105 protein-coding genes and 2 tRNA genes (2 of these 107 running past the window's edge) are annotated in these 112,724 nt (G+C 66.8%); 61 read left to right on the top strand and 46 right to left on the bottom strand.

What is annotated here, in order from left to right:
• The 9 genes from M5C96_RS23240 to M5C96_RS26945 form a co-directional block, all read left to right on the top strand.
• A protein-coding gene (locus M5C96_RS23240; protein WP_272565561.1) for an RHS repeat-associated core domain-containing protein crosses the window boundary here: on the top strand, positions 1-4,133 show its 3' portion. Its footprint begins 511 nt before the window's first position; the window shows 4,133 of its 4,644 coding nt (coding positions 512-4,644); its start codon lies off the left edge, out of view; the stop codon is at positions 4,131-4,133.
• A gap of 34 nt (positions 4,134-4,167) precedes the next feature.
• The gene (locus M5C96_RS23235; RefSeq protein ID WP_272565560.1) at positions 4,168-4,428 is read left to right on the top strand and encodes a DUF6980 family protein; all 261 of its coding nucleotides are present in this window, start codon (positions 4,168-4,170) and stop codon (positions 4,426-4,428) included.
• A 56-nt stretch (positions 4,429-4,484) separates the two neighbouring features.
• Positions 4,485-4,631, top strand: coding sequence for an RHS repeat-associated core domain-containing protein (locus M5C96_RS23230; protein WP_284428166.1), 147 nt, complete (start codon positions 4,485-4,487; stop codon positions 4,629-4,631).
• A gap of 485 nt (positions 4,632-5,116) precedes the next feature.
• On the top strand, positions 5,117-5,404 hold the full coding sequence (locus M5C96_RS23225; protein WP_272565559.1) for a hypothetical protein: 288 nt from the start codon (positions 5,117-5,119) through the stop codon (positions 5,402-5,404).
• 185 nt (positions 5,405-5,589) lie between these two features.
• A complete protein-coding gene (locus M5C96_RS23220; protein WP_272565558.1) occupies positions 5,590-7,341 on the top strand; it encodes an RHS repeat-associated core domain-containing protein in 1,752 nt (583 codons plus the stop codon).
• Positions 7,341-7,718: a DUF7684 family protein gene (locus tag M5C96_RS23215; RefSeq protein WP_272565556.1), complete on the top strand. Its 378-nt coding sequence runs from the start codon at positions 7,341-7,343 to the stop codon at positions 7,716-7,718. The genes M5C96_RS23220 and M5C96_RS23215 overlap by 1 nt, the downstream gene beginning before the upstream one ends.
• 73 nt (positions 7,719-7,791) lie before the next feature.
• Positions 7,792-8,604 carry an RHS repeat-associated core domain-containing protein gene (locus M5C96_RS23210; RefSeq protein ID WP_272565554.1) on the top strand — a complete coding sequence of 271 codons (813 nt, stop codon included), beginning with the start codon at positions 7,792-7,794 and terminating at the stop codon, positions 8,602-8,604.
• An 8-nt stretch (positions 8,605-8,612) separates the two neighbouring features.
• Positions 8,613-8,924: a hypothetical protein gene (locus M5C96_RS23205; RefSeq protein WP_272565553.1), complete on the top strand. Its 312-nt coding sequence runs from the start codon at positions 8,613-8,615 to the stop codon at positions 8,922-8,924.
• Between the two features lie 432 nt (positions 8,925-9,356).
• Positions 9,357-9,560, top strand: a complete 204-nt coding sequence (locus M5C96_RS26945; RefSeq protein WP_442867337.1) for a hypothetical protein — start codon at positions 9,357-9,359, stop codon at positions 9,558-9,560.
• Positions 9,561-9,623: 63 nt separating this feature from the next.
• Here the strand turns inward: M5C96_RS26945 and M5C96_RS23195 are convergent, their stop codons facing one another.
• The gene (locus M5C96_RS23195) at positions 9,624-10,709 is read right to left on the bottom strand and encodes an IS5 family transposase (RefSeq protein WP_272569558.1); all 1,086 of its coding nucleotides are present in this window, start codon (positions 10,707-10,709) and stop codon (positions 9,624-9,626) included.
• 85 nt (positions 10,710-10,794) lie between these two features.
• On the opposite strand from M5C96_RS23195, the gene M5C96_RS23190 reads away from it, so the two are divergent.
• The gene (locus M5C96_RS23190; RefSeq protein WP_272565551.1) at positions 10,795-11,205 is read left to right on the top strand and encodes a hypothetical protein; all 411 of its coding nucleotides are present in this window, start codon (positions 10,795-10,797) and stop codon (positions 11,203-11,205) included.
• Positions 11,198-12,082, top strand: a complete 885-nt coding sequence (locus tag M5C96_RS23185; RefSeq protein WP_272565550.1) for an SDR family NAD(P)-dependent oxidoreductase — start codon at positions 11,198-11,200, stop codon at positions 12,080-12,082. Before M5C96_RS23190 ends, M5C96_RS23185 begins: the two co-directional genes overlap by 8 nt.
• Here the strand turns inward: M5C96_RS23185 and M5C96_RS23180 are convergent, their stop codons facing one another.
• The 3 genes from M5C96_RS23180 to M5C96_RS23170 form a co-directional block, all read right to left on the bottom strand.
• Entirely contained in the window at positions 12,083-12,652 is a 570-nt protein-coding gene (locus M5C96_RS23180; RefSeq protein WP_272565549.1) for an RNA 2'-phosphotransferase, read from the bottom strand.
• A gap of 39 nt (positions 12,653-12,691) precedes the next feature.
• Positions 12,692-13,996: a tryptophan--tRNA ligase gene (locus tag M5C96_RS23175; protein ID WP_272565548.1), complete on the bottom strand. Its 1,305-nt coding sequence runs from the start codon at positions 13,994-13,996 to the stop codon at positions 12,692-12,694.
• 87 nt (positions 13,997-14,083) lie between these two features.
• A complete protein-coding gene (locus tag M5C96_RS23170; RefSeq protein WP_272565547.1) occupies positions 14,084-14,752 on the bottom strand; it encodes a site-2 protease family protein in 669 nt (222 codons plus the stop codon).
• Between the two features lie 184 nt (positions 14,753-14,936).
• On the opposite strand from M5C96_RS23170, the gene M5C96_RS23165 reads away from it, so the two are divergent.
• Positions 14,937-16,202 (top strand): methyl-accepting chemotaxis protein, encoded by a 1,266-nt coding sequence (locus M5C96_RS23165; RefSeq protein WP_272565546.1) that lies wholly within the window; start codon positions 14,937-14,939, stop codon positions 16,200-16,202.
• Positions 16,203-16,251: 49 nt separating this feature from the next.
• Here M5C96_RS23165 and M5C96_RS23160 read toward each other — a convergent pair whose 3' ends face one another.
• Positions 16,252-16,887: an L-threonylcarbamoyladenylate synthase gene (locus M5C96_RS23160; RefSeq protein WP_272565544.1), complete on the bottom strand. Its 636-nt coding sequence runs from the start codon at positions 16,885-16,887 to the stop codon at positions 16,252-16,254.
• A gap of 10 nt (positions 16,888-16,897) precedes the next feature.
• Positions 16,898-17,761, bottom strand: a complete 864-nt coding sequence (locus M5C96_RS23155) for a 3',5'-nucleoside bisphosphate phosphatase (RefSeq protein ID WP_272565543.1) — start codon at positions 17,759-17,761, stop codon at positions 16,898-16,900.
• A 185-nt stretch (positions 17,762-17,946) separates the two neighbouring features.
• Between M5C96_RS23155 and M5C96_RS23150 the strand changes: the two genes are divergently transcribed.
• Positions 17,947-19,818, top strand: a complete 1,872-nt coding sequence (locus tag M5C96_RS23150) for a methyl-accepting chemotaxis protein (protein WP_272565542.1) — start codon at positions 17,947-17,949, stop codon at positions 19,816-19,818.
• A 193-nt stretch (positions 19,819-20,011) separates the two neighbouring features.
• Here M5C96_RS23150 and recJ read toward each other — a convergent pair whose 3' ends face one another.
• Both recJ and M5C96_RS23140 read right to left on the bottom strand, forming a co-directional pair.
• The gene (gene recJ / locus M5C96_RS23145; RefSeq protein WP_272565541.1) at positions 20,012-21,727 is read right to left on the bottom strand and encodes a single-stranded-DNA-specific exonuclease RecJ; all 1,716 of its coding nucleotides are present in this window, start codon (positions 21,725-21,727) and stop codon (positions 20,012-20,014) included.
• Positions 21,724-22,695 (bottom strand): phosphoglycerate mutase, encoded by a 972-nt coding sequence (locus tag M5C96_RS23140; protein WP_272565540.1) that lies wholly within the window; start codon positions 22,693-22,695, stop codon positions 21,724-21,726. The genes recJ and M5C96_RS23140 overlap by 4 nt, the downstream gene beginning before the upstream one ends.
• A gap of 82 nt (positions 22,696-22,777) precedes the next feature.
• Here M5C96_RS23140 and M5C96_RS23135 point away from each other — a divergent pair, with 82 nt between their 5' ends.
• From M5C96_RS23135 to pdxA, 3 genes are all read left to right on the top strand, one after another.
• On the top strand, positions 22,778-24,031 hold the full coding sequence (locus M5C96_RS23135) for a lipoprotein-releasing ABC transporter permease subunit (protein ID WP_272565539.1): 1,254 nt from the start codon (positions 22,778-22,780) through the stop codon (positions 24,029-24,031).
• Entirely contained in the window at positions 24,024-24,752 is a 729-nt protein-coding gene (gene lolD / locus M5C96_RS23130) for a lipoprotein-releasing ABC transporter ATP-binding protein LolD (protein ID WP_272565538.1), read from the top strand. Before M5C96_RS23135 ends, lolD begins: the two co-directional genes overlap by 8 nt.
• A gap of 81 nt (positions 24,753-24,833) precedes the next feature.
• Complete coding sequence (pdxA, locus tag M5C96_RS23125; protein WP_272565537.1) at positions 24,834-25,895, top strand: 4-hydroxythreonine-4-phosphate dehydrogenase PdxA; 1,062 nt, start codon at positions 24,834-24,836, stop codon at positions 25,893-25,895.
• A gap of 46 nt (positions 25,896-25,941) precedes the next feature.
• Here the strand turns inward: pdxA and mscL are convergent, their stop codons facing one another.
• Complete coding sequence (mscL, locus tag M5C96_RS23120; protein ID WP_272565536.1) at positions 25,942-26,370, bottom strand: large conductance mechanosensitive channel protein MscL; 429 nt, start codon at positions 26,368-26,370, stop codon at positions 25,942-25,944.
• A gap of 136 nt (positions 26,371-26,506) precedes the next feature.
• Here mscL and petA point away from each other — a divergent pair, with 136 nt between their 5' ends.
• From petA to M5C96_RS23090, 6 genes are all read left to right on the top strand, one after another.
• Positions 26,507-27,106, top strand: a complete 600-nt coding sequence (gene petA / locus M5C96_RS23115) for a ubiquinol-cytochrome c reductase iron-sulfur subunit (protein ID WP_272565535.1) — start codon at positions 26,507-26,509, stop codon at positions 27,104-27,106.
• Positions 27,107-27,117: 11 nt separating this feature from the next.
• Positions 27,118-28,533: a cytochrome b gene (locus tag M5C96_RS23110; protein WP_272565534.1), complete on the top strand. Its 1,416-nt coding sequence runs from the start codon at positions 27,118-27,120 to the stop codon at positions 28,531-28,533.
• A 20-nt stretch (positions 28,534-28,553) separates the two neighbouring features.
• Complete coding sequence (locus M5C96_RS23105) at positions 28,554-29,309, top strand: cytochrome c1 (RefSeq protein WP_272565533.1); 756 nt, start codon at positions 28,554-28,556, stop codon at positions 29,307-29,309.
• A gap of 99 nt (positions 29,310-29,408) precedes the next feature.
• Positions 29,409-30,020, top strand: coding sequence for a glutathione S-transferase N-terminal domain-containing protein (locus tag M5C96_RS23100; protein ID WP_272565532.1), 612 nt, complete (start codon positions 29,409-29,411; stop codon positions 30,018-30,020).
• A gap of 33 nt (positions 30,021-30,053) precedes the next feature.
• Positions 30,054-30,587 (top strand): ClpXP protease specificity-enhancing factor, encoded by a 534-nt coding sequence (locus tag M5C96_RS23095; protein WP_272569828.1) that lies wholly within the window; start codon positions 30,054-30,056, stop codon positions 30,585-30,587.
• Positions 30,588-30,636: 49 nt separating this feature from the next.
• Positions 30,637-30,712, top strand: a tRNA-Thr gene (locus M5C96_RS23090).
• A 48-nt stretch (positions 30,713-30,760) separates the two neighbouring features.
• On the opposite strand, the gene M5C96_RS23085 is transcribed toward M5C96_RS23090, so the two are convergent.
• Positions 30,761-31,060, bottom strand: a complete 300-nt coding sequence (locus M5C96_RS23085) for a hypothetical protein (protein ID WP_272565530.1) — start codon at positions 31,058-31,060, stop codon at positions 30,761-30,763.
• A 4-nt stretch (positions 31,061-31,064) separates the two neighbouring features.
• Here M5C96_RS23085 and M5C96_RS23080 point away from each other — a divergent pair, with 4 nt between their 5' ends.
• From M5C96_RS23080 to M5C96_RS23050, 7 genes are all read left to right on the top strand, one after another.
• The gene (locus M5C96_RS23080; RefSeq protein WP_272569826.1) at positions 31,065-32,072 is read left to right on the top strand and encodes a M23 family metallopeptidase; all 1,008 of its coding nucleotides are present in this window, start codon (positions 31,065-31,067) and stop codon (positions 32,070-32,072) included.
• 135 nt (positions 32,073-32,207) lie between these two features.
• Positions 32,208-34,964 (top strand): preprotein translocase subunit SecA, encoded by a 2,757-nt coding sequence (secA, locus tag M5C96_RS23075; RefSeq protein WP_272565529.1) that lies wholly within the window; start codon positions 32,208-32,210, stop codon positions 34,962-34,964.
• 152 nt (positions 34,965-35,116) lie between these two features.
• Positions 35,117-36,844 (top strand): ABC transporter permease, encoded by a 1,728-nt coding sequence (locus tag M5C96_RS23070; protein ID WP_272565528.1) that lies wholly within the window; start codon positions 35,117-35,119, stop codon positions 36,842-36,844.
• Positions 36,845-36,876: 32 nt separating this feature from the next.
• Positions 36,877-38,199: an ABC transporter ATP-binding protein gene (locus M5C96_RS23065; protein WP_272565527.1), complete on the top strand. Its 1,323-nt coding sequence runs from the start codon at positions 36,877-36,879 to the stop codon at positions 38,197-38,199.
• 62 nt (positions 38,200-38,261) lie between these two features.
• The gene (gene argJ / locus M5C96_RS23060; protein WP_272565525.1) at positions 38,262-39,491 is read left to right on the top strand and encodes a bifunctional glutamate N-acetyltransferase/amino-acid acetyltransferase ArgJ; all 1,230 of its coding nucleotides are present in this window, start codon (positions 38,262-38,264) and stop codon (positions 39,489-39,491) included.
• A 22-nt stretch (positions 39,492-39,513) separates the two neighbouring features.
• Positions 39,514-40,386, top strand: coding sequence for an ATP-binding protein (locus M5C96_RS23055; RefSeq protein WP_272565524.1), 873 nt, complete (start codon positions 39,514-39,516; stop codon positions 40,384-40,386).
• A complete protein-coding gene (locus M5C96_RS23050; RefSeq protein WP_272565522.1) occupies positions 40,379-40,834 on the top strand; it encodes an NUDIX domain-containing protein in 456 nt (151 codons plus the stop codon). The genes M5C96_RS23055 and M5C96_RS23050 overlap by 8 nt, the downstream gene beginning before the upstream one ends.
• 40 nt (positions 40,835-40,874) lie before the next feature.
• On the opposite strand, the gene M5C96_RS23045 is transcribed toward M5C96_RS23050, so the two are convergent.
• From M5C96_RS23045 to M5C96_RS23010, 8 genes are all read right to left on the bottom strand, one after another.
• Complete coding sequence (locus tag M5C96_RS23045; RefSeq protein ID WP_272565521.1) at positions 40,875-41,123, bottom strand: DNA gyrase inhibitor YacG; 249 nt, start codon at positions 41,121-41,123, stop codon at positions 40,875-40,877.
• Positions 41,124-41,136: 13 nt separating this feature from the next.
• A complete protein-coding gene (gene zapD / locus M5C96_RS23040; RefSeq protein WP_272565520.1) occupies positions 41,137-41,892 on the bottom strand; it encodes a cell division protein ZapD in 756 nt (251 codons plus the stop codon).
• 64 nt (positions 41,893-41,956) lie between these two features.
• A complete protein-coding gene (gene coaE / locus M5C96_RS23035; protein WP_272565518.1) occupies positions 41,957-42,577 on the bottom strand; it encodes a dephospho-CoA kinase in 621 nt (206 codons plus the stop codon).
• 4 nt (positions 42,578-42,581) lie between these two features.
• On the bottom strand, positions 42,582-43,466 hold the full coding sequence (locus tag M5C96_RS23030) for a prepilin peptidase (RefSeq protein WP_272565516.1): 885 nt from the start codon (positions 43,464-43,466) through the stop codon (positions 42,582-42,584).
• A complete protein-coding gene (locus tag M5C96_RS23025) occupies positions 43,466-44,683 on the bottom strand; it encodes a type II secretion system F family protein (protein ID WP_272565514.1) in 1,218 nt (405 codons plus the stop codon). The genes M5C96_RS23030 and M5C96_RS23025 overlap by 1 nt, the downstream gene beginning before the upstream one ends.
• A gap of 20 nt (positions 44,684-44,703) precedes the next feature.
• Positions 44,704-46,434 (bottom strand): type IV-A pilus assembly ATPase PilB, encoded by a 1,731-nt coding sequence (pilB, locus tag M5C96_RS23020; RefSeq protein ID WP_272565513.1) that lies wholly within the window; start codon positions 46,432-46,434, stop codon positions 44,704-44,706.
• A 113-nt stretch (positions 46,435-46,547) separates the two neighbouring features.
• Positions 46,548-46,624, bottom strand: a tRNA-Pro gene (locus tag M5C96_RS23015).
• A gap of 20 nt (positions 46,625-46,644) precedes the next feature.
• A complete protein-coding gene (locus tag M5C96_RS23010) occupies positions 46,645-47,574 on the bottom strand; it encodes a polyprenyl synthetase family protein (protein ID WP_272569825.1) in 930 nt (309 codons plus the stop codon).
• 256 nt (positions 47,575-47,830) lie between these two features.
• Between M5C96_RS23010 and rplU the strand changes: the two genes are divergently transcribed.
• From rplU to proB, 4 genes are all read left to right on the top strand, one after another.
• Complete coding sequence (rplU, locus tag M5C96_RS23005; protein WP_272565512.1) at positions 47,831-48,142, top strand: 50S ribosomal protein L21; 312 nt, start codon at positions 47,831-47,833, stop codon at positions 48,140-48,142.
• A 14-nt stretch (positions 48,143-48,156) separates the two neighbouring features.
• The gene (rpmA, locus tag M5C96_RS23000) at positions 48,157-48,414 is read left to right on the top strand and encodes a 50S ribosomal protein L27 (protein ID WP_272548923.1); all 258 of its coding nucleotides are present in this window, start codon (positions 48,157-48,159) and stop codon (positions 48,412-48,414) included.
• 123 nt (positions 48,415-48,537) lie between these two features.
• Positions 48,538-49,608: an Obg family GTPase CgtA gene (cgtA, locus tag M5C96_RS22995; RefSeq protein ID WP_272565511.1), complete on the top strand. Its 1,071-nt coding sequence runs from the start codon at positions 48,538-48,540 to the stop codon at positions 49,606-49,608.
• An 81-nt stretch (positions 49,609-49,689) separates the two neighbouring features.
• Positions 49,690-50,829: a glutamate 5-kinase gene (proB, locus tag M5C96_RS22990; RefSeq protein WP_272565509.1), complete on the top strand. Its 1,140-nt coding sequence runs from the start codon at positions 49,690-49,692 to the stop codon at positions 50,827-50,829.
• Between the two features lie 55 nt (positions 50,830-50,884).
• On the opposite strand, the gene M5C96_RS22985 is transcribed toward proB, so the two are convergent.
• Complete coding sequence (locus M5C96_RS22985) at positions 50,885-51,592, bottom strand: RNA pyrophosphohydrolase (RefSeq protein WP_272565507.1); 708 nt, start codon at positions 51,590-51,592, stop codon at positions 50,885-50,887.
• 91 nt (positions 51,593-51,683) lie between these two features.
• On the opposite strand from M5C96_RS22985, the gene M5C96_RS22980 reads away from it, so the two are divergent.
• Positions 51,684-53,417, top strand: coding sequence for a proline--tRNA ligase (locus tag M5C96_RS22980; protein WP_272565506.1), 1,734 nt, complete (start codon positions 51,684-51,686; stop codon positions 53,415-53,417).
• Entirely contained in the window at positions 53,414-54,103 is a 690-nt protein-coding gene (locus tag M5C96_RS22975) for a lytic transglycosylase domain-containing protein (protein ID WP_272565505.1), read from the top strand. The genes M5C96_RS22980 and M5C96_RS22975 overlap by 4 nt, the downstream gene beginning before the upstream one ends.
• A gap of 36 nt (positions 54,104-54,139) precedes the next feature.
• Here M5C96_RS22975 and M5C96_RS22970 read toward each other — a convergent pair whose 3' ends face one another.
• The 6 genes from M5C96_RS22970 to hemA form a co-directional block, all read right to left on the bottom strand.
• Positions 54,140-55,468 (bottom strand): hemolysin family protein, encoded by a 1,329-nt coding sequence (locus M5C96_RS22970; RefSeq protein ID WP_272565502.1) that lies wholly within the window; start codon positions 55,466-55,468, stop codon positions 54,140-54,142.
• A gap of 125 nt (positions 55,469-55,593) precedes the next feature.
• Positions 55,594-56,601 carry an AAA family ATPase gene (locus tag M5C96_RS22965; RefSeq protein ID WP_272565501.1) on the bottom strand — a complete coding sequence of 336 codons (1,008 nt, stop codon included), beginning with the start codon at positions 56,599-56,601 and terminating at the stop codon, positions 55,594-55,596.
• A gap of 157 nt (positions 56,602-56,758) precedes the next feature.
• A complete protein-coding gene (gene grxD / locus M5C96_RS22960) occupies positions 56,759-57,085 on the bottom strand; it encodes a Grx4 family monothiol glutaredoxin (protein ID WP_272565499.1) in 327 nt (108 codons plus the stop codon).
• Between the two features lie 159 nt (positions 57,086-57,244).
• Positions 57,245-58,093, bottom strand: coding sequence for a peptide chain release factor N(5)-glutamine methyltransferase (prmC, locus tag M5C96_RS22955; protein ID WP_272569824.1), 849 nt, complete (start codon positions 58,091-58,093; stop codon positions 57,245-57,247).
• A gap of 62 nt (positions 58,094-58,155) precedes the next feature.
• The gene (gene prfA, locus M5C96_RS22950; RefSeq protein WP_272565498.1) at positions 58,156-59,262 is read right to left on the bottom strand and encodes a peptide chain release factor 1; all 1,107 of its coding nucleotides are present in this window, start codon (positions 59,260-59,262) and stop codon (positions 58,156-58,158) included.
• 102 nt (positions 59,263-59,364) lie between these two features.
• A complete protein-coding gene (gene hemA / locus M5C96_RS22945; RefSeq protein WP_272565496.1) occupies positions 59,365-60,663 on the bottom strand; it encodes a glutamyl-tRNA reductase in 1,299 nt (432 codons plus the stop codon).
• A 73-nt stretch (positions 60,664-60,736) separates the two neighbouring features.
• On the opposite strand from hemA, the gene M5C96_RS22940 reads away from it, so the two are divergent.
• Positions 60,737-61,012 (top strand): hypothetical protein, encoded by a 276-nt coding sequence (locus M5C96_RS22940; RefSeq protein ID WP_272565495.1) that lies wholly within the window; start codon positions 60,737-60,739, stop codon positions 61,010-61,012.
• A gap of 28 nt (positions 61,013-61,040) precedes the next feature.
• Here M5C96_RS22940 and M5C96_RS22935 read toward each other — a convergent pair whose 3' ends face one another.
• Positions 61,041-61,679, bottom strand: a complete 639-nt coding sequence (locus M5C96_RS22935; protein WP_272565494.1) for a LysE family translocator — start codon at positions 61,677-61,679, stop codon at positions 61,041-61,043.
• Between the two features lie 158 nt (positions 61,680-61,837).
• On the opposite strand from M5C96_RS22935, the gene M5C96_RS22930 reads away from it, so the two are divergent.
• Complete coding sequence (locus M5C96_RS22930) at positions 61,838-62,803, top strand: Bug family tripartite tricarboxylate transporter substrate binding protein (protein WP_272565493.1); 966 nt, start codon at positions 61,838-61,840, stop codon at positions 62,801-62,803.
• Between the two features lie 98 nt (positions 62,804-62,901).
• On the opposite strand, the gene M5C96_RS22925 is transcribed toward M5C96_RS22930, so the two are convergent.
• The 7 genes from M5C96_RS22925 to ugpB form a co-directional block, all read right to left on the bottom strand.
• A complete protein-coding gene (locus tag M5C96_RS22925; protein ID WP_272569823.1) occupies positions 62,902-65,376 on the bottom strand; it encodes a DUF3772 domain-containing protein in 2,475 nt (824 codons plus the stop codon).
• 62 nt (positions 65,377-65,438) lie between these two features.
• Positions 65,439-66,221 carry a glycerophosphodiester phosphodiesterase gene (gene ugpQ, locus M5C96_RS22920; protein WP_272565492.1) on the bottom strand — a complete coding sequence of 261 codons (783 nt, stop codon included), beginning with the start codon at positions 66,219-66,221 and terminating at the stop codon, positions 65,439-65,441.
• Between the two features lie 117 nt (positions 66,222-66,338).
• Complete coding sequence (locus tag M5C96_RS22915) at positions 66,339-66,701, bottom strand: bleomycin resistance protein (protein ID WP_272565490.1); 363 nt, start codon at positions 66,699-66,701, stop codon at positions 66,339-66,341.
• Between the two features lie 8 nt (positions 66,702-66,709).
• A complete protein-coding gene (locus tag M5C96_RS22910; RefSeq protein WP_272565488.1) occupies positions 66,710-67,714 on the bottom strand; it encodes a sn-glycerol-3-phosphate import ATP-binding protein UgpC in 1,005 nt (334 codons plus the stop codon).
• A gap of 42 nt (positions 67,715-67,756) precedes the next feature.
• Positions 67,757-68,608, bottom strand: coding sequence for a sn-glycerol-3-phosphate ABC transporter permease UgpE (gene ugpE, locus M5C96_RS22905; protein WP_272565487.1), 852 nt, complete (start codon positions 68,606-68,608; stop codon positions 67,757-67,759).
• 54 nt (positions 68,609-68,662) lie between these two features.
• Entirely contained in the window at positions 68,663-69,544 is an 882-nt protein-coding gene (ugpA, locus tag M5C96_RS22900; RefSeq protein ID WP_272565485.1) for a sn-glycerol-3-phosphate ABC transporter permease UgpA, read from the bottom strand.
• Between the two features lie 100 nt (positions 69,545-69,644).
• Positions 69,645-70,955 carry a sn-glycerol-3-phosphate ABC transporter substrate-binding protein UgpB gene (ugpB, locus tag M5C96_RS22895; protein WP_272565484.1) on the bottom strand — a complete coding sequence of 437 codons (1,311 nt, stop codon included), beginning with the start codon at positions 70,953-70,955 and terminating at the stop codon, positions 69,645-69,647.
• A 359-nt stretch (positions 70,956-71,314) separates the two neighbouring features.
• On the opposite strand from ugpB, the gene serA reads away from it, so the two are divergent.
• The 15 genes from serA to nudB all read left to right on the top strand — a co-directional run bounded on the left by serA (position 71,315) and on the right by nudB (position 90,551).
• Entirely contained in the window at positions 71,315-72,544 is a 1,230-nt protein-coding gene (gene serA, locus M5C96_RS22890) for a phosphoglycerate dehydrogenase (RefSeq protein WP_272565483.1), read from the top strand.
• Between the two features lie 236 nt (positions 72,545-72,780).
• Positions 72,781-76,695, top strand: coding sequence for an FAD/FMN-binding oxidoreductase (locus tag M5C96_RS22885; RefSeq protein WP_272565482.1), 3,915 nt, complete (start codon positions 72,781-72,783; stop codon positions 76,693-76,695).
• The gene (locus M5C96_RS22880; protein ID WP_272565480.1) at positions 76,695-77,153 is read left to right on the top strand and encodes an HIT family protein; all 459 of its coding nucleotides are present in this window, start codon (positions 76,695-76,697) and stop codon (positions 77,151-77,153) included. The genes M5C96_RS22885 and M5C96_RS22880 overlap by 1 nt, the downstream gene beginning before the upstream one ends.
• Positions 77,154-77,277: 124 nt before the next feature.
• Entirely contained in the window at positions 77,278-77,712 is a 435-nt protein-coding gene (locus M5C96_RS22875) for a DUF971 domain-containing protein (RefSeq protein ID WP_272565478.1), read from the top strand.
• Between the two features lie 111 nt (positions 77,713-77,823).
• The gene (ubiE, locus tag M5C96_RS22870; protein WP_272565477.1) at positions 77,824-78,555 is read left to right on the top strand and encodes a bifunctional demethylmenaquinone methyltransferase/2-methoxy-6-polyprenyl-1,4-benzoquinol methylase UbiE; all 732 of its coding nucleotides are present in this window, start codon (positions 77,824-77,826) and stop codon (positions 78,553-78,555) included.
• Positions 78,556-78,608: 53 nt separating this feature from the next.
• Complete coding sequence (locus tag M5C96_RS22865) at positions 78,609-79,634, top strand: Tim44 domain-containing protein (protein ID WP_272565476.1); 1,026 nt, start codon at positions 78,609-78,611, stop codon at positions 79,632-79,634.
• A gap of 75 nt (positions 79,635-79,709) precedes the next feature.
• A complete protein-coding gene (locus M5C96_RS22860) occupies positions 79,710-80,276 on the top strand; it encodes a hypothetical protein (RefSeq protein WP_272565475.1) in 567 nt (188 codons plus the stop codon).
• Positions 80,273-81,838: a ubiquinone biosynthesis regulatory protein kinase UbiB gene (ubiB, locus tag M5C96_RS22855; RefSeq protein ID WP_272565474.1), complete on the top strand. Its 1,566-nt coding sequence runs from the start codon at positions 80,273-80,275 to the stop codon at positions 81,836-81,838. The genes M5C96_RS22860 and ubiB overlap by 4 nt, the downstream gene beginning before the upstream one ends.
• Before the next feature lie 61 nt (positions 81,839-81,899).
• Entirely contained in the window at positions 81,900-83,351 is a 1,452-nt protein-coding gene (locus M5C96_RS22850; protein ID WP_272565473.1) for a sodium:solute symporter family protein, read from the top strand.
• Between the two features lie 61 nt (positions 83,352-83,412).
• Positions 83,413-83,754, top strand: coding sequence for an FmdB family zinc ribbon protein (locus tag M5C96_RS22845; RefSeq protein ID WP_272565471.1), 342 nt, complete (start codon positions 83,413-83,415; stop codon positions 83,752-83,754).
• 10 nt (positions 83,755-83,764) lie between these two features.
• Positions 83,765-84,385 carry a DUF502 domain-containing protein gene (locus tag M5C96_RS22840; RefSeq protein ID WP_272565470.1) on the top strand — a complete coding sequence of 207 codons (621 nt, stop codon included), beginning with the start codon at positions 83,765-83,767 and terminating at the stop codon, positions 84,383-84,385.
• A gap of 78 nt (positions 84,386-84,463) precedes the next feature.
• Positions 84,464-86,278: an aspartate--tRNA ligase gene (gene aspS, locus M5C96_RS22835; protein ID WP_272565469.1), complete on the top strand. Its 1,815-nt coding sequence runs from the start codon at positions 84,464-84,466 to the stop codon at positions 86,276-86,278.
• Between the two features lie 105 nt (positions 86,279-86,383).
• Complete coding sequence (locus M5C96_RS22830) at positions 86,384-87,205, top strand: CsgG/HfaB family protein (protein ID WP_272565468.1); 822 nt, start codon at positions 86,384-86,386, stop codon at positions 87,203-87,205.
• Positions 87,206-87,429: 224 nt separating this feature from the next.
• Positions 87,430-90,084 (top strand): chemotaxis protein CheW, encoded by a 2,655-nt coding sequence (locus M5C96_RS22825; RefSeq protein WP_272565467.1) that lies wholly within the window; start codon positions 87,430-87,432, stop codon positions 90,082-90,084.
• Positions 90,085-90,089: 5 nt separating this feature from the next.
• Positions 90,090-90,551: a dihydroneopterin triphosphate diphosphatase gene (nudB, locus tag M5C96_RS22820; protein ID WP_272565466.1), complete on the top strand. Its 462-nt coding sequence runs from the start codon at positions 90,090-90,092 to the stop codon at positions 90,549-90,551.
• A gap of 20 nt (positions 90,552-90,571) precedes the next feature.
• Here the strand turns inward: nudB and M5C96_RS22815 are convergent, their stop codons facing one another.
• Entirely contained in the window at positions 90,572-92,311 is a 1,740-nt protein-coding gene (locus tag M5C96_RS22815; RefSeq protein ID WP_272565465.1) for a response regulator, read from the bottom strand.
• 130 nt (positions 92,312-92,441) lie between these two features.
• Between M5C96_RS22815 and M5C96_RS22810 the strand changes: the two genes are divergently transcribed.
• The 7 genes from M5C96_RS22810 (at position 92,442) to M5C96_RS22780 (ending at position 97,888) form a co-directional block, all read left to right on the top strand.
• Entirely contained in the window at positions 92,442-93,182 is a 741-nt protein-coding gene (locus M5C96_RS22810) for an endonuclease/exonuclease/phosphatase family protein (RefSeq protein ID WP_272565463.1), read from the top strand.
• A gap of 20 nt (positions 93,183-93,202) precedes the next feature.
• Complete coding sequence (gene clsB, locus M5C96_RS22805) at positions 93,203-94,423, top strand: cardiolipin synthase ClsB (RefSeq protein WP_272565461.1); 1,221 nt, start codon at positions 93,203-93,205, stop codon at positions 94,421-94,423.
• A gap of 120 nt (positions 94,424-94,543) precedes the next feature.
• Positions 94,544-95,269, top strand: coding sequence for a GTP cyclohydrolase I (gene folE, locus M5C96_RS22800; RefSeq protein ID WP_272565459.1), 726 nt, complete (start codon positions 94,544-94,546; stop codon positions 95,267-95,269).
• Position 95,270: 1 nt separating this feature from the next.
• Positions 95,271-95,693: a BLUF domain-containing protein gene (locus M5C96_RS22795; protein ID WP_272565458.1), complete on the top strand. Its 423-nt coding sequence runs from the start codon at positions 95,271-95,273 to the stop codon at positions 95,691-95,693.
• Between the two features lie 103 nt (positions 95,694-95,796).
• Positions 95,797-96,678, top strand: coding sequence for a DMT family transporter (locus M5C96_RS22790; protein WP_272565457.1), 882 nt, complete (start codon positions 95,797-95,799; stop codon positions 96,676-96,678).
• 3 nt (positions 96,679-96,681) lie between these two features.
• Positions 96,682-97,542 carry a DUF429 domain-containing protein gene (locus tag M5C96_RS22785; RefSeq protein WP_272565456.1) on the top strand — a complete coding sequence of 287 codons (861 nt, stop codon included), beginning with the start codon at positions 96,682-96,684 and terminating at the stop codon, positions 97,540-97,542.
• A gap of 82 nt (positions 97,543-97,624) precedes the next feature.
• Positions 97,625-97,888: a hypothetical protein gene (locus M5C96_RS22780; RefSeq protein WP_272565455.1), complete on the top strand. Its 264-nt coding sequence runs from the start codon at positions 97,625-97,627 to the stop codon at positions 97,886-97,888.
• 46 nt (positions 97,889-97,934) lie between these two features.
• Here M5C96_RS22780 and M5C96_RS22775 read toward each other — a convergent pair whose 3' ends face one another.
• Positions 97,935-98,333, bottom strand: a complete 399-nt coding sequence (locus M5C96_RS22775) for a tautomerase family protein (protein ID WP_272565453.1) — start codon at positions 98,331-98,333, stop codon at positions 97,935-97,937.
• 110 nt (positions 98,334-98,443) lie between these two features.
• On the opposite strand from M5C96_RS22775, the gene M5C96_RS22770 reads away from it, so the two are divergent.
• Both M5C96_RS22770 and M5C96_RS22765 read left to right on the top strand, forming a co-directional pair.
• Positions 98,444-99,343, top strand: a complete 900-nt coding sequence (locus M5C96_RS22770; protein ID WP_272565452.1) for a LysR substrate-binding domain-containing protein — start codon at positions 98,444-98,446, stop codon at positions 99,341-99,343.
• Positions 99,344-99,697: 354 nt separating this feature from the next.
• Positions 99,698-100,783 carry an IS5 family transposase gene (locus tag M5C96_RS22765; RefSeq protein WP_272569558.1) on the top strand — a complete coding sequence of 362 codons (1,086 nt, stop codon included), beginning with the start codon at positions 99,698-99,700 and terminating at the stop codon, positions 100,781-100,783.
• A 415-nt stretch (positions 100,784-101,198) separates the two neighbouring features.
• Here the strand turns inward: M5C96_RS22765 and M5C96_RS22760 are convergent, their stop codons facing one another.
• The 11 genes from M5C96_RS22760 to flgC all read right to left on the bottom strand — a co-directional run.
• Positions 101,199-102,455, bottom strand: coding sequence for an HDOD domain-containing protein (locus M5C96_RS22760; RefSeq protein WP_272565450.1), 1,257 nt, complete (start codon positions 102,453-102,455; stop codon positions 101,199-101,201).
• 31 nt (positions 102,456-102,486) lie between these two features.
• Entirely contained in the window at positions 102,487-103,773 is a 1,287-nt protein-coding gene (flgL, locus tag M5C96_RS22755; protein ID WP_272565449.1) for a flagellar hook-associated protein FlgL, read from the bottom strand.
• Between the two features lie 18 nt (positions 103,774-103,791).
• Entirely contained in the window at positions 103,792-105,723 is a 1,932-nt protein-coding gene (gene flgK, locus M5C96_RS22750; RefSeq protein ID WP_272565448.1) for a flagellar hook-associated protein FlgK, read from the bottom strand.
• Between the two features lie 13 nt (positions 105,724-105,736).
• Positions 105,737-106,657: a flagellar assembly peptidoglycan hydrolase FlgJ gene (gene flgJ / locus M5C96_RS22745; protein WP_272565447.1), complete on the bottom strand. Its 921-nt coding sequence runs from the start codon at positions 106,655-106,657 to the stop codon at positions 105,737-105,739.
• Between the two features lie 69 nt (positions 106,658-106,726).
• On the bottom strand, positions 106,727-107,872 hold the full coding sequence (locus M5C96_RS22740) for a flagellar basal body P-ring protein FlgI (protein ID WP_272565446.1): 1,146 nt from the start codon (positions 107,870-107,872) through the stop codon (positions 106,727-106,729).
• Positions 107,873-108,079: 207 nt separating this feature from the next.
• Complete coding sequence (locus M5C96_RS22735) at positions 108,080-108,799, bottom strand: flagellar basal body L-ring protein FlgH (protein WP_272565445.1); 720 nt, start codon at positions 108,797-108,799, stop codon at positions 108,080-108,082.
• Positions 108,800-108,864: 65 nt separating this feature from the next.
• Entirely contained in the window at positions 108,865-109,647 is a 783-nt protein-coding gene (flgG, locus tag M5C96_RS22730) for a flagellar basal-body rod protein FlgG (RefSeq protein WP_272565444.1), read from the bottom strand.
• 45 nt (positions 109,648-109,692) lie between these two features.
• Positions 109,693-110,433, bottom strand: coding sequence for a flagellar basal-body rod protein FlgF (gene flgF / locus M5C96_RS22725; protein ID WP_272565443.1), 741 nt, complete (start codon positions 110,431-110,433; stop codon positions 109,693-109,695).
• Positions 110,434-110,486: 53 nt separating this feature from the next.
• On the bottom strand, positions 110,487-111,764 hold the full coding sequence (gene flgE, locus M5C96_RS22720; RefSeq protein WP_272565442.1) for a flagellar hook protein FlgE: 1,278 nt from the start codon (positions 111,762-111,764) through the stop codon (positions 110,487-110,489).
• Positions 111,765-111,821: 57 nt separating this feature from the next.
• Positions 111,822-112,472, bottom strand: coding sequence for a flagellar hook assembly protein FlgD (locus M5C96_RS22715; RefSeq protein ID WP_272565440.1), 651 nt, complete (start codon positions 112,470-112,472; stop codon positions 111,822-111,824).
• 21 nt (positions 112,473-112,493) lie between these two features.
• Positions 112,494-112,724, bottom strand: the 3' portion of a protein-coding gene (flgC, locus tag M5C96_RS22710; RefSeq protein WP_272565439.1) for a flagellar basal body rod protein FlgC. Its footprint extends 174 nt past the window's final position; only the last 231 of its 405 coding nucleotides appear in the window; its start codon lies beyond the right edge, outside the window; its stop codon occupies positions 112,494-112,496.

Genomic DNA, 112,724 nt, shown 5'->3' with positions numbered 1-112,724 from the left:
CCCCACCGCCGCCGCCACCTCCCCCACCCCCGCCGCCCCTGCCGCCGCCACCACCCCCAGTGCCGCCGCCCGGCGACGGCTACCGGAGTGTCTCCGTGTTCCCTGGCGGGCAGGACGGCATGTGCGTGGGCGACCCCGTCATTCCCGCCACCGGAGAGAACTTCCAGGAGATCGTGGACCACCAGGACCCGTGGGGCGGCAGCCTGGACTTCGTGCGCATCTACCGCAGCCACTGGGCGCTGGACTCCGCCCGCGCCAGCCGGGGCTTCGGCCGCCAGTGGGGGCACAACCACGCCATCAGCCTGCGGGTGTCCGAAGGCGTTGCGACCGTCATCTTCGGCAACGGCGAGGAGCGGGGCTTTCAGCGCGCGGGCGACCAGCAGGACTGGGTGGGCGATCAGCGCAGCGACACGCTGGCCCAGGCCGATGGCCTGTGGCGCTTTCGGAACGCCAGCGACGACACCGTGCTCACCTTCGACAGCGCGGGCAAGCTCCTGAGCCGCAAGGCGCGCAACGGCTGGGTCACCACCTACGGGTACACCTACGGGCGCCTGACCACCATCACCAACGCCTTCGGCAAGACCCTCACCCTCGTCTGGGGCGATCGGCTGATCGAACAGATCATCACGCCGGACTACCAAACCACCACCTACCGTTACAGCTACCAGGACGGCGTGGGCGACCGGCTGGTGTCGTCCCGCCTGCAGGACCAGTACCAGAAGACCTACCTGTACGAAGACACCGGCAACCCGTTCCTGCTGACCGCCATCGTCGATGAGAACGGCAGCCGTTTCGCCCAGTTCAGCTACGACGCGCTGGGCCGCACGCTCAAGGCCGCGCATGCGGGCGACGCCCTGGCGCACCAGTTCGACTACACCGACATCGCCTCGGGCCAGGTCGGCGTGAAGGACCCGCTAGGCCAGACCCGCCGGTACGGCTACACCGTGCAGAACAAGGCGCTGGCCGTCACCAGTGCCTCGTCGGCGCCGGGGCTGGCCTACCGCCCGGTCAACCGCCGGGTGCAGAACGCCGCCGGCCTCGTCACGGCGGAGGTGGACTTCGCTGGCCGCCAGACTACCTACGAATGGGACAACGACCGCCAACTGCCCCTGCTGGCCACCCACGCCAAGGGCACCGCGCAGGAGCGCCGGGTCGCCACGCAGTGGCACCCCACCTACCGCCTGCCGGTCAAGGTCACCGATGGCCACCGCGTCACCGAATACACCTACGACGCGGACGGCAACGTCCTCACCGAGCGGGTGTACGACGCCAGCCTGCCCGACGGCGCAGCCCGTGCCGCCGTCCGCCGATGGGAATACCAGGGCGGCCTGGTCACCGCCGAAATCGATGCCCTGGGCGTGCGGCGCGAAAACACGTACCACAGCAACACGCCCTTGGTGTTCGAATCCACCGACCCGTTCGGGCGGCGCACCAACCACAGCTACAGCGATGGCCGACTGGTGGGCAAGCTCCTGCCCAACGGCCTGGAAATCCAGTACGCCTATGGCAACAACCCCTGGAACCTGCTCGGCAACGTCTCGGTCCTCGGAATGCAATGGACCCACCAGTACAACGCCATCGGCAAGCGGTCCCGAACGACGCAGCCGGACGGCTACCAGATCGACTACGCCTACGACAGCGCGCACCGGCTGGCCTCGTGGAAGGACAACCGGGGCGCCTCGGGCAGCTATGGGTACGACCTGTTCAACAACGTCATCCTGCAGGAAGTCAAAGACGCCGCGGGCCAGACCGTGTGGCGCCAGGAGCGGGGTATCAACGCCGCCAACCAGCTGGAAACCGTCAAGGCCGGCAGCCAGGTGGACCGCTACGCCTACGGCCCCAACGGCGAGCGCCTCGTCGCCGAGAACGCCCTGGGCCAGCGCTATCGGTACGCCACCGACCCCCTGGGCCGCGTCGCGGAAATCACCGACCCCCTGGGCAAGGTCGCCTCGCTGTCCTACGACGGGCTGGGCGCGGTGCAGGGCGCCAAGGACTTCGCGGGCGTGGCCACTACCTATGCCAACGACATCCGGGGCAACGCCACGCGGGAGACCTCGGCCGACAGCGGCGCGGCCAACGTGCAATACGACGCGCTGGGGCGCCCCACGCAGTTGAGCGATGCGCTGGGCCGCACCACCGGGCTCACGCGGGACGCGGCGGGGCGCTTGACGCGCATCCTTTTCAAGGACGGCAAGCAGAGCGTGTGGCGGTACGACCTCACCGGCGCCAGCTACAACGCCCCCGGCACGCCGCAGGCCAGCATCGGGTCCTTGAGCGAGATCCAGGACGCGGGCGTCACCACGCGCTGGCAGCGCGACCCGCTGGGCCGGGTCACCGCCCGCACCCAGGTGCTGGCCAACGGCGACAGCCGCACCCTGGCCCAGGCCTATGTGCCGGCGGGGCCGGAAGGCGCCCGCAATGGCGGAGCCGGGCAGATCGCCACCCTCACCTACGCGAGCGGCAAGAAGCTGCAGTACCAGTACGACGCCACGGGCCAGCTCACCGGGCTGCAATGGAACGGTCAGCCGCTGCTCACCGCCATCACCTGGAACCCGCTGGGCCAGCCCATCGGCTGGAAGTGGCCGGCCTTCGGACCCGCGCCCGGCCTGGCCGAGCAGCGCAGCTACACCCTGGCGGGCCAGTTGTCCGCCAGCCGGCTGCTGCCGCAACTGGCCTGGGACAGCGCCGGGCGCCTGGCGCAGGTGCAGCAGCGGCACGCCCTGCGCGGCGCCACGGGGGCGCAGCAGGCCGTGATCACCAGCGCCAACACCTACGACGCCACGGGCCGGCTCACCGCCAGTGCCCACAGCGCGCCGGCCGGCCTCACGCTACCCACGGGCAGCGCGTTGAGCGACACCCTGGGCGCCAACGCCAGCGGCTACGCATGGGACGCCAACGGCAACCGAAGCCAGAGCCACTACAGCAGCGCCACGGCGGCGGGCACGGCCACGCTCAAGCGCAATTACGTCGCCGTCAGCGGCAGCAACCGGCTGCAGAACTACACGCAGACGTTCCAGCCCGCCAGCGGCAGTGCGCAAACCAGCACCGTGGCCTACAGCCATGACGCCACCGGCTCGCTCACCAGGAAGGGCGACAACTACCTGCACTACGGCAGCGACGGCCGCATCGCCAAGGCCGGCCTGAACGCCGACCCGGCCAACACCCTGGCCGTGAGCTACACGTACAACGCCCTGGGACAGCGCGTGTTCAAGAGCGATGCGCGGCTGTCGGGGGCGAACAACCCGGCCATCACCCAGCAGACCGTCTATGCCGAAGACGGCATCGGCAGCACCGTGCTGGGCCAGTACGGCAACCGCAGGAGCAGCAACAGCGCCGCGCCGGCCGGGGAGATGGACAGCACGGAGGTCATCTACCTGCCCACTGCCAGCGGGCCGATGCCGGTGGCGGCGCAGATCAATGGGCGGCTGTATGCCATCGATGCGGACCATCTGAACACGCCCCGGCGCCTGACCAACACGCAGGGCCAGGTGGTGTGGCAATGGCTGATCACGGGGTTCGGAGAGGCCAACCCGACGACCGGGGCGACGGGCTACGCGCAGAGCGGGCAGGGCGCGACGAACTACAGCGAAGCGGTGAAGTTCGACCTGCGGTATCCGGGGCAGGTGTGGGATGAGGAGACGGGACTGGCGTACAACCTGAACCGGTACTACGACCGGGAGGGAGGGCGGTACATCCAGGCCGATCCGATTGGGCTGGATGGGGGGTGGAATCGGTTCCTGTATGTGGATGCTGACCCGCTGTCTTATGTTGATCCGGACGGACTGGTCAGAAGAATCCGTGATCCTTTGGATCTGATGCCCCTTGAGGGCAACGGTGGCGGAATAGGTGGTGGAGGCCGGATGACAACTCCGAAATTACCATCTACATCCCGTGGTAGTAAATTTTGTGAATCCCCCAGTGAAAGCCCCATTTGGAATGGCATGAATAATTATCGAAATAATATTCGTACCAATGGAGAGACTGGCAAAAATAAACAATATTACCAATGGGACCATACTCACGGTGATATTGAGGTTTACAACCGATCTGGAGGCCATTTGGGTTCAATGAATCCTATAAGTGGTGAAATGCACAAGCCTGCCGTTGCTGGGCGACTTCTTAAGGGGTTATAAAATGATAAAGAATTTTCAACACTGTTGTGAGAGCATGAAAAGTCATGTGCTTTCGGGTGATTTGAGTTTGGAGTTTGTTCCGAAATTTAGGGAGTATGGAATTTTATATGGGAATGGAGGAAGTTATCAGCTAATGACGTTTTGCCCGTGGTGCGGAAAAAAATTACCGACTTCTTTGCGAGATGTTTGGTTTGAAACTATTGAGCAGATGGGATTAGAGCCGGAAGATGATATTCCAAAGGAAATGCAGTCTGAAGTTTGGTGGCTAAATGGTAACTATGAGCCTCCAAGATAACTGGGGCGCCAGGCTACGCGCAGAGCGGGCAGGGCGCGGCGAACTACAGCGAAGCGGTGAAGTTCGACCTGCGGTATCCGGGGCAGGTGTGGGATGAGGAGACGGGACTGGCGTACAACCTGAATCGGTACTACGACCGGGAGGGAGGGCGGTACATCCAGGCCGATCCGATTGGGTTGGATGGGGGGTGGAATCGGTTTTGATATGTGAATAGCAATCCGCTGAGATGGAGTGACCCAAAGGGCTTAGCAATTCCGGCAGCGGTAATTGCATGTATGAGCAATCCACTATGTGCGGCTGCTGCAGGTGGGGCTGCTATTACTACTGCAAATGCTTGCAAGCAAACTTGGGATTATTTATCCAGAAATTGGATGAATTCAGAGAGTGCAGGTGATGGAGACAAAGATCCGAGTACACCTACTGGCCAGAGAGGTGGTCCGATAGATGTGAAGCCAGGTACCAATCGGCCGACAAATATCGGAGGTCGAGATTACACCGGGCATGCACTAGACCGAATGCAAGGTCGCGGTGTTCCCCCCTCAGCGGTAGAGGATGCCATTCAGAATGGGGGGAGCGTCGTCAGGAAATCAACCTGGAACGACAGTGCACACGGGCCCCAACGGTGTGGTTGTTGTTAACGGTGGAAATGGGCAGGTAATTACAGTTATCCCTAGGTAATGAGGTTGCAATGGACGATTTTTTCTCTCGTCAAGCCTTCGTGCTGCGGCAAACCATCAATGAATATCGTGATGGAATACTTGATTTAAACTCACTTATTCATCGGATTGAGGGGGTTGGGAGTGTTTTTGAAAATGAATTATGGCGAAATGCGGTTTTTCCCGTCATTTTATCCATGGAGCAGATAAACGCAGCGGCAATTAATGGTGGCAATGATTTGACCGAAGCAGACAAGGCTTCTATTGAAGAGTCGCTCATTGGTTTTGAGGGGCTGATTAAGGACTTTGAAAATAAGTAACTGCTGCTTATTTCTCAAGCCTTGCGTGGGAGATCTCATGCGAGCCGATGCAACACCCTGACATCCAACCCTGGCCGTTGTACGTCTTGATTGCTATATATTTAATAGCATCATGACCATGATTTACTAGGGCGTAAGGCCTGTTTGACCTGATGTCAGGCCTCACATCAAACGGGAGGAGGTTCATGAGGGTCGTCTGGGCCGTCTTCATCGCATTGCAGGCCCTGGGCAATGTGGCCTCGCTGTCCTACGAAGTCCTGGGCGCCGTGCAGGGTGCCCAGGACTTCGCCGGCGTGGCCACCACGTATGCCAACGACATCCGGGGCAACGTTACGCGGGAGAGCTCGGCCGGACCCGCGCCCGGCCTGACCGAGCAGCGCAGCTACACCCTGGCGGGCCAGTTGTCCGCCAGCCGGCTGCTGCCGCAACTGGCCTGGGACAGCGCCGGGCGCCTGGCGCAGGTGCAGCAGCGGCACGCCCTGCGCGGCGCCACGGGGGCGCAGCAGGCCGTGATCACCAGCGCCAACACCTACGACGCCACGGGCCGGCTCACCGCCAGTGCCCACAGCGCGCCGGCCGGCCTCACGCTACCCACGGGCAGCGCGTTGAGCGACACCCTGGGCGCCAACGCCAGCGGCTACGCATGGGACGCCAACGGCAACCGAAGCCAGAGCCACTACAGCAGCGCCACGGCGGCGGGCACGGCCACGCTCAAGCGCAATTACGTCGCCGTCAGCGGCAGCAACCGGCTGCAGAACTACACGCAGACGTTCCAGCCCGCCAGCGGCAGTGCGCAAACCAGCACCGTGGCCTACAGCCATGACGCCACCGGCTCGCTCACCAGGAAGGGCGACAACTACCTGCACTACGGCAGCGACGGCCGCATCGCCAAGGCCGGCCTGAACGCCGACCCGGCCAACACCCTGGCCGTGAGCTACACGTACAACGCCCTGGGACAGCGCGTGTTCAAGAGCGATGCGCGGCTGTCGGGGGCGAACAACCCGGCCATCACCCAGCAGACCGTCTATGCCGAAGACGGCATCGGCAGCACCGTGCTGGGCCAGTACGGCAACCGCAGGAGCAGCAACAGCGCCGCGCCGGCCGGGGAGATGGACAGCACGGAGGTCATCTACCTGCCCACTGCCAGCGGGCCGATGCCGGTGGCGGCGCAGATCAATGGGCGGCTGTATGCCATCGATGCGGACCATCTGAACACGCCCCGGCGCCTGACCAACACGCAGGGCCAGGTGGTGTGGCAATGGCTCATCACGGGGTTTGGAGAAGCCAACCCGACGACCGGCGCCACGGGCTATGCACAGAGTGGGCAAGGCAGCGCCAACTATTCAGAGGCGGTGAAGTTCGACCTGCGGTATCCGGGGCAGGTGTGGGACGAAGAGACAGGACTGGCGTACAACCTGAATCGGTACTACGACCGGGAGGGAGGGCGGTACATCCAGGCCGATCCGATTGGGCTGGAGGGGGGATGGAATCGATATCTCTACGTAGAGGGGTCGCCGACGAATCTCGTCGATCCCTCTGGCTTGGCGAGCGTCATGCCGGGCGGAGGGCTGGCAGATTCTCCGTTGCTGGACAACGGGTCAAGTTGCTCGCCGATGTTTCAGCAGCCGCGTGTGGATGATGGGGGGTGTATTGCTACGAGTGGCGGGCCGAGTATTTGCATTGGCCCAGGGTCTATAAAGTCAGTAGGGAATTTGAGTAAAGAGGTATTAAAGGGTATCGGTTCTTTAGAAAAGCAAATTGCGCAACATGAAAAGAAGTTGCTAGAGTTTATGAATAATCCAACCGTTCGTCCTGGGATGGAGAATCAGCCTCTTGAGGTAATTAGGAGGCAGCAAATGATACGCATGGAGCACTTGCGAACTGAGATTAATACCTTTCGGAACAATATCGAAAAGTTGCGAAATGGAGGTTTTTGATGGGCTCTTCTAATATTTATTTTAAAGATATTTGTCAACCCTTGTCCTTTAGTGATATGGCGGGGAAATTCGCCGCACTTCTAGATGCCGGAGATTTGGAGTGGCAAGATGTTTTTTGGTTGAAGCAAACAGTACGCGATTTGTTGAATGCTGGTTGCAATTACTTTGTTTGCTATGGTGAAAGTTCTGAAATCATTCATGATTTAATCGATGAGGTAGTGGAGGGTTGTGGTTTTTTAGATGTAAGTACCACTTACCATAATGATGAATCAAAATCGGATGTGGCAAGCTTTTTTAAATTGGTGGCGATGCAAGACATGAGTAAAGGCTTGATCTTTGTTCACAACCTTAAAGATTGGCGTTCAGTCGTCAATTAATGGCATCGGGAGCACCGTGCTGGGCCAGTACGGCAACCGCAGGAGTGGCAACAGCGCAGCGCCGGCTGGGGAGATGGACAGCACGGAGGTCATCTACCTGCCCACGGCCAGCGGGCCGATGCCGGTGGCGGCGCAGATCAATGGGCGGCTGTATGCCATCGATGCGGACCATCTGAACACGCCCCGGCGCCTGACCAACACGCAGGGCCAGGTGGTGTGGCAATGGCTGATCACGGGGTTCGGAGAGGCCAATCCGACGACCGGCGCCACGGGCTACGCGCAGAGCGGGCAAGGCAACGCCAACTATTCAGAGGCGGTGAAGTTCGACCTGCGGTATCTGGGGCAGGTGTGGGATGAAGAGACGGGACTGGCGTACAACCTGAACCGGTACTACGACCGGGAGGGAGGGCGGTATATCCAGGCTGATCCGATTGGGCTGGATGGGGGGTGGAACCGGTTCTTGTATGTGGGAGGAAATCCGGCCTCTTATACCGACCCGACAGGCGAGTTCGCAATCGCCATTCCGTTCATTCCAGCGATCATCACTGGGACAGATATTGCTATCGGAACGGGTTTAGGTGCGCTGAGCTATGGGTTGGATCGCATGTTTGCGAAACCGCCTAAGAATGCATATGACCCAAATGGACCTAAGGCGCCTGGTAAACCCAGTGATGCCGAAGGCTTCAAAGATCCTAAGGGGGGTGAAAGCTGGGTTCGTAATCCAAATGGACGCGGCTACGGTTGGCAAGGATCTGATGGCGGTGTGTGGTGCCCTACGGGACCAGACTCTGGTTCCACAGGCGATGCTCATGGTGGCCCCCATTGGGATGTGCAGTATCCAGGCGGCCGGTATGACAATGTTTATCCTGGCGGTCACCGTCGATAGGGGGCGACATGATTTTGCAAATAGCGTTGGGCAGTTTTTACTCGCGAGGCGATGAGCGGCGCCTGTTTCAGGGGTTGGAGGAAATAACCGCAATACGCAGCGTTAAGGGTGTGGGACGGGATTTGTTGATTGATGTCAGCATTGCTGCGCTTAATAAAGAGGCAATGCGTGAATTAGTCGCGCTACTTTGGCGTTATGAAATACCACTTGCTCCTTTGCGTGCGTTTGCGGAGAAAAAGAAATTCGAATGGCTTAATGACTCGCAAGGCTATTGGTACAGTGCAATGTTTAAAGAAGGAAGCAATCGGCGACAAGTTTAGTTACGGACTAATTGCGGTTTTAGGAGCTGCCGTCACTGGTGGCCTCACACCTTCGGCAATTAGTTTGGTTGGCTCTGCATCCGCGCCTTTATTTTGTGCAGCGCCTGAAACTATCGCCGTTTCTCGTTGGGGTCGCAAAGGCTTGAAGCGGGGGATTGGGTGATGAAGGGTGGCGTTAATCGTTGAAATTACGCGCGATCTTTTAAATGGGAAAAAACCCCATGGAATCAGTTCGCACCATATTCAACCGGAACCAGTTATCAAATTCCAGGCACTTCCCTGGCAACCCCAACTGGCTGGGAAGCATTTAAAGCGATATTTGGACAACGGATTTACAAGCCATGATTGTGGGAGCGCTGTTTATCCTTCTGGGAACCTCTCAAAACCCATCCGGTCCCTTGTTGATCGAGAATGCGTGCTCCATCCTTTGCCATGATCACTCCCCGTAGCGCCCTGAAGTTCGACCTGTTCGCTGAGGCCTCGCGCCAACACAAGAGAGATGAGGTGGGCGATCCGCTGCAGGTGATCGCGCGGCACATCGACTTCGCAGAACTGGCCCGGCTGGTGGGGGAGCCTCTCACAACCCCATGTTTGACGAATCCGAATAGGGAGGAGTGGGCGCCAGTAGCCGTTTGAGCGTGATGAGGCCCAGCAACGGTCTGCGCCTGGGTGCATGAGGGGCCTTGCAGGCCCGGTGGCTCAGGCTTTCACCGTTTGCAGGCGCACTTGTGCCTTGCCAGTGGCGGGCTTGAAGAAAGCATCCACGCCCCGATGCAGGAACCAGGCCAGTCGCTTCATGTTGTAGCAGGCGGCCATCATCGTCATCCCCACCGTGGCGCGCGCCTGTCCGATGGTGCGCACGAACTTGCCCCCCAGGTGGCGGATACCGGCGAACACGTGCTCCACCTTGGCTCGTTTCTTTGCGATGCGCTGGTTGCGCCCCTTCTGGCATTCGCTCTGTGGTCGGCCCGCCTGCGCACGGCGCTGCATCGCATCCACGAATCCCAGCACTTTCAGCATCTGGCACCTTTGGCGGCTCGGGTAGGCTTTGTCCGCATGCACTGCCCGCCCGGTGTTGTGCATGTCCAGCACCTCATCGAAGTGGTGCCCGTCGTGCTCGCTGGCCGTGCCCGTGGCGAGGCGGCGGATGAAGCCGTGCTTGAGGTCCACGCTCACGCTGAGCTTGTAGCCGAAGTGGCTTTTGCCGTGCTTCTTCGTGTGCGTGGCCTCCACATCCTTTTGCCTGCGTCGCGCTTGGCTCCAGTCCGGCTGCCCGCCTTGTGCCAGCGTTCGCCGCTCCTGCTGGCCGATGTGCTGTCGGGGCGCGGGCACCAGCGTGGCATCAATGGCTTGCCCGCCCCGGGCGATGTAGCCGTGGCGCTGCAGTTGGGCATCCACCCCCTGGAACAAGGCCGTTGCCCCGCCCACGCCAAGGCGCTCGCCAAAGCGCCAGATCGTTTTGCGGTCCGGCACGTTCATCGCATCCTGCAACAGGCAAAACCGCTGGTAGCTCCCCCGGTCCAGCAACTGATACTCCATCTGCTCATCGGACAGGTTGTACAGCCGCTTCAACACCAGGATGCGCACCATCACCTCGGTGGGGTAGGCGGGCCGACCGCCCCGGCGGCCACCCCCGCGTTCGATCAAGGCATCCACCAGCCGGGCCAGTTCTGCGAAGTCGATGTGCCGCGCGATCACCTGCAGCGGATCGCCCACCTCATCTCTCTTGTGTTGGCGCGAGGCCTCAGCGAACAGGTCGAACTTCAGGGCGCTACGGGGAGTGATCATGGCAAAGGATGGAGCACGCATTCTCGATCAACAAGGGACCGGATGGGTTTTGAGAGGTTCCCGGACGGCAGGGCGGCCGCAGATGTACCTGTCGATGTTCAACCGCAGCCACCGCAACCTTTTCGGCATCGGCTATCTGGAAACCAACTCCAGTGCCTACAAGCTGTTCGACACGCAGGCGCACATGATCGCCTGCTACCTGAAGGCGCAGCGGACGGCACCGGAGAGCGCACAACGGTTCGACGATGCCATCCGCAAGGACGAGCCCGATCTGTCGGGCGGTATCCGATTCGTTCAGTCGCCCCGGCATGCCGTCTATATCGACGCGCATGCCTTCAAGGCCTATCTGCGCAAGTTGCGCAGGCGCATGGGCTGGGGAGAACTCAGCGAGACCATGTACGACGCTCTCAGGGTCAAGGCCAGCCCCGTGCGCCACAGCGGCCGCAACGGGCTCGCCGCCGCGCCGCAGCCGGGCGAGGTAGCGCATGGCTGAGCGCAAGCCTTTCGCCGGCGGGGTTGCCTTGGTGACCGGCGGCGCCGGTGGATTGGGGCGGGCGATCAGCGCGCGGCTGATCCAGCGGGGAATGCGCTGCCTGCTGGTCGATATCGACCAGCAGGCGCTGGACCGGGCCGTTCAGGCGCTGGGTCCGCTGGCCATGGCGCACGTTGCCGATCTGACCGACCCGACGGCCCGGCAGCTTCTGGTGCAACAGGTGCAGGCCCGGTGGGGCCGGCTGGACCTGCTGGTGAACAACGCGGGCATGGTGGGCACGACCCCGTTCGAGCAGCGCGGCCAGGATTCCATCCGCAACGAGCTGGAGTTGAACCTGATGGCGCCGCTGCTGCTCACCCACAGCCTGCTGCCGTTGCTCCAGTGCACGGGCGACGGCCGGGTGGTGAGCATCGTGTCGCTCGGCGGCATGTTTCCGTTGCCGGAGTCCACCGTGTATTCCGCAAGCAAGTTCGGGCTGCGTGGCGCCATGCTGTGCCTGGGGCTGGACGGCGCGCGGCTCGGGGTGCGGTTTTCCATCGTGAACCCTTCGGCCACCGAGACCCCGATGCTGATGCGCGAAGCGATACACGGGGGCAACAAGCTGCAGTTCATGGACCCGCCCCAGATGCCCGACGAGGTGGCGCTGCAGGTGATGCGCTGCCTGGACCAGTCTTGCCTGGAGCGCTTCGTGCGGCCTGCCGAGTCCTGGACGGTGCGGCTGGCGATGCTGCTCCCCAATTGCCTGGCGCGGGCGCTGCCCCTGTTCCAGCGCAGGGCCGAGCGGGGCCACCAGCGGTACCTGGATTCGCTGGTCGCGCGTGGGCTCGTGCGCCAGGAAGAGGGCGTGTGGGTATGCGTTGCCGATGCCCGCCGCTGATCAGCGTTGACCGCGGTTTGCCGGCGCGAAGTCAATGAAGTCGGCCGGCACATTCGCCGTGAGCCAGACGCCATTGTCTGCTTGGTAGAACCGGTGCCCTTGGCCGTGCATGGTAGCCGCTGCGATGGACAGCACCACGGGTTGCCCGTATCGCTGCCCCACGCTGGTCGCGGTCTGCGCATCCTCTGAAAGATGCACATGGTGCCGCGAACCCGGCAGCAATCCTTGCTGGCGGATCGACTCCAGAAACCGGGTCGCAGTGCCGTGGTACAGAACAGCGGGCGGCGTCTTTTCCTCCATGCGGATCGACACGGTAGGGGTGGAGTGCCCTTGCACCGCCCGGATGCGGGAGCCATCTTCCGAAATCGAAAACCGTTTTTTGTCGCTGGTGATGACGACCTGCTCGATCAATGCACGGTCCAGTGCGCGACCGTGCAGGGCCGCCGCCGCGATCAATGCGTCGATGGGGGCCCAGCCCTCGCGATCCAGGGTCAGCCCGATGGATTGGGGTTCATGGCGCAGAACGTAGCTGAGAAACTTGCTGGTTTCGGCGAGTGGCTTGGTGCTCATGGAAAACGCCTTGGGCTGTCTATCCGGCCTGGCGACGCGTCACTCCGCCGCTGCGGTGATCAATGCCTGCAGGGCCTCGTCCACTTCGCGGTCCTCGACCCCCTGCTGCGGCACCAGGCAGGCTGTCAGCGCCTGGAGTGCTCCCGATTCCTTCTGCAGCCGTGCAATGGCCTGCCCCGCATCGCGCGGCGCATCGAAGCCGGTGCTTTGCAGCAGCACCCGGCCATCCGCCGCGACTAGCTTGAAGTAGAACTTGCCGTCCGCCTCGCGGTACTGCTTGAACGACGGCAGCGCCGCCTTGGCGGGCTTGGCCTGTGCCGGCGCCGCCACTGCGGCAATGCGCAGGCTGCGCAGCCCCACGGCCCCGCGCAGGTCGCGCATGAACGGCGTGGCAATGGCCCGTGCGCGTTCGGCGCCGGCCAGCAGGGTGTCTTCGATCTGCGAGGGGTCGGCCATCAGCGCTTCGTAGCGCGCGCGCATCGGGGCGATGACCTGGTCCACGCGTTCGAACAGCACCTGCTTGGCGTCGCCCCAGGCGATGCCTTCGGCGTATTGCCGGCGCAGCGCGGTGGTCTCCGCCTCGGTGGCGAAGGCCTGGTAGATCTGGAACAGGGCCGAGCCCTCGGTGTCCTTGGGTTCGCCGGGCGCGCGCGAGTCGGTGAGGATGCCGCCGATGAGCTTGCGTAGCTGTTCGCGCGACGAGAACAGCGGGATGGTGTTGTCGTAGCTCTTGCTCATCTTGCGGCCGTCGAGGCCCGGCAGGGTGGCCACGTGCTCGTCGATGGCGGCCTCGGGCAGCACGAAGCGCTCGCCGTACAGGTGGTTGAAACTGGCCGCCATGTCGCGCGCCATCTCGATGTGCTGCACCTGGTCGCGGCCCACGGGCACCTTGTGGGCCTTGAACAGCAGAATGTCGGCGCCCATGAGCACGGGGTACATGAACAGGCCGGCGGTCACCCCGTCATCGGCCTCGCGGCCGGCGGCGGTGTTCTTGTCCTGCGACGCCTTGTAGGCATGGGCACGGTTGAGCACGCCCTTGCCGGTCACGCAGCTGAGCAGCCAGTTGAGTTCGGGGATTTCCGGAATGTCGGACTGGCGGTAGAAGGTGACGTGCTCGGGGTTCAGCCCGGCGGCGAGCCAGCTGGCGGCGATCTCCAGCGTGGACCGCTGGATGCGCACCGGGTCTTCGCACTTGATGAGCGCGTGGTAGTCGGCCAGAAAGTAAAAGCTCTGCACGCCTGGCTGCAGGCTGGCCGCGACGGAGGGGCGGATGGACCCGACGAAGTTGCCCAGGTGCGGCGTGCCCGTGGTGGTGATGCCGGTGAGAAAGCGCGTGGTGGTCATGAAAGCAAGATCCGCAGAAAAACAAAGGAAGAAGAGAACCGCAGCCGCGGGCCTGTCGGCCCCGCAACGTTCAGATGCGGGTGCCGATCAGCGCAGCATCGCCATCAGGGGCGTCAGCAGCAGGTTGATGGCCGAGTAGCCCAGCGACATGAGCGGGCGCAGCCAGACCGCACCCACCACGCCGGCCACGACCAGGGCCAGCACGATGAAGAAGCCGTAGGGCTCGATGCGCGACACCATTTGCGCCTGTTTCCAGGGCAGCAGGCCGACCAGGATGCGCCCGCCGTCCAGCGGCGGCAGCGGAAACAGGTTGAAGGCCCACATGACGAGGTTGACCAGCATGCCGGCGCGCGCCATCTCCAGGAAAAAGCGCTCCTGCACGCCGAAGCCGACCAACGCGATGAGGAACACCGCCCACAGGATGGCCTGGAAGAAATTGGAGGCCGGCCCCGCCAGCGCGACCCAGATCATGTCGCGCTTGGGGTTGCGCAGGTTGCCGAAATTCACCGGCACCGGCTTGGCGTAGCCGAACAGAAATGCCCCCGACGTGGCGAAGTACAGCAGCAGCGGCATGAGGATCGTGCCGACCGGGTCGATGTGCTTGAGCGGGTTGAGCGTGATGCGGCCCATCATGAACGCGGTCTGGTCGCCGAAGTGGCGCGCGGCGTAGCCATGGGCGGCTTCGTGCACCGTGATCGCGAAGAGCACCGGCAGTGCGTAGATGAGAACGGTTTGGATGAGGTTGGAGAAGTCCACCGGGCGATTGTCTCAGACGCCGGCATGGGGCCTTTCCTGCGGCATAAGCGCAACTACGGAGGGCGCCCGGCGCGATCGTTGATAGCATGGCACGGCATGTTGCAAAACGTAGCCTGTGCACACTGCCGGGCGCCGGTCGCTGCCTGCGATAACGACATACAACAGGCATAGGAGACAGTCGATCATGGGCTTGGACAGGCTGAAGATTGGTACGCGGCTGGTGCTGGCGTTCGGGGCGCTCGCGGCGCTGATGGCGCTGCTGGTGGTCGTGGGGCTCACCGACATCGGGCGGGCGCAGGCGTCGCACCGCGCGGCATTGCAACTGGCGGGCGGCCTGGCCGACGCGCAGCGAATGCCGCTGGTGCAGGCCGTTCAGGCAGCGCAAGGGCAGCTGGACGACGTGCGGGTATGGCTGCTGGTGCTGGGCGGGCTGGTGTTCGCGGTGGCCATTGCCGCGTTCCTGCTGCTGCGCCAGGGCATCGTGAGCCCCCTGGCCCAGGCCATCGTCATCGCCGAAACCGTGGCGGCGGGCGACCTGAGCAAGGAGTTCAGCTCCGACCTGCAGGGCGATTTCGGGCGGCTGCTCGGGGCGCTGGGCACGATGGAAGACACCTTGACCGAGCTGGTCTCGCGCATCAAGCAGTCCACCGATGCGATCACGCTGTGCGCGGGCGACATCGATTCGGGCAATTCCGATCTGTCGCGCCGCACGCAGGAGCAGGTGTCCTCCCTGACCGAGACAGCCGCGAGCATGGCGCAGCTCACCTCCACCGTGCGCCAGAACGCCGACCGGGCACGCTCCGCCAGCGGGCTGGCCGTGGCCGCGTCCGCCACGGCCGAGCGCGGCGGGGCGGTGGTGGGCGAGGTGGTGCAGACCATGCAGGCCATCAGCGGCAGCTCGCACAAGATCGTGGACATCATCCAGGTGATCGAGGGCATCGCCTTCCAGACCAACATCCTGGCGCTCAACGCCGCCGTGGAAGCCGCCCGCGCGGGCGAGCAGGGCCGCGGCTTCGCGGTGGTGGCCTCCGAGGTGCGCAGCCTGGCCCAGCGCAGCGCCGTGGCGGCGCGCGAGATCCGCACGCTGATCCAGGAGTCCGTGCAGCAGGTGCAGAACGGCACCGGCCTGGTCGGCCAGGCGGGCAAGACGATGCAGGAGATCGTGCACGACGTGGGGCAGGTCACCGCCCTGCTGGGTGAGATTTCGCACGCCCTGCACGAGCAGAGCGACGGCATCGCCCATGTGAACCAGGCGGTCGCGCACATGGATGGCGCCACGCAGCAGAACGCGGCGATGGTGGAGGCGGCGGCGCGGGCCGCGTCGGTGCTGTCGGAACGCGCGAACGACCTGCAGCGTGCCGTGGGCGCGTTCAAGCTGGACGATGACGACACGCCCGCCCTGGGCTCGCCCGGCCATCACGGCCCGTCCGCGCTGCGCCTGCCGGGCTGAGGGCAGCGGCGCGTTCTCGCGTCTCAGTACGGCCTCAGCGCCGCGTCCCTCAGAGTCCCAGCGCCTGCAGGCTGCCGCGGCCCTCGCGCACCACCCGCGGTTCGCCGCCGTCGTACATGTCGGTCAGGTCCACCACGGTGGTGGGCTCCAGCGGGCAGGCGCCCGCATCGACGACGGCATCGATCTGGTGCTCGTAGCGCTCGCGGATCTCGCGCGGGTCGTTCAACGGCAGGGTTTCGCCCGGCGCGATGAAGGTGGTGGCCAGTAGCGGCGCGCCGTGCAGCTCCAGCAGCAGTTGCAGGCCCTTGCGGTCCGGCACGCGCAGGCCGATGGTCTTGCGCTGCGGATGGCTCACGCGGCGGGGCACTTCCTTGGTGGCGTCCAGGATGAAGGTGTAGGGACCAGGCGTTGCCAGCTTGAGCAGGCGGTACTGCCGGTTGTCCACGCGGGCATAGTTGGCCAGCTCCGACAGGTCGCGGCACAGCAGGGTGAGGTGGTGCTTTTCGTCCACCTGCCGGATGCGGCGCAGGCGGTCCACGGCCGCCTTGTCGTCCAGTTGGCACACCAGGGCGTAGCTGGAGTCGGTGGGCACGGCCAGCACCGCGCCTTGCTTGAGCAGCGCGGCGCCCTGCTTGAGCAGCCGGGGTTGCGGGTTGTCGGGGTGGACTTCGAAATACTGGGCCAAGGGAAGGTCCTCAGGCGGCGGTGTGGATGCGGTCTGCCAACAGGTCCCACACGGGGGTCAATGCGCCGGGCAGCGAGGGCAGGGCGCCCAGGTCGGTGTGCGATTCGTCCGGGCTGTGGAAGTCGCTGCCGCGCGATGCGGCGAGCTTGAATTCGGTGGCCATGGCGGCATACACCCCGTATTCGGGCACGGAATGGCTGCCGGTCACCACCTCCACCCCCCGGCCGCCATGCTGGATGAATTCGGTGAAGAGCGCGTACTCGGCATTCGCGCTGAACTTGTAGCGGGCCGGATGGGCGATGACGGCCATGCCGCCGGCCTCGCAGATCCAGCGCACCGCATCGCCGAGCGCGGCCCAGCGGTGCGGCACGTAGCCGGGCTTGCCTTCGGTGAGGTATTTGCGGAACACCTCGGAGGTGTCGCGGCACACGCCGGTTTCCACCAGAAAGCGCGCGAAATGGGTGCGGGAGATGAGTTCCGGGTTGCCCACGTAGCGCAGCGCGCCCTCGTAGGCACCGCGGATGCCCACCTGGGCCAGCTGGCGGGACATTTCCATCGCGCGCTCGCCGCGCCCGCCGCGCGTGGCGGCCAGGCCCTGGCCGAGCTGCCGGTCGTCCGGATCGAACCCCAGGCCGACGATGTGCACGGTGGTGTCGGCGAAGGTGACCGAGATCTCCACGCCGGTGAGGTAGGGCAGGCCGTGCGATGCGGCGGCGGCCATGGCGCGGTGCTGGCCGCCGATCTCGTCGTGGTCCGTCAGGGCCCACAGTTGCACGCCGTTGGCGTGTGCCCGGGCGGCCAGTTCCTCGGGCGTGAGCGTGCCGTCGGAAACCACGGAATGGCAATGCAGGTCGGCGTTGAGAAGGATGGACACGGATCGATTCTAGGCCGCCGGCCCTCCCGTGTGTCGCAATCTGGCACGGAGTATGGAAAACCCCCCTGACGCCCATCGCCGCAAACCCGCAAAATGTAAGCAAAAGTGCACGCCGGACACGCGCCATGCGTTGCATCCACTGCCGTGTGCTTTTTGCGCTTCTTCACCTTCGCTCCCACTTCCCGATGAACTTCCAGAACCTTTCCGTTGGCCGCAAGCTGTGGCTCATCATCCTTGGCCTCATGGGCAGCATGCTGTTGCTGGTCTATGCCCTCGTGAACTACACGGCCCGCGTGGATGCCGAAACCACCGCCCTGGTCCAGGCCAACGAGGACCGCATCTCGCTGGCCTTGCGCTGGAAGGGCATGACGCAGCTGGCCGTGGAGCGCGTGGTGGTGAGCGCGGTCACCACCGACGAGGTGCTGAGCACCCGCATGAAGGCGCTGGTCAAGAACGACATCGCCGCCATCACCGAGATCCAGAAGAAGATCATCGCGCAGGCCGTGGCGCCCGAGGAAAAGGCCCAGCTCGAACGCGTCTCCGCCGAGCGCGCCGCCGTGCTCAAGATCACCGCCCAGGCGCAGGAGGGCCGTGTGGACATCGACGCCACCCGCAAGCTCGTGGACGACGCGTTGCTGCCCGCCGTCGCCAAATACATCCAGACCCAGGAGACCTTCGTCGAGCAGCAGGAGGGCCAGCGTGAAGCGGCCAAGGCCGAGGGCCGGCGCCAGCGGGAGAAGGCCCACTGGATCGGCGCGGCGATTGCTGCCCTGGTGGTGTTGCTGGGCGTGTTCCTGGCGTACCTCACGGTGCACTCGATCACCCAGCCGCTGGACCGCGCCGTGGGCCTGGCCGACGCCATCGCGGAGGGCGACCTGACCGTCGACGTGCAGGACGCGCGCAAGGATGAGCTGGGCCACCTGCTGCGCTCGCTGTCCGCCATGGCGGCGCGCCTGCGCGGCGTGGTGGCCGAGGTGCGCTCGGGCGTGGAGTCGGTGTCTTCCGCCTCCACCGAGATCGCCACCGGCAACCAGGATTTGTCCGCCCGCACCGAACAGACCGCCGCCAACCTTGAGGAGACGGCGGCCAGCATGGAAGAGCTGACCGCCACCGTCACCCAGTCCGCCGACACCGCGCGCCAGGCCAACCAGCTCGCGTCCACGGCGGCGCAAGTGGCCGGGCGGGGCGGCGAAGTGGTGGGCCAGGTGGTGACCAGCATGCAGCAGATCACCGACAGCTCGCGCAAGATCAGCGACATCATCGGCGTGATCGACGGCATCGCCTTCCAGACCAACATCCTGGCGTTGAACGCGGCCGTGGAAGCCGCCCGCGCGGGCGAGCAGGGCCGGGGCTTCGCCGTAGTGGCGTCGGAGGTGCGCAGCCTGGCGCAGCGCTCGGCCGAGGCGGCCAAGGAGATCAAGCTGCTGATCGACACCTCCGTGCGCAACGTGGAGTCGGGCTCGCAGCAGGTGGCGCAGGCCGGCCAGACCATGGAGGAGATCGTCGGCAGCGTCCAGCGCGTGTCCGACCTGATCGGCGAGATCACCGCGTCGTCCACCGAGCAGCGCGACGGCATCGCCCAGGTCAACCAGGCCGTGAGCAACCTGGACCAGATGACCCAGCAGAACGCCGCGCTGGTGGAGCAGTCGAGCGCCGCCGCCACGGCGATGCGCGACCAGGCGCAGCGGCTGTCGCAGGTGGTGTCGGTGTTCAACGTGGGGGCGGTGGCCGTGGCGAGGGCGCCGATCCCGGCCCCCGCACGGCCTGCCGCGCCGCGCCCGGCGCCTGCCGTTGCGCTGAACCGCTCGGCCGCAGCGCCGGCACGCGTCCCGGCAGCCGCTGCTCCGGCAGCGCTCGCCGCGCCGGTTCCCCGCGCCGGCGCGGCGGCGCCCGCCAAACCTACCAAACCCGCTGCAGCGGCCGCGCCCCGGGCGCCTTCGGCCAAGGCGCCCGCTGCACCCGCAGCCGCGCCCCGCGCCGCCAGCGCCGCCGCAGCGCCTCGTCCGGTAGCGGCGCGGTCGGCGTCCGGCTCCGAGGATGATTGGGAAACGTTCTGAAAAACCGGGACGCCGGGTGCGGGCAAAGCCAGGCGCTGGCCCCGGCGCCCGGGCGCTCAACGCGGCAGGGGTTGTTTGCTATGAAATTGATGGCAAATCAGGCAATCAATCCGCCGGCGTGAGGCCTGTTTCCCCATGAATGGGCCCCGGCAGCGCCCGGGCCCGCCGGGCCGTACGATGGCCCGCCGCCCCCTCAAAGCTGCGCGCCTTCCACCAGAAACTGCACCCGCCGCTCGCCCTTCCACTCGTTCACGTCCAGCCGGAACGCCAGCAGCACGCGCGAGGGCAGCTGCTCGGTGTGGCCGAACCAGATGCCGTCCACCGGCTGGCCCTGGTGCAGCAGCTTGAGCGACAGGTGGTGCTTGTTCTCGCCCACCAGGCGCTGCGACAGCACCTCGACCTCCTCGCTGAACGTGGGCGGCGCGAAGCCCTGGCCCCAGACCTCGCGGTGCAGGGTGTCCACCATGTCCGCGCGGCAGTATTCGGGGGCCAGGGGCCCGTCGGTGTCGAGCCGGCGGGTGAGCGTGGCGGCGTCCAGCCACTCCTGCGCCACCAGGGCGAAGGCGCGCTCGAAGGTGGCGAAGTGTTCCTCGGCCACCGTGCAGCCGGCCGCCATGGCATGGCCGCCGAACTTGAGCAGCGTGCCCGGGTGGCGCTTGGCCACGAGGTCGAGCGCGTCGCGCAGGTGAAAGCCCGGAATGGACCGCCCCGAGCCCTTGAGTTCGTGCCCCTTGCCCGGCGCGGCGCTGGCGGCGAAGACGAAGGTCGGGCGGTGCAGCTTGTCCTTGATGCGCGAGGCGACGATGCCCACCACGCCTTCGTGGAAGTCGGGGTCGAACACGCTGATGGCCGGCGGGGGCTCGGTGCCTTCCTCGAACAGGCTCTCGGCCATGAGCAGCGCCTGCTCGCGCATGCCGCCCTCGATCTCGCGGCGCTCGCGGTTGATGGCATCGAGCGTGCGGGCGAGTTCGGCGGCGCGGCCGGGGTCGTCCGTCAGCAGGCATTCGATGCCCAGCGTCATGTCCGCCAGGCGCCCCGCGGCGTTGATGCGCGGCCCCAGGGCGAAGCCGAAGTCGAAGGTGGTCGCCACGGGCGCCTTGCGGCCCGCGGCGTCGAACAGCGCGGCGATGCCCGCCGGCATGGCGCCCGCGCGGATGCGGCGCAGGCCCTGGGCCACCAGGCGGCGGTTGTTGCTGTCGAGGCGCACCACGTCGGCCACGGTGCCCAGCGCGACGAGCGGCAGCAGCGGCTCCAGCTTGGGCTGGCTGGCCTTGTCGAACACGCCGCGTTCGCGCAGCTCGGCGCGCAGCGCCATCAGCACGTAGAACATGACGCCCACGCCGGCGATGGATTTGCTCTCGAAGCTGCAGCCGGGCTGGTTGGGGTTGACCATGGCATCGGCCAGCGGCAGCGCGGGGCCGGGCAGGTGGTGGTCGGTGACGAGCACCTGCAGGCCCAGCGCCTTGGCCTCGGCCACGCCGTCCACGCTGGCGATGCCGTTGTCCACGGTGATGAGCATGTCGGCGCCGCGCTCGTGCACGCGGCGCGCGATGCTGGGGGTGAGGCCGTAGCCGTCCGCCACGCGGTCGGGTACCAGGTAGTCCACCTGCCGCGTGCCCAGCAGGCGCAGGCCGCGCACGGCCACGGCGCAGGCGGTGGCGCCGTCGCAGTCGTAGTCGGCCACCACGATGAGGCGGCGGTCCTGCGCGATGGCGTCGGCCAGCAGCACGGCGGCCTCGCGCGTGCCGCGCAGGGTGTCGGGGGGCAGCAGCCGCGCCAGGCCGTCGTCCAGCTCGTCCTTGCCGCACACGCCGCGGGCGGCGTACAGCCGTGCCAGCAGCGGGTGCACGCCGGCCTGCTCCAGCGCCCAGGCGGCGCGCGGCGGAATGTCTCTTGCTACTATTTTCATAGCAATGCGCCATAGTCTTTCATGCGCTGGGGCCGGAAAAGGCTTTGAATCCTTTGCACGAATCCGCGCGGCCCCGTCTGCCAGGTGAGCGCGCTGCGCTCGCCGCACAGCGTGAGCCGCGCCGCGCCGCCGGCGGCCACGTGGTCGGCCAGCCGGGCGACCGGGCCGCTATCCAACGCCTGCCAGGCGGCGCGCCAGGTGCGCCAGTCCTCGGCCAGGGCGGCATCGCGCAGGGCGGTGGGCATTTCGGGCGGCGGGGCCGCCGGTGCCGCACCCGGGGTGGCGGGCGGCAGCGACCCGGTGCCGTGCACCCAGAAGGAGTTGACCGGCCCCAGGCCCTGCGCCGCACGCGCGTCGTTGAAGGCATGGGTGTAGAGCAGCATCTGCATCTCGCTTTGCAGGCGGTGCAGCAGGCGGGCCTGCAGCGCATCGGGCATCCAGGCGCGCACGTCGCGCTGGATCACGCGGTCCAGCGAGGCGGTGGCGAGCCCTTCGAACACGGCGCCGCGCGCCAGCCAGCGCGTGGGCTGCTCATAGGCGAGCACGATGCCGTCCTCGGCGAACCAGGGCGCAACGATGGCCAGCAGCGCGCGCGATGCGGCGTCGTCCAGGCGCAGCGCGGCCGGATCGCCGACGGTGACGTGCTCGGTGGTCACGCGCCATTCGCAGGGCGTGACGAAGGCCCAGGCCGTGCCGCCGTCGCCATCGGCGCCAGTGACGCCGGTCTGGCGCTGGTGCCAGGCGGCCCAGGGCGCCTGGCGGCTGGTGGCTGGCAAACCCAGGTGGCGGGCCAGGGCGCGCTCGTGGGGGGGGATGAAATCGGTTTCGTCTCCGGGGTCGGTGGCGGGGGGCGGCAGGCGGGCGAGCAGCCGGTCGAGGTGGGGCAGGGCGAGGTCCTGCAAGGCCTGCTGGCATCCGTCCGAGGGGCTGGCCGCGAACGGAATGAGCAAATGGGGGGTGTCCGACATGGGCGTATTGTCCGGGATGCCACAATCGGCGCCGCCCGGTGGCCGACATTTCCAGAGCGGCGGCGGGCCTTCCATCACACCCATGCAAATTCCCTACGAGCTGGCCCTGGGCTGGCGCTACACCCGGGCCGGGCGCGCCACGCGGCGCAACGGCTTCATCTCGTTCATCTCGGGCGTCTCCATGCTGGGCATCGCGCTCGGCGTGGCGGCGCTCATCATCGTACTCAGCGTGATGAACGGCTTTCAGAAAGAGGTGCGCGACCGCATGCTGAGCGTGGTCTCGCACATCGAGATCTTCGCCCCCCACGGCGCGGCGCTGCCGGACATGCCGCGCACGCTGGCCCAGGCGCGGGCCAACCCCGAGGTCGTGGGCGCGGCGCCGTTCGTCTCTGCGCAGGCGCTGCTGGCGCGCGGCGAAGACATGAAGGGCACGCTGGTGCGCGGCATCGACCCGCTGCGCGAAGGCGATGTGACCGACCTGGCCGCCGCCAACGTCGACGCCCTCAAGGCCCTGGTGCCGGGCGAGTTCCGCGTGGTGCTGGGCAGCGAACTGGCCCGCGCCCTGGGCGTGCGCCTGGGCGACGCGGTCACGCTGATCGCGCCAGGCGGGCAGGTGACGCCCGCGGGCGTGGTGCCCCGCCTCAAGCAGATGACGGTGGCGGGCACGTTCAACTCGGGGCATTACGAATACGACTCGGCGCTGGTGCTGCTGCACCACGAGGACGCCGAGCGCATCTTCCGCCTGGAGGGCCCGACCGGCATCCGCCTCAAGCTCAAGGACCTGCACCGCGCACCCCAGGTGGCGCAGGAGCTGGCGCACTCGCTCTCCGGCGACCTGCTGATCCGCGACTGGACGCAGCAGAACCGCACCTGGTTCGCCGCCGTGCAGCTGGAAAAACGCATGATGTTCATCATCCTCACGCTGATCGTGGCGGTGGCGGCGTTCAACCTCGTGTCCACGCTGGTGATGACCGTGACCGACAAGCGCGCGGACATCGCCATCCTGCGCACCCTGGGCGCGAGCCCGGGCAGCATCATGGGCATCTTCGTGGTGCAGGGCGCGATGGTGGGCGTCATCGGCACGCTGGCCGGCCTGCTGCTGGGCCTGGGGATCGCGGTGAACATCGACGTGATCGTGCCGGCCATCGAGCACGCGCTGAACGCGAGCTTCCTGCCCAAGGACATCTACCTCATCAGCAAGATGCCGAGCGAGCCGCAAAGCAGCGACATCGTGCCCATCGGCATCATTTCCCTGGTGCTGGCCTTCGTGGCCACGCTCTATCCCAGCTGGCGCGCGAGCCGCGTGAACCCCGCGGAGGCCCTGCGCTATGAATGACCTGTCCACGCCCGGCGCCGCCGTGCCCCATGCCGCTCCCGCCGCCCGCGGGCCGGTGGTCCTGCAGGCCCGGGGCCTGACCAAGCGCTTCACCGAAGGCCGCCTGGACGTCACCGTGCTGCAAGGGGTGGACCTGGATGTGCATGCCGGCGAGACGCTCGCCATCGTCGGCGCTTCGGGCTCCGGAAAGAGCACGCTACTGCACCTGCTGGGCGGGCTGGACGCGCCCACCGCCGGCAGCGTGCAGCTGCAGGGCAAGGCCTTCGACACGCTCTCTGCCGACCGGCAGGGCCAGCTGCGCAACCAGCACCTCGGGTTCATCTACCAGTTCCACCACCTGCTGCCGGAGTTCAGCGCGCAGGACAACGTGGCCATGCCGCTGCGCATCCGCCGCATGCCGTATGCCGACTGCATGGCGCAGGCGGTCGAGATGCTCACCGCCGTGGGGCTGGGCGGCCGGGTGCAGCACCGGCCGGCCGAGCTGTCCGGCGGCGAGCGCCAGCGCGTGGCGATCGCGCGGGCCCTGGTCACCCGGCCCGCCTGCGTGCTGGCCGACGAGCCCACGGGCAACCTGGACCGGGCCACCGCCGACGGGGTGTTCCAACTGATGCTGCAGCTCGCGCGCGACAAGGGCACGGCGTTCGTGATGGTCACCCATGACGAGTCGCTCGCCGCGCGCTGCGACCGCGTGGTGCGGCTGACCTCGGGCGTGCTGGCGTGAGCCCTGGGCCTTCAGTGGTTTTGGGATGCTATTGAATGAATAGCAATATGCCCTAGAAAAATATGCGCTAAAGCCCGATTCATGCCTTCATCCGACAACCCCCTCGCCCTGCCGCCCCTGGCCATCACCCAGGGCGATCCGGCCGGCATCGGCCCTGAAATCGTGGCCAAGGCGTTCCGCGATGCGCCGGACGACCTGCGCGGCTGCTTCGCCGTGGGCGATCTGGCCACGCTGCGCCGGGCCGCCCAGTGCATCCAGCGGCCCGGCGAGCCGTCGCTGCCCGTGGCCACCCTGGATGCGCCGGCCGACGTGGCCGGCATGCCGCCGCGCTGCCTGCCGGTGTGGCCCCTGCCTGGGTTGCCGGGGCCGCTGCCCTTCGGGCAGGTGAGCGCCCAAGCCGGCCGGGCCGCGGCCGACTGCGTGGTCTGGGCCGCGCGCGCTGCCCTGCGCGGCGATATTGCCGCCCTGGTCACCGCGCCGCTGCACAAGGAGGCGCTGAGCGCCGCGGGCGTGGATTTTCCCGGCCACACCGAACTGCTGCAGGCCGAGGCGGCACGCCATGCCGGCGTGCCGCTGGCCGGCATGCCCGTGCGCATGATGCTGGCGAGCGACGAGCTGCGCACCGTGCTGGTGAGCATCCATGTCTCGCTGCGCGATGCGATCGCGGCCGTCACGCGCGAGAACGTGCTGGACTCGCTGCGCATCACCCACGAAGCGCTCTCGCGCAGCCTGGGCCGCGCGCCGCGCATCGGCGTGGCGGGGCTCAATCCGCACGCGGGCGAGGGCGGCCTGTTCGGCCGTGAAGAGTTGGAAGTGATCGCCCCGGCCGTCGAGGCCGCGCGCCGCCTGGGCGTGGACGCGCACGGCCCCTACGCCCCCGACACCATCTTCATGCGGGCACGCCACACGCCGCAACGCGCGGGCGAGTTCGATGCCGTGCTGGCGATGTACCACGACCAGGGGCTGATACCGGTCAAGTACCTGGGCGTGGACAAGGGCGTGAACGTGACGCTCGGCCTGCCGCTGGTGCGCACCAGCCCCGACCACGGCACGGCATTCGACATCGCCGGCCAGGGCATCGCGGATGCCTCCAGCCTGATCGAGGCCGTGCGCATGGCGCGGCGGCTGGCCTCGGCCGCCTGAGCGGCCGGAAGGCCGCCTGCGCCGGGTGCGCCGCGCGCCCGGCCTTTCAGCGCTTGAGGCTGTCGCGGATCTCGCGCAGCAGCACGATGTCTTCCGGCGTCGCCACCGGGGCCGGCGCGGGTGCCGGCGCCTGGCGCTTGAGTCGGTTGATCTGCTTGACCATCATGAAGATGATGAAAGCCAGGATCAGGAAGTTGACCGCCACGGTGATGAAGTTGCCGTAGGCCAGCACCGGAACGCCGGCCTTCTTGAGCGCGTCCAGCGTCTGCGGCACGCCGGGCGGCACGGGGCCCAGCACCACGAACAGGTTGGAGAAATCCAGCCGGCCGAAGACCAGCCCCACCACCGGCATGATCAGGTCGCTGACCACCGAATCGACGATCTTGCCGAAGGCGCCGCCGATGATCACGCCGACCGCAAGGTCTACCACATTACCTTTGATCGCGAACTCTTTGAATTCCTTTGCGATGCTCATTTCGCCCCTCCTTGATATAGCTGAAAACCCTCGCAGTATTGCGCAGGTTGAGGGGTGTTAACGCCTAGGAATACCCATTTTCACTCCGCTACAATTCCGCGATTGCCCCACCCAGCGAAGTACAACGAGGACACCCATGAGTGAAACTCCTATCGACTCCAGCAAGCGGACGTGGCTCATCGCCTCTGGCTGCGCTGGTGCCGTGGGCGGCGTAGCAACCGCCGTACCGTTCGTGAGCACGTTCCAGCCTTCCGAGAAGGCCAAGGCGGCAGGCGCCGCGGTCGAAGTCGATATTTCCGATCTCAAGCCGGGCGAGAAAATCACGGTCGAATGGCGCGGCAAGCCCGTGTGGATCATCAAGCGCACGCCCGACCAGCTCGCCGCGCTGCCCTCGCTGGATGCGCAGCTGGCCGACCCGAAATCGGAGCGCAAGCCGAGCGAACTCACCCCCGAATACGCCCGCAACGAGGCACGTTCGATCAAGCCTGAAATCCTCGTGGCCGTGGGCATCTGCACCCACCTGGGCTGCTCGCCTTCGGACAAGTTCGTGCCCGGTGCACAGCCCTCGCTGCCCGACGACTGGAAGGGCGGCTTCCTGTGCCCCTGCCACGGCTCCACGTTCGACATGGCCGGCCGCGTGTTCAAGAACAAGCCGGCGCCGGACAACCTGGAAGTGCCTCCCCACATGTACCTGTCGGAGACCAAGCTCCTGATCGGTGAAGACAAGAAGGCATGAGGGAACACGACATGGCCCACGAATTCAAGGACATCTCCCCCAACGCCTCCACCGGCGCCAAAGTCACCAACTGGTTCGAGAACCGGTTCCCGACCGCGTTCGACGCCTACCGCGTCCACATGTCGGAGTACTACGCGCCGAAGAACTTCAACTTCTGGTACATCTTCGGCTCGCTGGCCCTGCTGGTGCTGGTGATCCAGATCGTCACCGGCATCTTCCTGGTGATGCACTACAAGCCCGACGCGTCGAAGGCCTTCGAGTCGGTCGAGTACATCATGCGCGACGTGCCGTGGGGCTGGCTCATCCGCTACATGCACTCTACGGGCGCCTCGGCGTTCTTCGTGGTGGTGTACCTGCACATGTTCCGCGGGCTGCTCTACGGCTCGTACCGCAAGCCGCGCGAACTGGTTTGGATCTTCGGCTGTGCCATCTTCCTGGCGCTGATGGCCGAGGCCTTCATGGGCTACCTGCTGCCCTGGGGCCAGATGTCGTACTGGGGCGCCCAGGTGATCGTGAACCTGTTCGCGGCCATCCCCTTCATCGGCCCTGACCTCGCGCTGCTGATCCGCGGCGACTACGTGGTGGGCGATGCCACGCTGAACCGCTTCTTCAGCTTCCACGTGATCGCCGTGCCGCTGGTGCTGCTGGGCCTGGTGGTGGCGCATCTGCTGGCGCTGCACGACGTGGGCTCCAACAACCCCGACGGCGTGGAGATCAAGGCCCCCAATGCCCCCCGCGACGACAAGGGCCACCCGCTCGACGGCATCCCGTTCCACCCCTACTACACGGTGCATGACATCTTCGGGGTCTGCGTGTTCCTTTTCATCTTCTCGGCCGTGGTGTTCTTCGCGCCCGAGTTCGGTGGCTACTTCCTCGAGTACAACAACTTCATCCCGGCCGATCCGCTCAAGACGCCCGCCCACATCGCGCCCGTCTGGTACTTCACGCCGTTCTATTCCATGCTGCGCGCCATCACCAGCGAGATGATGTACGCCCTCATCGCGTGCGTGGTGCTGGCCGCCGGCTTCGGCGTGGTCAAGGGCCGCCTGCCGGTCTTCATCAAGGTGGCGATCGTGGCCATCGCGGCAGCGGCCATCGCCCTCATGCTGTCGATCGACGCCAAGTTCTGGGGCGTGGTCGTGATGGGCGGCGCCGTCATCATCCTGTTCTTCCTGCCCTGGCTGGACATGAGCCCGGTCAAGTCGATCCGCTACCGTCCGGGCTGGCACAAGTACCTGTACGGCATCTTCGTGATCAACTTCGTCGCGCTGGCCTATCTGGGCGTGCAGCCACCGTCGCCGCTGGGCGAGCGTGTCTCGCAGGTCGGCACGCTGTTCTATTTCGGTTTCTTCCTGCTCATGCCCTGGTGGAGCCGGCTCGGCGAGCCCAAGCCCGTGCCGGACCGCGTGATCTTCAAGGCGCATTGAGCAGGCAGGAGACCCATCCCATGAAAAAAATCATCCTCACGCTGATCGCGGCCCTGGGCATCGCCACGGGCGCGCAGGCCGCCGAAGGCGGCATCGCCTGGGACAAGGCCCCGGTCCAGACCAACGACACGGCCTCGCTGCAAAACGGCGCCAAGCTCTTCGTCAACTACTGCCTGAGCTGCCACTCGGCCGCGTTCATGCGGTTCAACCGCCTGAAGGACATCGGCCTCACCGACCAGCAGATCAAGGACAACCTGCTGTTCACCACCGAAAAGGTGGGCGAGACCATGAAGTCCACCATCGATCCGCGCCAGGCCAAGGACTGGTTCGGCGCCAATCCGCCCGACCTCACGGTGATCGCCCGCTCGCGCGCCGGCCATGGCGGAACGGGGGCGGATTACCTCTATACCTTCCTGCGCACTTTCTACCGCGACGAGACCAAGGCCACGGGATGGAATAATCTCGCCTTCCCGAGTGTCGGCATGCCTCACGTGCTCTGGCAATTGCAGGGCGACCGGCGCCCCGTGTTCGAACAGCAGGAGAGCCATGGCCACAAGACGGAAGTCTTCAAGGGCTGGACGCAGGTGAGTCCGGGCACAATGAGCCCCCTCCAATACGACCAGGCCGTGGGTGATCTCGTCAATTACCTGCAATGGATGGGCGAGCCAGCGCAAAATACCCGGTTGCGCGTCGGCGTCTGGGTTTTGATTTTCCTCGGTGTGTTCACGGTGATTGCCTGGAGGCTCAACGCAGCTTTCTGGAAAGACATCAAGTAACCGCACCAACCGCCTGCGGCGCCAGACCTGGCGCTGCCCAGGTTTTCAGAGTGGACGCATCCTGCGCCCACTCTTTTTGATTTTTAGGAGCCTCTCACCATGATGGTGCTTTATTCGGGTACGACCTGTCCCTTCTCCCATCGCTGCCGTTTCGTTCTGTTCGAGAAGGGAATGGACTTCGAGATCCGCGATGTGGACCTGTACAACAAGCCCGAAGACATCAGCGTGATGAACCCCTACGGACAGGTGCCGATTCTGGTCGAGCGCGACCTGATCCTGTACGAGTCGAACATCATCAACGAATACATCGACGAGCGCTTCCCGCATCCGCAACTGATGCCCGGCGACCCGGTGGACCGCGCCCGCGTGCGCCTGTTCCTGCTGAACTTCGAGAAGGAACTGTTCGTTCACGTGAACATCCTCGAATCGCGTGCCACCAAAGGCAACGAGAAGGCGCTGGAAAAAGCCCGCGCCCACATCCGCGACCGCCTCACGCAACTGGCGCCCGTGTTCCTCAAGAACAAGTACATGCTGGGCGAGAATTTCTCGATGCTGGACGTGGCCATCGCGCCGCTGCTCTGGCGCCTGGATTACTACGGCATCGACCTGAGCAAGAACGCCGCGCCGCTGCTCAAGTATGCTGAGCGCATCTTCTCGCGTCCTGCGTACATCGAAGCGCTGACGCCTTCCGAAAAAGTCATGCGCAAGTGATTGCGCAATCCTTCCTTCCCGCACGCCACCATGATGAACGCCCAGGATTCCACCTCCACTCGCCCTTATCTCATCCGGGCCTTGTATGAGTGGTGCACCGACAACGGGCTCACGCCCTACGTTGCCGTGCGGGTGGACGACTCGGTGCAGGTGCCGCGCGAGTATGTGAAGGATGGCGAGATCGTGCTCAACATCAGCTATGACGCGACCAGCGCGCTGCAGCTGGGTAACGATTTCATCGAGTTCAAGGCGCGCTTCGGCGGCAAGCCACGTGACATCATGGTCCCCGTGGGCCGCGTTATCGCCATCTACGCGCGCGAGAATGGCCAGGGCATGGCCTTTCCGCCCCCGGTGGACGTGCTGGAGCCGAGCGAAGGGGGCGTGCTGTCTTCCTCGGTCCTCAGCACGGCCGCCTCCGCGCCCGCAGAGTCCGAGCCTTCGACGGGCGCGGACGACCGTGTGGTGCAACTGGTGTCCACCGATTCGCCCCCGGACGACGGTGGCGCGCCACCCCGGCCCACGTCGCCGGGCGCCGGTGGCCGGCCCTCGCTCAAGCGCGTCAAATAGCGTTGCCGTGCGGCTGCGGCGCATTTCGCGCGGCTAGAATGCAGCCTTCGCCGATTTAGCTCAGTTGGTAGAGCACCCGCCTTGTAAGCGGTAGGTCGTCAGTTCGATTCCGACAATCGGCACCATCTTTCCCTCTTTTCGTCTCCCCTTTGCCATGCCTTCCCTTGCGGGCTTCAGGTTTGGATTTTGAGGCGAATGGAGTTAACCTCCCACCCCCGAGTGCGCAAATGCGCCTGCAAGGCAGGCAGCAGCTGACGCACCTTGGCCGCCGCTGCGTTGCTGCGCACCAGCAGGCACCATGTCGGGCCTTCGATCGGCCCTGCCTGAATGGCGGGCCGCAAAGTCGGGGGGATCAATGGCTCGATGGCCTTGAGCCGCTCCGTGGATTCGCGTGTCAGTGCCGCCAGCTTGGCCAATGTGGGGGATTCCTCCGTGGCTTGAAGCAGGGTGACGGCTTGGTGACGGCGGTTCATGGCAATGCGCCGCGCGGCGCGGAGAAATGTAGTGCACTTGATTATCACGGACGCCCGGCTGGCGCGAAGCCGGGCCATACACCTGACAGGGACACGGCTCATGGCGGCGGGCTTGCTGGTCTCGTTCACCATCATGCTGGTCGCGGCCATGCTCTACCACTGGGTCTTTCTCAAGGGCGCGCGGGAAGGCTGGCCCATCGTCGGGTCGCTGGTCAAGCTGGTGGCCAAGGACGAAATGGAAGAGCGCGACCGTTTCATGCGTGCCAACCTCGATGCCATGGCGCGCAAGGTCGGCGAGATGCAGGCTCGCGTCATGCAGCTGGAATCGCTGGGCGAGCGGGTGCTGGGGCTGGCGGGCATGCCGGCGTCGGAACTGTCGCGGCCGCCAGGGCAGGGCGGTGCGCTGGTGTCGGGCCACCCCATGGACATGCAGGAACTGGAGCGCACGCTGGACGACCTGGCCCAGCTCACGGACCGCCGGGTGGACCTGATGACGGTGGTGGAATCGCGGCTGTTCGACCAGCACATCCGAAAGCACATGGTGCCGACGCAGGCGCCGGTGCTGGGCAAGCTCCCCGGCTCGGCGTTCGGCTGGCGCATCGACCCCATCACGGGCCACTCCGCCCTGCACACGGGATTGGACTTCCAGGCGGACACGGGCACGCCCATCCTTGCGGCGGCCGGGGGCGTAGTGGTCGCGCAGGAATACCACCCCGCCTACGGCAACATGATCGAGGTGGACCACGGCAACCAGCTGGTCACCCGCTATGCGCATGCCTCCAAAACGATGGTCAAGCGCGGCGACCTCGTGCGCCGCGGCCAGAAGATCGCCGAGGTCGGCACGACGGGCCGCTCCACCGGCCCCCACCTGCATTTCGAGGTGCTGGTGCAGGGCGTTCCGCAGGATCCGCAAAAATTCCTGATGGCCGGAGCCCAGGCGCCCTCCACCCGCGTGGCCAGTGCCGGACCGCCCCAAAAGGCCGATGGCCAGCCCGTCACCCCGCGCAGGTAAAATCCGCGGTCCGGACCTGCCGACCCGGGTTGCGCAACTTGCAACCTGAGAACGCAGCCCCACCTGAACTCACTTCTTCTTTAGGGATTCTGGTCGCGCCGTACGCCTTCGGGCACGCGGCGCGGTCCTGCTCGCATGGCCACCAATTTCCTCACCAAATTATTCGGCAGCCGCAATGACCGGCTCCTCAAGCAATACCGCAAGACGGTGGCCCGCATCAATGCGATGGAGCCCGACTACGAAAAGCTGAGTGACGAGGCGCTACGCGCCAAGACCGCCGAGTTCAAGGAACGTGTCTCCAAAGGCGAATCGCTGGACGATCTGCTGCCAGAGGCTTTCGCCGTGGTTCGCGAAGGCTCCAAGCGCATCATGAAAATGCGCCACTTCGACGTGCAGTTGCTGGGCGGCATGGCGCTGCATTACGGCAAGATTTCGGAAATGCGCACCGGCGAAGGCAAGACGCTGACCGCCACGCTGCCGGTCTACCTGAATGCGCTGTCCGGCGACGGTGTGCACGTGGTGACGGTCAACGACTACCTCGCCAACCGCGATGCCCAGTGGATGGGGCGCCTGTACAACTTCCTGGGCCTGACCGTCGGCATCAACCTGCCGCAGGCCCCGCGCGAGGAAAAGCAGGCCGCCTACCAGGCCGACATCACCTACGGCACCAACAACGAGTACGGCTTCGACTACCTGCGCGACAACATGGTGTACGAGTCGCGCGACCGGGTGCAGCGCGGGCTGAACTTCGCCATCGTCGATGAGGTGGACTCGATCCTGATCGACGAGGCGCGCACGCCGCTCATCATCAGCGGCCAGGCCGAAGACCACACGGCGATGTACATCGCCATGAACGAGGTGGTGCCGCTGCTGGTGCGCCAAGAAGGCGAGGCCGATCCGCGCACCGGCGAGGGCGTCACCAAGCCGGGCGATTTCACGCTCGACGAAAAGACGCACCAGGTGTTCCTGACCGAGCAGGGCCATGAAACCGCCGAGCGCGTTCTTGCCAGCCGCGGCTTGATCGCCGAAGGCGCATCGCTCTACGACCCGGCCAACATCACGCTCATGCACCACCTGTATGCGGCGCTGCGGGCCAACCACCTCTACCACCGCGACCAGCACTATGTGGTGCAGGAAGGCGAGATCGTCATCGTGGACGAGTTCACCGGCCGCCTCATGTCGGGCCGCCGCTGGAGCGAAGGCCTGCACCAGGCCGTCGAGGCCAAGGAAGGCGTGGGCATCCAGGCCGAGAACCAGACGCTGGCATCCATCACGTTCCAGAACTATTTCCGGCTGTACAAGAAGTTGGCGGGCATGACCGGAACGGCCGACACCGAGGCCTATGAATTCCAGGAAATCTACGGCCTGGAAACCGTGGTGATTCCTCCGAACCGCCCGAGCAAGCGCAACGACCAGCTGGACCGCGTGTACAAGACCACGCGCGAAAAATACGAAGCGGCGATCAAGGACATCCGCGAGTGCCATGAGCGCGGCCAGCCCGTGCTGGTAGGCACCACGTCGATCGAGAACTCCGAAATCATCGACCAGTTGCTGCAAAAGGAAAACCTGCCCCACCAGGTGCTGAACGCCAAGCAGCATGCCCGCGAGGCCGACATCGTGGCCCAGGCCGGCCGTGCCGGCATGATCACGATCGCGACCAATATGGCAGGCCGCGGCACCGACATCGTGCTGGGCGGCAACATCGAGAAGGCGCTGGCCGCCATCGAGAGCGACGAGTCGCTCGACGAAGCGACCAAGGAAAGCCGCGTGGCTGAGGTGCGCGCGCAGTGGACGCGCGACCACGAGAAGATCAAGGAGCTGGGTGGCCTGCGCATCATTGCGACCGAGCGCCACGAGTCGCGCCGCATCGACAACCAGTTGCGGGGCCGCTCGGGCCGCCAGGGCGACCCTGGCTCTTCGCGGTTCTACCTGAGCCTGGACGATTCGCTGATGCGCATCTTCGCCGGCGACCGCGTGAAGGCGATCATGGACCGCCTCAAGATGCCCGATGGCGAGGCCATCGAAGCGGGCATCGTCACGCGCAGCATCGAGTCGGCGCAGCGCAAGGTCGAGGCGCGCAACTTCGATGTCCGCAAGCAGCTGCTGGAGTACGACGACGTTTCCAACGACCAGCGCAAGGTGATCTACCAGCAGCGCAACGAGATTCTGGACGCGACCGACCTGTCCGGCCTGATCGCCAACATGCAGGAAGACTGCCTGACCGATCTGGTGCGCCAGTACGTGCCGGCCGAATCGGTCGAGGAGCAGTGGGACCTGCAGGCGCTCGAGAAGTCCCTGGCCGAGGATTGGCAGATCCAGTTGCCGCTGAAGCAGGAAGTGGACAGCGCGCACGCCATCACCGACGACGAGATCCTGGAAAAGGTGCTTACCGCAGGCAAGGCCGCCTTCCAGGCCAAGCTGGAGCTGGTGGGCCAGGAGAATTTCAACCAGTTCGAACGCGCGGTGCTGCTGCAGAGCTTCGACTCCAACTGGCGCGACCACCTGGCGGCCCTCGATTACCTGCGCCAGGGCATCCACCTGCGCGGCTACGCGCAAAAGCAGCCCAAGCAGGAATACAAGCGCGAGGCGTTCGAGCTGTTCCGCCAGCTCATCGACCAGGTCAAGAACGAAGTCACCAAGATCCTGATGACGGTGCAAGTGCAGTCGCCTGCCCAGCTGGACGAGGCTGCCGAGGCCCTGGAGAGCCGTGCCGAGAAGATCGCCAACGTGACCTACACCGCCCCCACCGAAACCGGTGAGGTGGAGGTCCGCTCCGAGGCGGCCATGGCGGCCGGTGCGCTCGCGGGCGAAGTGCCCCGTGTCGGCCGCAACGACCCATGCCCTTGCGGCAGCGGCAAGAAGTACAAGAGCTGCCACGGCCGTCTGGACTGACCATGCGGCACCGCCCTGATCGCAGGGCGGGATGCCTGTGCCCCGGGCACGCAGGGATGGGGCGCGGCGGGCCGCGGCAGCGGTGGCTTCGTCTTCGGCTTGTCACGGGCCGCTGCTAGGCTGTTTCGCGTCACAGGGAGAAGGGCGCAAGGATGATCGACAAGCGGTTTTTCCCGCGGCAGGTGGTTCAGGCCACCGGCAACCGATGGGATTGGGCCCTCCTACCCCTGGTGCTGGCCGTGCTTTTCGCGCTGGCCTGGGGCGGCTCGCAGATGGCGCGGCCCTACCAAGTAGGTGACGTGCTGCCGCTGTCGCTCGACCCGTGGATGCTGCCCTACTACCTGCTGCGCACCACGCTGCGCATGTTCATCGCGCTGGGCGCCTCGCTGATATTCGCCTGCATCTTCGCGGCGCTGGCAGCCAAGTACCGCACGGCCGAGCGGGTGATGGTGCCGCTGCTGGACATCCTGCAGTCCATTCCGATCCTGGGCTTCCTGTCGATCACGGTGACCGGATTCATCGCGCTGTTCCCGGGCAACCTTTTCGGCGTCGAGTGCGCGGCCATTTTCGCCATCTTCACCTCGCAGGCCTGGAACATGGCGTTCAGCCTGTACCAGTCCATGCGCACGGTGCCGGCCGAACTCCGCGAAGCCGCCGCGGTGTTCCAGCTCTCGGGCTGGCAGCGTTTTTGGCGGCTGGAGCTTCCCTTCGCCATGCCCGGGTTGCTGTGGAACATGATGATGTCCATGTCCGGCGGCTGGTTCTTCGTGGTGGCGTCGGAGGCGATCTCCGTGTCGCACCAGGACATCAAGCTGCCGGGCGTGGGTTCGTACATCGCCCTGGCCATCGAGGCGCGGGACCTGGGGGCGATCGGCTGGGCGATCCTGGGCATGCTGGTAGGCATCGTGCTGTACGACCAGCTTTTCTTTCGTCCGCTGATCGCCTGGGCCGACAAGTTCCGGTTCGAGGAGGGCGGCAGCGAAGCCCAGCCGACGTCCTGGCTGCTGTCCTGGATGCGCCGCACTTCGCAACTCAAGCGGGTGGTGGCCTTGTGCGGGGTGCCTTTGGAATGGTCGCTCACGCGGCTGCGGCGGCGCCACGACGGCACTTCGATTCGGGCCCGGCCATCCGCCCCCCATCCCGCCCTGACGCGCGCGGGCGATGCCTTGCTGGCGGCGGCGGTGATGCTGGCGGTGATCTGGCTGGTGCGCTTCATCCACAGCGAAGTGGGCTGGCACGAGGTGGGGCATGTTTTCGTGCTGGGCACCTACACGCTGGTGCGCGTGGCCGTGCTGATCCTGCTGGCGGCGGTGGTCTGGGTGCCGGTGGGCGTGTGGATCGGCATGAATCCCCGGTGGGCGGGGCGGTTGCAGGCCGTGGCGCAGTTCCTGGCCGCCTTTCCGGCGAACCTGATGTTCCCCCTGGCCGTGGTGCTGATCGTGCGCTGGCACCTCGATCCGAACCTCTGGCTGGCACCGCTGATGGTGTTGGGCACGCAGTGGTATCTGCTGTTCAACGTGATCGCCGGCGCCTCCAACGTGCCTTCGGAGTTGCGCTATGCCGCACAGAACCTGGGACTGTCGGGCTGGCTGCGCTGGAAGCGCTATCTGCTGCCGGCGGTGTTTCCCAGCTTCGTCACCGGTGCGATCACGGCCAGCGGCGGCTCGTGGAATGCGAGCATCGTGGCCGAATACGTGACCTGGGGTGACACCACGTTGCAGGCCGATGGCCTGGGCAGCTACATCGCCCACATGACGGCGATCGGCGACTTTCCCCGCATCGCGCTGGGCATCGGCGTGATGTGCGTCTTCGTCATGGGCATGAACCATTTCGTGTGGCGGCGCCTCTACGCGATGGCCGAAAACCGCATGCACTCCTGACGCCTGGAACCGAACCCATGGAAACCTCTCCCATGTCCCCCATTGCCGAGCTGGCCCAGGTGGGCAAGTCTTTTCGCTCCAGCGACGGCACCGCGCGTTCGGTGCTGGAGGGGGTCGATCTCGTGCTGCAGGAGGGCGAGATCGTGGCGCTGCTCGGGCAGTCGGGGTCGGGCAAGTCCACGCTGCTGCGCATCCTGGCGGGCCTGGTTCCGGTGGATGCCGGCGACGTTCGCTACCGGGGCCAGCCGCTGTACGGCCCGGCGCGCGGCATCGCCATGGTGTTTCAGTCGTTCGCGCTCTTTCCGTGGCTCACGGTGCAGCAGAACGTGGAGCTGGGCCTGGAGGCCCGGGGAGTGGCTCCCGCCGAACGATCACGGCGGGCCGCCGCCGCCATCGAACTGATCGGGCTGTCCGGGTTCGAAGGCGCATTGCCGCGCGAGCTGTCAGGCGGCATGCGCCAGCGCGTGGGCATTGCGCGCGCCCTGGTGGTGGAGCCCGAGGTGCTGCTGATGGACGAGGCCTTTTCGGCCCTCGATGTGCTGACGGGCGAACGGCTGCGCGACGACATTCTGGAGCTGTGGGGCAGCGGCAGCATGCCCACGCGCGCCATGCTCATCGTTTCGCACAACATCGAGGAGGCCGTGCTCATGGCCGACCGGGTGCTGATTTTCGCCAGCAATCCGGGCCGCGTGCGGGCCGAGCTGCCGATCCAACTGCCTCGCCCGCGCCACCCCGACAGCCCCGAGGTGCGGGCCCTCATCGACGAGGTCTACGGGCTCATGACGGCACGCCAGCCGGGCGCGGGCCGCCCGGCCGCCGAGCCGTCCCGCAGGCCCCTGGCCGACCAGTTGCCGGCCGCCGATGTCGGGCGGATGGAAGGGCTGCTCGAGCGGCTGTCCGAGGCGCCCTTCGACGGCCGGGCCGACCTGCCGCGCATGGCCGAAGACGCGGAACTGGCCGATGACGAACTGCTGGTTCTGGCCCAGGCGCTGGCCCTGCTGGGGTTTGCGCAGCTGGCCGACGGTGACTTGCACCTGACCGCGCTGGGCCAGCGCTACGTGCAGGCGCCCAACACCGTGCGGCAGACCCTGTTCGGCCAGCAGCTGCTCGCGCATGTTCCGCTGGCGGCCCACATGCGGCACAGCCTGGAGCAAGACCCTGCGGGCGAGCTGCCGGAAAAGCCGTTCCTGCGCCTGCTGCACGAAAGCCTGGACGAGGCCCAGGCCGAACAGGTGCTGCGCACGGTCATCGAATGGGGCCGCTATGGCGAAGTGTTCGAATACGATTTCCACACCGGACTGATCCACTTGCCCGATGGCGATGCCCCCCAGGCCAGGCCAAAAGCCACGCCCTAGAATCGGCAGCTTTCGCCGTTGACCTTCCTTCTCCTTTCCCTTACCCGCCGAGACCCACTGCCATGCCCGTGAACCTGATTGCGCCGAATCCCGCTGACCTGCATCCCGTGCCTGGCGTGCGCCTGGGCGTGGCCATGGCTGGGGTGCGCAAGGCCAATCGCCGCGACCTCACGGTGCTGCTGATCGACGAAGGCGCGACCGTGGCCGGCGTGTTCACGCAGAACCGCTTCTGCGCGGCCCCCGTGCAGGTCTGCCGCGAGCACCTGGCGGGCGCCCAGGCCATCCGCGCCATCGTGGTCAATACCGGCAATGCCAATGCGGGCACGGGCGCCGAGGGGCTGGCGCGCGCACGGTCCACCTGCCAGGCTGCGGCCGGCTTGCTGGGTTTGTCGCCTTCGCAGGTGCTGCCGTTTTCCACCGGGGTGATCATGGAGCCGCTGCCCGTCGACCGCATCGAAGCCGGCCTGCCCGCTGCCATCGCGGACGCGCAGCCCGGCCATTGGGCGCAGGCAGCCGAAGGCATCATGACCACCGATACGCTGCCCAAGGCCTTCAGCCGGCAGGTGCAGATCGGCGGCACCACCGTGACGGTGACGGGCATCAGCAAGGGCGCGGGCATGATCCGCCCCAACATGGCCACCATGCTGGGCTTTCTGGCCACGGATGCGCGCATCGAACCCGCGCTGTTGCAGCCGTTGCTGCGCGAACTGGCCGACCGTTCGTTCAACCGGGTGACGATCGACGGCGACACCTCCACCAACGATTCGTTCGTGGCCATCGCCACCCAGCAGGCCGCGCATGCGCCCATCGTGTCGCTGGACAGCGCCGAGGGCCAGGCGCTCAAGGCCGCGATGCTGGACGTCGCGCAGAAGCTGGCACAGGCCATCGTTCGCGACGGCGAGGGCGCCACGAAGTTCATCACCGTCCGCGTCGAGGGCGGCAAGACGGCGGAAGAATGCAAGCTGGTGGCGTACGCCATCGCGCATTCGCCGCTCGTCAAGACGGCCTTCTTCGCCAGCGACCCCAATCTGGGCCGCATCCTGGCGGCGGTGGGCTATGCCGGCATCACCGATCTCGACCAGACCCTCATCGAGCTGCACCTGGACGATGTGCATGTGGTGACGAAGGGCGGACGCAACCCCAGCTACCGCGAGGAAGACGGCCAGCGCGTGATGAAGCAAAGCGAGATCACCGTGCGCGTGGGCCTGGGCCGTGGAGATGCCGCGGAAACGGTGTGGACCTGCGATTTCAGCCACGAGTACGTGACGATCAACGCCGACTACCGTTCCTGAATCCGGGCCCCCTGCAGCGCTTATGACCGCCACCTTCGAACACCTGATGCTCCGTGCGGAGCAATTGATCTCCCGCATCGAATCGGTGCTGCCCCAGACCCTGACCGCACCGGACTGGTCCCGTGCCATCGCGTGGCGCTATCGCAAGCGCAGCGGCGGCCACGGTGCGCTGGAGCCCGTGCGCCATGTGGGGGAGATGCGTCTGGACGATCTGAAGGAAATCGACGCCCAGAAAGAAAAGATCCAGCGCAACACCCAGCAGTTCGTGGAAGGCCGGCCGGCCAACAACGTGCTGCTGACGGGCGCCCGCGGGACGGGCAAGTCCTCCCTCATCAAGGCGTGCCTCAATACCTATGCACCTCAGGGGCTGCGCCTGATCGAGGTGGACAAGGCCGATCTGACGGACCTGCCCGACATCGTGGAGATCGTGGCGGATCGGCCCGAGAAATTCATCGTCTACTGCGATGACCTGAGCTTTGAAGAGGGCGAGCCGGGGTACAAGGCGCTGAAGTCGATCCTCGACGGATCGGTGGCGGCTTCCACGCCCAACGTGCTGGTGTATGCCACCAGCAACCGGCGCCACCTGCTGCCCGAGTACCACAAGGAAAACCTGTCCTATACCCACACGGAGGATGGCGAGGTGCACCCGGGCGAGGTGGTGGAGGAAAAGATCTCGCTGTCCGAACGGTTCGGCCTGTGGGTCAGCTTCTACCCTTTTAGCCAGGACGAATACCTGGCCATCGTGGCGCAGTGGTTTTCCTTCCTGGGCGTCGCGGATGCGGAGATTGCCGCAGCGCGCCCCCAGGCGCTGGTCTGGGCATTGGAGCGCGGATCGCGCAGCGGCCGGGTCGCCTACCAGTTCGCGCGGGACTATGCGGGGCGCCAGCATGGCTGATCCCGTGGCCCCTGTCGACGCCAGAACGCACACCGACGTGGCGGTCGGCATCCTGCTGCGTGCGGATGGCGCCATGCTGCTGTCCACCCGGCCCGTGGGCAAGCCTTACGCCGGGTACTGGGAGTTCCCTGGCGGCAAGCTGGAGGCCGGGGAGACCGTGGAAGAGGCCTTGCGGCGCGAGTTGATCGAGGAGCTGGGCGTTACCATCGGTGCGGCATCCGTCTGGAAGGTGACGGAGCACGACTACCCCCACGCACTGGTTCGCTTGCACTGGTGCAAGGTCTGGGAATGGCAGGGCGACTTCGAAATGCGCGAGGGCCAGACCATGGCCTGGCAGCAGTGGCCCCTGCAGGTCTCGCCCGTATTGCCGGGCGCTTATCCCGTACTGGAGTGGCTGGCCCAGGAGCGGGGAGAGACCTTTGACCCTTCCACGATCAATCAGCTATAAAAATAATAGCTAAATGCCCTAGAAACATATGCCCTGGGGGCTATTTTTCCCAGGCGCCCGGCGGAATGTGCGGAAGCCCGTCGCCCAGGTCGGGGTCTTGGGTCGGTGGTTCGGTCGGCACGCGGAATTCTTCGCTTGCCCAGGCCCCCAGGTCGATCTGCTTGCAGCGTTCGCTGCAAAACGGTCGGAACGGATTGCTGGGGCCGTAGAGGCTCTCGCCACGGCAGGCCGGGCACGTCACGTACTTGGCGTTGGAGGGGGCCGGCGAACGCGGCTGAGAACGGCTCATGGTCAACGGGCGCTCAGGCGCACAAGGTCAGTTCGAACGCGGCATCTTCGTTGGCGGCATGCAGCTTGCCGTCATCATGCTGGCGCATCAGCCGCACGGAGACGATCAGGCGGTTGCCGCTGATCTCCGGGATCAGGTCCAGGGAAGGATCGATGCGAAGGCGCAGCAGTTGGAAGGTGCGGCCCTGGGGCAGGGTCTGCTGGAACTGCCCATGGTCCGCGGCCACCTTCTGGGGCACGCCCGAATCACGCAGCAGCTTCAGGAGGACGTACAACGACTCCGCCAGGGGGGCGAGGGTGGTCGCCCAGGCTTCCAGATCCTGCTGGCGCTGCTGGGGGGCATGGTGCTGCCAGGCGTAGTAGGCCGGCAGATCGAAGCCGCAGGTTCCCCCGGGAATGCCCACCCGGCTGCGGATGCTCATCAGCCAGTCGTTTTCCGCCAGGGCCTGCCCTGCCTTGCCCGTCTGCGCATTCAACCCGGCAAAGCACCGATCGAGCTGCGCGATGATGCCGTCCAGAACCGCTTCGGAAATCGAAGGGTTGCCCCGGTAACCATCCAGCTGGTGCTTCTGCTTTTCCAGATCCTTGAGCACATCCGACTTGAGATCGGCGCGCGCCGCGACATCCATGATTTCGAAGACCGTCACCAACGCGTAGTGGTGGTCCAGGGGATGCTGGCGCGGAATCAACTCACCCAGGCGGCGAAACAGCTGCTCGAGCCGCAGGTAGGTTCTCAGTCGTTCGTTGAAGGGATATTCGTAAAGGATCACGCTGCAGGGTTCCTGGGGCACACGGCTGGCGCTGCCAGCTTCGCGCGTCCGTATATGCCGGGCATCATAGCCCGAACCGCTGGGCGATCTGAAGGACGTCAGCTCGCAACCCTTGCAGCGAGATCCCGTCGTTGTAGACCACCAGGTCCGCTGCCGCCCGCCGGATCGCGCGGGGGGCTTGAGACGCCATGATGCCTTCGATCGTCTCGCGCGCCAGGGCGCTGCGCTGCTGCACCCGGGAGATCTGGGTTTCGGCGGTGCAGTCCACCACGAGAATCTGGTCCAGCTGTTGCGCCCAGCGGGCAGATTCGACCAGCAGCGGGATGTCGAAGACGATCAGGGCCGCACCGCTTTGCACGGCGCGCGATGCGGCTTCCCGCGTTGCCTGGGCCACCAGCGGGTGGACGATGCGCTCCAGGCGCTGACGCGCCGCCGGGTCCGTGAACACGAGTTTCCGCATGCGGTCGCGATCCATCGCACCGTGCGCATCGATCAAGGCGTCGCCGAACGCGTCGCGGATGGGTTCGATGGCCGCCCCCCCTGGTGCCGTCACCTGGCGCGAAAGCCGATCGGCGTCGATGAGCGCAGCACCCTGGTCCGCCAGCATTTGGCCCACCGTGCTTTTCCCGCTGCCAATGCCGCCGGTCAACCCCAGGCGCAGAGCGGTCCGCGATCCGGTCGCCATGGGCTCAAAGCCCCAGGCTGCGCAATAGCCTCTGCAGGATCGTTTCCGGCCCGAACACCATGGCTGCGAGTCCCGAGCCGACCAGGAACGGTCCGAAAGGAACGTATCCGCCTTCGCGCAACTGGCTGGCGAATTTCATGCCGATGCCAATGAACGCTCCGATGACGGACGCAATGAGAATGATGGGCACCAGCGCCTGCCAGCCGAACCAGGCCCCGAGTGCTGCAAAGAGCTTGAAGTCGCCATGGCCCATGCCTTCCTTGCCTGTCGCGAGCTTGAAGGCCCAATACACCGTCCACAGGGACAGGTAGCCTCCCACGGCCCCCATGACCGCGCTGAACAGCGGCACGGCGGTCCACTGCATCGCGGAAGCGATGAGGCCCGCCCAGAGCAAGGGCAGCGTGATGTCATCGGGCAGCAGCGTGGTGTCCCAGTCGATGAACGCCAGAGCAATCAGCGCGGCGGCGAATCCGCACCAGGCCACTGCGGTGAGCGTCGTGCCCCAATGCCAGCCGCAAAAGAAGAAAAGGCCGCCCGTGGCCAGTTCGACCAGGGGATATCTGGGACTGATCCGCACTTTGCAGGCGGAGCATCGTCCGCGAAGCCACAGATAGCTCAGGACCGGGATGTTTTCATACCACTGCACCGCATGCCCGCAGGCAGGGCACCGCGACGCTGGCGTCCAGAGGTTGAAGGGTTCCACCGGCGCCACTGGCGCCTCCGTGGAGGCCGCATCCTTGTTCGCCATGGCGGCAAAGTCAGCGCATTCTGCAGCCCACTGCCGCTCCATCATCTTCGGCAAGCGATGGATCACGACATTCAGGAAGCTACCGATCAGCAGACCCAAAATGCCGAGTATCGAAGCGTCTCCCCAAGGTCCCAGTTCCATCAGACGACTTGGCCCAGTTTGAAGATCGGCAGATACATCGAAACCACGATGCCCCCAATGATGGTGCCCAGGAACACGATGATGATGGGCTCCATCAGGCTGGACAGCCCCGCGACCATTTCATCCACTTCGGCCTCGTAGAAGTCTGCGGCTTTGCCCAGCATGTGGTCGATGGAGCCGGATTCTTCGCCAATGGCGCACATCTGGATCACCATGGAAGGGAACACGTTGGCATTGCCCATGGCAGCCGTCAAGCTCGTCCCTGTCGAGACTTCCTGCTGAATCCGTTCCGTAGCAAGGGCATACACGGAATTGCCGGAAGCGCCGCCCACCGAATCCAAGGCTTCAACCAGGGGAACCCCTGCGGCGAACATGGTGGACAACGTCCGGGTCCAGCGAGCAACGCATGATTTATCGATCAAGGACCCGAACACCGGAAGCCGCAGCAACAGGCGGTCCATGAACATCTGTACTTTTTCGCTGCGGCGCCACGCCTGCATGAAGAAATAAAATCCGCCGCCCAATACGCCAAAAATCAGCCACCACCATTTGACGAATACCTCGCTCATGGCCATCACGAGGAGCGTAGGTGCCGGCAGTTCAGCGCCGAAGGAGGTAAATACTTCCTTGAATGCGGGGATCACAAAGATCATGATCACCGTGACCACGACGAATGCAACGATCACCACCGAAATGGGGTACATCAATGCCGATTTGATCTTCGATTTGATGGCCTCGGTCTTTTCCATGTACATGGCAAGCCGGTCCAGCAGCGCCTCCAAGATACCCGCGGCCTCGCCGGCTTCGACGAGGTTGCAATAAAGGCTGTCGAAGTACATCGGGTACTTGCGGAAGGCTGCATTCAGCGACGTCCCGGTTTCCACGTCGCTGCGAATGTCGTTGAGCAATTTCGTGACGCTGGCATTGGTATTGCCCCGGCCCACGATATCGAAGGATTGCAACAGGGGCACGCCAGCCTTCATCATGGTGGCCATCTGGCGCGTGAACAATGCGATGTCCTTGGGCTTGATCTTCTTGCCCGAACGCATGCGCCGCTTCTTGATCTTGGTAGGCAGCACACCCTGTCTGCGTAAGGTCGCCTGGACCTGGTTTTCACCTACGGCGCGCACTTCCCCGCGGACAATCTTTCCACTGCGATCCTTACCCTCCCATTCAAAGACGAAGTCCTTGATATCCCTCGATGCGGCGGTTGCCATAATGATCCTCGCGATTGGCGCTATTCGTTGGTGACGGCCAGCACCTCTTCGAGAGAGGTCAGCCCCATCTTGACTTTATAAAGGCCCGCTTCGCGCAAGGAGCGAACTCCCTCCGCCTTGGCCTGCTTGGCGATTTCCAAGGCACTTCCATCGCGCAAAATAATGCGTTGAATTTCTTCGGAAATCGGCATGACCTGATAGATGCCCAGCCGCCCCTTGTAGCCATTGTTGCAAGCGGAACAACCGACAGGACGATAGGTCACCCAGGTGCCATCGATTTCGTCTTCTTTATAGCCTGCTTCGAGCAGGGTTTCATGTGGAATATCGGCGGGTGCTTTGCAGACCGGGCACAAACGGCGAGCCAGGCGCTGGGCCGTTATCAGAATGACGCTGGACGCAATGTTGAATGGCGCAATTCCCATATTGCGCATCCGGGTGAGCGTGGTCGGAGCATCGTTGGTGTGGAGGGTGGACAGCACCAAGTGGCCCGTCTGTGCCGCCTTGATGGAAATATCCGCCGTTTCAAGGTCGCGAATTTCGCCGACCATGATGATGTCAGGATCTTGACGCAGAAACGACTTGAGGGCGGTGGCAAAGGTCAGCCCCGCTTTCTCATTGACATTCACTTGGTTGACACCAGGCAAATTGATTTCCGAGGGGTCCTCCGCGGTCGCGATGTTGACGCCTGCTTTATTCAGCAAATTCAGGCAGGTGTACAAGGAAACGGTTTTCCCTGAACCCGTTGGCCCGGTCACCAAAATCATGCCGTAAGGCCGGCCGATGGCATGCATCAGCCGTTCCTTTTCTTCCGGCTCGTAACCCAGCGCATCGATGCCCAGCTTGGCGCTGCTGGGATCCAAAATCCGGATCACGATCTTTTCGCCAAAGAGCGTTGGCAGCGTGCTCACCCGAAAGTCGATGACCCGATCCGGGCCGACTTTGAGCTTCATGCGGCCATCTTGTGGGACGCGCTTTTCCGAAATATCCAGTCGGGAAATGACCTTGATCCGGGAGGCCAGCTTGTCCTTGATGGCGATGGGGGGCGAAGCGATTTCACGCAATTCGCCATCGATCCGAAAACGCACCCGGTACTGGTGTTCGTAAGGCTCGAAATGCAAATCGGACGCACGCATGTTGAACGCGTCCAAAAGCATCTTGTGCAGGAACTTGACGATCGGCGCATCTTCAACGTCGTTGGCGCTGTCCGAGTTTTCGGGGGCTTCTTCGACCTTGACATCGTCGAATTCGAAATCTCCCCCGCCCGACAGGCTTTCCATCGACTCGCTGACCGACTTGGTATTGGCCTCGATCAGCTTGATGAGCTTGTCGTATTCCGCAATGATCCAGTCCACTCCCATCTGGGTCGTGAATTTGATCTTTTCCGCTGCCTCCTGGTCGGTAGGGTCTGCGGTGGCCACGATCAGCCGGTTGTTGCGCTTGCTCAGGGCCACAACACGATAGGCGATGCAGATCTTCGGATCCAGGAGATCTTTGGGAATTCGAAGAGGATCGATGGCTTCCAGATCCAGCAAGGGCGCACCAAATACCGCAGAAACCGTGTGCGCCAGATCGGCAGAGGAAACAGCCCCCGACCCGGTCAACTCGGCAATGAAGCTTGTTTTGCCGACTTGTGACTTGCGAAAGATATCTTCGGCTGATTTTTGACTCAGCTTGCCGGCTGACATCAATGCCCGGCCTAGACCTGGCAGGGCAATTGCGGCGCCTTCTTTGGGTGCGGTATCAACGGCCATGTAACCAGCAGAATCAATGTGGATGGAAAGGAAACCATCCTAACATCGTGCGGATGTTCGGGCCATGGGATCAACGGGATAGAGTGCGGCGAAACCACGAAGGTGTAACAACGTGGTCGGGGTGAGAGGATTCGAACCTCCGGCCTCTACGTCCCGAACGTAGCGCTCTACCAGGCTAAGCTACACCCCGATGTGTTGTTTTCAAGGCAATTACAGGCGCCGCTCCAGCAATTGCGAGGCCAATTCTAGCAAACCTTCCGTGTAGCGATTGGAGGGCAATTGCCTTGCAGCATCGATTGCCTGCTGTGCTTGGGCCGCAGCGGCAAGTCGGGTTGCTTCCAGGGCTCCGGTGCTTTTCACAATTTGCACGATGGCTGGAAGCTCTTCCACCGCGCCCGTCTGTATGGCGTTCTCTATCAGGCTCCGCTGGTCCTGGGTGCCGCGCTGCATGGCAATGATCAGGGGTAGGGTCACTTTGCCCTCCCGAAGATCATCGCCAAGATTTTTTCCCATTTCCGACGAGTCGCCGTCGTAGTCAAGCACATCGTCAATCACCTGGAAAGCAGTGCCGAGCGCCTGACCGTAATCTGCGCAGGCTTTCTCCAGATCCGGTGAACTGCGAGCCAGAATCGCTGCCAGCCGGGCACTGGCTTCGAAGAGTTTGGCCGTCTTCGACCGGATGACCTCCAGATAGCCCTGCTCGTCCAGCGATGCGTCATGGGTGTTCATGAGCTGCTGCACTTCCCCTTCGGCGATGACATTGGTGGCCTCTGAAAGAATCTGCATCACGCGCATGTCATCCGCATCGACCATCATCTGGAAGGCGCGCGAGTGCAGGAAATCGCCGACCAGCACGCTTGCCGGATTGCCGAAGTTCTCGTTGGCTGTCGGGCGCCCTCGCCGCAGCGTGGACTCATCCACCACATCATCGTGCAGCAAGGTCGCGGTATGGATGAACTCCACCACCGCTGCAAGATTGAAACGCTGAAGCCCCTTGTAGCCGAGCGCGCCGCACATCAGCAAAAGCAAGGCTGGACGCAGGCGCTTGCCACCTGCGGAAATGATGTAGCGGGCAATGTCTCCCACAAGAGAGACTGACGAATTCAGCCGGGCGGCAATGACTTTGTCCACCTCGTGCATGTCGTCGGCGATCAAGGCGAGGGTTGCTGAGGTGCTGGAGGTGGTGGTGGACAAGATGAGCGTGTGCAGCGACGAAAAATGGATTATAGGAATCGCTTCGTACCGACTCGGGTGCTCCTGGCTTGCCCACCGCAAAAGATGACGTTTCCGGTTGCTGCCTGGCCGGATGTGGTCGGCTGGCTAAAAAGGCTGCCTCATGCTATAGTCGCCGGCTCTGCGGAAATTCGTCCGCAGAACTCCATTCAAAGAGGTTCACATGTACGCGGTCATAAAAACCGGCGGCAAGCAGTATCGCGTTGCTTCCGGCGAAAAAATTAAAGTAGAACAGATTGCTGCGGACGTAGGCCAGGAAATTGTGATCGACCAGGTTCTGGCCGTCGGAAACGGCGCTGAAATCAAGGTTGGCACCCCCCTGGTGTCCTGCGCAACCGTCACGGCAACCGTCGTGGCGCACGGCAAGCACGACAAAGTGCACATCTTCAAGATGCGCCGTCGCAAGCACTATCAGAAACGCCAAGGCCATCGCCAGCAGTTCACCGAACTGCAAATCGGTGCGATCGCCGGTTAAAAGGAGCTGATGTCATGGCACAGAAAAAAGGCGGCGGCTCTACGCGAAACGGGCGCGATTCCAAGCCCAAGATGCTCGGTGTGAAGGCTTTCGGCGGCGAATTGATCAGCGCGGGCTCGATCATCGTTCGCCAACGCGGTACGCGTTTCCACCCCGGCACGAATGTCGGTGTGGGCAAGGACCACACGCTGTTCGCCCTGGTTGATGGCCACGTGTCCTTCGGCACCAAGGGCGCACTGTCCAAGCACACCGTCAATGTGACGCCGGCCTGACGCCTGCCACTTGATGCTTTCGAAGCCCCGACCTGTCGGGGCTTTGTCGTTTTGGAAGTGTTGGCTGCCGGATGAATCGGCACGGCGTCGCTTTCCGAACCCTGTTTTGTAAACTGGATCCCCATGAAGTTCGTCGACGAAGCCTTTATCGACATTGCTGCCGGCGACGGCGGCAATGGTTGTGTGTCGTTCCGGCACGAAAAATACAAGGAGTTCGGCGGTCCCAATGGGGGCGACGGCGGCCGGGGCGGGCATGTCTTTGCCGTGGCCGATCCGAATCTGAATACGCTGGTGGATTTCCGCTATTCCCGCCGCCACGAGGCCAAGCGCGGTGAGCACGGTATGGGCTCCGACATGTTCGGCGCCGCTGGCGATGACATCACGTTGAAGATGCCGGTGGGCACCATCATCACCGATGCCGAGACGGGTGAAGTGCTGTATGAACTGTTGGTGCCGGGCGAGGTGATCACCATCGCCAAGGGTGGCGATGGCGGTTTTGGCAACATGCGGTTCAAAAGTGCCATCAACCGTGCGCCGCGCCAGAAAACACCAGGATGGCCTGGCGAGAAGAAAAATCTCAAGCTGGAGTTGAAGGTGCTTGCCGATGTCGGCCTGCTGGGCATGCCCAATGCCGGCAAATCCACCTTGATCGCCGCCATTTCCAATGCGCGGCCCAAGATCGCCGACTACCCCTTCACGACGTTGCACCCCAATCTGGGCGTGGTTCGGGTGGGGCCGGAGCAGAGCTTCGTCGTTGCCGACATTCCTGGGTTGATCGAAGGCGCTTCCGAAGGGGCTGGGCTCGGGCACCAGTTCTTGCGCCACCTCCAGCGCACGCGTTTGCTGTTGCACGTGATCGATCTGGCGCCTTTCGATGACGCTGTCGATCCTGTCGCGCAAGCCAAGGCCATCGTGGGCGAGCTCAAGAAGTACGACGCGGGTCTCTATGACAAGCCGCGCTGGCTGGTGCTCAACAAGCTGGACATGGTTCCCAAGGAAGAGCGTGAAGCGCGCGTTCGGGATTTCGTGAAGCGGTTCAAGTGGAAGGGGCCTGTTTTCGAGATTTCAGCCTTGACGCGCGAGGGCTGCGAGCCGTTGATCCATGCCATTTACCGGCATGTGCAGGTTCAGCAGAAGGCCGAACAGACGCCGGAAGAGGTGGATCCACGTTTCGTGGGCGATCGGCCCGAGTGATCCGTCTGCTTCGCCATTCCTGCTACTTATTCAATAGCGTTCATCGCTTGGCCATCCAGCGCTGACGCCAATACTGTCCATATGGTTTCCAGCATATTGCGCGACGCGCGCCGCATTGTCGTCAAAGTAGGGTCGAGCCTTGTGACCAACGAGGGCCGTGGCCTGGATGAGGCTGCCATCGGCGAATGGAGTCGCCAGCTGGCGGCGCTGGCGCGCGGTGAATCGGGTGGGCGGCGCGAGGTGGTCATGGTGTCCAGCGGGGCGATTGCGGAGGGTATGAAGCGTCTGGGTTGGGCAACGCGCCCGCATGAGATCCACGAGCTTCAGGCGGCTGCGGCGGTCGGCCAGATGGGGCTGGCGCAGATGTACGAGACCAAGTTGAGGGAACAAGGGCTGGGTAGTGCGCAAGTGCTCCTCACGCATGCCGATCTGGCGGATCGGGAGCGGTATTTGAATGCCCGGTCCACGTTGCTCACCCTGCTGCGCCTGGGCGTGGTGCCTGTGATCAACGAGAACGATACCGTGGTCACGGATGAGATCAAGTTCGGCGACAACGATACGCTCGGTGCGTTGGTGGCCAATCTGGTGGAGGCCGATGCCTTGATCATCCTGACGGATCAAAAGGGGCTTTACACGGCAGATCCACGGCGCAATCCGGACGCACAGTTCGTGCATGAAGCCCAGGCGGGCGATCTCGCCCTGGAGGCGATGGCGGGGGGCGTGGGCTCCAGCATCGGCCGGGGCGGCATGATCACGAAGATCATTGCCGCCAAGCGGGCCGCGGGTTCAGGCGCCTCCACCGTGATCGCGTGGGGCCGCGAGACCGATGTGCTCGTTCGCCTGACCCAGGGCGAAGCCATCGGAACGCTGCTGGTCGCGCAAACGCAGAAAAAGCAGGCGCGCAAGCAATGGATGGCGGACCATCTGCAACTCCGTGGCGCCGTGACCGTGGACATGGGGGCGGCGGTCAAGCTGCGAACCGAGGGAAAAAGCCTTCTGCCGATCGGCATGACCGCCGTGGAGGGGGATTTTTCTCGCGGTGACGTCATCGCCGTGCGTGATGAGACCGGGGCGGAAGTGGCGCGGGGGCTTGCCAACTACGCCAGTGCGGAGGCGCGATTGCTATGCCGCAAGCCCTCGGCGGAATTCGAACGGTTGTTGGGGTATGTCGCCGAGCCGGAGATGGTGCACCGGGACAACATGGTGCTGGCAAACGCCTGACGCACAGTCATGGCCTTGCGGGCTGCCTTTTCCTTGAGAAGAAGGCGGCGGCGCGTCAAACCAATTTGGGCAGGAACTGCGAAGGCGACAGAGGAATGCCAGCTCCCTGTTCCGAAGGGGGCGAGGTGGCTTTGCTCTTTTGAGGGTCGGGGTCGAAGCTGGCACCCGGGGGCATTTCCATGCCAGGACTGACCAGCAGGGAGCCTGCCCGGTGCATGGGCATGCCGCTGGGCAATCCTTCGCCTTCACGGGAGCGCATGCCGCTGCGCAGATAGCGATTGCGTTGCTCGTGGCGCGGCAGAAAGCGTGCCAGCTCGGTGAGCGCCATTTCATACACGCCGCGCTTGAACTCCACCACCACATCGAGCGGCACCCAGTAATCATTCCAACGCCAGGCGTCGAACTCGGGGTGGTTGGTGGCGCGCAGATTCAGGTCCCAGTCATGGCCCAGCAGCTGCAGCAGATACCAGATTTGCTTCTGGCCCTTGTAGTGTCCGCGCGCATCGCGGCGGATGTACCGGTCAGGCACCTCATAGCGCAACCAGTCCCTGGTGCGGGCAACCACGCGCACATGGCCCGGCTGCAATCCCACTTCTTCGTGCAGTTCGCGGTACATTGCCTGTTCGGGAGTTTCCCCCCTGTCGATGCCGCCCTGCGGGAACTGCCAGCTGTGGGTGCGGATCCGCTTGCCCCAGAACACCTGGTTTTTCTGGTTGAGCAGGATGATGCCGACGTTCGGCCGAAAGCCGTCCCGGTCAAGCATAATCTAACCCCAATTTTTTAAACTGTGACCATTATGCACGGCGCCTTGTGCGCAGCAAGCAGACCGGGCGCAATTGCATGAAATCCCCCCAATGAAAGCGTCCCAATTCTTCGTCTCCACCCTCAAGGAAGCTCCGGCCGATGCGGAAGTGGTCAGCCACAAGCTCATGACGCGGGCGGGCCTCATCAAGAAGCTGGGGGCGGGCATCTACAACTACATGCCCATGGGACTGCGCGTGATCCGCAAGGTGGAAGCCATCGTGCGGGAAGAGATGAACCGGGCCGGCGCCGTCGAGGTCGCCATGCCCGTGGTGCAGCCGGCGGAGTTCTGGCAGGAGACAGGCCGCTTCGACAAGATGGGCCCGGAACTGCTGCGCATCCAGGACCGGCACGGGCGCGATTTCGTGATCCAGCCCACGAGCGAAGAAGTGGTCACTGACATCGCCCGCCAGGAACTGCGCAGCTACAAGCAACTGCCCAAGAACCTGTACCAGATCCAGACCAAGTTCCGCGACGAGCGCCGCCCGCGTTTCGGGCTGATGCGGGGCCGCGAGTTCATCATGAAGGACGCCTACTCCTTCGACCGCGACCAGGATGCCGCCAAGGCCAGCTACCAGGTGATGGCCCAGGCGTACCGCCGGATCTTCGACCGCTTCGGCCTGACCTACCGGGCCGTGGCCGCGGACAGCGGCGCGATCGGCGGCGACCTGAGCGAAGAATTCCAGGTCATCGCCGCCACGGGCGAGGATGCGATCGTCTACTGCCCCCAGAGCGATTACGCCGCGAACATGGAAAAGGCCGAGGCGCTGGCCCCCGCAGGCCCGCGGCCAGCGGCAGCCCAGGCCCTGGCCAAGACGCCCACGCCGGGCAAGAGCACCTGCGCGGATGTGGCGCAACTGCTGGGCGTGGCGTTGCAGACCACCGTGAAGTCCCTGGTGCTCGCCACCGACGAGGCCGGCGAGATCGTCAAGACGCAGGTCTGGTTGCTTCTGCTGCGCGGCGACCACGACATGAACGAGATCAAGGTGTCCAAGGTGCCGGGCCTGGCGGGTTTCCGTTTCGCCACCGTGGGCGAAATCGAAGACCACTTCGGCTGCAAGCCGGGCTACCTGGGCCCGCTGCAGTTGCAAAAGCCGGTGAAGCTGGTGGTGGACCGCGAAGTGGCCGTGATGGCCGACTGGATCTGCGGTGCCAACGCGATCGACTTCCACATGACGGGCGTGAACTGGGGACGCGATCTGCCGGAGCCCGAGGTGGTGGCCGACCTGCGCAACGTCGTGACGGGTGACCGCTCGCCGGACGGCCAGGGTGAACTCGCCATCGAGCGCGGCATCGAAGTCGGCCATGTGTTCTACCTCGGGACCAAGTACAGCAAAGCCATGAACGCCACCTTCCTGGGCGAGGATGGCAAGCCCGCATTTTTCGAGATGGGCTGCTACGGCATCGGCATCACCCGTCTGCCGGCCGCCGCCATCGAACAGAACCACGACGACCGCGGCATCATCTGGCCCGACGCCATCGCCCCCTTCACGGTGGTGGTGTGCCCGATCGGCATGGACCGCAGCGCAGAGGTCAAGGCCGCGGCCGAACAGCTCTACGGTGATCTGCTGGCGGCCGGCGTGGACGTGCTGCTGGACGACCGCGGCGAGCGCCCGGGCGCGATGTTCGCCGACTGGGAGCTGATCGGCGTGCCGCACCGCGTGGTGATCTCCGACCGTGGGCTCAAGGAAGGCCAGCTCGAATACCAGCACCGCCGCGACACCGCCGCGACCAAGGTCGCCACGGCCGACATCCTGGCGCACATCAAGGGTCGGCTGACACCATGAGCGCGATGAAAGGCGAGGCCGGGGCGGTTTCGCGCCGGGCCTGTCTGGTGTCCCTGTCCGCCGGGCCGGCGGCCTGGCTGGCGGCCCCCCAGGCCGCCCATGCCGGGGGGCAACTGGAAGAACCCCTGATCGATTCCGTGCGCACTGCCTTGAGTTCCGCGGTGCTCAACCAGGCGCCGCCCGAACCCCAGTTCGGCACGACGGAAGCGCGGCTGCTGTACCTGCGGTGGCTGGGCACCATGAGCGACCGGCTGCGCCGCCGCAAGCCGGATTGGGAGGTGCGCCGGGATTTCCTGCAGACCGTCTGGTACGAGTCCAAGCGGGCAGGGCTCGATGTATCGCTGGTGCTCGGCCTGGTGCAGGTCGAAAGCGCGTTCCGCAAGTTCGCCGTGTCCAGCGTGGGCGCGCGGGGCTACATGCAGGTGATGCCGTTCTGGACGCGGGTGATCGGCGACGGCGATCCGGGCAAGCTGTTTCACATGCAGACCAACCTGCGTTTCGGCTGCGTGATCCTGCGCCACTACCTCGATCGGGAGCGTGGCGATCTGTTCATGACGCTGGGCCGCTACAACGGTAGCCGCGGCCGGCCGCAGTACCCCGACGCGGTGTTCGCTGCGCAGCGCAACTGGGTGTTCCAGGACCGCATCACCACCGCAGCCGAGGGCCTCGCACCGGCCGGTGGGTAGCCCGGTCGGGCTTAAGTCGTTGCTGCCGCCGCGCCCTCAGATGGCGCTGGCCGCGGCGATGGGCACGCCGTTCGCATCCTGCAGCCGCGACACCATGATTTGGTCGATGCGGTAGCTGTCCACGTCCAGCACCTCGAACTTGTAGCCGCCCCAGTTCACGCTGTCGGTGCGCCGGGGCACGCGGCGCAGCATCACCATGAGGAAGCCGGCCAGCGTTTCGTACTCTTCGGCGTGGGGCAGTTCGTCCAGGTTCAGTGCGCGCAGCACGTCTTCGACCGGGGTCACGCCGTCGATGAGCCAGGAGTTCTCGTCGCGGCGCACGATCTGCTCCTCGTCCGCCGGGCCCATGACGAGGTCGCCCATCACGGTGCTCATCACGTCGTTCAGGGTGACGACTCCCACCACCAGGCTGTATTCGTTCACGATGACCGCAAAGTCTTCGTGCACTTGGCGAAACTGCTCCAGCACTTCGGACAGGGACAGCCGGTCCGGCACGATGAGCACCTTGCGCACCAGGCCTTCGTCGGCCAGCGAGATGGGCTGGTTGTTCAGCACGCGCTGGAAGAGGTCCTTGGCGTCCACGTAGCCGACCACGTGGTCGATGTCGCCGTCGCACACGGGATAGGTCGAGAAGGGCTCTTCCGCGATGCGCGCACGGATCACGGTGTCGGGGTCGTCGCGCAGGAAGTACGCGATGCGGTCGCGCTGCGACATGGCGCTGCCGACGGTGCGCGTGTCCAGCTCGAACACGTTCTCGATCACCTGCTGCTCCCGCGCGGCCAGCACGCCGGCGCGGGCACCGGCTTCCATCATGGCCAGGATGTCGTCGGAGGTCACCCGGTCGTCCCGCAGCGATGACAGCCCCAGCATGCGGAACAGCAGGTCCGCGCTTCGGCTGTAGAGCCAGACCACGGGCCGCAGCACGGTCATCAGCAGCTTCATCGGCGCCGACACGCGCAGGGCCAGGCGTTCGGGATTGGCCATGCCCAGCCGCTTGGGAAACAGGTCGGCCAGCAGGATGAACAGCGAGGTGATGATGGTGAACGACGCCAGGAAGCCCGCGGTCTCCGCCCGGGCGTTGCTCAGCCAGTAGGCGAACAGTTCGGTGAAATGGGGGCTGAGCGCGCCTTCGCCCACGATGCCACCCAGGATGGCGACGGCGTTCTGGCCGACCTGCACCACGGTGAAATAGTCGCCGGGCTGCTCCTGCATGCGCATGACGCGGTCGGCGCGGGTGTCGCCTTCGTCGGCCATCTGGCGCAGGCGCAGGCGGCGTGAAGCCGCCAGGGAGATTTCCGCGATGGAGAAGAACGCGCTGGCCACGATGAGGAGGCCGATAACGAAGAGACTTTGGGACAGGGTCATGGGACGGCAGGCGCCGCCATGATCGTGCTGTGCGCCAGCGTGCCGAGTGTAGCCGCCCTGCCGCGCGCCTTCGCGCGCCCGCACGCAGGGAATGCGAGCGGGCCGCGAGGGCGGTGGGGGCTAGCTCACTGCAGGAAGCCGATGCGCGATTTGCCGCCTGCGCTGCGCGGCAGGTCGCCCACTTCGACCGCGCTGCGGTGCTGCAGGCGTGCGTTGCCGAAGCCCGTCATCAGGGCGCGGCGCATTTCGCGCGGGGGCATCTGCGCGAGCAGGTCCAGCACGTCGGACTGCGGCTCGGGGTCGAGCATGCGGCCCCAGTCGTGGCCGTTGCGGATGCCCTGGTAGAGGTTGCGCGCGATGGCGCGGGCCTGCTCCGGCGTGGGCGCCTGCACCTCGAACACGTTCATGCGGTTGAGGATGGGGTCGGGAATGCCGCGCTCGTCGTTGGCGGTGGTGATCCAGATGACCTGGCTCGCGTCGATGGCGACCTCGGCGAACTCGTCGGTGAAGCTCTGCGCCGTGTCGTGCTCCAGCAGGCCATACAGCGCGCCCAGCGGGTCGTACTGCGCGTCGCTCGCGGCCTTGTCGATCTCGTCCACGACGATGACGGGGTTGGCGTATTCGCCCTCCACCAGCGCCTCGAACACCTTGCCGGGCCGCGCGCCCTTCCACTGCGAGGACGAGCCCGACAGCAGCCAGCCAGCGGTCATCGAGCTCATGGGCACGAGGTTCATGCCGGTGCCCAGCAGCTCGGCCAGGTGCCGCGCGAAGTGGGTCTTGCCGATGCCAGGAGGGCCCAGCAGCAGCATCGGCGTGACTTCGAGCCCGTCGCGGCTGTCCTGCGCCAGGGCCACGTGGCGCTTCACATCGTCGAGGACTTCGGTGAAGTTGGGTAATTGGTCGTAGAGATGGGCCATGTCCGGCACGCCGGAAGGCTTGACCTGGAAGCGTTCGGGCCCGCGTTCCAGCATGCGTTCGTACACCGCGCGCAGATTTTCGTATTCGCGCTGGCTGCCGCCGTCCTGCAGCCGCGTGAGCTTGCGCTCGACGTCGCAGGGGTGGAACACGTTGCGCAACTGGGCCACCGGCAGGCTCAGGGCCGGCGTTTGCGGAACAAGGCTGTGTGTCGTCATGGCGCGCTCCTGTGTGAGGAAGTCACGCACCCATTCAAGCACACAACATGCCCGGTCTCAACGGCGGAAAAACCCCGTCAACCCGCCCCTGTTGTTCCCATGCAAAAGGCCGCCCGGGGGCGGCCTTCGGTCGATGCAGCCGCCGGGGCTGCCGGCGTCACTCGCCCTGCGTGCCCAGCACCTGCTTGAGTTCGCCCGACTCGTACATCTCCATCATGATGTCCGAGCCGCCGATGAATTCGCCCTTGACGTAGAGCTGCGGGATGGTGGGCCAGCTGCTGTATTCCTTGATGCCCTGGCGGATCTCCGGGTCGTCCAGCACGTTCACCGTGGCCACGCTCTTGGGGTCCACGCCGCAGGCCTTCAGGAGCTGGATCGCGCGGCCCGAGAAGCCGCACATCGGAAAACTCGCGCTGCCCTTCATGAACAGCAGGATGTCGTTGGATTTGACGAGGGCGTCGATGCGTTGCTGGGTGTCGCTCATGGGTTGCTCCTGAAAGTGGCCGTGGATCGGCGGCAAGGCGTGATTATTTCACTGTCAGTCAAGGCTTTGGGGCGCTGCGGTCATCCGCGGGCGCTCTGAATCGGCAGCGTTACCGCTCAAGTGGGGACGGAACAAGGCTTTCCAATGCTGCAGAGGCGCTCATCCCGCGACCGGCCGGCGGCCGCCGGTACAGCGGGCATGGCCTGCCAGATCGGTTCGGCTTTGCACCTCGGCGAAGCCAGCCCTGCCCAGCAGCGCCCGCACGGCCCCGGCTTGGTCCCAGCCGTGCTCCAGCAGCAGCCAGCCGCCCGGCACCAAATGGGGCAGGGCTTGCCCCGCAATGGTGCGAAGGTCGTCCAGCCCGTCCGCGCCGCTGGCCAGGGCGTTCAGGGGCTCGTGCGTGAGCGCGGCCAAGTGCGGATCGTCCGCCGCGATGTAGGGGGGATTGGAGACGATGGCATCGAACACCGCGCCTTCCCCCAGGCCGGAAAGCCAGTCGCCCATCACGAAGCGCACGGGCAGGCCCAGCCGCTCGGCATTGGCGCGGGCCACGTCCAGCGCGGCGGGGCTGGCATCGACCGCCAGCACCTGCGCGTCGGGCCGCTGGTGCTGCAATGCGAGGGCGATGGCGCCGCTGCCGGTGCCCAGGTCGGCCACGCGCGGGGCGGCGATGGGCTGGAGCACCTGCAGCGCCCAGTCCACCAGGGTTTCGGTGTCCGGTCGCGGGTCCAGCACGCGGGCATCGACCTGCAGCGCCAGGCCGTAGAACTCCTTGCGGCCCGTCAGGTAGGCCACTGGCTGGCCGGCCGCGCGGCGCCGGCACAGCGCCAGGAAGGCGTCCATCGCCGGCGGGGGCACGGCGTCGGTGTCGTGCGCCAGCAGCCAGGCGCGGCCGGCCTCGGGGCGGCCGAGCGCGTGCAGCAGCAGCAGCTGGGCGTCGATGCGTGCCAGCCCCAGGGTGTGGGCCTGGCCCAGCGCCTGGGCCAGGGTCGGCGAGGCGTTTGCTATTGAATTTATAGCATCCAAGGCAATGAATCCTTCGGCATCGGGGCGATGGGGCTGCAAACCGATCAGGCCGTGGTTTCCAGCTCGGCCAGTTGCTCGGCCTCGCGCGCGTGGCGCAGGGCGTCCAGCACGTCGGCGAGGTCGCCTTCCATGATGGCCAGCAGCTTGTAGAGCGTGAGGTTGATGCGGTGGTCGGTCAGGCGCCCCTGCGGGAAGTTGTAGGTGCGGATGCGGTCGCTGCGGTCGCCCGAGCCGATCAGGCCCTTGCGCAGGGCAGCCTCCTTGGCGGCGCGCTCGCTGCGTTCCTTTTCCTGGATGCGCGCCTGCAGCACCTGCAGGGCCTTGGCCTTGTTGCTGTGCTGGCTGCGCCCGTCCTGGCATTCGGCCACGATGCCGGTGGGCAGGTGGACCACGCGCACGGCCGAGTCCGTCTTGTTGATGTGCTGGCCGCCGGCGCCGCTGGCGCGGAAGGTGTCGATGCGCAGGTCGGCGGGGTTCAGGGTGATGGCCTGGTGCTCGTCGGGCTCGGGCATCACGGCCACGGTGCAGGCGCTGGTGTGGATGCGGCCCTGCGTTTCGGTGGCGGGCACGCGCTGCACGCGGTGGCCGCCGGATTCGAAGCGCAGCGCGCCGTAGGCGCCGGACCCGGAGGGGCCGTCACCAGCCCCGGCCTCCACGCGCAGCACCACTTCCTTGTAGCCGCCGATCTCGTTCTCGTTGGCGCTCAGGATCTCGATCTTCCAGCCCACGTTGGCGGCATAGCGGGTGTACATGCGCGCCAGGTCGCCCGCGAACAGGGCCGACTCGTCGCCGCCCGTGCCCGCGCGGATTTCGAGGAAGGCATTGCGGGCGTCGTCGGGGTCCTTGGGCAGCAGCAGGCGCTGCAGCTCTTCTTCCAGCTGCGCCAGCTCGGCTTCGGCGGCGGCGATCTCCTCCTGCGCCATCTCGGCCATGTCGGGGTCGGCTAGCATCTCGCGGGCGCCGGCCAGGTCGGCCTCGCGCTGCTGGTGGCGCGCGTAGCGGCCGGCGATCTGCGTGACCTCGGCGTGCTCGCGGGAGATGGTGCGGTACTGCGCCATGTCGGACATGATGTCCTCGCGCGAGAGCAGGAAGTCGAGCTCTTCAAGGCGCTGCGCATAGCGCTCGAGCTGGGTTCTGAGAAAGGGCTTCATCGTCGGGGGAAAGAAATTGCTACGATTTTTGTAGCTGATAGCGCTAGTGGAATCTGCGCTGGGGGCGTTTTTGGCCTGATGGCAGGCCGCGCAGCCGCGTCGCTACAGGCCGGTCTTGCTTTGCGAGCGCAGGAACAGGCGCGAGACGGTCTGCGCCGTCTGGGCACGGGTCTCGGCGTCGCCGGCCCGCAGTTCGGCCAGGGTGCCGTGCAGCATCTTCTGCGTGAGGCCGCGCGACAGGGCCTCCAGCACCGCGTCCATGTCCTCGCCCTTGGCCAGCAGCTTCTTGGCGCGGGCGATCTCCAGCGCGCGCCACTCGTCGGTCTGGGCGTTGAGCTGCTGGATCAGCGGCACCACGCCGCCGGTGGGGCTGCGCTGGTCCATCCAGTGCATGAAGCTCTGCACGCCCGCGTCGATGATGGCCTCGGCCTGGGCCACGGCGGCCTGGCGGTGGGCCTGGGCGGTCTGCACCACGCCGGCCAGGTCGTCCACGGTGTAGAGGTAGATGTCCTCCAGCGCCTTGACCTCGGGCTCGATGTCGCGCGGCACGGCCAGGTCGACCATGAACATGGGGCGGTGGCGCCGCTTCTTGAGAGCCCGCTCCACGGCACCCAGGCCGATGATGGGCAGGCTGCTGGCGGTGCAGCTCACCACGGCGTCGAACTCGTGCAGGCGGTCGGGCAGGTCGGCCAGGCGCATGACCTCGCCGCCGAAGCGCGTGGCGAGCTTTTCACCGCGCTCCAGCGTGCGGTTGGCCACGGCGATGGCCTTGGGGTTCTTGGCCGCGAAGTGGGTGGCGGCCAGCTCGATCATCTCGCCCGCGCCGACGAACAGCACGCGGATCTCGGACAGGTCCTCGAACAGCTGGCCGGCCAGCCGCACGGCCGCGGCCGCCATGCTGATGCTGTGGGCGCCGATCTCGGTGCTGGTGCGCACTTCCTTGGCGACGGCGAAGCTGCGCTGGAAGAGCTGGTTGAGCGTGGTGCCCAGCGCGCCGGCGGTTTCGGCGGCGCGCACGGCGTCCTTCATCTGGCCGAGGATCTGCGCCTCGCCCAGCACCATGGAATCGAGCCCGCTGGCCACGCGGAAGGCATGGCGGGCCACCAGGCCGTCTTCCAGCGCGTAGGAGTGCGAGCGCAGCAGCGCGGGGCTGACGCCGCCGCTCTGGGCGAGCCAGCCCAGCGTGTGGTCCAGCGCGGATTCATTGCCGGCGCAGTAGATTTCGGTGCGGTTGCAGGTGGAGATGATGGCCGTCTCGACGCTGGGATGGCGGCTGGCGCCGCCCAGGGACTGGCGCAAACCCTGCAGCGTGGGCGCGATCTGATCGAGCGCGAACGCAAAACGACCGCGCAGATCGAGCGGCGCGGTCGTGTGGTTGATGCCAAGGGCCCAGACTGCCATAAGCGGCGATTATAAAATTGCCGGCCCGATGCAGGGGGCTATGCCTGTAATAGTCTTGATCTGGGTCATGTCCATGGATGCTTTGTCCGCCGTCAACCATCTGCTGAATTTCGTGCTGCCCGCATTTGCCGTGGCGCTGCTGCTGGTCGCCGGCTGCAAGGTCTTCCTGCGAAAGCGGGCGGCCACGCGCGGAACGCTGGCCCAACTGGGCGTGCTGTTCGGGGTGGGCTGCCTCGTCCTCGCGGCCGGTCTGGCGTGGTGGGGGCGCGACGGAAAGATGCTCACCTACGCGGCGCTGGCGGTGGGCTGCGCGACCGCGCAGTGGGTGCTGCTGCGCGGCTGGCGCTGAGAAAGACGCGCCCGGAAGGCCCGGGCCCTCAGCCCAGCTTGTGCCGGGTCTGCAGCAGGCCCACGCCCAGCGCCATGAAAGTGCCGCCCACGATGCGGTTGAACAGCTTGGCGCGCGCCACCACGTGGCCCTTCACCAGCGAGATCAGCACCACGTAGAAGGCGTGCGAGATCAACGCGCAGACGGCGAACGTCGTGGTCAGCAGCAGATACTGCGTGAACAGCGGCTCGCCGGGCACGATGAACTGCGGGAACAGGGCCGAGAAGAACAGGATGGCCTTGGGGTTGGTCAGCGACACGCCCAGCCCCTGCGCCACCAGCTGCCAGTTCTTGCGCTCGCGCCGCTGGGCGGGCGCCAGGCCGGCATCGCTGGCGATCAGCGCGTCCTGGCTGCGCCAGCGCTTGATGCCCAGCCAGATCAGGTACAGCGCGCCGACGACCTTCATCACCAGGAACGCGTTCGCCGACAGGCTGAGGATGGTGCCCATGCCGACCATCGCGAGGCCCGAGACGGCGAAGATGCCGGCCGAGCTGCCGAGCGAGCTGAACGCCGTGCGCCGCGCCCCGACATCCACCGAGTTCGACACCGCCAGCAGCACGGCCGGGCCGGGCGTGAAGCACATCAGCAGCGAAACGCCGCAGAAAACGAGCCAGTGGGCGAGGGTCATGGTGAGGGGCTTTCAGAGGCGGCGGACAAGCGGGTATTTTCGCCGAGCAGGGCCTGCCGTGAAGGGGGCTTTTGCGGGTAAGACCCCGTGCCGGGCGATGCAGGCCGGCCCTAAGCTGCGGCTGATCCCATCCAGACACAAAAGAAGGAGACTTTCGCATGCGCCTGCGCACCTGCCTGGCGGCCGCCACCCTGGCCTGCCTGTCCGTGGCCGCCCTGGCCCAGGGCTTTCCCTCCCGCCCCATCCGCATCGTGATCGGCTTTCCAGCGGGCGGGCCGCTGGACCAGCATGCCCGCCTGCTCACCGACAAGCTGCAGGCCGTGCTCGGCCAGCCCGTGGTGGTGGACTACAAGTCGGGCGCGGGCGGCACCGTCGGCGCGCAGGACGTGATGAAGGCGCCGCCCGACGGCCACACGCTGATGCTGGCCAACACCGGCGTGATGGTGATCAACCCGGCGCTGTACAGCCGGCTGCCCTACCAGACGCTCAAGGATTTCACGCCCGTCGCGCGCACCGCCATGCAGCCGCTCGCGCTGCTGGTCAACCCGAAGCTGCCGGCGAAGACGCTGCCCGAATTCATCCAGTACGCACGGGCCAAGCCGGGCCAGGTGAACTTCGGCTCAGCGGGCAACGGCGGCATCAGCCACCTGGTGCCGGAGATGTTCAAGACGGCCACGGGCCTGTTCATGGTGCACATCCCTTACCGCGGCAGCGCCCCGGCCTTCACCGACCTGATGGCGGGCCAGGTGCAGTTCATGGCCGAGAGCATTCCGCAGGCGGCCGCGTACCACAAGCAGGGCAAGGTGCGCGCCCTGGCCGTGACCAGCCGGCAGCGCAACCCGGCGCTGCCGGACGTGCCCACGGCGATCGAGAGCGGGCTCAAGGGCTTCGAGGTGGTGGGCTTCTACGGGTTTCTCGCGCCGGCCGGCACGCCCAAGGACGTGGTCGCCAAGCTGAGCGATGCGTTCGGCCAGGTGCTGCAGTCGCCCGAGGTGCGCGAGCGCATGGTGTCGCAGGGCGCCGATCCGGCCTTCCTGGGAGCGGACGCCTTCGCGGCCTTCCTCGCGACCGAAATGCCACGCTGGGCCACCGCCGTGGCCCAGTCGGGCGCGAAGCTGGATTGAGGCATTCGAGCCCAATCGGCCTCCAGCGCATGTTCCACTAGGGCATTGTGCTATTGAATTTATAGCTGATCGTTGCGGCCAGTGTGAGCGTGCCCCGGTCAGACCACCGTCGTACCCGGGCCGTTGCCGCCCTGGGGCTGCGGCACCGCCACGGTGGGCGAGGTCGGCGTGGGGTGGGTGAGCGACGTGGTCGCCGGCGGCGACAGCGCCAGGCCCGCGCTGCGCAGGTTGTCCAGGATGGTGAACAGCAGGTCGCTGCGCACGCCGCCCGAGTTGCGCGGATTGCTCACGTAGCCGATGGCCAGGAAGGTGAGCGTGCCGTTCAGGATGCCTTCGAGCTGCACGATGGGTTCGGGGTCTTCCATGATCCCTTCGTGGGCGTGGAAGGCCTGCAGGATCACCTCGCGCATGCGCTGCGCATCGGTGTCCAGCGGCGCGGGCAGGCGCAGCAGCACGCGGCCCGGCGCGCCGGTCAGCGTCATGTTGCGCACGGTCTTGGTGATGAACTCCGAGTTGGGCACGATCACGGTGGACCGGTCGCCCAGCTGGATCTCGGTGGCGCGCACGTTCACGCGGCGCACGTCGCCCTCGGTATCGCCCAGCACCACCCAGTCGCCCACCTTCACCGGCCGCTCGGCCAGCAGGATCAGGCCCGAGATGAAGTTCTGCACGATGGCCTGCAGCCCGAAGCCGATCCCCACCGACAGCGCGCTGGCCACCCAGGCGATGCGCTCCACGCTGATGCCCAGCGCCGCGAGCGCCGCGGCCACCACCAGCACGCCGCCCACGTAGCCCAGCAGCGAGACGATGGAGCTGCGCATGCCGGGCTCGAGCGACGTGTTGGGAAAGTAGCGGTCGCTCAGCCAGCGCTTGAGCACGCGGATGGCCACGAACCCCGCCGCCACCACGGCCAGCGCGGTGAGCAGGGCCTGGGGCGCGAGCGCGAAGTTGCCCACCTGCAGGCCGTTGTTGAGGCTGCTGCCGCGCCGGAAGACCTCGTCCGGCCCGGTGCCGAACGGCGCCATCAGCGCGATCACCATGTAGAAGAACAGCACCACGCGCAGCACGCCCGAGCCCAGCACGGCCGCCTGGTCGAGCAGGCCCGCGTCGATGCCCATGCCGGAATGCAGGCGGCGCCCGAAGCTGCCCTTGGACGACAGCACGGCCTCGCACACGTCGTCGGCCAGCTGGTAGAGCAGGTAGGCGGTGGCGAAGACGATGGCGCTCCACACCATCTGCCGCGCCAGCGTGCTGGCCAGGGCGACGAAGCCCAGCGCCACCAGCACCAGGGTCGCCACCGAGGCGAAGCCCGCGCAGGCCACGAGCAGGCCCACCCACAGCGGGCGCGGGGGCGCGGCAGCGGCCTCGGCAGGTTCGCTGCCGCCCTCCGCCGCGCCGTCCTTGGCCGCGGTGCGCGGGGCGTGCAGGTGGCGCAGGCAGGCGATGGCGATGAGCGCGACCAGCAGCGCCGTCACGGCCTGCGTCGTCACCTCGGCCGCGAGGCTGGCGCCCACGGCGGTGTTGATTTCAGTGATGAGTCCGCTGGTGATGGCGACCAGGGCGATCCACCAGGGGTAGGGGCTCAGCCGTCGCGCCAGGTCGTCCGACAGCGAAGGTAGCCGCCAGGAGCTGCGCCGGCGCGACAGCAGCGCGTGCCCCAGGCCGATGGCGAACGAGGCGAAGATGGCCAGGCGCACCGCCGTGCTGCCCAGGCCGTGCAGCCGGTCGCCGAGGTTGTCGCCCACGTCGACGCCGCTGAGCGCCAGTTGCGCCGCCAGCCCGATCAGCAACACGTGCACCACGACCGACACCGCCGCGAGCAGCGAGCGCCGCAGGCGCCCGGACGGCAGGCGCGTGGGCGCCACGCGCACCAGCACGCGCTTGGCCAGCCAGTTGCCCAGCACGGCCAGCAGCAGCGCGCCGGCCAGGCTGCCGAGGAAGGTGGCGCGCCGGGCAGGCTCCATCGCCCGCTCCAGGGCCTGGCGGATCTCGACCGCCAGCATTGACAGGCGGGCGGTGTCGGAGGGCCAGGCGTTGCGCAGCGCGCGCCAGTAGGTGGGGCCCAGCGGCGAGTCGATGCGGGCGGTCAGCGCATCCTGGAACTGCTGGCGGCGCTGGCGCACGAGGTCGGCGCTGCGCTGGTCGGCATCGACCACGATGAGGCGGGCGAGCTTGAGATCGGCGTCCACGACGGCGCGCTGCTTGGCCAGCCCGGCCCGCTGCTGCGCCACGTCGGGGGAGTCGGCGGGCGCGCCTTTCTCGGGCGACGGGCCGAGCCCGGCCAGGCGCGTGTCCAGGTCGGCCAGCTCTTCGGTGCGCTGCGCGACGAGCTGCTCGGCGGCCGTGCCGATGGCATAGACCTCGTTGACGCGCTTGCGGCCGTCGTCGTCCGGATCGAGCTTTTTCGGGACGGCATCGAGCTGCTTGCGCAGGTCGTCCACCGAACGGGGAGCCGGATCGCCGGCCCGGGGGGCCGTGGCGCTGGCGGCTGAGGCCGGGGCGGATGCCGCCGCGGTCCGGTCCTGCGCCGCCGCGGGGTGGGACAGGGCCAGGCCCACGAGCAGGCCGGCCAGCAGGGTTCTGAAAAAGGAGGGAAGCAAGGGCGAGTCCGTGCGTACAAGGACCCGAAAGCGTATCACTGCCCCGGGCTGAACAGGTCCACCCGGTCGGTGATGATGCCGTCGGTGCCCAGGTCGATCAGGCGCTGCGCGGCCCACTCGTCGTTCACCGTGTAGCTCAAGGCGCGCAGCCCGGCGCCTTTCACCTGGGCCACGGTCTCGGCGGTCCACAGCGCGTGGTTGCAGACGACGGCCACGCAGCCGAGCTGCTGCGCGGTGTCCAGCCAGCCGGCGCCCAGCGTGTCCAGCAGCAGGCCGCGCGGCAGCAGCGGCGCCGCGTCGCGCGCACCGGATAGCGCGCGCACCTGAAACGAGGTGAGCAGCGGCGGCACCGCGGCGCCCTGCCACAGGCGCGCGGCGTGCGCGGCGACCACGCGGCCGGTTTCCTCCTCGGTGCCGGGCGTGGGCTTGATCTCGATGTTCAGCAGGTGGCCGTTGGCCCGGCAAAAGCGCGCCACGGCGTCCAGCGTGGGCAGCGGCTCGCCGGCGTGGGCGCGCGAATGCCAGGCACCGGCGTCCAGGCGCGACAGGTCGCTCCAGGCCTGCTCGCCCGCCGTGCCCCGGCCGCAGGTGGTGCGCTCCAGCGTGGCGTCGTGCAGCAAAAAGGGCACGCCGTCGCTGCTGAGCTTGGCGTCGCATTCGAACATGCGGTAGCCGTGGTGCGCGCCCAGGCGGAAGGCGGCCAGCGTGTTCTCGGGCGCGAGCTTGCCGGCGCCGCGGTGGGCGATCCAGCGCGGATAGGGCCAGTCGGACGCGGAAATGGCAGGCGCAACGGCAGCAGCAGCGGAAGGGGCGGTCATGTCAGTGAACGAGGGTTGGGAATGCTGTCGCGGCGTTCGAAGCTGGCACGGCCCGAGCCGTCCGATGGCCGCGGAGCAGGCCGTGCCCGCAGGCGCCGGTGGCGACTGCGGGGGGCTTCATAGGCTTTCGCCGAACTTGAGCAGGTTGCCGTGCGGGTCGATCACGTACAGCTCGCGCATGCCCCAGGGCTGTTCGCGCGGGGGATCGACGGCCAGGCCGCGCGCGGCGAAGTCGGCATGCAGCGCGCGGGTGTCGCCCCGCACGTAGCAGGAGGTGTTCTCGGCGATGTGGCGCTCGGTGCAGAGCCAGAAATGCAGCTCGCAGCCGTCGCGCTCGGCGATGAGGTAGTCGCCCGTGCGCAGCCGGGGCACGAACCCCAGCCGGTCGGCGCAAAAGGCCGCGCTCTCGTCCAGGTCGAGCGAGGCCAGCACGGGAACGGTCGCGTGCACGAGCCGGGCCGGCGCGGGTTGGCGGCTCACGGGGCTGCTCACATCCGCTTGCCGGTGGCGGCGTCGAACCAGTGCAGGCGCGACGGGCGCGGCGCGACGTGGATGGTGTCGCCGGGCTGGGGCGAGTGCGTGCCTTCTTCCACGCGCACGATGAGGGATTCGCCGTTCATGCGGGCGTACACCAGGCGTTCGGCGCCCAGCAGCTCGACGGTCTCGACCTGCACGGCCCAGCCGGTGGCGCCGATGTCCAGGTGCTCCGGGCGGATGCCGAGGATCGCGCCCTGCTTGCCACCTTCCGCGTTCTTGAGCAGGTTCATCGGCGGCGAGCCGATGAAGCTGGCCACGAAGGTGGAGGCGGGGGAGTGGTAGACCTCCTCGGGCGTGCCGAACTGCTCCATCACGCCGCCGTTCATGACGATCATGCGCTGCGCGAGCGTCATCGCCTCGACCTGGTCGTGGGTGACGAACAGGCTGGTGATGCCCAGCTCGCGGTGCAGCTTCTGGATCTCCAGGCGGGTCTGCGCGCGCAGCTTGGCGTCCAGGTTGGACAGCGGCTCGTCGAACAGGAACACCTGCGGCTGGCGCACGATGGCGCGGCCCATGGCCACGCGCTGGCGCTGGCCGCCGGACAGCTCGCGCGGCTTGCGCTCCAGCAGGTGGCCCAGCTCCAGGATCTTGGCGGCCTTGTCCACGCGCCGCTTGATCTCGTCCTTGGGCACCTTGGCGATCTTCAGGCCGTAGGCCATGTTGTCGAAGTTCGTCATGTGCGGGTAGAGCGCGTAGTTTTGGAACACCATGGCGATGTCCCGCTCGGCGGGCTCGAGGTCGTTCACCACGCGCGGGCCGATGGCGATCTCGCCGCCGCTGATCTCTTCCAGGCCCGCGACCATGCGCAGCAGGGTGGATTTGCCGCAGCCCGACGGGCCGACGATCACGATGAATTCGCCATCCTGGATTTCGGCACTGACGCCGTGGATGACCGGGGTGGCCTTGGGGCCGGCGCCGTAGCGCTTGATGACGTTGCGAAGCGAGAGGGATGCCATATCTTTGGGATTCTTGTCAGATCGATCGGTGGTCGTTGACCGTTATTTCTCGGTGTCCACGAGGCCCTTGACGAACCACTTCTGCATGAGCATCACCACCACGGCCGGCGGCAGCATGGCCAGGATGGCCGTCGCCATGACGATGTTCCATTCGTTCTGGCCGTCTCCGCCGGCGATCATGCGCTTGATGCCGATCACCACCGGGTGCATGTCTTCGCTCGTGGTGGCCAGCAGCGGCCACAGGTACTGGTTCCAGCCGTAGATGAACTGGATCACGAACAGGGCGGCGATCGAGGTCTTGGACAGCGGGATCAGGATGTCCTTGAAGAACCGCATCGGGCCCGCGCCGTCCATGCGAGCGGCCTCCACCAGCTCGTCGGGCACGGTCAGGAAGAACTGGCGGAACAGGAACGTGGCCGTGGCCGATGCGATCAGCGGCACGGTCAGGCCCGCGTAGCTGTTGAGCATGCCGAGGTCGGACACCACCTGGTAGGTCGGGCCAATGCGCACTTCCACGGGCAGCATCAGCGTGATGAAGATCAGCCAGAAGCACAGGCCCTTGAAGGGAAAGCGGAAGTACACGATCGCGAAGGCCGACAGCAGCGAGATGGCGATCTTGCCGAAGGTGATGACCAGGGCCGACACCAGGCTGACCCACATCATGCGGGCCACCGGGGCCGTGGAGCCCGCGCCCGCATCGCGGCCGAACAGGGCGGCCTTGTAGGTCTCCCAGAAGTGGCTGCCGGGCAGCAGCGGCATGGGGGCCTGCACGATCTCCTGCGCGGTGTGCGTGGAGGCGACGAACGCCAGGTACAGCGGAAAGGCGACGATCAGCACGCCCAGCACCATGATCACATGGGCCAGGATGCCGGCGGTCAGGCGGCGCTCAACCATGGGCGGCCTCCATCGAGAAAACGCTTTGCGCCAGGCATTGCATCGGGCGTTGCATCAGTAGTTCACTTTCTTTTCGACATAGCGGAACTGCACCACGGTGAGCGCGACGACGATCAGCATCAGCACCACCGATTGCGCGGCCGAGCCGCCCAGGTCCATGGCCTTGAAGCCGTCGTAGTAGACCTTGTAGACGAGGATGGCCGTGTCCTTGCCCGGGCCGCCCTGCGTGGCCGCATCGACGATGGCGAAGGTGTCGAAGAAGGCATAGACCACGTTGATCACCAGCAGGAAGAACGTGGTGGGCGACAGCAGCGGGAACTGGATGGTCCAGAACCGGCGCCACGGGCGCGCGCCATCGATGGCCGCGGCTTCGATGAGCGACTTGGGGATCGACTGCAGCCCGGCCAGGAAGAACAGGAAGTTGTAGGAGATCTGCTTCCACACCGAGGCCATCACGATCAGCGTCATGGCCTGGCCCGAGTCGAGCAGGTGGTTCCAGTGGATGCCGACCTTCTCCAGGCCGTAGGCCACCACGCCGAGCGACGGCGAGAACATGAACACCCACAGCACCGCGGCCACGGCGGGCGCGACGGCATACGGCAGGATCAGCATGGTCTTGTAGAACATGGCCGCCTTGACCACGCGGTCGGCGAAGATCGCCAGCATCAGCGACAGGCTGATGCCGATGCCCGCCACCAGCACCGAGAACATGGCCGTGGTCTTGAACGACTCCACGTAGCTGCCGTCGTTGAAGAGCTGGCGGAAGTTGTCGAGGCCCACCCATTCGGTGGAGGTTCCGAAGGCGTCCTGCAGCTGCATCGACTGCACCAGCGCCTGGCTGGCGGGCCAGAAGAAGAAGACCAGGATGATGGCCATCTGCGGCGCAATGAGCAGCCAGGGCAGCCAGGCAGATTTGAAACGGACGCGTTTTTCCATGGGGCGGAAGGTTGGGAGAAATCGGCGCTTCCCAAAGCAAAAAGCAGATGGATGACCCATCTGCTTTTTACGGTTGGCGAAACGGTCAGTTTAAGCCGTATTACGACTTGTTCGCTTTCTGGAAGCGTTCCAGTTGCTCGTTTCCACGCTTGACGATCGTGTCCAGCGCTTCCTTGGCGGTCTTCTTGCCGGACCACACCTGTTCGAGCTCTTCGTCCTCGATCGCGCGGATCTGCACGTAGTTGCCCAGGCGGATGCCGCGGCTCTTGTCGGTCACCTTGCGGATCATCTGCGTCACGGCCACATCGGTGCCGGGGTTCTGCTGGTAAAAGCCCGACTTTTCGGTCAGCTCATACGCGGCCTTGGTGACGGGCAGGTAGCCGGTGCGCTTGTGGCTGGCCGACTGCACTTCGGGCGTGGAGATGAACTGGAAGAACTGCGCCACGCCCTTGTATTCGGCAGGCTTCTTGCCGGCCATGACCCACAGGCTCGCGCCGCCGATCACGGTGTTCTGCGGTGCGCCGGGCACATCGGGGTAGTAGGGCAGGGGAGCCAGGCCGTAGGCGAACTTGGCGTTCTTGGCCACGTTGCCGTAGAAGCCCGACGACGTGTTGATCATGGCGCACTCGCCGGACACGAAGCTGGCCTCGGGCACGTTGCCGCGGCCCTTGTAGACGAACAGGCCCTGCTTGGCCATGTTGGCCAGGTTCTCGATGTGGCGCACGTGCAGGGGCGAATCGACCTTCAGGCGCGCGTCCAGGCCCTGCAGGCCGTTGGACTTGCTGGCGAACTCCACGTTGTGCCAGGCCGAGAAGCTCTCGACCTGCGTCCAGTTCTGCCAGGCCGTGGTGAACGGGCACTTGTGGCCCGAGGCCTTGAGCTTGGCCGCCGCGTTGACCACTTCGGGCCAGGTGGCGGGCGCCTTGTCGGTGGGCAGGCCGGCCGCCTTGAAGGCGTCCTTGTTGAAGTAGAAGATGGTGGTGGAGCTGTTGAACGGGAAGCTCAGCATCTGGCCGTTGGGGGCCGTGTAGTAGCCGGCCACGGCGGGGATGTAGGCGGCCGGGTCGAACTTGGCGCCTGCGTCCTGCATCACCTTGCCCACGGGCACGATGGCGCCCTTGCTGGCCATCATGGTGGCCGTGCCCACTTCGAACACCTGCAGGATGTGCGGTGCGTTGCCGGCGCGGAAGGCGGCGATGGAGGCCGTCATGGACTCGTCATACGTGCCCTTGTAGGTCGGCACGATCTTGTATTCCTTCTGGCTCTCGTTGAACTGCTTGGCCAGGTCGTTCACCCACTCGCCGTTGACCGCGGTCATCGAATGCCACCATTGGATCTCGGTCTGTGCCTGCGCCGTGGCGCAGAGCGAAGCGGCGATGGCGGCAGCGGCCGCCAGGTGCTTGAATTGCATGAAAACTCCTCGAATCGATACGAAATGCACGAAGCGCCGATGGTAGGACGCATTTCGTGACACGAATATGTCGTTGTCGCATAGGCCCACGCAGCGATCAAGCGGGGAAACCCGTCGCGGCGCAGGGCCCCGCCATGGCCGCCAAACGGGCGCCAGCGTTGGCGATTTCGTGACAATTTCGTGACAGATCGGCGGTGACCGGAGTCGCCTTCGCGACTCGTGCCGCGCACCATTTCAGCGAATTGCAAGGATGCCAGCAGGGTTTTGTGCGGTGCACAATGATCTCGCGTCCCCATTTCGGGGCTGATCGCGGGGCCGAATCCCGCGCCTTTTCCTTTTCCGATCCTCCGGACCTTTCCATGGCCAAAACCTCTCTGGACAAAAGCAAGATCAAGTTCCTGTTGCTCGAGGGCATCCATCCGTCCGCGCTCGACGTGCTGCGCGGTGCGGGCTACACGCAGATCGAGGCGATCTCCGGCGCGCTGCCCGACGACGAACTCAAGCGCAAGATCGCCGATGCGCACTTCGTGGGCATCCGCTCGCGCACCCAGTTGACGGCCGAGGTCTTCGCCCACGCGCACAAGCTCGTGGCCGTGGGTTGCTTTTGCATCGGCACCAACCAGGTGGACCTGAACGCCGCGCGCGAGCGCGGCGTCGCCGTGTTCAACGCGCCGTACTCCAACACCCGCTCGGTGGCCGAACTGGTGCTGGCCGAGGCCATCCTGCTGCTGCGCGGCATTCCCGAGAAGAACGCCGTGGCGCACCGCGGCGGCTGGCTGAAGTCGGCCGACAACGCCTACGAGATCCGCGGCAAGACGCTGGGCATCGTGGGCTACGGCTCCATCGGCACGCAGCTGTCGGTGCTGGCCGAGGGCCTGGGCATGCACGTGATCTTCCACGACGTGGTCAACAAGCTGCCCCTGGGCAATGCGCGCCAGGCGCCCTCGCTGCACGCGCTGCTGGGGCAGGCCGACATCGTGAGCCTGCACGTGCCCGAGCTGCCGTCCACCCAGTGGATGATCGGCGCGGCCGAGATCGCGGCGATGAAGCTGGGCGGCATCCTCATCAACGCCGCGCGCGGCACGGTGGTGGAGATCGAGCCGCTGGCCGAGGCGCTCAAGGCCAAGAAGCTGCTGGGCGCTGCCATCGACGTGTTCCCGGTCGAGCCGCGCACCAACAAGGACGAGTTCCTGTCGCCGCTGCGCGGGCTGGACAACGTGATCCTCACCCCGCACATCGGCGGCTCCACGATGGAGGCGCAGGCCAACATCGGGCTGGAAGTGGCCGAGAAGCTGGTCAAGTACAGCGACAACGGCACCTCGATCTCGTCAGTCAACTTCCCCGAGGTGGCGCTGCCGGCTCACCCGGGCAAGCACCGGCTGCTGCACATCCACCAGAACGTGCCGGGCGTGCTGTCGCAGATCAACCAGATCTTCTCGGACAACCGAATCAACATCGCCGCCCAGTACCTGCAGACCAACGAGAAGGTGGGCTACGTGGTGATCGACATCGACGCCCAGTCGTCTGACCTGGCGCAGGACGAGCTGGCCAAGGTGCCGGGCACGATCCGCAGCCGCGTGCTGTTCTGACCGGCCGGGCCGGCCGCCAAGGGCTCCGCCGGCCTGTCTTGGGATTCGGGGCCAAAACGACCTCCAGCACAATGAAAACGCCGGCATGACGCTATAAAAATAGTAGCGACCGGGTTGCGGTCGGTGTCGCACCGGCTGGCGGGGCCGTCCCGGCCCCCGGGACCACCCGGAGGCTGGCATAAAATCGCGGCCCCGAGGCACAGGGGCGCCCCACGCGCCCGACCCAGGTTGACCCCATGAACGTTCCCATAGCGCTGGCTGCCCTGCAGGCGCAGGCCGCCGAGCCCGCCCGCCTGCGAGAGATTCCCTACAACTACACCTCGTTTTCCGACCGGGAAATCGTCATCCGCCTGCTCGGGTCTCCGTCCTGGGACGTGCTCGACCAGTTGCGCCGCGAGCGCCGCACCGGCCGCTCGGCCCGCATGCTCTATGAAGTGCTGGGCGACATCTGGGTGGTGCAGCGCAACCCCTATCTGCAGGACGACCTGCTGGACAACCCCGACCGGCGCAAGCTGCTGGTCGAGGCGCTGGAGCACCGCCTGGCCGAGATCGGCAAGCGCCGCACGCCGGCCGACGACTCCGGCCGCGACCAGCTCGTGGGCCAATTGGTGGAGGCCGCCCGCCGCGCCATCGCCGAGTTCGACGCCACCTTCATCGAGGCGGCGCAACTGCGCCGCCAGGTGCAAAAGCGCCTGGGCCGCCACACGGCCAAGGACAACATCAAGTTCGACGGCCTCTCGCGCGTGTCCCACGTGACCGACGCGACCGACTGGCGCGTCGAATACCCGTTCGTGGTGCTCACCCCCGACACCGAGGCCGAGATGGCCGCGCTGGTCAAGGCCTGCATCGACCTGGAGATGACCATCATCCCGCGCGGCGGCGGCACCGGCTATACCGGCGGCGCCATTCCGCTCACCTGGCGCAGCGTGGTCATCAACACCGAGAAGCTCGAAGCCATGACCGAGGTGGAAATGCGCCGCCTCCCGGGCATGGACCGCGAGGTCGCCACGGTGTGGACCGAGGCCGGCGTGGTCACCCAGCGCGTGGCCGATGCGGCCGAGCGCGCGGGCTACGTGTTCGCCGTGGACCCGACCAGCGCCGAGGCCTCTTGCATCGGCGGCAACATCGCCATGAACGCCGGCGGCAAGAAGGCCGTGCTGTGGGGCACGGCGCTCGACAACCTCGCCAGCTGGCGCATGGTGACGCCCGACGCCCAGTGGCTGGAGGTGACCCGTGTGAACCACAACATGGGCAAGATCCACGACGCCGAAGTGGCCAGCTTCGAGCTGCAGTATTTCGAGGCCGACGGCAGGACGCCGATCCGCACCGAGCGCCTGGACATCCCCGGCAAGACCTTCCGCAAAGAGGGCCTGGGCAAGGACGTGACCGACAAGTTCCTGTCGGGCCTGCCCGGCATCCAGAAAGAGGGCTGCGACGGCCTCATCACCAGCGCGCGCTGGGTGGTGCACCGCATGCCCGAGCACACGCGCACCGTGTGCCTGGAGTTCTTCGGCAACGCCAAGGACGCGGTGCCCAGCATCGTGGAGATCAAGGACTTCATGTTCGCCGAGCAGCAGCGCAGCGGCGTGCTGCTGGCGGGCCTGGAACACCTGGACGACCGCTACCTGAAGGCCGTGGGCTACGCCACCAAGAGCAAGCGGCACGGCGGCGGCCTGCCGAAGATGGTGCTGTTCGGCGACATCGCGGGCGACAACGCCGACGACGTGGCGCGCGTGACCAGCGAGGTCGTGCGGCTGGCCAATTCGCGCTCGGGCGAGGGCTTCATCGCCATCAGCCCCGAGGCGCGCAAGAAGTTCTGGCTGGACCGCAAGCGCACGGCCGCCATCAGCCGCCACACCAACGCCTTCAAGATCAACGAAGACGTGGTGATCCCTCTGCCGCGCATGGCCGAGTACACCGACGGCATCGAACGCATCAACATCGAGCTGTCGCTGCGCAACAAGATCGCGCTGTGCGATGCGCTGGAAGACTTCTTCCTGCGCGGCAACCTGCCGCTGGGCCGCCAGGACGACGCGCACGAGATCCCGTCGGCCGAACTGCTGGAAGACCGCGTGGGCCAGGCCGTGGCGCTGGTGGGCGAGGTGCGCGCGCTGTGGACCGGCTGGCTGCGCGACGTGGAGCCGCTCTTCGCCCAGCTGCAGGACCACACGCTGCGCGCCAGCTGGAAGACCCAGCTGCGCGAGCCGCTGGCCAAGATCTTCGCCGGCGCCGCCTTCCAGCCCATCATGGACGAGGCCCAGGCCATCCACCAGCGCGTGCTCAAGGGCCGCGTGTGGGTGGCGCTGCACATGCATGCCGGCGACGGCAACGTGCACACCAACATCCCGGTCAACAGCGACGACTACCGCATGCTGCAGACGGCCCACGAGGCCGTGGCGCGCATCATGGTGCTGGCCCGCCAGCTCGACGGCGTGATCTCGGGCGAGCACGGCATCGGCATCACCAAGCTGGAGTTTTTGACCGACGACGAGCTGCGGCCGTTCGCCGACTACAAGCAGCGCGTGGACCCCGAAGGGCGCTTCAATAAAGGCAAGTTGCTACGAAATCAGGAGCATGGTGCCCTAGCGGATATTGCCCGGGAGCCCGGTTCGGCCCGCAACTCGCTGATGTTCGCCGACCTGACCAACGCCTACACGCCGAGCTTCGGCCTGATGGGGCACGAGTCGCTGATCATGCAGCAGAGCGACATCGGCGCCATCGCCGATTCGGTCAAGGACTGCCTGCGCTGCGGCAAGTGCAAGCCCGTGTGCGCCACCCACGTGCCGCGCGCCAGCCTGCTGTACAGCCCGCGCAACAAGATCCTCGCCACCTCGCTGCTGGTCGAGGCCTTCCTGTACGAGGAGCAGACGCGCCGGGGCGTGTCGATCAAGCACTGGCAGGAGTTCGAGGACGTGGCCGACCACTGCACCGTGTGCCACAAGTGCTACACGCCGTGCCCGGTCAAGATCGACTTCGGCGACGTGACCATGAACATGCGCAACCTGCTGCGCAAGATGGGCAAGAAGACCTTCCGCCCGGGCAACGCGCTGGCCATGACCATGCTCAACGCCACCAACCCCGACACCATCAAGCTGATGCGCAGCGCCATGGTCGGCGTGGGCTTCAAGGCCCAGCGCATCGCTGTGGATCTGCTGCGCAAGGTGGGCCGCCGCCAGACCGCGCGTCCGCCGGCCACGGTGGGCACCGCGCCGGTCAAGGAGCAGGTGATCCACTTCATCAACAAGAAGCTGCCCGGCGGCCTGCCCAAGAAGACGGCGCGCGCGCTGCTGGACATCGAGAACAAGGACTACGTGCCCATCATCCGCAACCCGGCCACGACCACGGCCGAGACGGAGGCGGTGTTCTACTTTCCCGGCTGCGGCTCCGAGCGCCTGTTCAGCCAGGTCGGCCTGGCCACGCAGGCCATGCTGTGGCATGCGGGAGTGCAGACCGTGCTGCCGCCGGGCTACCTGTGCTGCGGCTACCCGCAGCGCGGCAGCGGCCAGTTCGAGAAGGCCGAAAAGATGATCACCGACAACCGGGTGCTCTTTCACCGCGTGGCCAACACGCTCAACTACCTCGACATCAAGACCGTGGTGGTGAGCTGCGGCACCTGCTACGACCAGCTGCAGGGCTACGACTTCGGCAAGATCTTCCCGGGCAGCCGCATCATCGACATCCACGAATACCTGCTGGAAAAGGGCGTGACCCTGCAGGGCAAGGGCGCCTACCTGTACCACGAGCCCTGCCACAACCCCATGAAGCTGCAGGACTCGGTCAAGACCGTGAAGGCGCTGGTGGGGCCGCAGGTGCTCAAGAGCGAGCGCTGCTGCGGCGAATCCGGCACGCTGGGCGTGACGCGGCCCGACATCTCCACGCAGGTGCGCTTTCGCAAGGAAGAGGAAATCAGGAAGGGCGAGGCCGCGCTGCGGGCCAGCGGCGCCGCGGGCGCGCAGGACAACGTGAAGATCCTCACCAGCTGCCCCAGCTGCCTGCAGGGCCTGAACCGCTACCAGGACGACCTGAACAACGGCCTGCTGGAGGCCGACTACATCGTCGTCGAGATGGCGCGCGAGATCCTGGGCGACCAATGGATGCCCGAATACGTGCAGCGCGCCAACGCGGGCGGCATCGAGCGGGTGCTGGTCTGATGGCGGCCACGGCGCCTGCCGCGGCCACCGTGACCGGTTGTCCGCTGTGCGACGGCGACGGCGGCACGCTGGTCTGGCGCGGCCCGAAGCTGCGCGTGATCCGCGCGCAGGAGGCCGACTTTCCAGCCTTCTACCGCGTGGTGTGGAACGCGCACGCGGCGGAGTTCACCGACCTGGACGCGGGCGACCGCCTGCACTGCATGGAGGCCGTGGCGGCGGTGGAGACCGCGCTGCGTGCCCACGTGCAGCCGGACAAGATCAACCTGGCGGCGCTCGGCAACATGGTGCCGCACCTGCACTGGCACGTGATCGCGCGCTTTGCCTGGGACAGCCATTTCCCCGGCGCCGTGTGGGCCACGCCGCAGCGCGACCGCGCGCCCGAACGCGAGGCCGAAGTGGCCGCCCGCCTGGCCGCGGCCGAGGCGGCGATGGCCGCGCGGCTGGCGCAGCTGGCCTGACGCCCAGGCGCGTGAGCCCGCGCGGCGCTCGCTGCCGGCCCGGCCAGGGCGCGGTGGGACAATCGCGCTCCGGCTCCATCGGGCCGCCCGCCGCGGGCACAACGCAAACGCACAGAGGATTTCCATGGCAGGTTTGAAAGCCGGCGCACCCACGCCGCAGTCGATCACGGTGCACGAGGCATCGCGCGTGCTGGAGGTGGTGTTCTCGGACGGCGCGGCCTTCCGCATCCCGTTCGAGCTGATGCGCGTGTACTCGCCCTCCGCCGAGGTCCAGGGCCACGGCCCGGGCCAGGAGGTACTGCAGACCGGGCAGCGCCACGTCACGCTCGCGGGGCTGGAGCCGGTGGGGAACTACGCGGTCAAGCCCACGTTCTCCGACGGCCACGACACGGGCATCTTCTCGTGGGATTACCTCTACGAACTCGGCCAGCGCCAGGACGCGCTGTGGGCCGACTACCTGCGCCGGCTGGACGAGGCCGGCGCCGATCGCGACACGCCGATGCCGCCCCGGCGCGGCGGTGGCGGCCATTCGCACGGCTCTGGCGGCTGCGCCCACTGACGGCGGCGGGCCCGCTCGGCGCGCGCCCCAGCGTCCAAATTGAGACAGATGCCCCATGCAGGTGCGGGGTTGTCGCTGTACGAGCGGGGCCCGCGCCCCTAGCATCGCGGAATGAGCACCACGCATTTCGGATTCCAGTCGGTCGATGAAGCGGAAAAGGCGCGCCGCGTGCGCGGCGTTTTCGACTCCGTCGCATCGAAGTACGACGTCATGAACGACCTCATGTCCGGTGGCCTGCACCGCGCATGGAAGGCCTACACGGTCATGGTCGCCAACCTGCGCGAGGGCCACCGCGTGCTCGACATCGCGGGCGGCACGGGCGATCTGGCGAAGGCCTTCGCCAGGAAGGTCGGCGCATCGGGCGAGGTGGTGCACACCGACATCAACGAAGCCATGCTGCGCGTGGGGCGCGACCGCCTCATCGATGCGGGCGTGGTGCTGCCCACGCTGGTCTGCGATGCCGAGAAGCTGCCCTTTCCCGATGGCCATTTCGATGTGGTGAGCGTGGCCTTCGGCCTGCGCAACATGACGCACAAGGACCAGGCCCTTGCCGAGATGTGCCGCGTGCTCAAGCCGCGCGGCCGCCTGCTCGTGCTGGAGTTCTCCAAGGTGGCCAAGCCGCTGGAGAAGGCCTACGACTGGTATTCCTTCAAGGTGCTGCCCCAGCTGGGCCGGATGGTGGCAGGCGACGACGCGAGCTACCGCTACCTCGCCGAGTCGATCCGCATGCATCCAGGGCAGGAAGAACTCAAAACCCTCATGCAGAAAAATGGCTTTGGGCATGTGGACTATCACAACATGACGGGGGGAATCGTCGCTTTGCATGTTGGAATCAAGTGCTGAGCCGCCTTGCGTTTTCGTTCGCAGCCGGCACGTATCTATAAATTGGAGATGACATGATGAAACTGTGGTCCGTGGCGCTGGTCGCCATGTTGTTGGTGGTGCATGCCGATGCGGATGCGCGCCGCATGGGCGGCGGCAAGTCCGTTGGCAAGCAGTCGAGCAACGTGACGCAGCGCGAGGCGGCTTCGCCTCCACCCGCCGCGCCCGGCGCACCGGCGCAGAACGTCAACAGCGCGGCGGCCGCCAAGCCCGCCGCCGCACCGGCAGCCGCTCCCGCGGCGGCCGCCAAGAAGCCCTGGGGCGCGATGCTCGGCGGCCTGGCCGCAGGCCTGGGCCTGGCCTGGCTGGCCCACTCGCTCGGCCTGGGCGCGGGCTTCGGCCAGTTCCTGCTGATCGCGCTGCTGGCGCTGGGGGCCTTCGCCGTGTTCCGCATGTTCATGCGGTCGCGCAAGCCCGCCGAAGGTGGTGGCGCGGGCAATTCGCCCTTCGCATTCCAGGGCGCCGGCGGCGGTGCCGCTTCGCCGGCCGAGGCGCAGATGCCCCGCCAGTACAGCCCGCAGAACGTGGGCAACGATGCCTCCGCGCGGCCCTTCGAGCGCAGCAGCATGGCCTTCGACGCCTCGCGCCAGAGCGGTGGCGGCTCCGGCGTGGTGATCGGCTCGGCACTGGCCGGCTCGCAGAACTGGGGCGTGCCAGAGGGCTTCGACACCGAAGGCTTCCTGACCGCGGCCAAGCGCAACTTCATCACGCTGCAAGGCGCCTGGGACCGCTCGGACATCGCCGCGCTGCGCTCGATGATGACGGACAGCATGGTGGAGGAGATACGCACCCAGCTGAGCGAGCGCGAGTCGCTGCGCGGCGCCAGCCAGCCCAACCACACCGACGTGGTCATGCTGGAGGCACAGCTGCTGGGCATCGAGGACCTGGGCGATGGCTACATGGCCAGCGTGGAGTTCTCCGGCATGATCCGCGAGGAGCTCTCGGCCGGCCCGAGCCCGTTCCGCGAGGTGTGGAACATGACCAAGCCCAAGAGCGGCGGCAGCGGCTGGCTGGTGGCCGGGGTGCAGGCCCTGCAGTAACCGGCCGCAATGGCGCGGCGGGCGCGGGGGTAAAGCCCTCGGTGCCGCGCCCAGTTCGGGGAATAATCGGGGACTATGGCAACACAGTCCCCTTTTTCATTCCTGGATGGGCTTTTCGAGCGCATCGCCGCAGGCCCGCAGCCACCGCAGTGGCTGGTGCACGAGGTGCAGCACCGCCTGGTGCTGTTCCTCAACCATGTGCTTATGCAGGAGCCCGAGGCCATGGACCGCCTCGTGCGCCAGAAGGGGCGCGTGGCGCGGGTGCAGTGGCGGGTCTATTCCATGGCCCTGCAGATCACCCCGGCCGGGCTGCTCGACCTGGCGCCCGAGGGCCAGGTGCCGGACCTGCGCCTGGAGGTGATCGAAACCTCGCCCCTGTCGCTGGCCCAGACCGCGCTGCGCGGTGACAAGCCCGGCATCCGCATCGAAGGCGATGTGCAGCTGGCCGCCGACATCAACTGGCTGGTGGACCATGTGCGCTGGGACGTCGAGGAAGACCTGGCCCGCGTGATCGGCGATGCGCCGGCCCATGCCATCGGCTCGGCCGCCCGCCGCGCCGCGCAGGCGCTGCGCCAGTTCGTCGGCGCACGCCGGGCGTCCTCCGCCGGCGAGGCCGGCGGTACCGACCGATTCGCACCATGAGTCGTTTCTTTCGCGGCATCACCATCGTCTGGGTGGTGCTGCGCTACGGGCTGGACGAGCTGGTCCTGACGAGCTTCCAGAAGCCCTGGCTGCGCCTGGTGGCGCGCATCGTGTCGATCGGCCGCAATCTGGACGCCCCGCGCGGACAGCGCCTGCGCGAGGCGCTGGAGCGGCTGGGCCCGATCTTCGTGAAGTTCGGCCAGGTGCTCTCCACCCGGCGCGACCTGATGCCGCCCGACATCGCCGACGAGCTGGCGCACCTGCAGGACCGTGTGCCGCCCTTCGATCCCGATGTGGCGGTGGCCACCATCGAGCGCGCTTTCCGCCGCCCGCTGGCCGAGGTGTTCGTGTCCTTCGACCGGGTGCCGATCGCCAGCGCGTCCATCGCCCAGGTGCACTTCGCGGTCGTGCGCGACCGCAAAGGCGTGGAGCGCGAGGTGGCCGTCAAGGTGCTGCGCCCGGGCATGCTGCCCGTGATCGAGAACGACCTGGGCCTCATGCGCCTGATGGCCGGGTGGGTGGAGAGCCTGTCGGCCGACGGCAAGCGGCTCAAGCCCCGCCAGGTGGTGGCCGAGTTCGACAACTACCTGCACGACGAGCTGGACCTGGTGCGCGAGGCCGCCAATGCCGCGCAGCTGCGCCGCAACATGCAGGGGCTCGAACTGGTGCTGATCCCCGAGATCCTCTGGGATTTCTGCCATGCCGAGGTGCTGGTGATGGAGCGCATGAAGGGCGTGCCCATCAACCAGATCGAACGCCTTCGGGCCGCGGGGGTGGACATCCCCAAGCTGGCGCGCGACGGGGTCACGATCTTCTTCACCCAGGTGTTTCGCGACGGCTTCTTCCACGCCGACATGCACCCGGGCAACATCCAGGTGAGCCTGGAGCCGGAGACCTTCGGGCGCTACATCTCGCTGGACTTCGGCATCGTCGGCACGCTGACCGAGTTCGACAAGGAATACCTCGCGCAGAACTTCACGGCGTTCTTTCGCCGCGACTACAAGCGCGTGGCGGAGCTGCACATCGAAAGCGGCTGGGTGCCGGCCCACACGCGCGTGAACGAGCTGGAAGCGGCCATCCGCACCGTGTGCGAGCCGTACTTCGACCGCCCGCTCAAGGAAATCTCGCTCGGCATGGTGCTCATGCGGCTGTTCCAGACCTCTCGGCGCTTCCATGTGGAGATCCAGCCGCAGCTGGTGCTGCTGCAAAAGACGCTGCTCAACATCGAGGGCCTGGGGCGCCAGCTCGACCCCGACCTGGACCTGTGGAGCACCGCCAAGCCGTTCCTCGAAAAGTGGATGCTCGACCAGATGGGGCCGCAGCGCCTGTGGCGCGAACTGCGCGCCGAGGCGCCGCGCTTCGCCAAGATGCTGCCCGAGCTGCCGCGCCTGCTGCACGGCTACCTGCGCGAGCGGCCGCACGACCACCGGCGCGAACTGCTGGAACTGCTGGCCGCGCAAAAACGCACCAACCGCCTTCTGCAGAGCCTGATCTACGGTGGCATGGGATTTGTATTGGGGCTGCTGGCGATGCAGCTGCTGATCCGCGTGCGGCTCTTCTAGCCTTTTTCCGACCCCTCCCTTTTCCCTTACCCCTCCCTACGCGACATACGAGGAGCATGCCGTGCTGTTGACCCTGGTCATTGTCTATCTGCTGATCACCATCGCCATCGGCCTGCTCGCGGCACGGCGGGTGAAGAACTCGGCGGACTTCGCCATCGCCGGGCGGCACCTGCCGCTGTACATGATCGTGACGACCACGTTCGCCACGTGGTTCGGCTCCGAGACGGTGCTGGGCATTCCGGCCAAGTTCATCGAGGGCGGGCTGGGCAACGTGGTGGAAGACCCGTTCGGCGCGGGCTTCTGCCTGATCCTCGTGGGGCTGTTCTTCGCGGCGCGCCTGTACCGCATGACGCTGCTGACCATCAGCGACTACTACCGCGAGCGCTACGGCCGCGCGGTCGAGATCGTGTGCTCGCTCATCATCATGCTGAGCTACCTGGGCTGGGTGTCGGCACAGGTGACGGCGCTGGGCCTGGTGTTCAACCTGCTGTCCGGCGGTGCCATCAGCATTCCGGTGGGCATGACCATCGGGGTGGTCTCCATCCTGGCCTACACGCTGTTCGGCGGCATGTGGTCGGTGGCGGTGACGGACTTCATCCAGATGATCATCCTGTTGGGCGGGCTCACGATCATCGCGGTCTTCGCCGGCAACATGGCCGGCGGGGCGGACAAGGTGATCGAGCTGGCCAGTAGCCGCGACCTGTTCCGCTTCCTGCCCGAGCCCAAGCTGCACGACATTCTTTTCTTCATCGCGGCGGGCATCACGATGATGTTCGGCTCCATTCCGCAGCAGGACGTGTTCCAGCGCGTCATGTCGGCCAACAACATCCGGGCGGCCACGCGCGGCCCGGTGATCGGCGGCATCTGCTACATCCTGTTCGCCTTCGTGCCCATGTTCCTGGTGGCCAGCGCGCTCATCATCATGCCGACCGAAACGGCCGAACTGCTCAAGGACGACCCGCAGAAGGTGCTCCCCACCCTGGTGCTGCAAAAGATGCCGTTCATCATGCAGGTGTTCTTCTTTGGTGCGCTGCTGTCCGCCCTCAAGTCCACGGCCTCGGCCACGCTGCTGGCGCCCAGCGTCACGTTCACCGAGAACATCTGGCGCCAGTTCCGCCCGAACGGCACCGACAGCGACCGCCTGCGCACCATGCGCATCAGCACGCTGGTGTTCAGCGCCCTGGTGCTGGCCTATTCGATCCACATGCAGGGCACGTCGATCTACGAACTGGTGTCGGGTGCCTACCAGGTGCCGCTGGTGGGCGCCTTCGTGCCGCTGGTCTTCGGCCTGTACTGGAAGCGCGCGACGACCCAGGGCGCCATCCTGGCCATCATCGCGGGCCTGTCGTCGTGGCTGCTGTTCCTGGCCACGCCGGCCGGCGCCGTGTTCCCGGCCCAACTGGCGGGCGTGCTGGCCGCCACGGCGGGCATGCTGATCGGTTCGCTGGCGCCGCAGGGGCTGCGCAACGTGCGCGCTTCGCACCACCCGGTGGCAGGGGCGGAGCAGGCGTGAAGGGACTTGGGTGCGGTGCCTATAATTGAAGGTTTTGCACTTTCCATCGCACACGCTCAAGATGCCTATCTATGCTTATAAATGCGGTTCCTGTGGCCACGCCAAGGATGTGCTGCAAAAAATGTCCGACGCGCCGCTCACGGTGTGCCCGGCCTGCGGGGCCGAGGCCTTCTCCAAGCAGGTGACCGCAGCCGGTTTCCAGCTCAAGGGCTCGGGCTGGTACGTGACCGATTTCCGCGGCGGCAATACCGGCGGCGCCAGCGCCAAGCCCGATGCGGCGGCCTCCGACGGTGCAGCGCCTGCCGCTGCGTCTGGCGGCGACAGTGCCCCCAAGAAGGAAGCGGCGGCTCCCGCGCCAGCCCCCGCGCCGGCCGCCAGCAGTTCCGACACCAAGAAGAACTGAACGGCCCCGGATGTCCGCTTTGCGCAAATGGCTGTTCACCGGCCTTCTGGTCATCGTTCCCGGCGTCATCACGGCCTGGGTGCTGAACTGGATCGTGAGCACGCTCGACCAGACCCTGCAGATCCTGCCCGGCTCCTGGCAGCCCGACAAGCTGCTGGGCTTTCACATTCCCGGCTTCGGGGTGCTGCTCACTCTGGGCATCCTGCTCGCGGTAGGCGCGCTCACCAGCAACTTCGCGGGGCGCAAGCTGGTGGAGTGGGGTGATGCCCTGGTGAGCCGCATCCCGGTGGTGCGCTCGATCTACTCCAGCGTCAAGCAGGTGTCGGACACGCTCTTTTCCGAGGGCGGCAACGCCTTTCGCACCGCCGTGCTGGTGCAGTGGCCGCGCGAGGGCGTGTGGACGGTGGCGTTCATCACCGGCACGCCGAGCGGCGAAGTGGCGGCCTACCTGCGCGATGAATACGTGAGCGTCTATGTTCCCACCACCCCCAACCCGACGGGCGGCTACTTCGTGATCCTGCGCAAGAGCGATTGCATCGAACTCGAAATGAGCGTCGATGCGGCACTCAAGTACATCGTCTCCATGGGGGTGGTCGCACCCCCGGATCTCACGCCGCCCGATTCCCGATAACACCCTCGTCGCATGCCCGCTTGCCGCGGGCGTGCGGAAACCTTGTCGCGCTCCACGAGGGCGCAGGAAGACTCTCCAATGGCCATGCGTTCCCACTACTGCGGTCTCGTCACCGAAGCCCTCCTGGGCCAAACCGTCACCCTCGCGGGCTGGGTGAACCGCCGCCGCGACCATGGCGGCGTGATCTTCATTGACCTGCGCGACCGCGAAGGCTACGTGCAGGTGGTGTGCGACCCCGACCGCGCCGAGATGTTCAAGACGGCCGAAGGCGTACGCAACGAGTTCTGCGTGCAGGTCAAGGGCCTGGTGCGCGCGCGCCCCGAGGGCACGACCAACGACAGCCTCAAGAGCGGCAAGATCGAGGTGCTGTGCCATGAGCTGAACGTGCTCAACCCGTCGGTCACGCCCCCCTTCCAGATCGACGAGGAGAACCTGTCGGAAACCACGCGCCTCACGCACCGCGTGCTGGACCTGCGCCGCCCGTACATGCAGAACAACCTGATGCTGCGCTACCGCGTGTCGATGGAGGTGCGCAAGTTCCTCGACGCCAACGGTTTCGTGGACATCGAAACCCCCATGCTCACCAAGAGCACGCCCGAAGGCGCGCGCGACTACCTGGTGCCCAGCCGCGTGCACGACGGCCAGTTCTTCGCGCTGCCGCAGTCGCCCCAGCTGTTCAAACAGCTCTTGATGGTGGCCGGCTTCGACCGCTACTACCAGATCACCAAGTGCTTCCGCGACGAAGACCTGCGCGCCGACCGCCAGCCCGAGTTCACCCAGATCGATATCGAAACGTCGTTCATGGAAGAGCAGGACATCCGCGACATGTTCCAGGGCATGATCAAGACGGTGTTCCAGAACACGCTGGGCGTGGACCTGGGCGAATTCCCGGTCATGACGTACCAGGACGCGGCCTACCGCTACGGCTCCGACAAGCCCGACCTGCGCGTGAAGCTCGAATTCACCGAGCTGACCGAGGTGATGAAGGACGTGGACTTCAAGGTGTTCTCGGGCGCGGCCAACATGAAGGGCGGCCGCGTGGTGGCTTTGCGCGTGCCCGGCGGCGCGCGCGAGACCGGCGGCCTCTCGCGTGGCGAGATCGACGGCTACACCGAGTTCGTGAAGATCTACGGCGCCAAGGGCCTGGCCTACATCAAGGTCAACGAGCTGGCCAAGGGGCGCGACGGCCTGCAGTCGCCCATCGTCAAGAACATCCATGACGCGGCCATCGCCGAAATCCTGAAGCGCACCGGCGCACAGGACGGCGACCTGCTGTTCTTCGGCGCCGACAAGGAAAAGGTCGTCAACGACGCCATCGGCGCGCTGCGCATCAAGATCGGCCACAGCGAGTTCGGCAAGAAGAACGGCCTGTTCGAGGACCGCTGGGCGCCGCTGTGGGTGGTGGACTTCCCGATGTTCGAGTTCGACGAGGATTCGCAGCGCTACACCGCCGTGCACCACCCCTTCACCGCGCCCAAGGACGGCCACGAGGACTGGATGGTCACCGCGCCCGAAAAGTGCATCTCCAAGGGCTACGACATGGTGCTCAACGGCTGGGAGATGGGCGGCGGCTCCGTCCGTATCCACCGCGCCGACGTGCAGCAGAAGGTGTTCGACGCCCTCAAGATCACGCCCGAGGAAGCGCAGCAGAAGTTCGGCTTTCTGCTGGACGCCCTGCAGTACGGCGCGCCACCGCACGGCGGCCTGGCCTTCGGCCTGGACCGCATCGTCACGCTGATGACGGGTGCCGAGTCGATTCGCGACGTGATCGCCTTCCCCAAGACGCAGCGCGCGCAGTGCCTGCTGACGCAGGCGCCGAGCCCGGTGGACGAAAAGCAGCTGCGCGAGCTGCACATCCGCCTGCGCAACCCCGACGCGGTCAAGGCGGGCTGATCCGTCCAGGCGCACGACCGATCCCCCGGGACCGCTGAAGCGATAGACCCCCAAGCGGCAGGAGCGTCATGTTCCTGCCGCTTTTTTTCATTGAAGGACGCGTTGATGCAAACCCGCAAAGTGACCCGGCTCTCCGTGACCCTGCTGGCCCTGGTGGCTGCGCTGGCCGGCTGTGGCGAGAAAAAGACCGAGCTGGGGCAGGGCGGCTCCGTCGTCACCGGCTCGGCCGGCCCGGAAGGGGCGCGCAACGCCGCCCGCGAACTGGTGCGTTGCGACGCGCCCGTGGCCACGCTGGCGCTGGCCGAGAACCCGAACGGCTACATCATGGGGTCGGGCTACCAGCTGCCGGCCTCGCCCGTGCCGCTGATCAAGCTGCTGGCGCAGCAAAGCGGCTGCTTTCGCGTGGTGGATCGTTCCGCCGGCCTGCGGGGCACGGTGCAGGAGCAGGACCTGAAGGATGCGGGCGTGCTGCGCAAGAACTCCACGGTGCAAAAGGGCCGGGGCTACGAGGCGCAGTACACGCTCACACCCAGCCTCACGTTCAGCGAGCAGGACGCGGGCCGGGGGCTGTCCGGCGTCATCGCCATGATTCCGGTGCTGCGCGACATCGCGGGCCTGGCCGGCCTGGTGGAGCAGGTCAAGTTCAAGGAGGCGCAGACGGCCCTGCTGCTGTCCGACAACGAAACCACCGAGCAGGTGGCGGCCTCCACCGGCGCGGCACGCTCCACCGACCTGGGCGTGGGCGGGCTGGTGTTCGGCAAGCTGGGCGGGGCGGCCGGCGCGGGCTGGAGCAATACCAACGAGGGCAAGGTGATCGCCGCGGCCTTCCTGGATGCGCACAACCAGCTCGTCACGCAGGTGCGCGCGCTGCAGGCCAAGGAAATGCCGCCGCCCGTGGCCACGGCCCGCAAATCCTCGGGAAGCTGACGCGCCGGGCGCGGCGGCCCAGGGGGCTATTGGGCCGCCTAGGCTGGTGATGCGGCAGGGGCCGGAACAGGGTAGGGGGATGTGGCACGCATTGTGCTGCTGTCTTCGGCCCCGTCGTGCAGGCCCTGTCTGGATGGCAGAGGGCAAACCCCATGCCGATAGCGTGTGGATTCCGCCATGCATGCATCACAATCTGGGCCATCGCCCAGGCAAAAGGACTTCCTGTGTCTCACGCGTCTCCCTTTCTGGCCACCCCCGAGCAATGGTTGCGGTACATGCCGGCGGCGCAGCACCAGCGACAGGAATTGAGACTGGTCGAGAATGCATGGGACCACCTGTCCTTGCTGTCGTCCCTGTCGCTGCTGTCTTCCAAGGCCTCCTCCGGCCATGACCTGGCGCAGGCCCGCAGGGACTTCGCCGCCCTGTCGGCCGACTTGATGCGCGGGCTGGCCGGCGAGGCGCTCAAGAACCGGATCAGCGATCTCGCGTCGCGCGCCCAGGTCTGTATCGACGTGCTGGTGCGCAACCTTTTCGAGCGAACGGCCGACATCGGCTTTTTCGCCACCGACGTGGGCGTGGCCGAGTTCCTGGGCCACCCCGACCCCGACACCCGCCCCACCATTGCCGCCCGGCTGCGCGAATACGCCGACAAGTACACGGTGTACGGCAACATCTTCCTGTTCGACACCGCCGGCCGGCCGTGCGCCCAGTTGCATGCGGTGGAGCCGGTCGCGTCCGAGGCGCAGCGGCAGGCCGACCAGGCGTTTCTGCAGTCGGTGCTGCACAGCCATGCGCCCTATGTGGAGCACTACGCGGTGCACGGCTTCAGCGGCGAGGCCGGCAAAACGCTCATGTACGCGCGGCGCGTGGATTTCGAGGGGCGTGCCGTGGGCGTGCTGTGCCTGCAGTTCAAGCTGGCCGACGAAATGCCGGCCATCTTCGCCTCGGTGCAGGACGGCGGCGGCTCGCAGGGGCAGGGCTGCGACGCGGTGCTCGCGCTCACGGACGGCCAGGGCCGCGTGCTGGTGTCCAGCGACCCGCTGCAGTTGCCGGCCGGCTGGCCGCTGCCGCAGGCCGCCGCCGCCGGGGTGCAGCCGATCCACCATGCGAGCCGGCGCTACCTGATGGCCGTGCGCGACACCGAAGGCTTCCAGGGCTATGCCGGGCCGGGCTGGCGCGGCGTGGCGCTGCTGCCGCTGGACGTGGCCTTCGACGAGGCGGACCAGGGCGACGCCGGCGCTTTCCCGGTCGAACTGGCGGGCCACGCCGACGTGCTGTCGCAGGAGCTGCGCGACATTCCGGCGCGGTCCGCCACCATCCAGTCGGCGCTGGAGCGCTCGGTGTGGAACGGCCTGCTGGACCTGCACCAGCTCGGGGGCGATTCGGCGGCGCCGCGCGAGCTGCAGTTCGCCAAGACCTTGCTGTCCGAGATCGGCGCCACCGCCCGCAAGACGGCCCTGGCCTTCGCCAGTGCCCTGCAGGACCTGTACGGCGTGGTCATGCGTTCGCTGCTGAGTGATGCCCGGGGCCGGGCGTCGCTGGCGATGCAGATCCTGGACCGCAACCTGTACGAGCGGGCCAACGACTGCCGCTGGTGGGCGCTGACGCCGCAGTTCGCCCGTACCCTGGAGGCCGGCACGCCGGGCTGCGAACAGGCCACTGCGGTGCTGCAGGGCATCAACCGGCTCTACACCGTGTACGCCTGCCTGGTGCTGTTCGACCGCGAGGGCCGCGTGGTGGCCGTCTCCCAGCCCGGCCAGGCGCGGCAGGTGGGCACCTCGCTGGATGAGGAATGGGTCGGCCGCTGCCTGCGCCTGCAGGGCAGCCAGGGTTATGTGGTGAGCCGCTACGCGCCGAGCCGGTTCTACGGCCAGGGCCCTACCTTCGTCTATGCCGCCGCGGTGCGGGGCGAAGCGCGCGGCGAAGGCAATGGCCGCGGCGCCACGGGTCCGTTGCTGGGTGGCATTGCCATCGTCTGGGATGCGGCCGAGCAGCTGTCGTCCATCCTGGCCGACTGCGCGGGGGGCGCGGGCGGGCGCGACGTGCTGGCGTTCGTCGATGCGCAGGGCGCGGTGGTCTGCGCCACGGGCAGCGAGGCGCAGGCGGCGATGCCCGCCTGGGCGGCCGGCCGCACCGAGCCGCGCATGGCGGTCCTGGGCCGCCACCTGTACGCCACGGGGTTCGCGCGGGGCCAGGGCTACCGTGAGTTCCGCGCGCAGGACGGCTACGACCACGGCCTGGGCTGCGCGGTGCTGCGCCACGTGTGCGAGCACCAGACCGCCGCGGCGCTGGCGCCCGCGCTGGCCACGTTGCCCGGCGCGCGCATCGAGGCGGCGCAGGGCCTGCAACTGGCATCGTTTCGCATGGGCGCGCAGTGGTTCGGGCTGGAGGCCGCCTCGGTGGTGGAGGCCGCACCCGACGTGACCGTGCTGCACGCGGGTGGCCTGCGTGCGCCGTTCCTCGGCCTGGCGCAGATCGGCCACCGCGTGTGCCCGGTGGTGGACCTGCGCAGCGTGATCGCCGCGCCGGCAGGCCAGGCGCATGCGCCGGCCCCGCGCGAGGGCGACCCCAACCGCCAGATCGTGGTGGTGCGGGCGACCCTGGACGACGGGCGCCTGCAAGAGTTCGCGCTGCGGGTGGATGCGCTCGGCGCCATCCTCGAACTGGACCGCCGCACGCTGCAGCCGGTGGGCGTGGGTGCGGTCGCCGGGGCGGCCCCCTTGATCGATGCCGTGGTGCCGGTCGCCACGGCGAGCGAGCCGGCCGGCCGGGCCATGCTCTGCCGCATCTCGCCGCAGTGGCTGCAGCAGTGCGCGGCCGGGGCGCTGGCGGATGCGCCCCGGCAGGACCTGCAGTCCTTGCTCGCCGCGGCGGCCTGATCCCGTTGCCGGGTGCGTTCAAGATCCCCGAGTCGGTGCTGGTGGTGGTCCACACCCCGGCGCTGGACGTGTTGCTGATCCACCGGGCGGGCGGTGGCGACCACTGGCAGTCGGTCACCGGCAGCAAGGACTGGCCCGAGGAGCCATTCGAGGATGCAGCGGTGCGCGAAGTGCGCGAGGAAACGGGCATCGATGCCCGCGCCCCCGGCTGCGTGCTGACCGACTGGGCACTGGAAAACGTCTACGACATCTGGCCGCAGTGGCTGCATCGCTACGCGCCGGGCGTGGTGCGCAACCGCGAACGGCTGTTCGGCCTGTGCGTGCCCCAGGGCACGCCGGTGGTGCTGAGCCCGCGCGAGCATGTGGCGTGGCGCTGGCTGCCTTGGCGCGATGCGGCGCTGGCCTGCTTTTCGCCCTCCAATGCCGAGGCGTGCCTGATGCTGCCCCGGTTCACGCCGCCCGCCTGACCGCGGCCTCCCGGCCAGCGCTACATCGGCCGCAGGCGCAGCACCGCCGCGAGATCGGCCGGTTCGGGCAGTGGCGAGGAGGGTGACGAAGGCGAGGCGGGCGTGGCGGCGGGCGTGCTGGCGGCGCTGGACGTGCGCAGCACCAGCTCGCCCGGCTTTCTTTCGGTGGCCTGGCCCAGCACGGCGCGCGGCGTGGTCGGGCCGCAGCGCGAGCGCAGGGCGTCGATGGCCGCCTGCCGCGCCGCAGCGTCGTCGATGCGGGCGGCGTGCCGGGTCAGCATCTGCTGCGCCAGGTCCAGCAGCTTGGTGTTGAGCGTGGTGCCGGCGGCGTCCAGGAGCTGCGCCACCGCGCCGCCGGGGTCGCCCGACAGGCTGAGCGCCACCGCATTCTCGGCGGCCTTGTTGATCTGCAGCAGGCAGCCGCGCACGATGTCCGAGTAGTCGGGGTGGACCAGGCAGGCATTGGCCATCAGCTCGCACAGGCCGCGCGTGTTGGCGTAGCGCATGCCGATGGCGGTGACCCAGGCCGGACCCTCCTGCAGATCGATGGAGGTGGCGGCCAGCACGGCCAGCAGGCTGCTCAGGTTGCAGGCGGCTTCGTAGTCGAATTCGCCGATGCCGATCTCGCGCGCCATGGCGCGCACCCCCGCCACGGCCTGGGCGAACTGGCGCTGCTGGATCTGCTGCAGCGCCGCCACGATTTCGCTGAAGCGCTGCACGCGGCGGCTGTCGCCATGGCGCTCCAGGATGCGCACGAAGTCGGCCATGCAGCGCTCCAGGCCCTTGCGGTCGTTGCCCGTGAAGTGCGCGAAGGCCAGCAGCACCAGCGACTGGTAGTCGAACAGCTTGGAGTCGATGCCCAGCACCGCGGCGCGCGACAGGGCCTTGGCCGCCGTTTCGCGGTCGCCCATGTAGTGGGCCATCATGCCGAGCTTTTGCAGCCGCACCACCGAGTCCGGCGTGAGGCCGCTGGCCGTGCGGTAGGTGGCCATGGCGTCCTCGAAATTGCCCATCTCGACCTGCGCGCGCCCGAGCACGTCATACGCGTCGGCGAACGAGGCGTCCTCCCCGATCAGGCCCTGCAAGGTGGTGATGGCCCGCGGCGCCTGGCCGGATTCGATCTGCGCCCGCGCCACCCCCAGCTTGGCCCAGGGCAGGGCGCGCGCCTCGATCACCGCCTCGAACAGGGTGCGGGCCTCGTCGTGCCGCGCCAGGCGCAGCAGCAGCTCGGTGCCGATGCGCGCGGCATACAGCCAGTAGGGCTTGCGCGCCTCGAAGCGTTCCACGCACAGCTGGGCGGCGGCCTCGAAGTCCTCCCGCCCGATGGCATCGAAGATGGGGCGCAGGTGGGTCTTGCGCAGGCGCGCCAGGCCCAGCCGCTCGAACAGCGCGCTGGGCGTGAAGGGCTTGAGCAGGTAGCCGTCCAGCGCGGATTCGGCCGCCTCGGCCACCGCGGCGTAGGAGGCCTCGGCGGTGACCATGAAGAACACGGTGGAAAACGGCAGCATCTGGGCGCGCCGAAGATCGTCCAGCAGCGTCTGGCCGGACTGCCCGGATTCGGCGAAATACTGCTCGCACAGCACGTAGTCGAACACGGTGTGCTCCAGCCGGCTGCGTGCGTCCTGCACCCTGCTGCACTGCACCACGCGGTGGATGCCGTATTCGCGCAACTGCGCCACCAGGATGCTGCGCGAGGTCGCGTTGCTGTCGATCACCAGCGCCTGGGATTCCGTGGAGTCTGGTTCTTTGGCGGTGGCCATGGCGGTGCGGCGCGCGTCCCGGTGAGCAAAGAGCACAGTGTAGGGCGCACGGCGCCGGCCAGAGGGTGGAAAAAAGGCCCTTCCCGCCGGCTGACACCGGAACGACGCGCGGCTGCGACACAATCGCGCCATGGACCCCTCCGACATCCTGCGCGTCGCCACCTACAACATCCACAAGGGGGTGCAGGGCCTGGGCCCGGCCCGCCGCCTCGAGATCCACAACCTGGGCCATGCCGTCGAGCAGCTCGACGCCGACATCGTTTGCCTGCAGGAGGTGCGCAAGATGCACCGCCGCGAACAGCAGTACTTCCAGCGCTGGCCCGACATGCCCCAGGCCGAGTTCCTGGCGCCCGAGGGCTACGAGGCGGTGTACCGCACCAACGCCGTCACCCGCCACGGCGAGCACGGCAACGCGTTGCTGTCGCGCTGGCCGGTGATCGGGCACCGGCACGAGGACATCTCCGACCACCGCTTCGAGCAGCGCGGACTGCTGCATGTCGAGGTCGAGATCCACGGCCGCCGCGTGCATGCCATCGTGGTGCACCTGGGTCTGATCCCCGGCAGCCGCGTGCGCCAGGTGGCGCAACTGCAGCGCTTCGTGGCCCGCGAGGTGCCGCCGGACGAGCCGCTGGTGGTGGCCGGCGATTTCAATGACTGGGGCCTGCAGGTCAAGCGCGCGCTGGCGGCCTGCGGGCTGTACGAGTACGAGGAGGCGCCCCGCACCTTCACCTACCCGGCCCGCCTGCCCATGGTGCAGCTCGACCACGTCTACGTGCGCGGGCTCACGCCGCTCGGCCTGCACGTGCCGCGCGGGCGCATCTGGTGGCGCATGTCGGACCACCTGCCGCTCATCGCCGAGTTCCGCCTGTGAGCCGCGGGGGGCTTTGAGCCATGTCGCATGCCGCCGTGCTCGGCGCGGACCACCGCGTCCGCTTGCTGCAGGGGTCCGAGGAGCTGTTCGCGGCCCTCGTGGCCGACATGGACACCGCCACGTCCGACATCCAGTTCGAGACCTACATCTTCGACTGCACCGGCACGGGCGCCGGCATTGCCGAGGCGCTGGTGCGCGCGGCCGAACGCGGCGTGCGCGTGCATCTGGTGGTGGACGGCGTGGGCACCGGCTCGCTGCCCGGCCCGTGGCCCGAGCGGTTCCAGGCCGCGGGCGTGCAGATGCAGGTGTATTCGCCGGTCGGCACGCTGGGCATGCTGCTGCCCCACCGCTGGCGCCGGCTGCACCGCAAGCTGTGCGTGGTGGATGGCTGCGTGCTGTTTTGCGGCGGCATCAACGTGCTGGACGACCTGCACGACCCCAACCACGGCGTGCTGGAAGCCCCGCGCTTCGATTTCGCGGTGCGTGCCGAGGGCCGGCTGGTGGAGCAGGCCGACGAGGCCATGCAGCACGTGTGGTGGCGGCTCAAGGCGGTGCGCGACGCGCGCCGCCACCGTTTGGCCGATGCGCTGCGCGACCTGCGCGCAGCCGCACAGGCCCGGCGCGCGCAGGAGGATGCGGACGACGCGGGCCCCCGCATGCGGGCCGCGCTGGTGCTGCGCGACAACCTGCGCAACCGCAGCCGCATCGAACGCGCCTACCGCCGCGCCATCGCCAACGCGCGGCACGAGATCATCATCGCCAACGCCTACTTCGTGCCCGGCGGCAAGCTGCGCCGCGCGCTGGTGCTGGCCGCGCGCCGTGGCGTGCGCGTGCGCCTGCTGCTCCAGGGGCGCTACGAATACTTCATGCAGTACCACGCGGCCCGGCCCGTGTACGGCGCGCTGCTGAAGGCCGGCGTGGAGATCCACGAATATTCGCCCAGCTTCCTGCACGCCAAGGTGGCGGTGGTCGATGCGCTGGGCGAACACCCCTGGGCCACCGTGGGCTCGTCCAACCTCGACCCGCTGTCGCTGCTGCTGGCGCGCGAGGCCAACGTGGTGATCGAGGACGCGGGCTTCGCCGCCGACCTGCGCGAACGCCTGGTGCACGCCATGGAGCATGCCGGCCAGCGCATGGACCCGCGCGCCTACGCCGAGCGCCCCTGGCGCCAGCGCGCGCTGGACCGCATCGCCTTCGCCATCATGCGCGCCGCGCTCTGGGTGACCGGCAACCGCTACTGAGCCGGTGCGGCTTGGGTTTGACGCTATTATTTTTATAGCTATATGCCCTAGAGGAATATGCGCTGGGGGCCAAAAACACTCGGCAAGCCGGGGCGGGCATTCGCTGGTACGATGCCGCCCATGTTCAGACAACTCGCCGCCGAATCGAACGACGCGCCGCCCGAAGAGGGCACGCCCGTTTCCGTCAAAATCCGCGAACGGCTGGCCGCGGCACGCAAGCGCTTCAATGCGAACGACAACATTGCCGAGTTCATCGAGCCCGGCGAGCTGGAACTGCTGCTCGACGAGGTCGAGGCCAAGATGCAGGGCGTGCTCGACAGCCTGGTCATCGACACGGCGACCGACCACAACACCCAGAACACCGCGCGGCGCGTGGCCAAGATGTACCTCAACGAGGTCTTCAAGGGCCGCTACGCGCAGCAGCCGGCCATCACCGAGTTCCCGAACGCCGAGCACCTGAACGAGCTGATGATCGTCGGCCCGATCACCGTGCGCAGCGCCTGCAGCCACCACTTCTGCCCCGTGATGGGCAAGATCTGGATCGGCGTGCTGCCCAACGAGCACACCAACGTCATCGGCCTGTCCAAATACGCGCGGCTGGTGGACTGGGTCATGGGCCGCCCCCAGATCCAGGAAGAGGCCGTGGTGCAACTGGCCGACCTCATTATGGAAAAGACCCAGCCCGACGGCCTGGCCATCGTGATGGAGGCCAGCCACTTCTGCATGTCCTGGCGCGGCGTGCGCGAGATGGACAGCAAGATGCTCAACTCCGTCATGCGCGGCGTGTTCCTCAAGGACCCGGCCCTGCGCCGCGAATTCCTCTCGCTCATTCCCGGAAGGAACTGACATGCTCGTCCGACTGCTTTACGCCAGCCGCGCCGTGGACACCTCGCCCGACGCCATCGAAGCCATCCTCAGCCAGTCGCGCCAGCACAACCCCACCTGCGGCATCACCGGCGTGCTCTGCTACGGCGGGGGCGTGTTCCTGCAGGCGATCGAGGGCGGCCGCTCCGCGGTGAGCGCCCTGTACGGCCACATCCAGAAGGACCCGCGGCACAAGGACGTGGAGCTGCTGCACTTCGAGGAGATCCACGAGCGCCGCTTCGGCGGCTGGACCATGGGCCAGGTCAACCTGACCCGCATCAACCACTCCATCTTGCTCAAATACTCCGAAAAGCCCGAGCTGGACCCGTACTCGGTGTCGGGCCGCGTGTCGTTCGCGCTGCTGGAAGAACTGATGGCCACGGCGTCCATCATCGGCCGCGCCTAGGCGGGCCTGCTTCCCCCCGGTCCCTCACCCGTCCCCCCGAGGCCGCAGGCGCCATGCGCTGCGGCCTTCTGCATTCAGGCTTCCTCTCCCCCGTTTCAGCACCGTGACCTTCAACGCCTTCGCGCTCATCCTGCTGGCCGGGCTCATCCACGCATGCTGGAACATCGCGGCCAAGAAAGCGGGCGGCGATTCACGCTTTGCCTTCTTCACCTCGGTGCTGATGATGCTGGGCTGGGCGCCGCTGGGCTGGTGGCTCGGGCGCGATGCCGTGCCCGAATGGGGTGCCAAGGAATGGGGCTTCGTCGTGGCCAGCGGGCTGCTGCACGTGGCGTACTACGTGATCTTGCTGCGCGGCTACCGCCAGGCCGACCTGACCGTGGTGTACCCGCTTGCGCGCGGCTCAGGGCCGCTGATGTCGTCGCTCGTCGCCATCACGTTCCTGGGCGAGCAGATCTCGCTGCTCGGGGGCCTGGGCATCGCGGGCGTGGTGGGCGGGGTGTTCCTCATCGCCGGCGGCCCCGCGCTGCTGCGCGCCGCGCACGACCCGGCCGCGCGGCAGCGGGTGCATGCAGGCATCCGCTACGGCGTGCTCACCGGCGCGTTCATCGCCAGCTACACGGTGGTGGACGGCTATGCGGTGAAGGTGCTGCGCATGTCGCCCATCCTCGTGGACTACATGGGCAACTTCGTGCGGGTGGTGGTGCTCGCGCCCGTGGTGCTGCGCGACCTGCCGGCCGCGCGCGTGCTCTGGCGCGTGCAGTGGCGCTTCGCCCTGCTGGTGGCGGCGGTGAGCCCGGTGGCCTACGTGCTGGTGTTGTACGCCATGCAGGAGGCCCCGCTGTCGCACGTGGCGCCGGCGCGCGAGGTGTCGATGCTGTTCGCCGCCCTCATCGGCGGCCACCTGCTGGGCGAGGGCGACCGGGCCGCGCGCATCGCGGGCGCGGTGATGATCGCAGCGGGCGTCACCGCCCTGGCGCTGGGGTAGGGCATGGATGCGGGTGCCAGCGCCGTGCCGCCGCTGCCGATGCTGATCGGCTGCGATTTCTCCAGCAGCCCCAGCCGGCGCAAACCCATCGTGGTCGCCAGCGGGCAACTGGCCGGGCCACGGGTGGTGCTGTCGGGCCTGGAGACCTTCGACACGCTGGCGGGCTTCGGACGCTGGCTGGCCGAGCCGCGCATGTGGGTGGGCGGGTTCGACCTGCCGTTCGGCCTGCCGCGCGAGCTGCTGGCGCACCTGGGCTGGCCGCTCACCTGGCACGCGAGCATGCAGCACTACCGGGGCCTGAGCCGCGCGCAGATCCGCGACACCTTCGCGGCGTTCTGCGATGCGCGCCCGGCGGGGGCCAAGTTCGCCCACCGGGCCGCCGACGGGCCGGCGGGCTCCAGCCCGTCGATGAAATGGGTCAACCCGCCCGTCGCCTACATGCTGCACGCGGGCGTGCCGCTGCTGCTGGATGCCGGCGTGCACCTGCCCGGCCTGCATGCGGGCGATCCGGCCCGCGTGGCGCTGGAGGCCTACCCCGGCCTGCTGGCGCGCGAGATCCTGGCCCGGCGCAGCTACAAGAGCGACGACCGCGCCAAGCAGACGCCCGACCGCCTCATCGCCCGCAAGGACCTGGTCACGGCGCTGGAGAACGGCGCCACCCGGCTGGGGCTGCGGCTCAAGCTCACGCACGCGCAGCGCGATGCGCTGGTGGACGACGCCAGCGGCGACCGCCTGGACGCCGTGCTGTGCCTGGTGCAGGCCGCATGGGCGGAGCAGCGCCACCGGCAGGGCGATGCGCTGTACGGCCTGCCGCCGGGGCTGGACCCGCTGGAGGGGTGGATCGTCTCGGCGCCCGTGGATTGAAGCCCGGGCCCTCACAATGGCAACGAGGCGGCGCCGCAGGCCGCGCCCCGTCCATGCTCAACAGCCATGTCAAAGACACGCCATGACCTCGTCGCAGCCCGATTCCCGCACCCGCCAGGCCGGTGCCTTCGCCCTGCGTTGCGGCGCCGCGCTGCTGGCGGCCGCATGCCTGGCCGGCGCTGTGGGCGCCGCGCCCGCGCCGTGGTACTTCTGGCGCAGCAAGGTCGACGGCAAGCGCGTCTGCGCCCAGGTGTCGCCGGGGCCGGGCTGGGAGCGCGACAGCACGCCCTACGACGGCCCGGGCTGCGAGGCGCGCCGCCGGGTGTTCGTCATCCCGATGCGCTGACGGCGCCGCCGCAGGGCGTGACAGGACCTGCGCCCAGCCTGCGCCGCTACACGCCGGCCTGCTGGTGCCGCCATTCCTGGCTGCGTCCGCCGTAGCCGTAGGCGGCCGCGCGGGCATCGATCAGGTGGATGTAGCTCACCTCGTGCAGGCTGGGCAGCAGGCCGGCGAACGCGGCATGGATCTCGCGCAGGTAGCGCGCCTTCTCCGCCTTTGTGTTGGTCTCGTCGGTGATGCTGATGTCCAGGTGGAAGGCGGTCTGGCCCAGCTCGGCCAGCGAGACACCCCCGATGAACCATTGGTCGGCCGCGATGAACTGCACCGTGGTGGCGATCACGGGCAGGGCCTTGCCCAGTACGTTCTGGGTGATGTCGGCGACAGCCGCGGTCGCGCGGCGGGCCAGGGCGATATCGGCGGGGCCGGACAGGTGGATGGCGATGTGGGGCATGGTGCGGGTGCTCGTTGAAGGGATGCCGTGATTTTTCGCCGAATTCACCTTCCTGAAAAGCGGGATTCATGGATACCATCCATCGGTTTTACCGTTGGATTCACTGGACCATGCATGCCTTCCCTCTCGACCAGCTTCGCACCTTCGCCGCCGTGATCGACGCGGGCAGCCTCACGGCCGGCGCGCCGCGGGTCTTCCTGTCGCAGTCGGCCGTCAGCGAGCAGTTGCGCAAGCTCGAAGAGCAGGCCGGCCAGTCGCTGCTGCTGCGCTCCAAGGCCGGCGTGGCGCCCACGGCGGCGGGCGAGCGGCTGCTCGGCCATGCGCGCCAACTGCTCGCGCTGAGCGAAGCGGCCTGGCGCGACCTGCACGGCGTGGCGCTGCAGGGCACGCTGCGGCTCGGTGTCACCGATTACTTCCGCCCGGCCGATCTGGCGGGCCTGCTGGCGCGCGTGGAGGCGCAATACCCGCAGGTGCGGCTGCAGGTCACGGTGCAGAAAAGCGGGCTGGTCGAAGCGGGCTATGCCAGCGGCGAGTTCGACGTGGGGCTGACCATGGCCTTGCCCGCCGCGCGCACGGCGGCTGGCGCGGCCCGCGCACGGCCTGCCGCCAGGGCCCCCGTGGCCAAGGCGTCGTTGCTGCGCCAGGAGGCCCTGCACTGGATGGCCGCCCCCGGCGTCACGCGCGTGAGGGGCGAGCCGCTGCGCCTGCTCGCGCTGCCCGACAGCTGTTCGCTGCACCAGTTCACCGTGGCGCTGCTGGAGCGCCGCCGGGTGCCTTACCGCATCGCGCTGCTGGCCTCGGGCGTGGCGGGGCTCCAGTCGGCGCTGGCGGCGGGCCTGGGCGTGGCCTGCCTCAATGCGTCGGCGCTGTGCCCCGGCGTGCGGGTGCTGCCGGCGCCGCACGGCCTGCCGGCCTTGCCGCAGGCGGGCTTTTATCTGCTGCCGCCCCGGGCCGGGGAGTCGGACTTCGTGCGCGAGGCGCGCGGGGTGCTGGCGGCGGGCTTTGGCTGATCCCCGCACGTTCGTGCGGATTGCTATGACAAATATAGCGGCATGCCTTGGTTCTAATTGCGCTGGAGGCACTTTTCGCTCCCATCGGTGAAGGGCGGCCCGCACAGCCCTCGGGCCCCGGCCGCCCTTTGCGTTTCAAGGGCTCTTGGGCAGCAGTGGGCCTTGGTTCTGCAAAGGTTGTCTCTTGGATCGACCCTGCATGCAGTGACCAGAAGATTGACCTCCGCATGGCTGCGCATCACCCTGGATGTCGTGAAAGCCAATGATTGAGGCATCTGGGCATTCCATCGGGAACCTCTCAAAACCCATCCGGTCCCTTGTTGATCGAGAATGCGTGCTCCATCCTTTGCCATGATCACTCCCCGTAGCGCCCTGAAGTTCGACCTGTTCGCTGAGGCCTCGCGCCAACACAAGAGAGATGAGGTGGGCGATCCGCTGCAGGTGATCGCGCGGCACATCGACTTCGCAGAACTGGCCCGGCTGGTGGATGCCTTGATCGAACGCGGGGGTGGCCGCCGGGGCGGTCGGCCCGCCTACCCCACCGAGGTGATGGTGCGCATCCTGGTGTTGAAGCGGCTGTACAACCTGTCCGATGAGCAGATGGAGTATCAGTTGCTGGACCGGGGGAGCTACCAGCGGTTTTGCCTGTTGCAGGATGCGATGAACGTGCCGGACCGCAAAACGATCTGGCGCTTTGGCGAGCGCCTTGGCGTGGGCGGGGCAACGGCCTTGTTCCAGGGGGTGGATGCCCAACTGCAGCGCCACGGCTACATCGCCCGGGGCGGGCAAGCCATTGATGCCACGCTGGTGCCCGCGCCCCGACAGCACATCGGCCAGCAGGAGCGGCGAACGCTGGCACAAGGCGGGCAGCCGGACTGGAGCCAAGCGCGACGCAGGCAAAAGGATGTGGAGGCCACGCACACGAAGAAGCACGGCAAAAGCCACTTCGGCTACAAGCTCAGCGTGAGCGTGGACCTCAAGCACGGCTTCATCCGCCGCCTCGCCACGGGCACGGCCAGCGAGCACGACGGGCACCACTTCGATGAGGTGCTGGACATGCACAACACCGGGCGGGCAGTGCATGCGGACAAAGCCTACCCGAGCCGCCAAAGGTGCCAGATGCTGAAAGTGCTGGGATTCGTGGATGCGATGCAGCGCCGTGCGCAGGCGGGCCGACCACAGAGCGAATGCCAGAAGGGGCGCAACCAGCGCATCGCAAAGAAACGAGCCAAGGTGGAGCACGTGTTCGCCGGTATCCGCCACCTGGGGGGCAAGTTCGTGCGCACCATCGGACAGGCGCGCGCCACGGTGGGGATGACGATGATGGCCGCCTGCTACAACATGAAGCGACTGGCCTGGTTCCTGCATCGGGGCGTGGATGCTTTCTTCAAGCCCGCCACTGGCAAGGCACAAGTGCGCCTGCAAACGGTGAAAGCCTGAGCCACCGGGCCTGCAAGGCCCCTCATGCACCCAGGCGCAGACCGTTGCTGGGCCTCATCACGCTCAAACGGCTACTGGCGCCCACTCCTCCCTATTCGGATTCGTCAAACATGGGGTTGTGAGAGGCTCCCCACAGGATGGTCAGCCAGAAGCGCTATTCTGATCGGGCCGGCATGAAAGAAAGCAGGCTTGCGCAGCCTCGATGCAGTGCGCAACGAGGGGCTACTACCTGGGTGCTAATCGGGGCAACGGCCGGAATGTGCGACCACTCGCACACCACGCCAGAGATGGGCGCGAAACAGCCGGCAGAGGCCTTGGGCGGAAAGAATCAATGCCGTTAAATGATCGGGATGGGCGGCACCCTGTTAACGAAGAGCGCGAAACCATTCCTCGAGCGCTCCAAGCGCATTGAATCTCAACCCCCGCGCTTCACATCCAGATCCGCCAGCACCCGCAGCAACCCCCGATTCACCTCTTCCAGGTCCATCTCGTGCGTTTCGCACAGTTGGCGGATCGCCGCGCCGTTGTCCGTCTCCAGCGCGCAGGCCATCTCCAGGCTGGCCGCGTACGGTCCGGTGTGCAGCACGGTGGCGTCGTAGATGCGTTCGGACAAAGGCAGGCGGCGCAGGATGGCGCCCAGGGGTTCGCCCAGCAGGTCGTCCATCTGCGAGAGCAGGCCGCACAGGTAGATTTCGCGCCGCAGGTCGTTTTCCACGCCGGCGTCCAGCAGGCGCTCGGTCAGGCGGGCGCGCAGCACCATGGATTCGCGGATGGGCTGCAGGTTGGGGTCGGTGCTGGCGTGCGGCAGTTGGTCCGACAGCCAGCGCTTGAGCGAGCCGTAGCCCATCATCACCAGGCCGCGCCGCAGCGAATCCACGCCGGTGCGCAGGCCCAGCGCGGCCGAGTTGGTATAGACCATGAAGCGGTAGGCGAGCAACGGGTCTTCGCCCAGGATCTGCTCGAAGGCCTCCAGCGACTGTTCGGCGTCGATGGCCTTCATCAGCTTGAGCACGGTGTCGTGCCCGGGCTGGGGCGGCTGGTGGCGCAGTTCGTACAGCACGTCTTCTGCGGGCCAGCCGGCCAGTGCCAGGGCCTTGTGCCGGTCCAGGCAGTGTTCCATGAGGGCGCGGCTGGCCACGTTCTCGTACATCTGTCCGGCCAGCACGGGGCTGGGCTGCTGCGGCTGCTGGCCTGCGGCGGCGTGGGGGGCGCCCGATCCGGCGCGGGGCACGGCGGCGGTGGCCTTGAGCGCGGCCATGGCGTCGGCGGCGCTGAGGGTGAGCAGGCTGTTGTCGAAGCAGCCGGCCACGGCGGGTTCGGGCAGGTGGTGCAGTTCGCCGCGCCAGACGAGTTTCAGGCCGCGCTGGTGGGCGGCCTGCACCTGGGCGAGCAAGGCCGGATCGCCCAGCCATTCGTTGCGCACTTCGATCCAGGGGGCGCCGCGCGGCGCCTGGGTGAGCAGGTCGGTGAGCAGCTGCGGCGTTTGCGGGGACAGCAGCAGGGGGGGCGAGCTGGCGCTCCACAGTTCCTGCAAGGTGCGCAGCAGGTGGGGCGCATCCACGACAGCGGCGCCGTCGCTTTGCACATAGAGCTGCACGGCTGCCAGGCGCCGCGCCTGGTTCCACAGTGGGCGGTAACCGAGGAGAAGGCTGCCAAGAACGGATTGGACCATGGGATGCGAAGGCGGCCGTTACCGCGCGGGCTCAGCCGATGTAGTTGAAGAGGGACAGCTTCTGCACCTGGGCATAGGACTTCAGGGCCGCTTCATACCCGACCTGGTTGTTCTGGAAGTCGGAAATGCCCTTGATCATATCGAGATCCTCCGCGCGCGAACGGTCGGCTTCGAGCTGCACGGCGCGCTTGTCCTGGTCGCCCGTGATGCGGTCGGCGCGGTTGAGCAGTTCGCCCGCGTAGCCCCGCATGTTGTGCATGCGCTCCATGCCGATGTCGATGTTGTTCAGGGCCTGGCCCACGGCCTGCGAGGCCGCGCCGCTGGTGGTGGCGTTGCCGATGTCGCGGATGGCGCTGTCCAGCGTGCTGAAGATGCTGGCGCTGGGCTGCAGCGAGATGCTGTCGCCGTTGGCGGGCGAGAGGCTGTAGGTGCCATCGACCTTCTTGACGGGCGTGCCGGTGATGTTGAAGCTCATGCCGGGGATGCCGGTCACGCCGATGCTCACCGGCTTGTCGGACGGAAAGTCGGGCACCGTCACGGGCGCGGACGACACGCCGGTGGTGGTGTTGGTGATGGTGTACGTGGCCGTGGTGGTGCCGGCCGTGGCGCCCGGGCCTACGCCGCTGAAGACGATCTGGTAGTTGTTGCCCGTGATGAGGCTGGTGTCGGTGGGCTTGATGCCGTCGGTGGTCAGCAGGTGGTCGGTCGAGCTGGTGGTGACGGCGGCGTTGTAGGCGCCGTCGCGCTGCGGCACGAACATGAAGGCCGATTCGCCGTCCAGCGACAGGGGCAGCGAACTGTCGGTGCCCGAGCCCTGGCCGGGCAGGCCGGAGAAGGTGTAGTCGGGGCTGCCGGACTGCGGCCCGAGAAACGGCGTGAGCGCGCTGCCCAGGGCGCCCAGCAGCGGCATGCCGTTGCTGTCCTTGCGGTTGACCATGGAGGACAGCTGCTCGCGAAGGCCCTGCAGTTGGTTGGCGATGGTCTTGCGGTCGTTGGGCGTGAGCGATCCGTTACCGGCGCTCACGATGAGCTGGCGGGCCTCCTGCACCAGGTCCACGGCTTCGCCCATGGTCGATTCGGCCTGGGCGATGGAGTTGCGCTGGTTCTCCAGCGCGCGCTGGTCGGTCTGCACGCGCGCCAGCCGGGTCATCGCGCGTTCTGCCTGCGCGGCGGCCACCGGGTCGTCGCTGGCGCGCACCACGCGCTTGCCGGAGGTGAGGTTTTCCTGCAGGTTGGACAACGCCGTCTGCCGCGTGCCCAGGTTGCGCAGGGCGTTGTCGTACATGTTGGCGGTGGAGGTGCGATAGAAGTTGGCCATGTCTTTCTCCGGCGCGGTTTATCGGCCCATCGTCTGGATCAGGCTGTCGAAAATACTCTGGGCGATCTGCAGGACCTTCGCGGAGGCCTGGTAGGCCTGCTGGTATTGGATCAGCTTGGCGGCCTCTTCGTCCAGGTTCACGCCCGAGACGGCCGTGCGGTCCTTTTCGAGGTTGCCCGCGATGGTGGTGGACAGCTGGGCGGAGTTCAGCGCGCTCTGCGTGCGCGTGCCCACCTGCGCCATGAGGCCGGCGTAGCCGTCGCTCATGGTGGATTCGTCGAACATCTTCACGTCGCGCAGCGCGTTCATCGCGGAGGCGTTGCCGGCGTTGCGGGTGTAGGTGTCGCCGTATTGCGGATCGAGCGCATTGCCCACCGTGACGGTGTCGCCGGTGTTGGGCGTGCCCTTGAGCGTCAGTTCCCAGCCGTCGATCTTGATGGGCTGGCCCGGCGTGTAGGCCAGGCCCGCGGTGCCCGAGGGCGGCGTGGTCGAGCCCGTCACCGTGTAGGTGGTGGGCGGGCCGGCGGCGAAGCTCAGGCTCACGCCCGCCGGAATGGGAGGGGCGGTGAAGCCCGTGGAGGTCGCCTGCACGCTGGTGAGCTGCATCGACCCGCCGTTGGTCTTGCCCATGGCGGCGTTGACGGGGCTGGCCACGGCCAGGTCGCGGGGCGACAGCACCTTGGCCTGGATGTTCGCGGCCGTGGTGCTGAAGGGCTTGAAGAGCACGCGCTCGCCCGTGGCGCCTGCGGCCGTCATGTTGAAGTTCAGCCCGTCGATCTGCTTGCTGGCCAGGTCGGTCAGGTCGGTGAAGGCGGTGGCCTTGCCGTCGGACATGCGCACCACCTGGCCGGCCGGCGGCGTGGTGAAGCGCACTTCATAGTCGGACGCGGCGAACTTCGTCGCGTCGCTGAACGACACGGTGCCCACGGCCGTGCCCTTGGTGTAGCCGGGCATGCTGGTGGGGACCGAGAACAGGTCCTTGCCGGCCTGTCCGTCGAGCGTGAGGCCCAGCTTGTGCTGGGCGTTCATCGTCATGCCGATGGATTGCGCCATGCGGCCGAGCAGGTTCACGCCCTCGGCCAGATCGGTGTTGTTGAAGCGCAGCAGGCCCGAGACCTCGCCGCCGCCGAGCATGTTCTCGTCCAGCTCCACCGGTGCCACGCCGGGGCGGTTGAAGAACAGCTTGGTCTGCCCGCTGCCGGGAAAGGACGTGGCCTCGCCCACGGACAGCTGCGTGGCGGTGGAGCCCAGCACCAGGGGCTGGCTGCCCGCGACGAACAGGCCCACGGTGCCGTCGTCGGCCTGCACCTGCGTGGTCTGCACGTACTGGTTGATCTCGCGGATGATCTGGTCGCGCTGGTCCAGCAGGTCGTTGGGCGATTGGCCGTTGCCGGTGGCGCGCGCGATCTGCTCGTTCACGCCGGCCATGCGGCTGGCCAGGCTGTTGATCGCGTTGACGTTGCTGTTGAGCTGTTCGGTGACGGTGTACTGGATCTCCGACAGACGGTCGGCCGCGGAGCGCATGCGCCCGGCGGTCTCGTCCATGCGCGTGAGCACCACCGTGCGCGCGGTGATGTCGGTCGGGGCCGCCACCACGTCGGACAGGGCGTTCAGCATGTCGGTGATCGAGGCGCCCAGGCCGCTCGTGCCGCCGCTGAAAACGTCCTGCATCTGCGACAGGCGCTCGCCGCGCGTCTGGTCGGCCGCCTGGGTGGCGTTGGCCGCGGCGGCCTGCCGCGTGAGCAGCTCGTTGTGGTTGCGCAGGATGGTCTGCACGTCCACGCCCTGGCCGATGTAGCCGCCGCCGGTGAACTGGCCCTGCACGGTCTGCAGCGACAGCGTCTGGCGCGAGTAGCCGGCGGTGTTGACGTTGGCGATGTTGTGGCCCGCGGTCTGCAGGGCCACCTGGTTGGCGAGCAGGGCGCGGGCGCCGACGTTGAGCAGGCTCATGGAGCGCTTTCCGTCACGCCGCCGTGCGCGGCGAGACGCGCAAGGTGCTGTTGATGGCCCGGCTCAGCTTGCTGGCGTATTCGGGATCGGTGGCGTAGCCCGCCTTCTGCAGTTCGGTGGCGTAGGCCACGGCGGAATGCGTCTTCTCGCGCGCCTTCTCGTAGCGCGGGTTGTCGTTGATGAGCTTGGCGTAGTCCTTGAAGGAGTCTTCGTAGGAGTCGTAGGCGCGGAACTTCGCCGTCACCTTGCGCGGCACGCCGCCGATGTATTCGGTGGTGGTGATCTCGGCGACCTTGCCCGTCCAGCCCTTGCCGGCCTTGATGCCGAACAGGTTGAAGGAGTTGTCGCCGTCTTTGCTCCGGATCTCGCTCTTGCCCCAGCCGGTCTCGTGGCCGGCCTGGCCCAGCATGAAGCTGGCGGGAATGCCGCTTTCCTTGGCCACGCGCTCGGCCGCATCGCGGTGGTGCTGCACGAAGCTCTCGCGGCCCTTGGGCGCGGGGGCGGACGGGTCGGCCGCCACGGCGGCGGCGGCGCGCTGGCTGGCGGCGCCCAGGCTCAAGGTGGAGGGCACCGAAAACGTGGGCTCGGCACCGGCACCGGCATCGCCGCCGCCGATCTGGCGCGTCAGCTGGCGCTGGATGGCCTCCGAGAGCCCGCCCTGGCGGCCCGACATCTGGATGGACAGCTGCTGGTCGAGCATGTCGGTGCCCAGGTCAGCCTGGCCGCCTTCCATGAGGCCGGACTTCATCGTCGCCTCGCGCATGCTCTTGATCATCTCGCGCATGAAGAGCGATTCGAACTGCTTGGCCGCTTCCTTGGCGGCCTGCGGGCTGTTCTGACCGGCCTCGTACTTGAGCGCGTTGAGCGAGCGCGAATCGACGGCCAGCGCGTTGGTGGCGGTGGTGGTCGCGGCAGAGGGCAGGGTCATGGCCATGTGCGGTCTCCCGTCAGGTCGGACGCCGCCGCGCTGAGCGCAGGGACGGCAAGGTGGCGGCCTGGGTCATCAGATGACCTCCAGCTCGGCGTTCAGGGCGCCCGCGGCCTTGATGGCCTGCAGGATGGCCAGCAGGTCCTGCGGCGTGGCGCCCAGGGTGTTGAGCGCGCGCACCACGTCGGCCAGCTGCGGCGACGGCGGCATCTGGATGATGTTGCCCGGCTCCTGCTTGACGGTGATGTCGCTCTTTTGCGCCACCACGGTCTGCCCTTGCGACAGCGGGTTGGGCTGGCTGATGACGGGTGTGGAACTGATGGTGATCGACAGGTTTCCGTGCGCGATGGCGCAGGGGCCCAGCGTCACGGCCTGGTTCAGCACGATGGAGCCGGTGCGGGCGTTGATGACGACCTTGGCGGAGGGGACGGAGTCGGCCACCGCGAGTTCTTCCAGATCGGCGATGAAGTTCACCCGGGCGCCGGGGTCCAGGGGGGCGCGCACCTGCACCGTGCGGCCGTCCAGCGCCGTGGCGATGCCGGCGCCGTTGCCCAGCTTGCCGTTGATGGCCTGGGCCACCTTGCGGGCGGTCTGGAAGTCCGAGGCGTTCAGGCCCAGGGTGATGGTGTCGCTGTCGTTCAGCGGGGTGGGCACCGAGCGTTCCACTTGTGCGCCATCGGGAATGCGGCCGGCGCTCAGGTGGTTGATCTGCACCTTGCTGCCGCCGGCAGACGCCCCGGCACCGCCCACGACCATGTTGCCCTGCGCCATGGCGTAGATCTCGCCGTCGGCGCCGCGCAGCGGCGTGGCGATCAGCGTGCCGCCCTTGAGCGACTTGGCGTTGCCCATGGAGGACACGCTCACGTCGATGGTCTGGCCGGGCTGGGCGAAGGCGGGCAGCTGGGCGGTGACGATCACCGTCGCCACGTTCTTGAGCTGGGGCGCCGCCGTGCCGGGCGGCAGGCTGATGCCCATCTGCTGCAGGTAGTTCGTCATCGCCTGCGTGGTGAAGGGCATCTGCGTGGTCTGGTCGCCCGTGCCGTCAAGGCCCACGACGAGGCCGTAGCCCGTCAACTGGTTGCTGCGCACGCCTTGCACGGCCGCCACTTCCTTGATGCGCAGGGCATGGGCGGGCAACGCCGCGCACAGGGTGGCCAGGGCGGCCAGCAGCCACACGAGCCGCGACGCGCGCGAAATCAGGGGAGAGGGCAGGGCTTTCATGGCCTCGATTGTGAAAGCGGACCGCTTCACGGGATGGGCCAAAAAGATGCCGGATTACCGGTCAATTGGGGCGGCCGGCCCCGGGGGAATACCAGCGAAAAATGCCGCCAGTGCAATCAACACTAGGGCATTGTGCTATGAAAATAATAGCAATCTGCCGCCAGGCCGTGGCGGCAGATTGCGGGGAGGGGATGGGTGGCGGCGCGGTTAGAACGGCGTGACCGAATTGAAAGCCCGCGACAGCCAGCCCATGGCCTGCGCCTCGCTCTGGGCGCCACGCCCGCGCGATTGCACCCGGGCGTTGGCCACCAGCGTGGAGCTGATCACGCTGCCCGGCTGCAGGGCGCGCGGGTCCACCGTACCGGAAAAGCGCAGCACGTCCACGTTGTCGTTCACGCCGATCTGCTTTTCGCCGGCGATCACCAGGTGGCCGTTGGGCAGCACGTCGATCACGGTGGTGGTGATGGTGCCGGTGAAGGTGTTGGTGCTTTCGGTGCCGCCCTTGCCTTCGAAGTTGTTGGTGCTGGTCGCGCCCAGCGAGGCCTTGCCCAGGTTGGTCGAACTGATGAACGGCAGCGCGGTGATGCCCGACGCCGTGCCCGACTTGCGGTCCACGGTGGAGGTCGATTTCTGGCTGGCCGACACCGTCTCGATGATCTGGATGGTGACCACATCGCCCACCAGGCGCGCACGGCGGTCCTCGAACACCGGCCGGTAGCTGGCCGCGTGGAACAGGCTGCCCGTCGCCGGGCCCGAGGGGCGGGGCGTGGCGGCCACGGGCGGCGGCGTGGTGGGCAGCAGGTCCACGGGCGGCGGCGGCGACAGCGTGGCGCAGCCGGTGCACAGCAGCACCAGGCCGGCGACGGCGGCCAGGCGCGCGGACGGCGCCGGCACGGGGGACGAACGGAGGAAGGAGGCGGTACGCATGGCGGAGTCCTGCAACAAGCGGTGGGGGCGTGGGCGTTCTTCGTGGGAACGGTCGGCGTTGCGCTTCAAAGCTGCGCGAGCTTGGCCAGCATCTGGTCCGATGTCTGGATGGCCTTGGAATTCATTTCGTAGGCGCGCTGGGTCTGGATCATGGTCACCAGCTCTTCCACCACGTTCACGTTCGAGGTTTCGAGGAAACCCTGGCGCATGTAGCCCAGGCCGTTGGTGCCCGGCGTGCCCTGCTGGGGCTGGCCAGACGCGGCCGACTCTTTGTACATGTTCTGCCCGATGGGCTCGAGGCCGGCCGGGTTGATGAAGTTGGCCATCGCGATGCTGCCCAGCTGCTGGGGCGCGGTGCTGCCCGGCACGGTGGCGGAGACCACGCCCTCGGTGCTGATGCTGATGGCCGTGGCGTTGGCGGGCACCGTGATGCCGTTGGCCACCGGCAGGCCGCTGGAGGTGACCATGCGGCCCTGCGCGTCGAGCTGGAACGAGCCGTCTCGGGTGTAGCCGATGGTGCCGTCGGGCTGGGTGATTTCGAAGAAACCGTTGCCGTTGATCGCCACGTCCAGGTTGTTGTTGGACTGCTGCAGGCTGCCTTGCGTGAAGTTGCGGCTGGTGGCCACGGTGCGCACGCCCAGGCCCAGGTGCAGGCCGGTGGGCAGCTGGTTCTGCTCGGTGGTCTGCGCGCCGACCTGGCGCTGGTTCTGGTAGATCAGGTCTTCGAAGACCGCGTTGTTGCGCTTGTAGCCGTTGGTGGAGACGTTGGCCAGGTTGTGCGAGATGACATCCAGCTGGGTTTGCTGGGCGGACATGCCGGTCTTGGCGATCCACAGGGAATTGATCATGGCGGTTCCTTTGGGGAGGCGGTTGCGTCGGGCTCGGCGTCGGGGTCAGCCGTTGAGGCTCAGCAGCTGGCTGGCCGACTTGTCGTTGGTCTCGGCCGTCTGCAGCAGGCGCAGTTGCGCCTCGAACTGGCGGGAGGCGGCGATCATTCCGACCATGCTCTCCACGGCATTCACGTTGGAGCCTTCCAGCGCGCCGGACAGCATGCGGGCATTGGGATCGCTGGGCAGCGGATCGCCCGAGGTGGTGCGAAACAGGGCATCGTCGCCGCGCTTGAGTGGGTCTTCCAGCGTGGGCGTGGCCAGCTTCAGTCGCCCCACGGCTGCGGGGCGCTGGCTGCCGACCTTGGCGGTGATGGTCCCGTCCGAGCCCAGCGCGATCTCCGCGCCCTGGGGCACGTCGATGGGCCCTCCACCGTCCGAGAGCACGGTCAGGCCGTTGCTCGTGAGCAACTGGCCCGTGGCCGAGACTTCCAGGCTGCCGTTGCGGGTATAGGCCTCGGTGCCGTCGAGCCCCTGCACGGCGAACCAGGCATTGCCCACCGCCATGGCGTCCAGGTTGCGGCCGGTGCGCTGCACCGGGCCGGACGCTTCGGAGTGGCCCGAGGTCGCCTCCAGGGCGAACACGCGGGTCTTGGCGCCGTCGCCCTGCACCGGCACGGCGCGAAAGGTGGACATTTCCGCCCGGAAGCCGTTCGTGGAGGCGTTGGCCAGGTTGTTGGCCAGCACCGACTGGCGCTGCGCGGCAGCGCTGGCGCCCGTCATCGAGGTGTAGATGATGTGGTCCATGGAGGGTCTCGCGCAGGCGTCTCAGTCGGTGTGGGCAGAGGTCAGGAAAAGGATCAGCGCAGGTTGACCAGCGTGGACATCACCTGGTCCTGCGTCTTGATGGTCTGTGCGTTGGCCTGGTAGGCCCGCTGCGCCGTCATCATGTTCACCAGCTCGGCCGTCAGGTCCACGTTGGAGTCTTCCAGCGCGCCGGAGCGCAGGGCACCGAACTTGCCGTCGGTGGGCGCGCCCATCACGGCCTGGCCGGACTCGAACGTCTCGGCCCAGTTGTTGTTGCCGATGGACGCCAGGCCCTGCGTGTTGCGGAAGCTGGCCAGCGCCAGCTGCCCCTCGGCGCGCGTCACGCCGTTGGAGTAGCGCGTCATCACCATGCCGTTGTTTTCGATGTTGATGCCCGTCAGCTCCCCGGCGGTGTAGCCGTCCTGCGACAGGTCGGACACGGCGAACTTGGTGCCGAACTGCGTCACGCCGTCCAGCTTCACGTTCACGGTGTAGTCGGTGAGGTTGTTGGGGTTCGGCGGCGTGGGCGAGATCGTGATCGGCATCTGAAAGCCCGTGGCGGGCGCCGTCGCGGCAGGCGACGTGATCTTGCCGTTGTTGTCGAACTTGATCTGGCCGATGGCAGTGGCCACCACGGGCGGCGTTGCCGTGGGGTCGTCCAGCTTGTCGTACACGTCCCAGGTGTTGGCGCCGTTCTTCTGGAAGTACAGGCTCACCGGCTTGGCGACGCCCTGGCTGTCGTAGACGTTGATCGAGGTGCCGTAGGTGGCGCGCGGCGTGGCGGGCACGGGCGGCGTGGCGGTGGAGTCGCCCGCAGCGTTCGGGGCGCGCGCGTCGAGGTTGAACGATGCGGTGATCGACGTGGTCTGCTTGGCCGGGATCGGCTGCGAGGTGGGGAAGGTGAGCGGCGCGGCATTGCTCGACGAGCGCAGGCCCGTGGCCGGGTCCACCGCGTAGCCCATCACCTTGGCGCCGCTGTTGGTGATCACGTTGCCCAGGTCGTCGAGCTTGAAATTGCCCGCACGGGTATAGGCATTGGTGCCATCGGGCTGCTGCAGCTTGAAGAAGCCGTCGCCGTTGATCGCCACATCCAGGCTGTTGCCGGTGATCGACAGGTTGCCCTGGTTGAACTGCTGCGCCACGTCGGCGGTTTCCACGCCGATGCCGGCGTTGGTTCCCCCCGCGGAGCCGATGGCCGAGGCAACCATTTCAGCGAACTCGGCGCGGGAGGCCTTGAAGCCCACCGTGTTGGAGTTGGCGATGTTGTGGCCGATCACGTCCAGGTTCTTGCTGGCGGCGTTGAGGCCGGACAGGCCTTGCTGAAAGCTCATGGTGTTCTCCTGAGAGGAAGAAGGGAAGCGCGTGGATAGGTGGGAAGGGCGTGCTGGTCAGAGCACCGCTTTGATCTGGCTGTAGTTGACGGTGCTGCCGGTGTCCAGGTCGAGCGTCAGCGCGCCGCTGTTGGAGCCGGTGCCCACCACCTTCGCCTGCATGAGCGCCGTGGACTGCACGGTGCCGTCCTTGGTGGAGGCGACCACGCGGAACTGAAGGTCGCTCTTGTTGCCCGCGTACTTGCTGGCGTCGAACTCGAACTCGTGGCGGCCCTTGTCCTGCGCGCCCATGTCCACCGTGCCGACGACCGCGCCGCCGGGCGTGACGACCTCGACCTTGGTGCTGGTCGCCGCGCCGGCCAGCTCGAAGTAGCCCTTGCCCGTGCTGTCGGTGTAAGTCATCTTGGAGCCTTCCGCGAGCACCGAACGGCCGATCATGGCCGTGCCCTGCAGCGTCTGCATCGTGGAGAACTGCTCGGCCATGGTCTGCATGGTGAGGTTCAGCGTCTGGATGCCGGTGACGGTGTTGATCTGCGCCATCTGCGAGGTCATCTGCGCGTTGTCCATCGGATTCATCGGATCCTGGTTGTTCAACTGCGCGACCAGCAGCTTCAGGAAGCGGTCCTGTGCGGCGTTGGGGTCGGTGGCCGAATTGGCGCTGGTGCCCGAATTCACGGTGGCGGTGGAGCCGATGGGATTGAGGATCATGGCGAGGTTCTTCCCGAAAAGTTACTGGCCCATCTGCAGGGTCTTGAGGAGCAGCGACTTGGCCGTGTTCATGACCTCGACGTTGTTCTGGTAGGAGCGCGAGGCGGAGATCATGTTGACCATCTCCTCCACCGCGTTCACGTTGGAATGGGTGACGTAGCCCTCCGCATCGGCGGATGGGTGGCTCGGGTCGTGCACCCGCTTGCCCGGCGCGTTGCTCTCGCTGATCGCGCTCACCCGCACGCCGGCGGC

Origin of the sequence: Acidovorax sp. GBBC 1281, from assembly GCF_028473645.1 — a bacterium.
Lineage (GTDB): Bacteria > Pseudomonadota > Gammaproteobacteria > Burkholderiales > Burkholderiaceae_C > Paracidovorax.
Note: the sequence above shows the minus strand (reverse complement) of the source record. Positions and strands in the feature narration are given on the sequence as shown.

Excerpts from the sequence above, each read along its gene's own strand:
- M5C96_RS23045 (WP_272565521.1), bottom strand. The coding sequence starts at position 41,123 with ATGAGCCGTTCTCAGCCGCGTTCGCCGGCCCCCTCCAACGCCAAGTAC.
- M5C96_RS22935 (WP_272565494.1), bottom strand. The coding sequence starts at position 61,679 with ATGACCCTCGCCCACTGGCTCGTTTTCTGCGGCGTTTCGCTGCTGATG.
- M5C96_RS23140 (WP_272565540.1), bottom strand. The coding sequence starts at position 22,695 with ATGTCGGACACCCCCCATTTGCTCATTCCGTTCGCGGCCAGCCCCTCG.
- M5C96_RS22985 (WP_272565507.1), bottom strand. The coding sequence starts at position 51,592 with ATGCTTGACCGGGACGGCTTTCGGCCGAACGTCGGCATCATCCTGCTC.
- prfA (WP_272565498.1), bottom strand. The coding sequence starts at position 59,262 with ATGAAGCCCTTTCTCAGAACCCAGCTCGAGCGCTATGCGCAGCGCCTT.
- ubiE (WP_272565477.1), top strand. The coding sequence starts at position 77,824 with ATGAGCACCACGCATTTCGGATTCCAGTCGGTCGATGAAGCGGAAAAG.
- lolD (WP_272565538.1), top strand. The coding sequence starts at position 24,024 with ATGAATGACCTGTCCACGCCCGGCGCCGCCGTGCCCCATGCCGCTCCC.
- M5C96_RS23065 (WP_272565527.1), top strand. The coding sequence starts at position 36,877 with ATGTCCCCCATTGCCGAGCTGGCCCAGGTGGGCAAGTCTTTTCGCTCC.
- M5C96_RS22815 (WP_272565465.1), bottom strand. The coding sequence starts at position 92,311 with ATGGCCACCGCCAAAGAACCAGACTCCACGGAATCCCAGGCGCTGGTG.
- M5C96_RS23180 (WP_272565549.1), bottom strand. The coding sequence starts at position 12,652 with ATGAGCACCAAGCCACTCGCCGAAACCAGCAAGTTTCTCAGCTACGTT.
- rplU (WP_272565512.1), top strand. The coding sequence starts at position 47,831 with ATGTACGCGGTCATAAAAACCGGCGGCAAGCAGTATCGCGTTGCTTCC.
- petA (WP_272565535.1), top strand. The coding sequence starts at position 26,507 with ATGAGTGAAACTCCTATCGACTCCAGCAAGCGGACGTGGCTCATCGCC.
- ugpQ (WP_272565492.1), bottom strand. The coding sequence starts at position 66,221 with ATGACCGCCCCTTCCGCTGCTGCTGCCGTTGCGCCTGCCATTTCCGCG.
- M5C96_RS23225 (WP_272565559.1), top strand. The coding sequence starts at position 5,117 with ATGGACGATTTTTTCTCTCGTCAAGCCTTCGTGCTGCGGCAAACCATC.
- ugpB (WP_272565484.1), bottom strand. The coding sequence starts at position 70,955 with ATGCAATTCAAGCACCTGGCGGCCGCTGCCGCCATCGCCGCTTCGCTC.
- M5C96_RS23205 (WP_272565553.1), top strand. The coding sequence starts at position 8,613 with ATGATTTTGCAAATAGCGTTGGGCAGTTTTTACTCGCGAGGCGATGAG.
- M5C96_RS23165 (WP_272565546.1), top strand. The coding sequence starts at position 14,937 with ATGGGCTTGGACAGGCTGAAGATTGGTACGCGGCTGGTGCTGGCGTTC.
- argJ (WP_272565525.1), top strand. The coding sequence starts at position 38,262 with ATGCCCGTGAACCTGATTGCGCCGAATCCCGCTGACCTGCATCCCGTG.
- M5C96_RS23095 (WP_272569828.1), top strand. The coding sequence starts at position 30,054 with ATGAACGCCCAGGATTCCACCTCCACTCGCCCTTATCTCATCCGGGCC.
- M5C96_RS26945 (WP_442867337.1), top strand. The coding sequence starts at position 9,357 with ATGATCACTCCCCGTAGCGCCCTGAAGTTCGACCTGTTCGCTGAGGCC.
- folE (WP_272565459.1), top strand. The coding sequence starts at position 94,544 with ATGTTCAGACAACTCGCCGCCGAATCGAACGACGCGCCGCCCGAAGAG.
- M5C96_RS23185 (WP_272565550.1), top strand. The coding sequence starts at position 11,198 with ATGGCTGAGCGCAAGCCTTTCGCCGGCGGGGTTGCCTTGGTGACCGGC.
- M5C96_RS23110 (WP_272565534.1), top strand. The coding sequence starts at position 27,118 with ATGGCCCACGAATTCAAGGACATCTCCCCCAACGCCTCCACCGGCGCC.
- ubiB (WP_272565474.1), top strand. The coding sequence starts at position 80,273 with ATGAGTCGTTTCTTTCGCGGCATCACCATCGTCTGGGTGGTGCTGCGC.
- M5C96_RS22845 (WP_272565471.1), top strand. The coding sequence starts at position 83,413 with ATGCCTATCTATGCTTATAAATGCGGTTCCTGTGGCCACGCCAAGGAT.
- M5C96_RS22980 (WP_272565506.1), top strand. The coding sequence starts at position 51,684 with ATGAAAGCGTCCCAATTCTTCGTCTCCACCCTCAAGGAAGCTCCGGCC.
- aspS (WP_272565469.1), top strand. The coding sequence starts at position 84,464 with ATGGCCATGCGTTCCCACTACTGCGGTCTCGTCACCGAAGCCCTCCTG.
- M5C96_RS23070 (WP_272565528.1), top strand. The coding sequence starts at position 35,117 with ATGATCGACAAGCGGTTTTTCCCGCGGCAGGTGGTTCAGGCCACCGGC.
- recJ (WP_272565541.1), bottom strand. The coding sequence starts at position 21,727 with ATGAAAATAGTAGCAAGAGACATTCCGCCGCGCGCCGCCTGGGCGCTG.
- M5C96_RS22770 (WP_272565452.1), top strand. The coding sequence starts at position 98,444 with ATGCATGCCTTCCCTCTCGACCAGCTTCGCACCTTCGCCGCCGTGATC.
- M5C96_RS22795 (WP_272565458.1), top strand. The coding sequence starts at position 95,271 with ATGCTCGTCCGACTGCTTTACGCCAGCCGCGCCGTGGACACCTCGCCC.
- mscL (WP_272565536.1), bottom strand. The coding sequence starts at position 26,370 with ATGAGCATCGCAAAGGAATTCAAAGAGTTCGCGATCAAAGGTAATGTG.
- M5C96_RS22740 (WP_272565446.1), bottom strand. The coding sequence starts at position 107,872 with ATGAAAGCCCTGCCCTCTCCCCTGATTTCGCGCGCGTCGCGGCTCGTG.
- proB (WP_272565509.1), top strand. The coding sequence starts at position 49,690 with ATGGTTTCCAGCATATTGCGCGACGCGCGCCGCATTGTCGTCAAAGTA.
- M5C96_RS23215 (WP_272565556.1), top strand. The coding sequence starts at position 7,341 with ATGGGCTCTTCTAATATTTATTTTAAAGATATTTGTCAACCCTTGTCC.
- grxD (WP_272565499.1), bottom strand. The coding sequence starts at position 57,085 with ATGAGCGACACCCAGCAACGCATCGACGCCCTCGTCAAATCCAACGAC.
- M5C96_RS23030 (WP_272565516.1), bottom strand. The coding sequence starts at position 43,466 with ATGGAACTGGGACCTTGGGGAGACGCTTCGATACTCGGCATTTTGGGT.
- serA (WP_272565483.1), top strand. The coding sequence starts at position 71,315 with ATGGCCAAAACCTCTCTGGACAAAAGCAAGATCAAGTTCCTGTTGCTC.
- M5C96_RS23175 (WP_272565548.1), bottom strand. The coding sequence starts at position 13,996 with ATGACCACCACGCGCTTTCTCACCGGCATCACCACCACGGGCACGCCG.
- hemA (WP_272565496.1), bottom strand. The coding sequence starts at position 60,663 with ATGGCAGTCTGGGCCCTTGGCATCAACCACACGACCGCGCCGCTCGAT.
- ugpE (WP_272565487.1), bottom strand. The coding sequence starts at position 68,608 with ATGGTTGAGCGCCGCCTGACCGCCGGCATCCTGGCCCATGTGATCATG.
- M5C96_RS22715 (WP_272565440.1), bottom strand. The coding sequence starts at position 112,472 with ATGATCCTCAATCCCATCGGCTCCACCGCCACCGTGAATTCGGGCACC.
- coaE (WP_272565518.1), bottom strand. The coding sequence starts at position 42,577 with ATGGCGACCGGATCGCGGACCGCTCTGCGCCTGGGGTTGACCGGCGGC.
- flgF (WP_272565443.1), bottom strand. The coding sequence starts at position 110,433 with ATGGACCACATCATCTACACCTCGATGACGGGCGCCAGCGCTGCCGCG.
- clsB (WP_272565461.1), top strand. The coding sequence starts at position 93,203 with ATGTCGCATGCCGCCGTGCTCGGCGCGGACCACCGCGTCCGCTTGCTG.
- M5C96_RS22860 (WP_272565475.1), top strand. The coding sequence starts at position 79,710 with ATGGCAACACAGTCCCCTTTTTCATTCCTGGATGGGCTTTTCGAGCGC.
- M5C96_RS23080 (WP_272569826.1), top strand. The coding sequence starts at position 31,065 with ATGCGCCGCGCGGCGCGGAGAAATGTAGTGCACTTGATTATCACGGAC.
- M5C96_RS22830 (WP_272565468.1), top strand. The coding sequence starts at position 86,384 with ATGCAAACCCGCAAAGTGACCCGGCTCTCCGTGACCCTGCTGGCCCTG.
- M5C96_RS22965 (WP_272565501.1), bottom strand. The coding sequence starts at position 56,601 with ATGACGACACACAGCCTTGTTCCGCAAACGCCGGCCCTGAGCCTGCCG.
- M5C96_RS22775 (WP_272565453.1), bottom strand. The coding sequence starts at position 98,333 with ATGCCCCACATCGCCATCCACCTGTCCGGCCCCGCCGATATCGCCCTG.
- flgL (WP_272565449.1), bottom strand. The coding sequence starts at position 103,773 with ATGGCCAACTTCTATCGCACCTCCACCGCCAACATGTACGACAACGCC.
- M5C96_RS22780 (WP_272565455.1), top strand. The coding sequence starts at position 97,625 with ATGACCTCGTCGCAGCCCGATTCCCGCACCCGCCAGGCCGGTGCCTTC.
- M5C96_RS23050 (WP_272565522.1), top strand. The coding sequence starts at position 40,379 with ATGGCTGATCCCGTGGCCCCTGTCGACGCCAGAACGCACACCGACGTG.
- M5C96_RS22810 (WP_272565463.1), top strand. The coding sequence starts at position 92,442 with ATGGACCCCTCCGACATCCTGCGCGTCGCCACCTACAACATCCACAAG.
- M5C96_RS22875 (WP_272565478.1), top strand. The coding sequence starts at position 77,278 with ATGGCAGGTTTGAAAGCCGGCGCACCCACGCCGCAGTCGATCACGGTG.
- M5C96_RS23085 (WP_272565530.1), bottom strand. The coding sequence starts at position 31,060 with ATGAACCGCCGTCACCAAGCCGTCACCCTGCTTCAAGCCACGGAGGAA.
- M5C96_RS22735 (WP_272565445.1), bottom strand. The coding sequence starts at position 108,799 with ATGCGTACCGCCTCCTTCCTCCGTTCGTCCCCCGTGCCGGCGCCGTCC.
- flgE (WP_272565442.1), bottom strand. The coding sequence starts at position 111,764 with ATGAGCTTTCAGCAAGGCCTGTCCGGCCTCAACGCCGCCAGCAAGAAC.
- M5C96_RS22940 (WP_272565495.1), top strand. The coding sequence starts at position 60,737 with ATGGATGCTTTGTCCGCCGTCAACCATCTGCTGAATTTCGTGCTGCCC.
- M5C96_RS22840 (WP_272565470.1), top strand. The coding sequence starts at position 83,765 with ATGTCCGCTTTGCGCAAATGGCTGTTCACCGGCCTTCTGGTCATCGTT.
- M5C96_RS23105 (WP_272565533.1), top strand. The coding sequence starts at position 28,554 with ATGAAAAAAATCATCCTCACGCTGATCGCGGCCCTGGGCATCGCCACG.
- flgJ (WP_272565447.1), bottom strand. The coding sequence starts at position 106,657 with ATGGCCATGACCCTGCCCTCTGCCGCGACCACCACCGCCACCAACGCG.
- M5C96_RS23210 (WP_272565554.1), top strand. The coding sequence starts at position 7,792 with ATGGACAGCACGGAGGTCATCTACCTGCCCACGGCCAGCGGGCCGATG.
- flgG (WP_272565444.1), bottom strand. The coding sequence starts at position 109,647 with ATGATCAATTCCCTGTGGATCGCCAAGACCGGCATGTCCGCCCAGCAA.
- rpmA (WP_272548923.1), top strand. The coding sequence starts at position 48,157 with ATGGCACAGAAAAAAGGCGGCGGCTCTACGCGAAACGGGCGCGATTCC.
- pilB (WP_272565513.1), bottom strand. The coding sequence starts at position 46,434 with ATGGCCGTTGATACCGCACCCAAAGAAGGCGCCGCAATTGCCCTGCCA.
- M5C96_RS23025 (WP_272565514.1), bottom strand. The coding sequence starts at position 44,683 with ATGGCAACCGCCGCATCGAGGGATATCAAGGACTTCGTCTTTGAATGG.
- M5C96_RS22970 (WP_272565502.1), bottom strand. The coding sequence starts at position 55,468 with ATGACCCTGTCCCAAAGTCTCTTCGTTATCGGCCTCCTCATCGTGGCC.
- M5C96_RS23190 (WP_272565551.1), top strand. The coding sequence starts at position 10,795 with ATGTACCTGTCGATGTTCAACCGCAGCCACCGCAACCTTTTCGGCATC.
- flgK (WP_272565448.1), bottom strand. The coding sequence starts at position 105,723 with ATGAGCCTGCTCAACGTCGGCGCCCGCGCCCTGCTCGCCAACCAGGTG.
- M5C96_RS22880 (WP_272565480.1), top strand. The coding sequence starts at position 76,695 with ATGGCGGCCACGGCGCCTGCCGCGGCCACCGTGACCGGTTGTCCGCTG.
- M5C96_RS22975 (WP_272565505.1), top strand. The coding sequence starts at position 53,414 with ATGAGCGCGATGAAAGGCGAGGCCGGGGCGGTTTCGCGCCGGGCCTGT.
- secA (WP_272565529.1), top strand. The coding sequence starts at position 32,208 with ATGGCCACCAATTTCCTCACCAAATTATTCGGCAGCCGCAATGACCGG.
- cgtA (WP_272565511.1), top strand. The coding sequence starts at position 48,538 with ATGAAGTTCGTCGACGAAGCCTTTATCGACATTGCTGCCGGCGACGGC.
- M5C96_RS22785 (WP_272565456.1), top strand. The coding sequence starts at position 96,682 with ATGGATGCGGGTGCCAGCGCCGTGCCGCCGCTGCCGATGCTGATCGGC.
- M5C96_RS22865 (WP_272565476.1), top strand. The coding sequence starts at position 78,609 with ATGATGAAACTGTGGTCCGTGGCGCTGGTCGCCATGTTGTTGGTGGTG.
- M5C96_RS23235 (WP_272565560.1), top strand. The coding sequence starts at position 4,168 with ATGAAAAGTCATGTGCTTTCGGGTGATTTGAGTTTGGAGTTTGTTCCG.
- ugpA (WP_272565485.1), bottom strand. The coding sequence starts at position 69,544 with ATGGAAAAACGCGTCCGTTTCAAATCTGCCTGGCTGCCCTGGCTGCTC.
- M5C96_RS23135 (WP_272565539.1), top strand. The coding sequence starts at position 22,778 with ATGCAAATTCCCTACGAGCTGGCCCTGGGCTGGCGCTACACCCGGGCC.
- M5C96_RS22760 (WP_272565450.1), bottom strand. The coding sequence starts at position 102,455 with ATGGTCCAATCCGTTCTTGGCAGCCTTCTCCTCGGTTACCGCCCACTG.
- M5C96_RS23010 (WP_272569825.1), bottom strand. The coding sequence starts at position 47,574 with ATGCACGAGGTGGACAAAGTCATTGCCGCCCGGCTGAATTCGTCAGTC.
- M5C96_RS22910 (WP_272565488.1), bottom strand. The coding sequence starts at position 67,714 with ATGGCATCCCTCTCGCTTCGCAACGTCATCAAGCGCTACGGCGCCGGC.
- M5C96_RS23150 (WP_272565542.1), top strand. The coding sequence starts at position 17,947 with ATGAACTTCCAGAACCTTTCCGTTGGCCGCAAGCTGTGGCTCATCATC.
- M5C96_RS22885 (WP_272565482.1), top strand. The coding sequence starts at position 72,781 with ATGAACGTTCCCATAGCGCTGGCTGCCCTGCAGGCGCAGGCCGCCGAG.
- M5C96_RS22930 (WP_272565493.1), top strand. The coding sequence starts at position 61,838 with ATGCGCCTGCGCACCTGCCTGGCGGCCGCCACCCTGGCCTGCCTGTCC.
- M5C96_RS23100 (WP_272565532.1), top strand. The coding sequence starts at position 29,409 with ATGATGGTGCTTTATTCGGGTACGACCTGTCCCTTCTCCCATCGCTGC.
- M5C96_RS23055 (WP_272565524.1), top strand. The coding sequence starts at position 39,514 with ATGACCGCCACCTTCGAACACCTGATGCTCCGTGCGGAGCAATTGATC.
- M5C96_RS23220 (WP_272565558.1), top strand. The coding sequence starts at position 5,590 with ATGAGGGTCGTCTGGGCCGTCTTCATCGCATTGCAGGCCCTGGGCAAT.
- pdxA (WP_272565537.1), top strand. The coding sequence starts at position 24,834 with ATGCCTTCATCCGACAACCCCCTCGCCCTGCCGCCCCTGGCCATCACC.